111 protein-coding genes, 4 tRNA genes and 1 riboswitch (2 of these 116 running past the window's edge) are annotated in these 115,343 nt (G+C 54.1%); of the genes, 44 read left to right on the top strand and 71 right to left on the bottom strand.

Translation table 11 applies throughout. The features are described 5' to 3' along the window. From AB1598_04455 to AB1598_04400, 12 genes are all read right to left on the bottom strand, one after another. Positions 1-877, bottom strand: the 5' portion of a protein-coding gene (locus tag AB1598_04455; GenBank protein MEW6144253.1) for a nitronate monooxygenase. The gene continues 212 nt to the left of window position 1, outside the view; only the first 877 of its 1,089 coding nucleotides appear in the window; it begins with the start codon at positions 875-877; its stop codon lies off the left edge, out of view. A 122-nt stretch (positions 878-999) separates the two neighbouring features. Then, positions 1,000-2,325, bottom strand: coding sequence for a sigma-70 family RNA polymerase sigma factor (locus tag AB1598_04450; GenBank protein MEW6144252.1), 1,326 nt, complete (start codon positions 2,323-2,325; stop codon positions 1,000-1,002). 1 nt (position 2,326) lies between these two features. After that, the gene (locus tag AB1598_04445) at positions 2,327-2,758 is read right to left on the bottom strand and encodes a YciI family protein (protein ID MEW6144251.1); all 432 of its coding nucleotides are present in this window, start codon (positions 2,756-2,758) and stop codon (positions 2,327-2,329) included. A 175-nt stretch (positions 2,759-2,933) separates the two neighbouring features. Further along, on the bottom strand, positions 2,934-3,374 hold the full coding sequence (locus AB1598_04440; GenBank protein MEW6144250.1) for an SgcJ/EcaC family oxidoreductase: 441 nt from the start codon (positions 3,372-3,374) through the stop codon (positions 2,934-2,936). A 48-nt stretch (positions 3,375-3,422) separates the two neighbouring features. After that, entirely contained in the window at positions 3,423-4,328 is a 906-nt protein-coding gene (locus tag AB1598_04435) for an alpha/beta hydrolase (protein MEW6144249.1), read from the bottom strand. Between the two features lie 106 nt (positions 4,329-4,434). Next, on the bottom strand, positions 4,435-4,809 hold the full coding sequence (locus AB1598_04430) for a VOC family protein (protein MEW6144248.1): 375 nt from the start codon (positions 4,807-4,809) through the stop codon (positions 4,435-4,437). Between the two features lie 92 nt (positions 4,810-4,901). Further along, complete coding sequence (locus AB1598_04425) at positions 4,902-5,339, bottom strand: nuclear transport factor 2 family protein (protein MEW6144247.1); 438 nt, start codon at positions 5,337-5,339, stop codon at positions 4,902-4,904. 139 nt (positions 5,340-5,478) lie between these two features. Next, positions 5,479-5,970 (bottom strand): TIGR03618 family F420-dependent PPOX class oxidoreductase, encoded by a 492-nt coding sequence (locus AB1598_04420; protein MEW6144246.1) that lies wholly within the window; start codon positions 5,968-5,970, stop codon positions 5,479-5,481. A 100-nt stretch (positions 5,971-6,070) separates the two neighbouring features. Continuing rightward, positions 6,071-6,493 carry a GFA family protein gene (locus AB1598_04415; protein ID MEW6144245.1) on the bottom strand — a complete coding sequence of 141 codons (423 nt, stop codon included), beginning with the start codon at positions 6,491-6,493 and terminating at the stop codon, positions 6,071-6,073. Between the two features lie 42 nt (positions 6,494-6,535). Continuing rightward, complete coding sequence (locus tag AB1598_04410; GenBank protein MEW6144244.1) at positions 6,536-7,102, bottom strand: dihydrofolate reductase family protein; 567 nt, start codon at positions 7,100-7,102, stop codon at positions 6,536-6,538. Positions 7,103-7,112: 10 nt separating this feature from the next. Further along, entirely contained in the window at positions 7,113-7,562 is a 450-nt protein-coding gene (locus AB1598_04405) for a DoxX family protein (GenBank protein MEW6144243.1), read from the bottom strand. A gap of 59 nt (positions 7,563-7,621) precedes the next feature. After that, positions 7,622-8,503 (bottom strand): haloalkane dehalogenase, encoded by an 882-nt coding sequence (locus tag AB1598_04400; protein MEW6144242.1) that lies wholly within the window; start codon positions 8,501-8,503, stop codon positions 7,622-7,624. Between the two features lie 403 nt (positions 8,504-8,906). Between AB1598_04400 and AB1598_04395 the strand changes: the two genes are divergently transcribed. From AB1598_04395 to AB1598_04385, 3 genes are all read left to right on the top strand, one after another. Beyond that, a complete protein-coding gene (locus AB1598_04395; GenBank protein MEW6144241.1) occupies positions 8,907-9,068 on the top strand; it encodes a hypothetical protein in 162 nt (53 codons plus the stop codon). Between the two features lie 495 nt (positions 9,069-9,563). Beyond that, the gene (locus AB1598_04390; GenBank protein MEW6144240.1) at positions 9,564-10,097 is read left to right on the top strand and encodes a dihydrofolate reductase family protein; all 534 of its coding nucleotides are present in this window, start codon (positions 9,564-9,566) and stop codon (positions 10,095-10,097) included. 22 nt (positions 10,098-10,119) lie between these two features. Next, positions 10,120-10,335, top strand: a complete 216-nt coding sequence (locus AB1598_04385) for a DUF2892 domain-containing protein (protein ID MEW6144239.1) — start codon at positions 10,120-10,122, stop codon at positions 10,333-10,335. A gap of 30 nt (positions 10,336-10,365) precedes the next feature. Here the strand turns inward: AB1598_04385 and AB1598_04380 are convergent, their stop codons facing one another. The 5 genes from AB1598_04380 to AB1598_04360 all read right to left on the bottom strand — a co-directional run bounded on the left by AB1598_04380 (position 10,366) and on the right by AB1598_04360 (position 13,839). Further along, positions 10,366-10,521: a hypothetical protein gene (locus tag AB1598_04380; protein MEW6144238.1), complete on the bottom strand. Its 156-nt coding sequence runs from the start codon at positions 10,519-10,521 to the stop codon at positions 10,366-10,368. Positions 10,522-10,587: 66 nt separating this feature from the next. Continuing rightward, entirely contained in the window at positions 10,588-11,025 is a 438-nt protein-coding gene (locus AB1598_04375) for a hypothetical protein (GenBank protein ID MEW6144237.1), read from the bottom strand. Positions 11,026-11,134: 109 nt separating this feature from the next. Next, positions 11,135-11,220: riboswitch (cyclic di-GMP riboswitch) on the bottom strand. A 153-nt stretch (positions 11,221-11,373) separates the two neighbouring features. Further along, positions 11,374-12,021: a nuclear transport factor 2 family protein gene (locus tag AB1598_04370; protein ID MEW6144236.1), complete on the bottom strand. Its 648-nt coding sequence runs from the start codon at positions 12,019-12,021 to the stop codon at positions 11,374-11,376. A 73-nt stretch (positions 12,022-12,094) separates the two neighbouring features. Beyond that, positions 12,095-13,156 carry an NAD(P)-dependent alcohol dehydrogenase gene (locus AB1598_04365; protein ID MEW6144235.1) on the bottom strand — a complete coding sequence of 354 codons (1,062 nt, stop codon included), beginning with the start codon at positions 13,154-13,156 and terminating at the stop codon, positions 12,095-12,097. 401 nt (positions 13,157-13,557) lie between these two features. Beyond that, a complete protein-coding gene (locus tag AB1598_04360; GenBank protein MEW6144234.1) occupies positions 13,558-13,839 on the bottom strand; it encodes a hypothetical protein in 282 nt (93 codons plus the stop codon). A gap of 355 nt (positions 13,840-14,194) precedes the next feature. Between AB1598_04360 and AB1598_04355 the strand changes: the two genes are divergently transcribed. From AB1598_04355 to AB1598_04325, 7 genes are all read left to right on the top strand, one after another. After that, on the top strand, positions 14,195-15,421 hold the full coding sequence (locus AB1598_04355) for an efflux RND transporter periplasmic adaptor subunit (protein ID MEW6144233.1): 1,227 nt from the start codon (positions 14,195-14,197) through the stop codon (positions 15,419-15,421). Between the two features lies 1 nt (position 15,422). Then, positions 15,423-18,770: an efflux RND transporter permease subunit gene (locus AB1598_04350; GenBank protein MEW6144232.1), complete on the top strand. Its 3,348-nt coding sequence runs from the start codon at positions 15,423-15,425 to the stop codon at positions 18,768-18,770. Beyond that, the gene (locus AB1598_04345) at positions 18,767-20,224 is read left to right on the top strand and encodes an efflux transporter outer membrane subunit (GenBank protein ID MEW6144231.1); all 1,458 of its coding nucleotides are present in this window, start codon (positions 18,767-18,769) and stop codon (positions 20,222-20,224) included. Before AB1598_04350 ends, AB1598_04345 begins: the two co-directional genes overlap by 4 nt. A 391-nt stretch (positions 20,225-20,615) precedes the next feature. Then, positions 20,616-21,380 carry a carboxy-S-adenosyl-L-methionine synthase CmoA gene (gene cmoA, locus AB1598_04340; GenBank protein MEW6144230.1) on the top strand — a complete coding sequence of 255 codons (765 nt, stop codon included), beginning with the start codon at positions 20,616-20,618 and terminating at the stop codon, positions 21,378-21,380. Positions 21,381-21,414: 34 nt separating this feature from the next. Then, entirely contained in the window at positions 21,415-22,143 is a 729-nt protein-coding gene (locus AB1598_04335; GenBank protein ID MEW6144229.1) for a methyltransferase domain-containing protein, read from the top strand. A 66-nt stretch (positions 22,144-22,209) separates the two neighbouring features. Further along, on the top strand, positions 22,210-23,091 hold the full coding sequence (locus AB1598_04330) for an FkbM family methyltransferase (protein ID MEW6144228.1): 882 nt from the start codon (positions 22,210-22,212) through the stop codon (positions 23,089-23,091). 229 nt (positions 23,092-23,320) lie between these two features. Beyond that, the gene (locus AB1598_04325) at positions 23,321-24,232 is read left to right on the top strand and encodes a restriction endonuclease (protein ID MEW6144227.1); all 912 of its coding nucleotides are present in this window, start codon (positions 23,321-23,323) and stop codon (positions 24,230-24,232) included. A gap of 104 nt (positions 24,233-24,336) precedes the next feature. Here the strand turns inward: AB1598_04325 and AB1598_04320 are convergent. Beyond that, positions 24,337-24,413, bottom strand: a tRNA-Met gene (locus AB1598_04320). A 153-nt stretch (positions 24,414-24,566) separates the two neighbouring features. Here AB1598_04320 and AB1598_04315 point away from each other — a divergent pair. After that, entirely contained in the window at positions 24,567-25,022 is a 456-nt protein-coding gene (locus AB1598_04315) for a hypothetical protein (protein ID MEW6144226.1), read from the top strand. A gap of 71 nt (positions 25,023-25,093) precedes the next feature. Here AB1598_04315 and AB1598_04310 read toward each other — a convergent pair whose 3' ends face one another. The 6 genes from AB1598_04310 to AB1598_04285 form a co-directional block, all read right to left on the bottom strand. Further along, the gene (locus tag AB1598_04310; GenBank protein ID MEW6144225.1) at positions 25,094-25,933 is read right to left on the bottom strand and encodes an exonuclease domain-containing protein; all 840 of its coding nucleotides are present in this window, start codon (positions 25,931-25,933) and stop codon (positions 25,094-25,096) included. A 94-nt stretch (positions 25,934-26,027) separates the two neighbouring features. Then, complete coding sequence (gene hemC / locus AB1598_04305) at positions 26,028-26,948, bottom strand: hydroxymethylbilane synthase (GenBank protein MEW6144224.1); 921 nt, start codon at positions 26,946-26,948, stop codon at positions 26,028-26,030. After that, positions 26,920-28,245, bottom strand: a complete 1,326-nt coding sequence (gene hemA / locus AB1598_04300; protein ID MEW6144223.1) for a glutamyl-tRNA reductase — start codon at positions 28,243-28,245, stop codon at positions 26,920-26,922. The genes hemC and hemA overlap by 29 nt, the downstream gene beginning before the upstream one ends. Positions 28,246-28,320: 75 nt before the next feature. Further along, the gene (gene folE, locus AB1598_04295) at positions 28,321-28,875 is read right to left on the bottom strand and encodes a GTP cyclohydrolase I FolE (protein ID MEW6144222.1); all 555 of its coding nucleotides are present in this window, start codon (positions 28,873-28,875) and stop codon (positions 28,321-28,323) included. Then, positions 28,865-29,365, bottom strand: coding sequence for a 6-carboxytetrahydropterin synthase (locus tag AB1598_04290; GenBank protein ID MEW6144221.1), 501 nt, complete (start codon positions 29,363-29,365; stop codon positions 28,865-28,867). Before AB1598_04290 ends, folE begins: the two co-directional genes overlap by 11 nt. Then, complete coding sequence (locus tag AB1598_04285) at positions 29,293-29,721, bottom strand: 6-carboxytetrahydropterin synthase (GenBank protein MEW6144220.1); 429 nt, start codon at positions 29,719-29,721, stop codon at positions 29,293-29,295. The genes AB1598_04290 and AB1598_04285 overlap by 73 nt, the downstream gene beginning before the upstream one ends. 98 nt (positions 29,722-29,819) lie before the next feature. Between AB1598_04285 and AB1598_04280 the strand changes: the two genes are divergently transcribed. Genes AB1598_04280 through AB1598_04270 form a run of 3 tightly spaced genes read left to right on the top strand, consistent with a single transcriptional unit; the run spans position 29,820 to position 35,528 of the window. Then, positions 29,820-32,882 (top strand): DUF4175 family protein, encoded by a 3,063-nt coding sequence (locus tag AB1598_04280; protein ID MEW6144219.1) that lies wholly within the window; start codon positions 29,820-29,822, stop codon positions 32,880-32,882. Beyond that, on the top strand, positions 32,879-34,504 hold the full coding sequence (locus AB1598_04275) for a tetratricopeptide repeat protein (protein MEW6144218.1): 1,626 nt from the start codon (positions 32,879-32,881) through the stop codon (positions 34,502-34,504). Before AB1598_04280 ends, AB1598_04275 begins: the two co-directional genes overlap by 4 nt. Continuing rightward, complete coding sequence (locus AB1598_04270) at positions 34,497-35,528, top strand: MoxR family ATPase (GenBank protein ID MEW6144217.1); 1,032 nt, start codon at positions 34,497-34,499, stop codon at positions 35,526-35,528. The genes AB1598_04275 and AB1598_04270 overlap by 8 nt, the downstream gene beginning before the upstream one ends. On the opposite strand, the gene AB1598_04265 is transcribed toward AB1598_04270, so the two are convergent. Next, the gene (locus AB1598_04265; GenBank protein ID MEW6144216.1) at positions 35,467-37,050 is read right to left on the bottom strand and encodes an NADH-quinone oxidoreductase subunit M; all 1,584 of its coding nucleotides are present in this window, start codon (positions 37,048-37,050) and stop codon (positions 35,467-35,469) included. The genes AB1598_04270 and AB1598_04265 overlap by 62 nt on opposite strands. Before the next feature lie 228 nt (positions 37,051-37,278). Between AB1598_04265 and purE the strand changes: the two genes are divergently transcribed. Together purE and AB1598_04255 are read left to right on the top strand one after the other, a co-directional pair. After that, a complete protein-coding gene (purE, locus tag AB1598_04260) occupies positions 37,279-37,776 on the top strand; it encodes a 5-(carboxyamino)imidazole ribonucleotide mutase (GenBank protein MEW6144215.1) in 498 nt (165 codons plus the stop codon). A 24-nt stretch (positions 37,777-37,800) separates the two neighbouring features. Beyond that, positions 37,801-38,877, top strand: a complete 1,077-nt coding sequence (locus tag AB1598_04255; GenBank protein ID MEW6144214.1) for a 5-(carboxyamino)imidazole ribonucleotide synthase — start codon at positions 37,801-37,803, stop codon at positions 38,875-38,877. Between the two features lie 24 nt (positions 38,878-38,901). On the opposite strand, the gene AB1598_04250 is transcribed toward AB1598_04255, so the two are convergent. Further along, positions 38,902-39,486 carry a GNAT family N-acetyltransferase gene (locus AB1598_04250; protein ID MEW6144213.1) on the bottom strand — a complete coding sequence of 195 codons (585 nt, stop codon included), beginning with the start codon at positions 39,484-39,486 and terminating at the stop codon, positions 38,902-38,904. 313 nt (positions 39,487-39,799) lie between these two features. Between AB1598_04250 and AB1598_04245 the strand changes: the two genes are divergently transcribed. Further along, positions 39,800-40,606, top strand: coding sequence for an alpha/beta hydrolase (locus tag AB1598_04245; GenBank protein MEW6144212.1), 807 nt, complete (start codon positions 39,800-39,802; stop codon positions 40,604-40,606). A gap of 3 nt (positions 40,607-40,609) precedes the next feature. On the opposite strand, the gene AB1598_04240 is transcribed toward AB1598_04245, so the two are convergent. The 3 genes from AB1598_04240 to AB1598_04230 form a co-directional block, all read right to left on the bottom strand. Beyond that, a complete protein-coding gene (locus AB1598_04240; protein MEW6144211.1) occupies positions 40,610-40,894 on the bottom strand; it encodes a HigA family addiction module antitoxin in 285 nt (94 codons plus the stop codon). 74 nt (positions 40,895-40,968) lie between these two features. Continuing rightward, entirely contained in the window at positions 40,969-41,991 is a 1,023-nt protein-coding gene (locus AB1598_04235; GenBank protein ID MEW6144210.1) for a YaaC family protein, read from the bottom strand. A gap of 80 nt (positions 41,992-42,071) precedes the next feature. After that, positions 42,072-42,473 (bottom strand): Fur family transcriptional regulator, encoded by a 402-nt coding sequence (locus tag AB1598_04230; GenBank protein ID MEW6144209.1) that lies wholly within the window; start codon positions 42,471-42,473, stop codon positions 42,072-42,074. 167 nt (positions 42,474-42,640) lie between these two features. Here AB1598_04230 and AB1598_04225 point away from each other — a divergent pair, with 167 nt between their 5' ends. From AB1598_04225 to AB1598_04200, 6 genes are all read left to right on the top strand, one after another. After that, a complete protein-coding gene (locus tag AB1598_04225) occupies positions 42,641-43,111 on the top strand; it encodes a DNA starvation/stationary phase protection protein (protein MEW6144208.1) in 471 nt (156 codons plus the stop codon). 328 nt (positions 43,112-43,439) lie between these two features. Beyond that, positions 43,440-43,850 (top strand): metal-sulfur cluster assembly factor, encoded by a 411-nt coding sequence (locus tag AB1598_04220; protein ID MEW6144207.1) that lies wholly within the window; start codon positions 43,440-43,442, stop codon positions 43,848-43,850. A gap of 24 nt (positions 43,851-43,874) precedes the next feature. Next, positions 43,875-44,945: an Mrp/NBP35 family ATP-binding protein gene (locus tag AB1598_04215; GenBank protein ID MEW6144206.1), complete on the top strand. Its 1,071-nt coding sequence runs from the start codon at positions 43,875-43,877 to the stop codon at positions 44,943-44,945. A 91-nt stretch (positions 44,946-45,036) separates the two neighbouring features. Next, positions 45,037-45,489 carry an Hsp20/alpha crystallin family protein gene (locus tag AB1598_04210; GenBank protein MEW6144205.1) on the top strand — a complete coding sequence of 151 codons (453 nt, stop codon included), beginning with the start codon at positions 45,037-45,039 and terminating at the stop codon, positions 45,487-45,489. Between the two features lie 66 nt (positions 45,490-45,555). After that, a complete protein-coding gene (locus tag AB1598_04205; GenBank protein MEW6144204.1) occupies positions 45,556-46,551 on the top strand; it encodes a DnaJ C-terminal domain-containing protein in 996 nt (331 codons plus the stop codon). 98 nt (positions 46,552-46,649) lie between these two features. Next, positions 46,650-46,940: a DUF1844 domain-containing protein gene (locus tag AB1598_04200; GenBank protein ID MEW6144203.1), complete on the top strand. Its 291-nt coding sequence runs from the start codon at positions 46,650-46,652 to the stop codon at positions 46,938-46,940. A gap of 21 nt (positions 46,941-46,961) precedes the next feature. Here AB1598_04200 and AB1598_04195 read toward each other — a convergent pair whose 3' ends face one another. Next, positions 46,962-47,687, bottom strand: coding sequence for a CpsB/CapC family capsule biosynthesis tyrosine phosphatase (locus AB1598_04195; protein MEW6144202.1), 726 nt, complete (start codon positions 47,685-47,687; stop codon positions 46,962-46,964). A gap of 121 nt (positions 47,688-47,808) precedes the next feature. On the opposite strand from AB1598_04195, the gene rfaE2 reads away from it, so the two are divergent. Further along, on the top strand, positions 47,809-49,269 hold the full coding sequence (gene rfaE2 / locus AB1598_04190) for a D-glycero-beta-D-manno-heptose 1-phosphate adenylyltransferase (protein MEW6144201.1): 1,461 nt from the start codon (positions 47,809-47,811) through the stop codon (positions 49,267-49,269). 120 nt (positions 49,270-49,389) lie between these two features. Here the strand turns inward: rfaE2 and AB1598_04185 are convergent, their stop codons facing one another. The 4 genes from AB1598_04185 to AB1598_04170 form a co-directional block, all read right to left on the bottom strand. Then, positions 49,390-50,157 carry a tetratricopeptide repeat protein gene (locus AB1598_04185; GenBank protein MEW6144200.1) on the bottom strand — a complete coding sequence of 256 codons (768 nt, stop codon included), beginning with the start codon at positions 50,155-50,157 and terminating at the stop codon, positions 49,390-49,392. A gap of 1 nt (position 50,158) precedes the next feature. Continuing rightward, positions 50,159-51,061 (bottom strand): PfkB family carbohydrate kinase, encoded by a 903-nt coding sequence (locus AB1598_04180; protein MEW6144199.1) that lies wholly within the window; start codon positions 51,059-51,061, stop codon positions 50,159-50,161. Beyond that, complete coding sequence (mtnP, locus tag AB1598_04175; GenBank protein MEW6144198.1) at positions 51,061-51,915, bottom strand: S-methyl-5'-thioadenosine phosphorylase; 855 nt, start codon at positions 51,913-51,915, stop codon at positions 51,061-51,063. The genes AB1598_04180 and mtnP overlap by 1 nt, the downstream gene beginning before the upstream one ends. Positions 51,916-51,978: 63 nt before the next feature. Continuing rightward, positions 51,979-52,941 carry an ornithine cyclodeaminase family protein gene (locus AB1598_04170; GenBank protein MEW6144197.1) on the bottom strand — a complete coding sequence of 321 codons (963 nt, stop codon included), beginning with the start codon at positions 52,939-52,941 and terminating at the stop codon, positions 51,979-51,981. Between the two features lie 192 nt (positions 52,942-53,133). On the opposite strand from AB1598_04170, the gene chrA reads away from it, so the two are divergent. Further along, positions 53,134-54,543, top strand: coding sequence for a chromate efflux transporter (gene chrA, locus AB1598_04165; GenBank protein ID MEW6144196.1), 1,410 nt, complete (start codon positions 53,134-53,136; stop codon positions 54,541-54,543). 75 nt (positions 54,544-54,618) lie between these two features. On the opposite strand, the gene AB1598_04160 is transcribed toward chrA, so the two are convergent. From AB1598_04160 to AB1598_04135, 6 genes are all read right to left on the bottom strand, one after another. Then, a complete protein-coding gene (locus AB1598_04160) occupies positions 54,619-55,143 on the bottom strand; it encodes a hypothetical protein (GenBank protein ID MEW6144195.1) in 525 nt (174 codons plus the stop codon). 10 nt (positions 55,144-55,153) lie between these two features. Continuing rightward, a complete protein-coding gene (locus AB1598_04155; protein MEW6144194.1) occupies positions 55,154-55,450 on the bottom strand; it encodes a PadR family transcriptional regulator in 297 nt (98 codons plus the stop codon). Between the two features lie 115 nt (positions 55,451-55,565). Next, positions 55,566-56,213 carry a 16S rRNA (guanine(527)-N(7))-methyltransferase RsmG gene (gene rsmG, locus AB1598_04150; protein MEW6144193.1) on the bottom strand — a complete coding sequence of 216 codons (648 nt, stop codon included), beginning with the start codon at positions 56,211-56,213 and terminating at the stop codon, positions 55,566-55,568. Next, positions 56,210-57,022 (bottom strand): thermonuclease family protein, encoded by an 813-nt coding sequence (locus AB1598_04145; protein ID MEW6144192.1) that lies wholly within the window; start codon positions 57,020-57,022, stop codon positions 56,210-56,212. Before AB1598_04145 ends, rsmG begins: the two co-directional genes overlap by 4 nt. 263 nt (positions 57,023-57,285) lie before the next feature. Beyond that, positions 57,286-58,071: a tRNA (adenine-N1)-methyltransferase gene (locus AB1598_04140; protein MEW6144191.1), complete on the bottom strand. Its 786-nt coding sequence runs from the start codon at positions 58,069-58,071 to the stop codon at positions 57,286-57,288. A 33-nt stretch (positions 58,072-58,104) separates the two neighbouring features. Then, positions 58,105-59,262 (bottom strand): MFS transporter, encoded by a 1,158-nt coding sequence (locus tag AB1598_04135; protein MEW6144190.1) that lies wholly within the window; start codon positions 59,260-59,262, stop codon positions 58,105-58,107. Between the two features lie 131 nt (positions 59,263-59,393). On the opposite strand from AB1598_04135, the gene AB1598_04130 reads away from it, so the two are divergent. Then, positions 59,394-59,467 (top strand) — tRNA-Lys (locus AB1598_04130). 11 nt (positions 59,468-59,478) lie between these two features. Then, positions 59,479-59,553, top strand: a tRNA-Glu gene (locus AB1598_04125). Between the two features lie 736 nt (positions 59,554-60,289). Here AB1598_04125 and AB1598_04120 read toward each other — a convergent pair. Together AB1598_04120 and pckA are read right to left on the bottom strand one after the other, a co-directional pair. Continuing rightward, a complete protein-coding gene (locus tag AB1598_04120; protein ID MEW6144189.1) occupies positions 60,290-60,844 on the bottom strand; it encodes a hydrolase in 555 nt (184 codons plus the stop codon). 975 nt (positions 60,845-61,819) lie between these two features. Continuing rightward, entirely contained in the window at positions 61,820-63,370 is a 1,551-nt protein-coding gene (gene pckA / locus AB1598_04115) for a phosphoenolpyruvate carboxykinase (ATP) (protein ID MEW6144188.1), read from the bottom strand. A gap of 331 nt (positions 63,371-63,701) precedes the next feature. Between pckA and AB1598_04110 the strand changes: the two genes are divergently transcribed. The 3 genes from AB1598_04110 to AB1598_04100 all read left to right on the top strand — a co-directional run bounded on the left by AB1598_04110 (position 63,702) and on the right by AB1598_04100 (position 67,229). Beyond that, positions 63,702-64,193, top strand: coding sequence for a CarD family transcriptional regulator (locus AB1598_04110; protein ID MEW6144187.1), 492 nt, complete (start codon positions 63,702-63,704; stop codon positions 64,191-64,193). A gap of 127 nt (positions 64,194-64,320) precedes the next feature. Beyond that, on the top strand, positions 64,321-65,193 hold the full coding sequence (locus AB1598_04105; protein MEW6144186.1) for a DUF58 domain-containing protein: 873 nt from the start codon (positions 64,321-64,323) through the stop codon (positions 65,191-65,193). Positions 65,194-65,204: 11 nt separating this feature from the next. Continuing rightward, the gene (locus AB1598_04100) at positions 65,205-67,229 is read left to right on the top strand and encodes a BatA and WFA domain-containing protein (GenBank protein MEW6144185.1); all 2,025 of its coding nucleotides are present in this window, start codon (positions 65,205-65,207) and stop codon (positions 67,227-67,229) included. Positions 67,230-67,259: 30 nt separating this feature from the next. Here AB1598_04100 and AB1598_04095 read toward each other — a convergent pair whose 3' ends face one another. From AB1598_04095 to priA, 4 genes are all read right to left on the bottom strand, one after another. After that, positions 67,260-68,675 carry an alkaline phosphatase family protein gene (locus tag AB1598_04095; protein MEW6144184.1) on the bottom strand — a complete coding sequence of 472 codons (1,416 nt, stop codon included), beginning with the start codon at positions 68,673-68,675 and terminating at the stop codon, positions 67,260-67,262. A gap of 45 nt (positions 68,676-68,720) precedes the next feature. Beyond that, positions 68,721-71,513: a bifunctional [glutamate--ammonia ligase]-adenylyl-L-tyrosine phosphorylase/[glutamate--ammonia-ligase] adenylyltransferase gene (gene glnE / locus AB1598_04090; protein MEW6144183.1), complete on the bottom strand. Its 2,793-nt coding sequence runs from the start codon at positions 71,511-71,513 to the stop codon at positions 68,721-68,723. After that, on the bottom strand, positions 71,506-71,817 hold the full coding sequence (locus AB1598_04085) for a hypothetical protein (protein MEW6144182.1): 312 nt from the start codon (positions 71,815-71,817) through the stop codon (positions 71,506-71,508). Before AB1598_04085 ends, glnE begins: the two co-directional genes overlap by 8 nt. Before the next feature lie 375 nt (positions 71,818-72,192). Further along, positions 72,193-74,607, bottom strand: coding sequence for a primosomal protein N' (gene priA / locus AB1598_04080; protein ID MEW6144181.1), 2,415 nt, complete (start codon positions 74,605-74,607; stop codon positions 72,193-72,195). 360 nt (positions 74,608-74,967) lie between these two features. Here priA and AB1598_04075 point away from each other — a divergent pair, with 360 nt between their 5' ends. After that, positions 74,968-75,825 (top strand): tetratricopeptide repeat protein, encoded by an 858-nt coding sequence (locus AB1598_04075; GenBank protein ID MEW6144180.1) that lies wholly within the window; start codon positions 74,968-74,970, stop codon positions 75,823-75,825. A gap of 12 nt (positions 75,826-75,837) precedes the next feature. Here the strand turns inward: AB1598_04075 and AB1598_04070 are convergent, their stop codons facing one another. From AB1598_04070 to AB1598_04045, 6 genes are all read right to left on the bottom strand, one after another. Continuing rightward, the gene (locus AB1598_04070; GenBank protein ID MEW6144179.1) at positions 75,838-76,959 is read right to left on the bottom strand and encodes a metal ABC transporter permease; all 1,122 of its coding nucleotides are present in this window, start codon (positions 76,957-76,959) and stop codon (positions 75,838-75,840) included. After that, positions 76,949-78,094: a metal ABC transporter permease gene (locus tag AB1598_04065; protein ID MEW6144178.1), complete on the bottom strand. Its 1,146-nt coding sequence runs from the start codon at positions 78,092-78,094 to the stop codon at positions 76,949-76,951. The genes AB1598_04070 and AB1598_04065 overlap by 11 nt, the downstream gene beginning before the upstream one ends. Before the next feature lies 1 nt (position 78,095). Continuing rightward, positions 78,096-78,884, bottom strand: coding sequence for a metal ABC transporter ATP-binding protein (locus AB1598_04060; protein MEW6144177.1), 789 nt, complete (start codon positions 78,882-78,884; stop codon positions 78,096-78,098). A gap of 83 nt (positions 78,885-78,967) precedes the next feature. Beyond that, on the bottom strand, positions 78,968-79,924 hold the full coding sequence (locus AB1598_04055; GenBank protein ID MEW6144176.1) for a zinc ABC transporter substrate-binding protein: 957 nt from the start codon (positions 79,922-79,924) through the stop codon (positions 78,968-78,970). Next, positions 79,924-80,601 carry a metal-dependent transcriptional regulator gene (locus AB1598_04050; protein MEW6144175.1) on the bottom strand — a complete coding sequence of 226 codons (678 nt, stop codon included), beginning with the start codon at positions 80,599-80,601 and terminating at the stop codon, positions 79,924-79,926. The genes AB1598_04055 and AB1598_04050 overlap by 1 nt, the downstream gene beginning before the upstream one ends. Before the next feature lie 81 nt (positions 80,602-80,682). Continuing rightward, the gene (locus AB1598_04045) at positions 80,683-81,516 is read right to left on the bottom strand and encodes a hypothetical protein (protein MEW6144174.1); all 834 of its coding nucleotides are present in this window, start codon (positions 81,514-81,516) and stop codon (positions 80,683-80,685) included. 203 nt (positions 81,517-81,719) lie between these two features. Here AB1598_04045 and AB1598_04040 point away from each other — a divergent pair, with 203 nt between their 5' ends. Next, complete coding sequence (locus tag AB1598_04040; protein ID MEW6144173.1) at positions 81,720-82,568, top strand: glutaminyl-peptide cyclotransferase; 849 nt, start codon at positions 81,720-81,722, stop codon at positions 82,566-82,568. Between the two features lie 66 nt (positions 82,569-82,634). Here the strand turns inward: AB1598_04040 and AB1598_04035 are convergent, their stop codons facing one another. Both AB1598_04035 and AB1598_04030 read right to left on the bottom strand, forming a co-directional pair. Further along, a complete protein-coding gene (locus AB1598_04035) occupies positions 82,635-82,859 on the bottom strand; it encodes a hypothetical protein (GenBank protein ID MEW6144172.1) in 225 nt (74 codons plus the stop codon). An 83-nt stretch (positions 82,860-82,942) separates the two neighbouring features. After that, a complete protein-coding gene (locus AB1598_04030; GenBank protein ID MEW6144171.1) occupies positions 82,943-83,866 on the bottom strand; it encodes an NAD(P)-dependent oxidoreductase in 924 nt (307 codons plus the stop codon). Positions 83,867-83,992: 126 nt separating this feature from the next. On the opposite strand from AB1598_04030, the gene AB1598_04025 reads away from it, so the two are divergent. Then, the gene (locus tag AB1598_04025; protein MEW6144170.1) at positions 83,993-86,656 is read left to right on the top strand and encodes an ATP-dependent DNA helicase; all 2,664 of its coding nucleotides are present in this window, start codon (positions 83,993-83,995) and stop codon (positions 86,654-86,656) included. Positions 86,657-86,863: 207 nt separating this feature from the next. Next, a complete protein-coding gene (locus AB1598_04020) occupies positions 86,864-87,229 on the top strand; it encodes an IPTL-CTERM sorting domain-containing protein (GenBank protein MEW6144169.1) in 366 nt (121 codons plus the stop codon). Between the two features lie 264 nt (positions 87,230-87,493). Here the strand turns inward: AB1598_04020 and AB1598_04015 are convergent, their stop codons facing one another. Continuing rightward, positions 87,494-88,573 carry an AI-2E family transporter gene (locus AB1598_04015; GenBank protein ID MEW6144168.1) on the bottom strand — a complete coding sequence of 360 codons (1,080 nt, stop codon included), beginning with the start codon at positions 88,571-88,573 and terminating at the stop codon, positions 87,494-87,496. Between the two features lie 182 nt (positions 88,574-88,755). On the opposite strand from AB1598_04015, the gene AB1598_04010 reads away from it, so the two are divergent. From AB1598_04010 to AB1598_03985, 6 genes are all read left to right on the top strand, one after another. Next, positions 88,756-89,673, top strand: a complete 918-nt coding sequence (locus tag AB1598_04010; protein ID MEW6144167.1) for a polyphosphate kinase 2 family protein — start codon at positions 88,756-88,758, stop codon at positions 89,671-89,673. Positions 89,674-89,914: 241 nt separating this feature from the next. After that, positions 89,915-90,691: an enoyl-ACP reductase FabI gene (gene fabI, locus AB1598_04005; GenBank protein MEW6144166.1), complete on the top strand. Its 777-nt coding sequence runs from the start codon at positions 89,915-89,917 to the stop codon at positions 90,689-90,691. A gap of 65 nt (positions 90,692-90,756) precedes the next feature. Further along, on the top strand, positions 90,757-91,251 hold the full coding sequence (locus AB1598_04000) for a hypothetical protein (protein MEW6144165.1): 495 nt from the start codon (positions 90,757-90,759) through the stop codon (positions 91,249-91,251). 32 nt (positions 91,252-91,283) lie between these two features. Beyond that, positions 91,284-92,681 (top strand): bifunctional enoyl-CoA hydratase/phosphate acetyltransferase, encoded by a 1,398-nt coding sequence (locus AB1598_03995; protein MEW6144164.1) that lies wholly within the window; start codon positions 91,284-91,286, stop codon positions 92,679-92,681. 5 nt (positions 92,682-92,686) lie between these two features. Then, positions 92,687-93,883: an acetate/propionate family kinase gene (locus AB1598_03990; GenBank protein ID MEW6144163.1), complete on the top strand. Its 1,197-nt coding sequence runs from the start codon at positions 92,687-92,689 to the stop codon at positions 93,881-93,883. 151 nt (positions 93,884-94,034) lie between these two features. Further along, positions 94,035-96,323, top strand: a complete 2,289-nt coding sequence (locus tag AB1598_03985) for a DUF3141 domain-containing protein (protein ID MEW6144162.1) — start codon at positions 94,035-94,037, stop codon at positions 96,321-96,323. Between the two features lie 26 nt (positions 96,324-96,349). On the opposite strand, the gene AB1598_03980 is transcribed toward AB1598_03985, so the two are convergent. The 5 genes from AB1598_03980 to AB1598_03960 all read right to left on the bottom strand — a co-directional run bounded on the left by AB1598_03980 (position 96,350) and on the right by AB1598_03960 (position 103,763). Further along, on the bottom strand, positions 96,350-97,921 hold the full coding sequence (locus AB1598_03980) for an NAD(P)/FAD-dependent oxidoreductase (GenBank protein MEW6144161.1): 1,572 nt from the start codon (positions 97,919-97,921) through the stop codon (positions 96,350-96,352). Between the two features lie 135 nt (positions 97,922-98,056). Beyond that, positions 98,057-98,329: a UBP-type zinc finger domain-containing protein gene (locus AB1598_03975; GenBank protein MEW6144160.1), complete on the bottom strand. Its 273-nt coding sequence runs from the start codon at positions 98,327-98,329 to the stop codon at positions 98,057-98,059. A 27-nt stretch (positions 98,330-98,356) separates the two neighbouring features. Continuing rightward, entirely contained in the window at positions 98,357-100,018 is a 1,662-nt protein-coding gene (locus AB1598_03970) for an FAD-dependent oxidoreductase (GenBank protein MEW6144159.1), read from the bottom strand. Positions 100,019-100,056: 38 nt separating this feature from the next. Beyond that, positions 100,057-101,457 (bottom strand): ATP-binding protein, encoded by a 1,401-nt coding sequence (locus AB1598_03965; GenBank protein MEW6144158.1) that lies wholly within the window; start codon positions 101,455-101,457, stop codon positions 100,057-100,059. A 203-nt stretch (positions 101,458-101,660) separates the two neighbouring features. Further along, entirely contained in the window at positions 101,661-103,763 is a 2,103-nt protein-coding gene (locus tag AB1598_03960) for a hypothetical protein (protein MEW6144157.1), read from the bottom strand. A gap of 337 nt (positions 103,764-104,100) precedes the next feature. On the opposite strand from AB1598_03960, the gene AB1598_03955 reads away from it, so the two are divergent. Next, positions 104,101-104,174 (top strand) — tRNA-Arg (locus tag AB1598_03955). A gap of 82 nt (positions 104,175-104,256) precedes the next feature. Beyond that, positions 104,257-105,306: a tyrosine-type recombinase/integrase gene (locus AB1598_03950; protein MEW6144156.1), complete on the top strand. Its 1,050-nt coding sequence runs from the start codon at positions 104,257-104,259 to the stop codon at positions 105,304-105,306. Positions 105,307-105,337: 31 nt separating this feature from the next. Here the strand turns inward: AB1598_03950 and AB1598_03945 are convergent, their stop codons facing one another. The 11 genes from AB1598_03945 to AB1598_03895 form a co-directional block, all read right to left on the bottom strand. Next, the gene (locus tag AB1598_03945) at positions 105,338-106,315 is read right to left on the bottom strand and encodes a toll/interleukin-1 receptor domain-containing protein (protein MEW6144155.1); all 978 of its coding nucleotides are present in this window, start codon (positions 106,313-106,315) and stop codon (positions 105,338-105,340) included. A gap of 38 nt (positions 106,316-106,353) precedes the next feature. Continuing rightward, complete coding sequence (locus AB1598_03940; protein ID MEW6144154.1) at positions 106,354-107,709, bottom strand: alkaline phosphatase family protein; 1,356 nt, start codon at positions 107,707-107,709, stop codon at positions 106,354-106,356. Beyond that, positions 107,709-108,359 (bottom strand): hypothetical protein, encoded by a 651-nt coding sequence (locus AB1598_03935; protein MEW6144153.1) that lies wholly within the window; start codon positions 108,357-108,359, stop codon positions 107,709-107,711. Before AB1598_03935 ends, AB1598_03940 begins: the two co-directional genes overlap by 1 nt. 533 nt (positions 108,360-108,892) lie before the next feature. Next, positions 108,893-109,591 carry a cytochrome c biogenesis protein CcdA gene (locus AB1598_03930; protein ID MEW6144152.1) on the bottom strand — a complete coding sequence of 233 codons (699 nt, stop codon included), beginning with the start codon at positions 109,589-109,591 and terminating at the stop codon, positions 108,893-108,895. 14 nt (positions 109,592-109,605) lie between these two features. After that, positions 109,606-110,025 carry a hypothetical protein gene (locus AB1598_03925; protein MEW6144151.1) on the bottom strand — a complete coding sequence of 140 codons (420 nt, stop codon included), beginning with the start codon at positions 110,023-110,025 and terminating at the stop codon, positions 109,606-109,608. A 14-nt stretch (positions 110,026-110,039) separates the two neighbouring features. Next, the gene (locus tag AB1598_03920) at positions 110,040-111,209 is read right to left on the bottom strand and encodes a DUF4346 domain-containing protein (protein MEW6144150.1); all 1,170 of its coding nucleotides are present in this window, start codon (positions 111,207-111,209) and stop codon (positions 110,040-110,042) included. 18 nt (positions 111,210-111,227) lie between these two features. Beyond that, positions 111,228-111,635, bottom strand: a complete 408-nt coding sequence (locus AB1598_03915; protein MEW6144149.1) for a metalloregulator ArsR/SmtB family transcription factor — start codon at positions 111,633-111,635, stop codon at positions 111,228-111,230. 150 nt (positions 111,636-111,785) lie between these two features. Next, entirely contained in the window at positions 111,786-112,061 is a 276-nt protein-coding gene (locus tag AB1598_03910) for a glutaredoxin (GenBank protein ID MEW6144148.1), read from the bottom strand. A 4-nt stretch (positions 112,062-112,065) separates the two neighbouring features. Continuing rightward, positions 112,066-112,791: a MerC domain-containing protein gene (locus tag AB1598_03905; protein ID MEW6144147.1), complete on the bottom strand. Its 726-nt coding sequence runs from the start codon at positions 112,789-112,791 to the stop codon at positions 112,066-112,068. Beyond that, a complete protein-coding gene (locus tag AB1598_03900; GenBank protein MEW6144146.1) occupies positions 112,781-113,227 on the bottom strand; it encodes a MerR family transcriptional regulator in 447 nt (148 codons plus the stop codon). The genes AB1598_03905 and AB1598_03900 overlap by 11 nt, the downstream gene beginning before the upstream one ends. Positions 113,228-113,322: 95 nt before the next feature. Continuing rightward, positions 113,323-114,498 carry a type IV secretion system DNA-binding domain-containing protein gene (locus tag AB1598_03895; protein MEW6144145.1) on the bottom strand — a complete coding sequence of 392 codons (1,176 nt, stop codon included), beginning with the start codon at positions 114,496-114,498 and terminating at the stop codon, positions 113,323-113,325. 116 nt (positions 114,499-114,614) lie between these two features. Between AB1598_03895 and AB1598_03890 the strand changes: the two genes are divergently transcribed. Further along, positions 114,615-114,779: a hypothetical protein gene (locus AB1598_03890; protein ID MEW6144144.1), complete on the top strand. Its 165-nt coding sequence runs from the start codon at positions 114,615-114,617 to the stop codon at positions 114,777-114,779. A gap of 52 nt (positions 114,780-114,831) precedes the next feature. Continuing rightward, a protein-coding gene (locus tag AB1598_03885; protein MEW6144143.1) for a hypothetical protein crosses the window boundary here: on the top strand, positions 114,832-115,343 show its 5' portion. 607 nt of this gene lie beyond the right edge of the window; the window shows 512 of its 1,119 coding nt (coding positions 1-512); its start codon is at positions 114,832-114,834; its stop codon lies off the right edge, out of view.

The raw sequence follows: 115,343 nt of genomic DNA, 5'->3' as shown, positions 1-115,343 counted from the left end.
TCTCGTCGTAAAAACGGTTCCTTATGCCTCGCGCGTATTTCCCTGTATACACCCTCGTCACGACCGTGCTCGAATCGAGGGAATTCCCGAGCGCTTCGAGCCACGGCGCAGGGACAGCCGCTTCGTCGCAGCTCAGGAACGCTGTACCCATCTGCACTGCGGACGCGCCCAGGGCGAGCGCTGCCGCTATACCCCGCCCGTCCATTATGCCTCCCGAGCATATGACGGGTATGCCGACTTTATCGGCCAATTGGGGCACGAGCGATATTCCGCCGATCATGGGCAGGCTTTCCGTCTTCGCGAACGTCCCCCTGTGCGCTCCCGCCTCACTCCCCTGCGCAACCACCGCGCTGCAGCCTGCCTCTTCGAGCATAGCCCCTTCTTCGACACAGGTGGCCGTCCCTATGACCGTGACTTTTCTCCTCCGGAGCTCTTTGATGTGCTTCCGCTTCGGAATTCCGAACGTGAAGCTGAATACGGGCACGTCGTTGTCGAGAATAACACCAAGCTGGTCGTCGAATGGGAAGTCCTGTATTTCGTTCTCTACCGGAAGCTCGGCGCCGACCTCTCGCGCGATCTCCCCGAGCTTCTTCATCACCCTTTGCGGCGTCTTCTTTCGCCGCGATTTTTCGGGTACGAACAGGTTTACGGCAAAAGGTTTATCGGTGAGCGAGCGTATCTTCCCTATCGCGGAATCTATCTCATCGGGCGAAAGGTATCCGCCCGGGAAGGAGCCCAGCCCCCCAGCGTTCGACACGGCAGCGACAAGCTCGGGCGTAGTCGGCCCGCCCGCCATAGGCGCCTGGATTATGGGATGATCTATACCGGTCATGTCGCGGAGCTTTTTCGTCTGCGCGGGCCAGAAATCGGAATCCATAGTATCCTCCTGTCAGTACGGCTTAAGATGCGAGGTTAATTTTACATCAAAAAGGTTAGATGATTTAAATACGCGATCCGATGCCGGAGCCCGGCAAAACGGATTTCGTTGCGGCGGGAAAATCAGCCGCCGCTGCGGCCGCTCTCGAGCGCGCGTATCTTTTTCATGAAGAACTTGCGCTCCGACTTTATCGTCGTGAGCTCGAGCGATTTGCGGAAATATTCCGCCGCGGCCTTCCTGTTATTGAGCCGCTCCTCGAACTCGCCCAAGACCGCGTAGAGGAGATAATAAGATTCGAGATGATCGAGGTTGCGGATAGCCTCGACCGCCTCGATCCCGGCACGGGGACCGTGCACATAGGCGACCGCCACCGAGCGGTTGAGGGCCGCCACGGGAGAATCGTCGATCGCAGTCAGGAGATCGTAATAGTGGAGTATACGCCGCCAGTCAGTCGATTTGTAGTCCCTTGCCGCAGCGTGGCAGGCGGCGATGCCCGCCTGAAGGTGATAAACGCTCGCCTCGTCGCTCTCGGTCGACAGCACGAGATGATATAAACCCCTGGCTATCATGGCCTGGTCCCACAGCGACCGGTCCTGCTCTTTCAGCCGGAGGATGTCCCCGTCAGCGCTCATCCTCGCCGGGAGCCGCGCGGCGTTGAGGAGCATCAGCGCGAGGAGCGCATGGACGTGAGGCCGGTTGCCGACCGGGTGCCCGGCGAGTAAAGCGCACAGGCGGACCGCTTCATGGCAAAGCTCCTTTCTGATGAGTTCATGGCCCCCGGAGGCCTTGTATCCTTCGTTGAACAATAGGTAAATAGTGTGGAGCACGCCGTCGAGACGCTCCCTGAGCTCGTCGCCGGCCGGCAGCTCGAACGGGATAGACGCATCGCGTATCCTCCGTTTCGCGCGCGTAAGCCTCTTTGCGATCGCAGCCTCGGACGTCAGGAACGCCTTCGCGATCTCTCCCGGGCTGAATCCGCAAAGGGTCTTGAGCGCGAGCGCCACCTGCGCTTCCCGAGGGACAGAAGGGTGACAGCACATGAACATCATCCACAAGCGGTCGTCCCTGATCTCGTCCTTGAATGACACAGCGTCCTCTCCTCCCGAAAATGCCGGAGCGCTCTCCATGAGAACGGCGATATCGGTTTGCTTGTTCCGGAAGACCTTGTCGCGCCTTATCAGATCGAGCGCCAGGTTCTTCGAGACCTGCGTGAGCCATGCGGCAGGGTTCCGGGGGACGCCGTAATAGGGCCACGTCTGAAGCGCTCTGGCGAGCGCCTCCTGGACGACGTCCTCAGCGAGGTTCAGGTGCCTTGCGCCGAATATCCTCGTGAGCGTGGAGACGATCTTCCCCGATTCGTGGCGGAAACAATGCTCCACGACCTCGGTTATCTCCCCGCGATCCTTTCCAGGGGCGATATCGGAACCGGCAGTCCGGTGCTTCTGCATCTCAGGCGTATTGCGGCGCGCCCGAATGAGACGCCTTTTCTTCCTCGATCTTGTCGAGGAGGGCAAGCGAGGCCGCGCACTCGGGGGCGACAGGCCTTACCTCGACTGTCGCGCCGTAATTCAGGCCCGGGTAGTTTTTGGCGATTTGGACAGCCTCGTCGAGACTGTCTACTTTAAGGAGAAAATATCCGGCGATCGCTTCCTTGGATTCCGCAAAGGGGCCGTCCGACACTACCCTGCCGTTCTTCTGCGAGACGACTTTGCCCTCGAACATGAGCGGCTGCCCGGCCTTGGCCTTGCCTTCGGCTGTCAACCCGTCGAGCCAGGCGTGCATCCGGTCGACTATCTGCTGAATCTCCTCCGGCGAGAGGCCCTTGAACCAATGGGTGCCCCGGAATAACAATATATACTCTGAAATCGGCTCTGTAGCCATAGTCGTTCTCCTCACTGATTTATTTACCTGCATACATACGACGAACGAAAGAAGGTGTTAAGGACAGCCCGTCAAAAATTAATATAACCCGCCCCCGTATATCACCCCGAATAATTATACGCAGTCCCGATTACCCGAACTACCGAAACTTTCATGGGCCGCCGGACATTCAGCGCTAAGGCTTCAGGTCGAAAAGCGCCTGGTTCGTCGACATATCTATGGGCACGGAGTGGTGATCGTGCACGATCATCCATTTTCCGTCCAGTTTCCTGTAGCAAACGGTCCCGCGCGCCCACATATCCATCTTTTTTCCGTCAGTCATAGTTCCCCAGAAGCGGTAGAGTCCGTGGCTGAACGCCATGTCGTCGCCTGCGGTGATTCTGAGGTCGCGGACCTCGCATTCTATAGGGCCCTCGAAAGCCGGCAAGCACATATCCCAGATCTTCCTGTATGCCTCCTGCCCTTTGTGTTCGAGCGGCGGAATGATATCGAAGAGCCTTATATCGGGAGCGTAGAACGACATTATAGCGTCGATGTCTCCCCCACGCATGGCGTCTCTCCAATCGTCGATAAGCTTTCTGATCTCCGATTCCTTATTCGTCTTGTTTATGCCCATGATTTTTCTCCTCAATAAAATTTGTTTCTCGTCAAACAATGTTTCCTCTCACTCGTTAGTAATTTTCATATGCCTGGGCGACGGCATAGGCGCGTCGAGAAACGCCTCGACCATCGTGACCAGCCAGTCGGAACGCTCCACGAGTGCCATGTGATCAGTGCCCGGCAGCACCGCGAGCTGTGAATTCGGGAGCAGGCGGAACATCCGCACCGCGTGCTCGGGGCGGACGACGTCGGCATCCCCGACTATGACAAGAGTCGGCGCATCGATCGACTGAATGTCCTGAGGGGGCCAGTCCTTAAACTCAAGCATACGTTTCACGCACTTGGCGAAGAACGCGGGAAAGTCTTGCGGATTCGGTGCAACACGGAGATAGGCGTCCCGCAATTCCGGGGGCATGTCCTCCGGGGTCGCACGCTGCATAGACTCCCAGAACTGCGGATAAAGTCCGTCGCGCTCGAAAATGGCCGAGGCGACAACCAATTTGCGCACGATCTCCGGATGCCGTATTGCGACTTGCAGAGCGATACTTCCCCCGTTGCTATAGCCGAAGAAATCAGCCCGATCGATATTGAAATGCTGAAGGAGTGTCGCGGCGTCGTCAGCCGACTGCTCGAAGGTAAACGGGCGATCCGCAATGTCCGCCGTGTGGCCGTGTCCCTGCTGCTCGAATGCGATGACCTGCCTTGTCCGTGCAAAAGACCGGAGAACCTCTCCGAAGGAGGTATCGATCGTCGATCCGCCTCCGTGAAGCAGCACGAGCGGCGGATTCCGGCCGTTAGAAGCGCCGTGAACCTCGTAATACATTTTGAGGCCGTTCACGGGAGCGTAACCCCGCTTCTTGAGCGTATCGACCGCGCCGTCGTCAGCCTCTTCACCCGATTTGCATCCCACGACAAGGGCCAACGTTAAGATCAGGATGAACGTGTTTAAGGTCTTGAGCCCTGTGATCATTATTAATTCCCCTTTCCTACAATCTTGCATCGTCCGGCTTATACGGTGAATGAGCAAGCGCTTTCCGGACGCTCGTTGATTTTACTGCAACTGTGATATTAACTTATCACTCTTCCAGCACTGACAATATATTTCCCGCGGGGTCTTTGAACCAAGCTATCTTGGGCCCTTCACCGCGGAATATGCCTTTTTCGTCCGTCTTGATCTCGTCCAGGTCGTAAATCTCGAACCGCACGCCGCGCCCGGTCAATTCCTTCACCGCCTGTTCGATATCGTCCACGGGGAAATTAAGAATCGTAAAAGTCGCCGGAGTATGATTAGGCTTGGGATAAATCAATATATTCGCGCCGCCCGCAATGTGCAGGTTTAACATGCCGTGCGATTCCGAAACCTCGAGCCCGAGCGTTTTGCCGTAAAACCTCTTGGCTTCTTCTATTTCGTTTACAGAAAAACCGCTGAATGCCTTTGTGTTTTTGAACATCCGTCGGCCCTCCCGTTAAAACTCCGTGCGATTTTACCTCCGCTCATTTTCTTACGCGGCTCATACAGTGCCGTGAACTAAACCCCCGGACGCTAGGGCTTGAGATCGAAGAGTGCCTTTCCGCTTTCCATGTCGAAAGGCGCCGAGTAATGCTCGTGCACGACCTTCCATTCTCCGTTTACCTTGCGCCAGCAAACCGTCGCCCGCATCCACGAGGCTTTTTCCTCGCCGCTCTCGTCAGTTCCTCCGCACCATGTAAGGCAATGGCTGAAGGCAACGTCATCGCCGGCCGTTATATTCAGGTCACGCGTCTCGAAGATTATCGGGCCCTGACAGAATGAAAGACACGCTTCCCAGTGTTTCCTATACTCATCAGCCCCCTTGAATTGCAGCTGGGCTATGGCGTCGAAGGACACGATGTCCGGTGCATAGATGGACATAATCCCGTCGAGGTCCTTGGCGCGGAATTTCACCGCCCAGTCCTCAATTTGCTTCCGGATTCTGCTTTCTTCAGTTTTATTCGTGCTCATGGTCACTCTCCTATGTGTTTATTCACATACATACGACGAACGGGCGGGCGGTTTCAGGACACTTCGGATAATTTTTTGTCAGCTCAAGCAAGCAGGCTCGAATGCCATCGATATATGCAAGTCGAAGAGAGAATCCTCATCAATCAACCTGATGGAACCACTTCTCGGGCGTCTGTCTCAGTATGCCGCCGAAATACTGGTCGTCGAGGCTCTTGAAATCCCACGACCCCCAGGAACGGGGCGTGATACAGATAACGACTCCGCCGCCCGCCGAAAAGCCCGGCCCTACCCTCGGGTCCTCTAGGCCGGCTTTCGTTATATACCGCTTGAGAATTTTCGCGGCTATCTCGCCCGACCGCTCTCCGCCGATTATCTCCGCTGTCCCCGACGCGCTCACCCAGAGCTCGTCTCCCTGCCTACGTCGGCTGTCGACTACAATCGAAGCCTGCGGACGGGCGGCGGCGTTCCTGGCTTTCCGCGCAGAGGGAGAGGACTCCACGTAAAAGCGCCCGTCCTCGAAGAGGTACCACACCGGCGTGAGGTGAATAGTGCCGTCCTCGTTGAGCGTCGCCAGTGTTGCGTAGTGACGCCCGTTCAGGAACTCCCTCATGGAATCGGTTAACTCAGACATGTTTGGCCTCCTGATACTGGATTTGATCTACTTCCTGCAAACTTAAAGAGCGAACTCCCAAGCCTTTACCGCTGATTGACCCTGCCTCGCATCGTAAGATTCACAATTGCCTGACCTCGTCGGGACGAGACTCCCAGTCGTCGTTCTTACCGTCTTCATACCGGACAGGCGCTTCCGAGAGCTCGGCAGGCGCCGCATCGTCTAGGCACGCGACGTTGACCGCGTAGTATTCGCCCGACAGAGTCTCGCCGCCGAAAGTAACGTCGAGGAACGCCCTGCCGAACGGCTTCACGCCGCAGCGGCCGCAGAAGAGGTGGTGTATCGTGTTGCTCCCGAACTGGTAATCCGTGAGCGCTTCTTCTCCCTCTATCAGCCTGAACGCGTCAGCCTTGATGAGAGCCTTCCAGAACCTGGTCTTGGCGCAGATAGAGCAGTTGCACTTGCTAGTGCCCTGTGCAAGGTCTATCTCGCATTCGAAGCGGACGGCGCCGCAGTGGCAGCTCCCGTGGTATGTTTTCCTCATAAGTTCTCCGATGATCTTGATCTCATAAACACCCCGTCAAGACTAACTGCTCCTTTCAGCCGGCTCATAGCATATGAGCACGAGACCGCTCCCGAACGTCCTCGTGCATAAATGTTTCAGTCCGAGTCTGTTATCTATCCCACGGAACATCGACTTTCCCCTGCCCAGAACGACCGGATTGACGAAGATCCGGTATTCGTCTATCAGGCCCGCCGGCGCGAGAGACGATACGATACTTCCGCTGCCGAATATAACCATGTCCTTTCCCGGCTCCCGTTTCATTCTCGCGACTTCACCCTCAATATCGTCCTTCACCAGCCTGGAATTCTTCCACTCGACTCTATCGAGCGTTCTCGAAAAAACGACCTTGGGCAGGTTGTTCATCGCGTCGATGATCGCCTGATCATTTTCCGTAGCCGACGCCGCAGGCCAGTAGCCCGCCATGAGCTCATAAGTTACGCGTCCGAATAAAATCGTGTCCATAGATCCGAGTTGATCCCTGCAATAGCTTTCGAGCTCTTCATCCCAGCCGAACCAGTCTATTTCCCCGTTCGGCCCCGCAATGAAGCCGTCGAGCGATATCAGATTCGATACGATCACTTTTCTCATGATGTCGCCGTTAAACGCGCTTGAAGACCGCGCTCTCCTTTCTCCCGCTGAGAAGCTGTGCGTCGAGGCTGTACGCCATAGGCCCGGCCAGGAGGATGACGATCGAACTCACCATCATGCTGAAGGGGTACGAAGCCCCCGCCATGAAGCCGTTCGGGAGCGTCACGATCCCGGCCACGAGCATATTTATCGTTATGGCGAAGGCGGCGGGCCGGGTAAGCAGCCCGACGATCAAGAGAAACCCGCCGATGAACTCTGTGTAGCAGCTAAGGTAAGCGAGCAGCGGATGAATTCCCATATTTGTGACGAAGATATTGATTGTGGCATCCATCCCCATGCCGCCAAACCATCCCATGACCTTCCCGGCGCCGGCCACGAAGAGTATGATACCGACCGCGAGGCGCAGGAGCAGCATAGAGACGTTAAGGAGTGTCGTATTAGTTTCACTCAGCAGCTTCATGTTCGTATCCTCTTAATTAGATTCTATTCAGAGCTAATTTCGCGAAATATCCCCTGACGCTATCGCAAGCCGCCCAAGAAATCAACAAGTGCGAGACCTATCTCTGCCGGCGAATCCTCCTGGACATAATGTATTCCCTTCACCGTGACTTCCCGCTGGTTAGGCCAGGTCCGGCAGAAATCGCGGTTCCGGCCAGCAAGGATCGCACCAGGCTCTGCAGAGATGAAAAGCTTCGGTATCGCGCTCTTCCCAAGCCACTCGCCGTAATTCCTGACAATCGCCACTACATCCGGCGGCTCGCCCTCTATCGGCAGCTCGCGCGGCCAGGTGAGCGTCGGCAGCCGTGAATCGCGGTCTTTAAACGGTGCGCGGTATGCTTCCATTTCCTCGTCGGACAGCTTCCGGATAATGCTCTTCGGCAGTATGGTCTCCACGAAGAAATTGTGATCGAGGACCATCCCCTCGCCCTTGTCCGAGCGGAGGGCGCGGAACATCTCATCAACACCGGCCGGGAAGTCGTCCCACTTGAGCGGTTGAACAATAGCCTCCATGTATGCTATGGCCCGCACCTGATCAGGATTGCGGAAGGCCCGATAAAACCCCAGGGCCGATCCCCAGTCGTGTACGACGAGGGCGACGTTTTTCGCCAGGTTTAAAGCGTCGAACCACGCATCGAGATAACGGACGTGATCCGCGAAGCGATACGCACGGTCCGGAGATTTCCCGGACTGTCCCATCCCCACTAAATCAGGTGCCAGGCATCGACCTGCTTTCTCAAGAAACGGAATTATGTTTCTCCAGAGATAGGACGATGTCGGGTTCCCGTGCAGAAAGACTATAGGATCACCTTCGCCGACATCGACATAGCTTATTTCGGTATCGAGAACCCGGACACGTTTCCGGGTGAGGACATCAATGCTTGAAAACTGCGATACGGACATTTCAAATGCTCCTTTTGTTTCTTCTCACTCGTTGGTAGTTTTCAGCTGATCGAACCGTGGAATGGATTCGTCGAGAAACGCCCCGATCATCGAAACCCGCCTGTCGGAGCAGCAGCGTTTCAGTCAGCGGCTTCATGTTAGTATCCTCTTAATTAGTTAGATTGTTTTCGGACAGTTTCGATTCGGTCATGCCATTTCTCCAATAATTAGAGTCCGCTTCATTCATACGACGAACGATCTGGCGAACGAAGGACAGTTTAATCGATATTTTTCATACACCTGAGTACTTTTTCATAAAATGAGGGACAGCCGGGGCATATACAGATAAAAAAACCTCTTACATTACCGGCCCGGAAATGTTAAAATGTATTTACATATATGTCATCAGGCAGGGGAGGTGATTTTGGTGAGGGAAGACATAGATATAAGACTCTTAGACTACTTCTATTTCAGCCATTCCGAAGTTGAAAAAGCCAGCAGCCTGGTCGTAATCCAGGAAGGAACAGAATCAGGCGCAGATGAATCAGAAGAGAGGCATTCGGCCGAATCGAACGACAAGCATTAGAGCGGATGTAAGTTAAAAATTATTTCCGGTCCTGGCTTAACTTTCTGAAAAGAACAGAAACAGGAATTCTTTAATTGCTTCTGCCAGTCGCCCACCCGTACTAAAAAAACTTTCACCCTGATAAAACGACTGGCAGATCGCGTCTCGGTATGAAACTATATCGACCGTCCGATCCGTTGATCACCACCTTCGTCGCGTCGCAGCAGGAGTCTCCAGCCGTAAACAAGCAGCGGTAATTCCTTACACAGTCGTTACAGCAGAGCATAAAATAAAAAACGTTAGCACGATTAAATAGTTACTTATTTCCGTCCTCATCCGCAATTTGTTATACCTTTCTTTCCTGTTCTAAATACGGATCAAATTCTCAGGATCAATGGGGCTTTATTGTTTTACGGCCGGTACCGCCGCCACTACAAAATCACGCGTCGTATATGTTATGCTATTATTTGTTGCTCCGATAAAATCTAATAAGATCGGCAAGGTGCGGCCTTAAACATGGAACAAATCATGAATCCCTCCTTTATATTGTACTCCGTATGCAGCGTGGACGGCTATATAGCCAGGGAGAACGGCGACGTCGACTGGCTCTCGGAATGGCCCCCCGCCACGGCCGGGTGCGGAGAGATCCTGGATTCCGTCGATGGGTTAGTGATGGGAGCCAGGACATACGATCATATATCGGACACGGGTAAATGGGCTTACGGCAGCAAACCCTGCCTCGTCCTCTCCAATGTCGCCCGGAAGCCCTTCCGTGAATGCGTGGAATTTTTTACGGGGAAAGTGGAAGATGCGGCAGAGCTGATGCGGCAATGGAAGCTGAAACGCGTATGGTTAGTCGGTGGAGCGAGCACATTCACCCAGTTCCACAGGAAGAAGCTTATCGACGACTACATCATCGCGATCGTACCGATAATACTCGGCTCGGGGACCCCTCTGCTCCGGGCCTGCGACATCGAGGTCAGGCTCAAGCTTGTCACGAGCCGCGCATTCGAGACCGGACTCGTGCTAAACCATTACAGAAGGATATAACTTCAGGGAAGGAGGAAAAATCATGAGACCCGCAAACGTCGACCGCCTCGTTTTACGTATAGCCGGTATCTTCGTCCTCGCAAGCCTCGCGTTAGGTTACTTCGTCCACCCGGCGTGGTTTCTGTTCACGGCCTTCGTCGGACTCAACATGTTCCAGGCTTCTTTCACAGGGTTCTGCCCCATGGCAATCGTATTGAAGAAAGCGGGCGTGAGGGCCGGTACTGCGTTTTGCGAGTGATTAATCGCAAGTGAGACTATTTACGGTTCATCACGGAGAAAAAATATGAGCTGCCGCGGATTCCGTCCGGTTGCCGGCGAGCGGCGCTTCAATTAGCCGCTTGGTCAGATCGCTCGGCTTGGCGAACTCCCCCAACCTTCCGAGGACGTATGCGGAGTAGAACACGGCCCACTCTTCGTGTCTCACGCTCCCGAGCCTTGTCAGCTCGTATTCGCGGGGAGTCGTGTCCCTTAGACATGGGCGCCCGCTTCTTCAGCTCTCGGTCATCGACCAGATAAGCGCAAGCACCTCGGTGACGTTCACAACCGACCCTCCGCCGATGTCGGCGGTGTGGACCTCGATCGTCTCGCCGAAGATGTTGTATACCGGCCTCTCCGCCGTTCCCTGCAGGCTGTGCCTCAAAAGATCAATGGGACGCTCAGCGTCGCCGAAATCCTCGTGCCAGGAATTAAAGGCGACCATGTCGCGGGTCGTCCTGTGCTGGACTATTGCCCGCGCCCTGTATTTTCCCTCCGCCGTGACCCATTCTATAGTGGAGAACGGCCAGAGGTCATACTCCGTCACCTCGGGCTGGAAGTTGTAGTTACTCTTCTCCCCTACTACGGAACTGAATTTAATGCCGGCCAAATCGAACGCAGCGCCGCCCGCCCCTTTCGCCGACATTTTCGGAATGCCTTTCTTACGTGCCATTGCCTACCTCCTCTGCCGATTTATTCAAGGGCAGACCGGTTCCGGAGACGGGGTGCAAAGGAGAAATTCGGGGAAGGTGCGTGCAGTCGTTCGACTTAATCAGGTTCACTATAGCAATCCAGCCGCCGTAAACGGAATGTCCTTAGGCCTGTGACTTTGCGTCCCATTCTTTCAAATGGTTTGCCCTTCTAGTTGATATTCATTTTAATATATGTCCCGCAGCTGTGTCAATCGGTCAGCTGATGCAGAAAAATGACTTGGGACGTATTCGGCGCGGGATTCCGGCAGCGGAGAGGATTAGAACCTCAGCGCTAGCGGCCCCGGCCGATCGAGGGAATAATAACCTGTTTATTTTTCCGATACCCGTTCCCACAGCTCCATGAACTCGATGGCATCGAAAAACGCAACCACCTTCACAATTCGTCCGTCTTTCATGGTCATGTACCATGAATAAGTGTTCTTATATGGTTTCCCGTCTTTGGCTGTGGCGGTTCCGTCCCACAATGCAATCACCATGTCTCCGTCCGCATAAATTCCCCGCACAGTCGGGACTATTCCCGCGCTCAATCGTTCGTTAATCGGCGTTATCGCTTCATCCAGGAATTGCTGGCGGCTGGTGTAAGTTTTGGAGATGGGGCTTCGGCCGGTGATAGTCCATTCCGCATCTTCAGTCAGGAGGTCGAAAAAGCTGCCCGTACCGTTTGCCCATTTGGCAAATCCCTCCCTGACTATCTCTTTATTTTTGTCTTCCATATTATCGGTTTCCTCCTCGGACTGCGCTATAGCCTCTGCAACAACGAATGTGGGTACCGCTTTTAAGCTATTTTGTAGTTTTAGATTTGCCACATCGGTCGCGTCAGGGACCACGGCTGCTGCAAATAAGGCCGAACATATCAACATCCCGCCAGCTGTTGTGGTAGATATGGACCTCAGAGCGGGTTCGCAAATCCGGGATTTGATATTTTTAATAAATAGACTGATAGCGGCTCTGCTCATAGTCGTAACCTCATAAAAACATTAAAAACCTCCCCCGAGTGCTGAATTCGGCAGGCGAGAACATAGCCGCGTTCTAATAAGTAATGACCGCGCGTCCTATTATGTCGCCGTCACGGAGCAATTCCAGGTTCTCGTTTATATCCTCGAACTTGATTTTTTTCACGGTGTGCTTGACCATACCCTTCTCGGCCAATGCCACAACCTCGGTCAGGTCGTTATAGTTGCCCCAAAAAGAGCCGTGATACGTGAACTCCCCCACGACCAGCGGAAAGAGAGGAATGTCTATGCGGTTGCCGACAAGACCGACTGAGACGTATGCGCCTCCCCTCGCGAGCAATCCGAACCCGGTCTTGATCATCGCTTCCGCACCCGCACAGTCTATAACAGCGTCGATGTTCCTGTGGCCGGTCGCACTGATAAGCTCTTTACGGATATCGTCTGTAGATTTCCCTTTGACATTGATGACGTGGTCCGCTCCGTACTCCCTGGCCACGGCCAGCTTCTCCTCATTCCTGGCGAACGCGACCACAGTCGCCCCGGACGAAAGAAGCTTCGCGTATTGAACCGCGTATGTCCCAAGACCGCCCACGCCGAAAACCGCCAGGACCCTGTCCGGCCCGAGGACGCCTGCGTCCCGGAGTTTCTTTATTCCTCTGTAAGGCGTCAGACCCGCGTCTGTGAGAGGCGCGAGCTCTTCGGGTTTCAATTTATATTTTTTTTCGATACGGATGAGATAGTTGTAGGGGATAGGGACAAATTCCGCGTAACCGCCGTAAGGGCCGAACCCCGGCCATCTTCCATTCTCGCATATATGCGTATTGCCTTCGTGACACAACCGGCAGACGCCGTCTCCCATTCCGCCGACGACAACGACCAAGTCTCCCTCCTTCAATCCGAAGCTTTCAGGCACGAGACCACCTATCTTTTCCACATATCCTGCGATTTCATGACCGGGAGTTAGCGGAAACGTTGGCGTATGGTAATCCTTAAAATAACCATCTACTAACTGCCAATCCGTACGGCACATCCCGGCCGCCGCGACTTTTATTAAAACCTCATCTGCGGCGAAATCCGGAACCTTTACATCCTCAAGCACAAGCGGCTGCTTGAACCCATGCATTCTTGCTGCGCGCATATCTACGACCTCCTTGCATATTTTGGATTTGACGAGTTAATACACGCTCCTATTTTGTCGAATGGAATAGAGTCGATTTCTCCCGTTAACGGCGAATCGGCCGAGACACCGCCGGTCAAATATCACTGGTCGGTTTCTCTATCCGTCCGTATAAATTTCCTCCAGATTAGATTTATCTCCAATTTGTGCGGATGTGCGGGAGGTCATCCGTGAAAGGCTTTATTTATTTACGATACCAAACCAAATTGGAAAAACAACATTGCTTAACTATGTCTTAATATTCCGCTTGTGTTCGATGCAAGTTACAGCTGAATCCGAAAGCTGTATTCAGTGTGCAATAATAACTCTGATGCGGATAATTTTTTTCGTGGAAACTTTCTAGCTGCTGGAAGATTCGAACCTCAGCACTTGAGGCCCCGGCCGATCTCGGAAAGTACATGAGCGGCCGCGGATTCCGCCCAGTTGTCGGTGAGCGGCGCTTCACCGAGCCACCTGGTCAGATCGCTCGGTTTGGCGAAGTCCCCCAACCTTCCGAGGACGTATGCGGCGTAGAACACAGCCCATTCCTCGTGGCGCACGCCCCCGAGCGCGGTCTGCTCGTATTCGTGATGAGCTAAGCCCGCCGCTCCGAGCGCTTCCGTGAGCTCTCCCGCGGTCGGTAAGCCAGATGTATGATCGGTCATGGAGACATTATATCAGGGACAGCCGCGGTTGTTGAATTTCTCCTGGGCCGAAGCCGATTTCAGGGATGAGGAATTAAACGGAATCTTTCCTTCGACGCACCGCATCGTATCAAGTATGACACAAGGAGCGCCGCGCATTTGCACGGTTCCGGGAAGAGCGGGGAGCGCGCAGGGCTGCCCCGCCGCGGCACCCGTCGAATTAACCTTATAATTACAATTATCTTGACACGCCCGGACTGGGCTGGTAGGTTCTATGTAAGTAAGTACTTACTTACAATGTACCGTAATTATTGAAAATTAACGATGAAATTTACGCTGCGTTATCACTAAAACATAATAAAAGGATACGAAGAACATGAAGATTTCGCCTGCAAGCCTCATATTGTTCATACTCGCATCCCTCGGTCTCTTCCTCTACGGCTGCAAGCAGGGGGAGGCCCCTCTGCCCCCTCCGCCGACGGTTACCGTGAGCAAGCCCGTGGTCAAGGATGTCGTGGAGTGGGACGAATATACGGGGCGTCTCGAATCAGTCGACACGGTCGACGTGAGAGCGCGCGTAAGCGGTTATCTGGAATCCATACACTTTAAGGACGGGCAGACGGTAAAGGCTGGCGACCTTCTATTCGTAATCGACCCGAGGCCTTACCAGGCGGAGCTCGACCGCGCCCGGGCAGAGCTCAGGCTCGCAGAGGCCCGTCTCTCGCTCGCGGAGAACGACCTCGTGCGTGCGAAGAAGCTCGTGAGCGCGAGGGCTATATCCGAAGAAGAAGCTGACACGAGGGCGTCTGACGAGCAGGTGGCGCGCGCAACGGTCGAGCAGGCCAAGGCAGTCGTAAAGGCGGCCGAGCTCGACGTGGAGTTCACGCAGGTAAGGGCCCCCATAAGCGGACTCATCAGCAGGAAAAACGTCACGGTCGGCAACCTCATAAACGGCGGCACGGGCGGCACGCTCCTTACGACGATAGTTTCGCTCGACCCGATCTACTGCTATTTCGAGGCTGACGAGCAGTCCTATCTCAGGTACACGAACCTCGAGCAGGAAGGTGTGAAGCCCGACACGAGAGAGGGTCAGAACCCGGCCTACATGGAGCTCTCGAACGAAACGGACTACCCCCACAAAGGTTACATAGACTTCATAGACAACAGGCTCGACCCGAATACGGGGACTATCAGGGGGAGAGGCGTATTCTCAAACCCGGACGGCACGCTCACGCCGGGGCTATTCGCCCGGATGAAGATCATGGGCAGCGGGCAGTACAAGGCCGTGCTCGTGCCCGACGAAGCCGTCGGCAGCGACCAGTCGCAAAAGTACGTCATGGTAGTCAGTCCCGAAGACATGGTCGAGTACAGGCAGGTCACTCTCGGACCCAGGGTGAACGGGCTCAGGGTGATAAGACAGGGCGTCGCGCCCGGGGACAGGATAGTCGTCAACGGGCTTCAGAGGGCCATGCCCGGGACCAAGGTAACCCCCGTCGAAGAAGACATAGTCGTCAAGGAAAAGAACTTCCTCACGCCCGGACTGCCGTCAAAGGAGCCTCAGCAAAACGCCACACAAGCGCCAGAGAGCAATACTGGAGGATAATATGATTTCCCGGTTTTTCGTCGACAGGCCGATATTCGCCACAGTGCTCTCCGTCCTTATCGTAATCGTGGGGCTTATCGCCTACTTCACTCTGCCCGTAAGCCAGTACCCGGAGGTCACTCCGCCCACTATAGTCGTGCGCACGAGCTATCCGGGCGCTAACCCGGAGACTATAGCCGAGACCGTGGCCACCCCGCTCGAGCAGGAGATAAACGGCGTCGAGGACATGCTCTATATGTCTTCCCAGTCGACGAGCGACGGACAGATGCAGCTCACAATCACGTTCGAGCTGGGAACAGACATCGACAAGGCGCAGGTGCTGGTCGAGAACCGGGTCGCGGTCGCCGAGCCGAGACTGCCCGAAGAGGTCAGGCGCATAGGCGTCACAGTGAGGAAAAGCTCGCCCGACATGCTGCTCGTCGTCCACCTGGTCTCGCCCGATAACCGTTACGACCAGCTCTACATAAGCAACTACGCACTGATAAGGGTTTACGACGTCCTCACACGCATAGAGGGCGTCGGCAACGTGACCGTGTTCGGCGCGCGCGAATACAGCATGAGGGTATGGCTCGACCCGGAGAAGCTCTACTCGATGGGCCTCACGGTGACGGACGTCGTGCAGTCGCTCAGGGAGCAGAACGTCGAGGTCGCGGCGGGCGTGCTGGGTCAGCCCCCCGTGCCGCAGGGCAACGCCTACCAGCTCTCGGTCAACACGCTCGGAAGGCTCGTCGAGGCCGACCAGTTCGCGGACGTTGTCATCAGGACGGGCGAAGACGGGCGCATCACGCGCATAAAGGACGTTGCCCGCGTGGAGCTAGGAGCGAGGGACTACGGCGTCAACAGCTACCTCGACGGCAAGCCCGCCCAGGCTATCGGCATATTCCAGCTCCCTGGCTCTAACGCCCTCGCCACGGCGCAGGCAGTCGAGAAGACTATGGCCCGGATAAGCAAGGACTTCCCCAAGGGGCTCGAATACAGGATCGTATATAACCCGACGATTTTCGTGCAGCAGTCCATAAACGAAGTCTATCACACCCTGTTCATCGCGTTCATGCTCGTTTTCATAGTGGTAATCGTTTTCCTTCAGGACTGGCGGGCGGCGCTCCTGCCGATGATAGACGCGGTCGTGTCGCTGGTCGGCACGTTCGCCGTCATGGCGGCCTTCGGATTTTCGCTCAACAACCTCTCGATGTTCGGACTCGTGCTCGCGATAGGTATCGTGGTGGACGACTCCATAGTCGTGGTCGAGAACATCAAGCGCTGGATGTCGAAAGGGATCGAGCCGAGGGAGGCCACGCTGAAAGCCATGGCCGAGATCACGGGCCCCGTGCTCGCGATCACTCTCGTGCTGAGCTCCGTATTCATACCGACGGCGTTCCTCCCCGGCATAAGCGGCCAGTTCTATAAGCAGTTCGCACTGGTCATCGCAGCCTCGACTATCATCTCCGCAGTGAACGCGCTGACGCTCGCGCCTTCGAGGGCCGTCCAGCTCATAAGGCCCGACAGCGACGCGGAGCATCAGGAGGCTCTGCCCCGCGTCGGCATCGCTGCCATAGGGGGATTTGCTGCGTATTATCTCCTCACAGGCACGATCGCCGGTATCTTCGGTATTAACTCCGGTCAGGGTTATGACCCCGCTGCATCGTCAGGCAGCACGGCTGCGCTATGGGCGGTACGCATCCTGCTCTTCGCCACAGGCTGCGCCGCCGGATGGTTCATCGGCCCCTTCGTCAACAGGGTGTTAAAGAAGGTGTTCGGCGGGTTCAACAGGCTCTTCGACCGCGCGAGCGAGGCTTACAGCGGCTCGGTCAAGAGGATCCTCCGTTTCAGCACTATCGCCATAATCGTCTATTGCGGCTTGATCGGACTCACGTATCTCGGATTCACAAGCGTGCCGGGCGGGTTCATCCCCGCACAGGACCAGGGGTATCTGATTGTGGACGTCGCTCTTCCTGACGGCGCGTCGCTCGAGCGGACCGACTCCGTCATCGCCCGCGCGACCGACATAATACTGGACACGCCGGGAATAGCCTACGCAGTCGGGTTCGCGGGATTCTCGGGGGCCACGTTCTCGAACAGCTCGGACTCGGGCGTCATATTCACACCGCTCGCACCGTTTAATGAGCGCGCGAAGAAAGGCCCCACGCTCGATGAGATAATAGCCGACCTCAGCCGGAGGCTTTCCGTCATACAGGAGGCGAGACTGATAGTTATCTCTCCCCCGCCCGTCAGGGGTCTCGGCACCGCGGGCGGCTTCAAGATGATGGTACAGGACCGCGCGGACGTGGGATTGAAGGAGCTCGAGAAGGCGACCTACGCGCTTATAGGCGCCGCCAACCAGGAGCCGGGCCTTACGAGGGTGTTCACCACGTTCAGCACGAGGACCCCGCAGATATACGCCGAGGTCGACAGGACGAAGGCAAAGAAGCTAGACGTCCCGCTCACGAACATATTCGACACGCTCCAGGTGTACCTGGGCTCGGTTTACGTAAACGACCTCAACCTCTTCGGTCGGGTTTACAGGGTCACGGCTCAGGCGGAAGGAGACTTCCGTCAGCAGCCCGAAGACATCGCGAAGCTGAGGACGCGGAGCGCGACAGGGCAGGCAGTACCCCTCGGCTCCGTCGTAGATATAATCAGCGAAACCGGGCCCGACCGCGTCGTCCGCTATAACCTTTTCCCCGCGATCGAGGTGAACGGCGCCACGCTCCCCGGGTTCAGCTCCGGGCAGGCGATTAACGCAATGGAGAAGCTCGCCGCGCAGATACTGCCCCCGGGCGTGGGTTACGAATGGACGGACCTAGCCTACCAGCAGGTCACGGCCGGCAACACGGCGCTGTTCATATTCCCACTCTGCGTGCTTTTCGTATTCCTCATACTGTCCTCGCTCTACGAGAGCTGGTCGCTCCCGCTCGCGATAATACTCATCGTGCCCATGTGTCTCCTGTCGGCGATAACGGGCCTGCTCCTGCGGGGCATGGATAACAACATACTCACACAGATCGGGTTCGTCGTGCTCGTGGGTCTCGCGTGCAAGAACGCGATACTGATAGTCGAATTCGCCAAGGACTACCAGCAGACGGGCAAGGGCCGGGAGGAGGCCGTGGTAGAGGCATCGCGCGTCAGGCTCCGCCCGATCCTCATGACCTCGTTCGCGTTCATTCTCGGCGTAGTGCCCCTCCTGATCGCTGCGGGCGCGGGCGCCGAGATGAGGCAGGCGCTCGGAACGTCCGTATTCAGCGGCATGTTCGGCGTAACGTTCTTCGGCCTCTTTTTAACCCCTGTCTTCTACGTCGTCATCAGGAAGTACACCGAATCGAGAAAAAACCGGAGCGTAAAAGCAGAATGAGATACTTATCGGCGTTTGTACTGGCAGTCTGCCTGATTGCGACGGCGGGCTGCATGGTGGGCCCCGACTACAAGACCCCCGAGACAGAGGTCCCTCAGTCGTTTCAAGATTCGGGAGTGAAGGACTTCTCCACGGACGCGATCGAGATCGAATGGTGGAGCGGGTTCAACGACCCCGTGCTCGACAGGCTCGTCCGGGACGCGCTCGCCGGGAACTACGACATACAGATAGCGACGGCGCGGATACTGGAAGCGCGCGCGTTCAGGGCCGAGACGGAGTTCGAGCTCGCGCCCATAGTCCCGTTCGACGCGAGCTACACGAGGCAGAAGGTCGGTGAATCCACTGTCTTCCCCGGCGTCGACAGGGAAGCCGATCTGTACGAGGCAGGGTTCGACGCCCTTTGGGAGCTCGACTTCTTCGGACGCATAAGGCGGACCATCGAGGCCGACACGGCCGAGCTCGAATCCCGCATAGCCACGAGGCGTGACGTGATAGTCTCGCTCCTGGCCGAGGTCGCGAGGAATTATTTCGAGCTGAGGGGGGCGCAGAACCAGCTCGAGGTCGCGCGCCGTAACGCCGACAACCAGCAGAACACGCTTGACCTCACGATCGTGCTCCTCGAAGGCGGGCGGGGGACCGAGCTCGACACATCGAGGGCCAGGGCGCAGCTCAACAACACGCTCGCCATCATACCTCCGCTCGAAGCCAGGGTGAGGAGGGCCATATACAGGCTGGGCGTGCTCACAGGCCAGCAGCCGGATACGTACTTGAAAGAGCTCCTCGAACCGAAGCCCTTCCCCGCGATTCCCGATGTCATCAAGGTGGGGACCCCGGTCGAGCTCCTGGAGAGGAGGCCCGACATCAGGGTGGCCGAGCGGAACCTTGCGGCGTTCACGGCGTCGATAGGCATAGCCACGGCCGAGCTCTTCCCGCAGATAACACTCCTCGGGAGCATCTCTCTCCAGGCCGATACTTTCTCGGGCGTTTTCGAGAGCGGGGCCGGTGCGTTCTCCATCGGCCCGAACATATTCTGGCCGGCTTTCGACCTCGGGCGGGTGTATCAGAGGGTAAAGCAGGCAGACGCGCGCACCCAGGCGGCGTTCGCCCAGTACCAGCTCACCGTGCTTGAAGCCATTGAGGACGTGGACGGGACGCTCGTCGACCACAACCAAGAGATACAGAGGCACAAGTACCTCGTCGAAGCAGCCGTGGAAAGCGAGAAGGCGATGAAGCTCGCGAGGATGAGGTACGACTTCGGCGTGGCGAATTTCCTCGACGTGCTCGACGCCGAGCGCACGCTGCTCCAGGCGCAGACTCAACTCGCGGCGAGCGAGACCGACCTACACACGTCGCTCGTAGCCGTTTACAAAGCGCTTGGCGGCGGATGGGAGATATACGAAGAGAACAATATGGATCGAGCCTCGGAGAAAGTTTCAAAAGCGGGAAACGAGTGAGAGCGCCCGCCCATATAACCGGCGGCGTACACACTCCGGCAATATGCTGTCAGGCTTTTATATATAGCATATCCCTCAAAATATAAACTGCCGGCGTACTTCGATACCCTGTCATCCCCGACCGTTTTCACAGGCAATCCGGTTTTCCGCAATTAAGACAAATTCACAGGAGCGGCTTCCGGCCGTGATAAAGGTAATATCCAATGACCGCGACAGATTACATACTCCCGGTCGTAAGTGCGCACGCCTTCAAAGCTGTCACGGCTAGCTCATAAGCACCCGGCCGCCCAAAGATATTACCTGTACTATTTTCGCGCGGGATGTAATATATTCTCTATAATCCACGGGGCCTTAGTTAAAATATACTTATCGAAAAGTGTGAGGCGGCCACATGAAGCGAGACCGGGTGTACAGGGGACAAAAAGGCATTACCGCCGATTTTGAGTTTAACGACACGGTCGCCGACGTCTTCGACGACATGGTCAGCCGGAGCGTCCCCTACTATTCCGAGCAGCAGAGGATGATACGGGAGATCGGCAGTATATTCTCCACACCAGGAAGCAACATATACGATCTCGGATGCGCTACGGCTACGACCCTAATCAATCTCTGCCCGGAAGTCGATCCCTCGGTGTCCTTGATAGGTTACGACAATTCCCCGCCCATGATAAAGAAGGCGAAGCAGAAGATAAAAGAGAGCGGATTCGAGGACCGGATCAGGGTGCTCTACGCTGACCTCAACGGCGACCTCGATCAAATCGAGCTGAGTAACGCGAGCGTGGTATTAATATGCTGGACCCTTCAGTTCGTCCGTCCGTTAAAAAGAGAAAAGCTCATAAATAAAATATATCAGGGGCTCAACGAGAACGGCGTTCTTATAATCACCGAAAAGATTCTTACAAACAGCTCGCTCCTCAACCGTTACTACATTAAGCTTTATTACGACTACAAGCAGCGGAACGAATATACGAACGAGGAGATAGAAAATAAGAGGGAAGCGCTCGAGAACATTTTAATCCCCTACAGAATCGACGAGAACATCGAGATGTTTAAACGGAACGGTTTCGAGACCGTGGACACATTTTTTCAATGGTATAATTTCGTCGGCTTCATCTGCATAAAAAGCAGGAATCCGGCTCACGAAATCCATTTATGACTCCCGATACGGGCCTTAAGTCAGGCGCCGCCCCATGAACATCAGGTCTCTGCTCAAAAATACGTTTTCAATAAATTCAGTGAGGCTCGTCAGGCATCAAATAAGCTCCAAATGGAACAGGTATTATGGAATACCGAGAAACCTGTCGCCTATGAGCAGGAGCGCAGGCTTCGACAGAGGACAGCCCATTGACCGCTATTACATTGAAAAATTCCTGAGCGCTCATGCTCCCGACATAAAGGGACGCGTGCTCGAATTCGGGAACAGAACCTACACATTGAGATTCGGAGGAGAAAAGGTGACTCAAAGTGATGTCTTGTGCGTGGAAGAAGGGAACCCCGAAGCGACGATAGTAGCCGATCTTACCCGCGCGCACGGGATTCAGTCCGACGCCTTCGACTGTATTATCATGACCCAGTCGCTGCAGATGATCTATGATTACCGTACTGCAATACTGCAACTTCACCGCATATTGAAACCCGGCGGCGTCCTGCTTGTCACTACTCACGGCATAAGCAAAATATGCAGAAGAGAAGGCAGGGACCCGTGGGGCGAATACTGGCGATTCACCGCGCAATCGGCCAGCAAGATATTCCTCGATTATTTTCCGGACGAAAGTTTACAAATCGAGGTATACGGGAATGTATTAACCGCAGTTTGTTTATTACACGGACTCGCGTCCCACGAGCTGAGGGAACCCGAGCTCGACACCCGGGATCCGGACTTTGAAGTCCTGATCGCAGTCCGGGCGGTAAAGGCCTGAGAAAACCGGTTAAAATAATTAGGCCCCTGCTGTAAGGCAAGCTATCGTATTTCTTTACATATAACCATGTCCGGCAAGCTGACAGAAAAAGCGGCATTCGTCCTATTCAAGCTCACCCTGTTCGCAAAAAGGAATTACCTCCTGAATGAATTTTTGACGATCAGCGGCCTCGCGCCGCTGTTGGCAAGATTCAGGGACTACAGCACGCGGGGCATACGGGAGAAGTATTTCGAAGCCGACCTCTACGGGACAAAAATCAAAATCATCGACGGGACGGACAGGCACGAGTATTACGAGGAAGCCCTGAGAGGGGGGATTTATGAGCCCGCTCTCGCCGGAATGTTGAAAAAATTGCTCAGCGCAGGCGGCCCGGTCACGTTCGTCGACATAGGGGCGCATATCGGCTACTTCACCGTTTACGCGGGCAGGCTCATCGGCAAGAGAGGAAACGTGATCTCAATCGAGCCTAACCCCGACTATTACGGTCAGGTCGTGAGAAATATAGAAATCAACGGCCTCGGGGAAAACGTCAGGACATTTAAGATAGGGCTCTCCGACAGGAGCGGAAGAGCCGAAACGACCGGATGGGAAGAGAGGGACCTCGTCGAGTCGGAGACGGGCAGCGTGGAAGTTGCGACGTTCGACCGACTATGCGCGGCGGAAGGGATAAGGCCCGACGTTGTGAAGATCGACGTGCACGGTGCTGAATATAAGGTGCTGTCGGGCATGACACGCGCGCTCGACGAGCACGTCAAACATCTGTTCCTGGAAACGCATCCTGAGGACCTGATGCAGGGTTATAAAATAAGCGACGTCGTCAACTTGCTCGACCGGGCGAAATTCGACCTGTTTCAGCTCAACGATTTCCGCACTAACGCGGGCGGCGGTATCGCGCCTCTGGGTGGAGACTTGCGCCCGGACATGATGATATACGCGAGGAGAAAGTGAAGTTCGCCCGTACCAATTAACACATGGGGAGGATTTGAACCTGTGATTTGAGGGTTGTGAGAGCCATATTATGCACTTGTGTTGAGATGAGTCAGCAAGTGGCGAATTTAGTATTTTGCTATTTTAGTAAACTGTCGAGACTTATGAGTGAAGTGTTTAGTGCCTTCTTTTATGTAAGCTTGTTCGGATAATTGCGTAATTAACAGATATCAATTAATATTTCAAAGCTATGCCAATTCCAGACTATGAAACCATCATGCTTCCACTCTTGAAATTTGCTGGTGATAACAAAGAACACTCAATACGTGAAACAATCGATCACATCGGGAATTATTTCAGATTATCGGAATCCGAGCGAAAAGTATTATTGCCAAGCGGACAGGATTATATCATTAATAACCGTGTCCGCTGGGCAAATTTTTACCTGAGAAAAGCAGGATTACTTGAATCAACAAAACGAGCATACTACAAAATAACTGAAAAAGGCCTAGAAGTCCTAAAACAGAATCCAGCTGAAATCGATACAAATTACCTTAAACAATTTCCTGAATTTCTTGAGTTTATCACCCCCCGTAAAGAAATAGAGTCAGCTGAAGGAAATCAAAGACAATTAAGCAAGTCTCTTACACCACAAGAACTTATAGAACAGGGTTATCAAAGTCTTCACAATGAACTATCTTTGGATCTACTAGAGTTGGTAAAGAAATCAACTCCTCGTTTTTTTGAAAAATTGGTTGTAGAGTTGCTCTTGGCCATGGGTTACGGTGGTTCCCGTAAAGATGCAGGTAAAGCAGTTGGAAAAAGTGGCGACGGTGGGATTGACGGAATTATCAATGAAGATAAACTCGGACTTGATGTTATTTATATTCAAGCGAAGCGGTGGGAAAATTCTGTTGGTTCCAAAGAGATAAGGAATTTTGTTGGAAGCCTCGTTGGACATAAGGCAAACAAAGGTGTTTTTATTACAACATCTAGCTATTCCAAAGATGCATTGGAATATGTAAAAACGATAAACCACAAAGTGATATTAATTGATGGCGATATGCTCACACAACTCATGATCGAGAATAATATTGGGGTATCCAAAGTTCAAAGTTATGATATAAAGAAAATTGACACGGATTACTTCTCTGAGGAATAACAAAAGAATATCAGTCCAACAATTTTTCTTACCCATCTACCTACAGACCAACTGATATTAGTATTAAACAGAGACCGGAATGTAGGGTAACAAATTTATGTATTTGGTAGCGGGGGGAGGATTTGAACCTCCGACCTTCGGGTTATGAGCCCGACGAGCTGCCAAGCTGCTCCACCCCGCGTCTGTTTAGGAAGGATAAGGGTATGGGATATTCCCCGCGCTGTCAAGTTTTCTCCGTAACATACGCCGGATTCTCCCTTTTCATTGACATTTACACCTGTTAAATATAGAGTAAATTATCAGTCGGGGTTATTACCATTAAGGAGAAGATGAGATGAAAAAGTTAAGCGCGTTTTTCATTGCCGCGGCCGTAATATTTTCAGTTTCGATGCTCGCCGGATGCGAGAGCGGGAAACAGCCGGAGCAGGCTTCGACGGGCGACACCGCGCTCGAGCAGACCCAGAAGGAGCTCGATCAGATAAAGCAGGACAGCACGAAGCTCGATAAATACATAACCGACCTCAAAAAAGAAATTAACACCCTCAAGATAGAAAACCAGAGGCTCATAGCCCAGACCAAGAGGCTCGAAGCCGAGATCATCGACCTCAAGCTCGACCTCGGGCAGATTCCCGACGGGGATTCGGCCGATATGCTCGACAAGGACTCAGGGCCCGCCGACAGCTCGAAGAATACGGGCACGGAAGAGCCCGAAGCCGTCCCCCAGACTCCTCCCGACGGCGAGAAAGGCTCAGTCGGCGAAGCAGGCACGATTCATAGGGCAGTCCAGTAGCGTGTCAGCGGACGATTGTCGCCGGTATGACCGTACCCGTTATTAAATCCAAAGGGCAGTAGACAAGAGGCTCAGCTTTTTAAGGAAGTTACGGTCTTGAACTCGAGTATCCTGTCGAGCCTGAAGGTGCATCTTTCCTTCCTCAGGTGACAGAAGGCGTGTATGTAAGTGCTCCCCTTCGTGACGCTTATGTCATAGGGCTCGATGACGCGGGTGGTCGTGTCCTCGTTGTAGGCCGAGAGGTATTTGATCCTCAGCTTCCCCCTGTCCCTGAGCGCCTGCTCTATCTCCGCCGGGAGCACGAGCTCCCTGGGGCTTTCGAGCTCGACAGACTTTCCCTGGAGCTTCATTATGTCCTTTAACCTCTTTAGCCTTATCCCGCGCCTGTCGAGGTCGGTGAGGAAATACTGGAAGACGTCCCTGGTAGTCATCACGTCGGCGAGCGCCCTGTGCCCGCTATCGGCGGGCAGCCCTATGTACTTGGCTATCTGTCCCAGGCTGTTGCTCGGAAATGTGTAGTACCTCCTCGCTATGCCGAGCGTATCTATCACGTTATTTCCGGGGGGCGGGAGCTTCAAATTCCCGAATTCCATGCTGAGGAACCCGAGGTCGAACTTCGCGTTGTGGGCGACTATGACGGAGCCGTTTATCACGGACAGTATGTCCCTCGCGATGTCCCTGAAAAAAGGCGACCTCCTCACCATCGTATCCGTTATGCCGTGCACGGATACCGCGCTCTGGGGTATGGACCTGCCGGGATTGACGAGCGTCGAGAACTCCCCGACGACGCTCCCGTTCACCGTCTTTATCACGGCTATCTCGCATACCCTGTCCCCCTGGGAGGGGTCGAGTCCGGTAGTTTCCACGTCGAGGAAAGCAAAAGGCACTTCGGAAGGGTTTTGGTACAGCACAGCGCACTCCTTATGGAATACTATACTACCACGAAAGCCCGTATTTTTGAAAGGGAGGAAATAGGAGAACCGATGATTTGACCCGCATGTGTTCTCAGCGGGCCGCTGTGAGCCTGTCTCCGCCTTTGTCGAGGATAAGCCCGGCAAGAGCGCGGCCCAAAGCCTCGGCGTCATTGGCATCTCCCGAAGAATGCTCCCTGATCACCGTTTTCCCGTCGGGCGACGCGAGAATGCCCGTGATCGTTACCCAATCCCCCCCGACCTCCGCGTAACACCCGGCCGGGATATTACAGTCCCCGCCGAGCCTCCTGAGGAAAGCCCTTTCGGCCGCGCCGGCAGTCCATGTCTCCCCGTGATTGATGACCGAGATGATATCCCTAGTCCCCCCGTCCCCCTCCCTGCATTCGACGGCGATTATCCCCTGTCCCGGGGCAGGCACGATAACGTCGGCGGGAATGATTTCCGCGGCCTCTTCGAGGAGCCCCATCCGCCCGAGGCCCGCGGCTGCGAGAATGACAGCGTCGTATTCCTCGCCCTCCCTCAGTTTTTTGACCCTCGTGTCCACGTTCCCCCTAATGGGCACTATCCTGAGCCCGGGCATGAGGTTGAGCAGCTGCGCCCCTCTCCTGAGGCTCCCCGTGCCCACGCGCGCGCCTTCCGGAAGCTCGTCCAGCTTGATATCGCCCTCAGATAAGAGCGCGTCCCTCGGGTCGTGCCTCTCGGCGACAGCCCCGATGACGAGGCCGGGAGGCAGCACGGCCGGAAGGTCTTTCATGCTGTGGACGGCTATGTCCACGTCTTCCGACAGCAGCGCCTCCTCTATCTCCTTGACGAATACCCCTTTCCCACCGATCTCGGAAAGAGGGGATTCGAGGTTCCTGTCTCCGGTGGTTTTAATTATGCGTATCTCCGGATGAAGCTCCGGGCGGGATGCCAGGAGGAGGTCCTTGATGTAATTCGCCTGCCAGAGGGCAAGCAGGCTCCCCCTAGTTCCAATCCTGAAAGATCGCTTCATCTTCCTCTTCTTCGGCAATGAGCATGATTTCGGTCTCGAGCTCGAAGAGCTTCTTAACCGAATCGACGTAAAGGGCCCCGCGCGACGTGGAGGCCTCTTTCTTGAGATTGGTCAGCGGGCCGTGGAGTATCTTGCCTATGATCCGCGACGCCATCAGGCTGATGACGTCCTTGTCCTTGTCGGAGTAATTCTCGAGCTTGGCGAGCGCCCTCTCGACCTCGCTCTTTTTTATCTGCTCGAACCTTTTCTTGAGGTCTATTATGGCGGGCACGACCTTAAGGCTGTTTAGCCAGGCCTGAAACGCCTTTTCAACCTCGATCACTATTTCTTCCGCCTTCTCCGCGTTCTCTTTTCTCGACTTGATGTTCTCGTCGAGCACGTTCTTGAGGTCGTCTATATCGTAGAGGTAGACGTCCGCGAGCTCTCCTATCCTTGGGTCGATGTCGCGGGGGACGGCTATGTCTATCATGAACATAGGCTCGTTGTTCCTGAGCTTGAGCGCCTCCTTCACGTGCTGCGGTTTTATTATGAACTCGGGCGACCCCGTGGCCGTGATCATGATATCCACGTCCTTCAAGCTGTAAAAGACCTCTTCGAACATTATGGGCTTACCGTTAAGCCTCTCGGCAAGGGAGGCCGCGTTCTCGAAATTCCTGCTGGCTATTATCAGCTCGCCGACGCCCGCCCGGATCAGGTTCCTCGCGGCGAGCTCCGCCATCTCTCCCGAGCCCACGAGCAGTATCTTCCTCCGGGTGAGCTTGTCGAAAATCCTCTTCGCGAGCTCGACGGCCACGTAGCTCACGGAAACGGCCCTCGAGCCTATGCCCGTCTCTGTCCTCACCCTCTTCGCTACGAAAAACGCCGAGTGAGAAAGCCTGTTCAGTATCAGCCCGGCCGTGCCTTTTATCACCGCCGTTTTATAAGCCTGTTTGATCTGGCCGAGTATCTGGGGCTCGCCCACGACCATCGAGTCTATCCCCGACGCGACCTTGTAGAAGTGTCTCACGGCCATGTGTCCCGCCGAAACGTACAGGTATGGGGAGAATGCGTCCCCGGCTATGGAATGGAACTCCGAGAGGAACTCCTTCACGCTCTCGACGCACCCGTCCGCGTTCTCGGAGACCGCGTAGACCTCCACCCTGTTGCAGGTGGAGACTATCATGCATTCCTCGATGTGGCTCTTGGTAGCGAGCGTTACGAGCCCGTCCTCGAGCTCTTCCTGGGTGAATGAGAACCGCTCCCTTATTTCGACAGGCGCGGTCTTGTGGCTGAGTCCGACTACTATGATGCGCTGCATCCCGAATTAGCCCTTGTTTGGTGTCTCTGGCGTTAATTATATACGAGGCGGGGATTATTTCTATCCCGGCTGCGGTCAGGCATGTTTGCCTATGAAGCTCAGGAATTCTCCCCTCGTCCTCTCGTCTTTCTTGAACGCCCCGCGCATCGAGCTCGTGAGCATGCTTGCGTCGGCCTTCATTATACCCCTCATAGCCATGCAGAGGTGCTGGGCCTCGGCCACAACGGCGACCCCGAGCGGGTTGAGCACCTCCATGAGGAAGTCCGCTATCTCGGCCGTCATCCTCTCCTGAACCTGGAGACGCCTCGAAAACACTTCAACTATCCTAGGTATTTTGCTCAGGCCCACTATCTTCCCGTTAGGGATGTATCCGACGCTGCACTTGCCGAAGAAGGGGAGCATGTGGTGCTCGCAGAGGCTGTAGAATTCTATGTCCTTCACTACGACCATCTCGTCGTACTTGATATTGAAGAGTGCTTCCTGGATTATCTGATAGGGGCTCGCATCATATCCCGCTGTAAGCTCCCTGAACATATCCGCCATCCTGCTGGGCGTATCCCTGAGCCCCTCTCTATCCGGATCCTCCCCTATCTCGATAAGTATCTCTCTCACGGCCTTTTCAACGCTCATACGGGTATCCCTCCTCGTCGAAGAATTCGAAATAGCTGCTCGACGTCTCGCTCAGTCTCAGGTGTACGAGCTTCTTTCCGAGACGTCCACTCAACCCCTTCCACAGGTATTCGGCTATGTTCTCCCCCGTGGGCTGGCGTTCCGTGAAATAGGGGACTTCGATGTCGAGCCTCTTGTAATCGAGCTCCCCGAGCGCGTCCCCCACGGTCGTGTCGAGCTCTTCCGGGTTTATAACCATTCCCGTCTCCGGGTCTATGCCCCCCGAGACCCTCACCTCGAGATAATAATCGTGGCCGTGCCCGTTAGGGTTCGAGCAGGTGTCGAAAATCCTCAGATTCTCCTCGTCCGAAAGCCCCTTTATATAGAGCCTGTGCCCCGCCGAGAACCTGTATCTCCTGGTGACCGCGGCTATTTCCCTTATGACGGCTCCCTCCAGTAATCGACGTATAGGTCGGGCGTTTCGTAGAGCCTTATCCTGTAGAGTCTGCACCTCGCATCTCCTCCGAGCCTGTCCTCAAAGATGTCCCACAGGACGCGGGCGATGTTCTCGGTCGTCGGTATGAGGTCAATGAAGCGGGGGTTGTCGTCGTTTAAGTGCTTGTGGTCGAAATCCGTAAGCACTTCCTTCATTATGGTCTTGAGGTCGTAGAGGTTTATTATCATCCCCGTCCCGGGGTCGACCTCCCCCTCGACGGTCACCTCGAGGCAGTAGTTATGCCCGTGCCCGTGGGGGCCCGCCGCCTTCCCGAACACCTCCCTGTTCTTCTCCTCGCTCCACCCCGGGTTCCAGTAACGGTGGGAGGCGGAAAACTCCATTTTCTTCGTAAGCAGTTTCTTGTAACCCATCAGGATTCTTCTTATATCCGGCGACCGATTAGGATAGCATAGTTAATTGAGGGTACCAACTTCCGTAAGCCGGATGAGTGAGGTAATCTTTTTTATACATGCGGAGAGCCGGTTCCAGGGAAAAGCTCGGGAGTCTCATTAGCGGACTCGAAAAAAAGAGGAGGAAATTCCTGCTCTTGAAAGGGGTTGCGCTCACGGCGCTCGTGTTTCTGCCGGCGCTCGCGGCCGTCTCTCTCCTTTCGCTGCCGTGGAGAGCACCGCTATATTACGCCGCGCTCAAAGCCGCGCTCGTATTCTGCCTTGCTTACTGTCTTTACAGGTTTATTTATCTCCCCCTGATCAAAAACAAATCGGGCATGGACGCATTCTCGGAGCTCGAGAAAAATACGGCCGGGCTCGGCGAGGACGCGCTCTCAGCGGTTGAGCTTCAAGAAGCCGTGAGAGCCGGGGATGTTTCGCGCGGGACTTCGGACGCCCTGGCGCTGGCCCATATCGAAGCCGTCACGGGGAAGCTCGTATCTATCGACCAAAAAACGCTTTTCCCTCTCGGGAAGCTCAGGAGATATTCCCTCCCGGCCGCGGGCGCAGCCGTCATCGCAGCGGCAGCTCTCTTCCTGGCCGCAGGCGAATTCAGGAGTTTTATATTCAGCTCCGCTCTCACTCCCGCCTCAGGCGGGCCCAATCTAAGGCTCGCGGATATAGAGATAACGCTCAGCTATCCAGGGTATGCGAAAATCCCGTCAGCAACCATAAAAAACAGTACAGGCGACATAGAGGCCCTCAAGGGTACGAGGGTCAGGCTCGCCGCGAAGCCCATCGGCAGGTACGAAGGAGGAAAGCTCGCAACCGGGAACGGGGCGTCTTATCCGGTGACCGTGGAAGACGGAAAGATAACGGCCGAATTCCAGGTCCTGGGCGACGGGAGCTACCTGATAACGGACGAGGGCGGAGGGCTCAGGACGAGGTCCTATAAAATAACGTCGAGCGAAGACATGAAACCCGAAGTCACCATAAGCACCCCCCAGGGGAACGAGATAGATTCAGGCCCCGACGGGAGGATAGAAATAAACTACGACGCTCGGGACGACTACGGCCTCACCGAATTCATGCTCACGTGGGAGGGAGAATCAGGGAAATCCGGCAAGCTCATCGGGAAGGCGAAGGATGCCCCGCTCGCTTACAAGGGCAAGTACACGCTCGACACAGGCGGACTCGATTTCGGGGCGGGCGACACTCTCAAGCTCCGCGTGGAGGCCGTAGACAACGACTCCGTCTCGGGGCGCAAACGAGGGGTATCGAACGCTATCACGGTCAGGCTCAAGGACGCCTCAAAGATGCACAAGGACGTGATGAGCTATGCCGAGCGTCTTATGGAAGAGCTGATAGGCGTGCTGGGCGACGAGATAGAAGCCTCGGGTGCGGGAAAGAAATCCGCCGCGACGGGGAAGAGCGCCGCTATGCCGGAGATGGACGAAAGCGCGGGAACTCTCGGCTCGGTCAATATCGAAGAGATGCTGGACACGCAGCGGAAGCTCACCGCGGGCATAGAGAGCGCGTCCGTCACGCTCAAGAAAACGCTTGAGGGCATGAAGGAAGACAACCGCTCCGATTACACGTACTTCGCCGGGCTCGCGAACATGGATGTGAGGATAGACGAGCTCTTAGCTGAGCGCCGCGGAATGTTCGAGAATTTCGCCAGCGTGGACATACCCCGCGCAGGCAGGCTCATGAAGAGAGAGATCGCCGAGTTCGAGGAGGACATACTGTTCCTCGACACCATGATAAAGGGCGAGAAGCTGAGGGACTCGCTCCTAGCGGGCAGAGAGCTCATGAAAGAGTACGCGGAGCTCTCGGAAATGATGAAGAAGCTTAACGAGACAGGCGACCAGACACTCAAGCAGGAGATCGAGAAGAAGCTCGCCGAGCTCGAGAAGCTCATGTCCGAGCTCGCGCGCAAGATGAGCGCAATGAGCGGCGACATACAGGAGGGATTTCTGAACCGGGACGCGTTCAAGTCGATAGACATGCAGGATAAGCTCGATGAGATAGCGAAGCTGATGAAGGAAGGGAACATCGAAAAGGCCATGCAGATGCTTGCGGGCCTCCAGCAGAGTCTCGAGAGCATGATGGCCTCCCTCGAGGGCGGGATGCAGTCGTTCGGACAGTCTTCCCTCTCCCAGGATATGTCGAAGCTCGGCGAGATCATAGCCAGGCTCGAGGGGCTCGAGAAGGAGGAGACGGGGCTCAGAGACAGGACTCAGGGTCTCAAGGATTCGCTGCTCGAGGAGGAAGGATCGGGAAGCGGCAGCCTGCGCAGTTTTATAGACCGGGAGAAGGAAAAAGTGGAGGAGATAATAAAAAACCTCTCGCAGGCGAAATCGAAGGTCACGAAGAGCGGAGTGAACGAAAGCTCGCCCGAGGGTACGTATCTCCTCGACAGCCTTATACAGAAGGCCGAGGAGCTCAAGAACTGGCTCGATTCGATGGAGACGAAAGAGGCTCACAAGAACGCGAGGAACGTCGAGGAAACCTCCAAGGGACTCCGTGACCTGGGCGATGCGGGCGTAGGAAACCTGAAATCGGCAAGGGAGGAGTTAGGGAACTCGGAGCGGCTCGCGGGCGAGGTCGCGAGGGACCTCGAAGACCTCCTCCGCGCGGATAAAGAAGCGCCCGAATCCTCCGGCATGGCAAAGAGGCAGGACGAGATCAGGAAGGACACCGGCGGGCTTTCGGACGAGGTCGAGGATCTGAGAAAGGAGATGCTCCTGAGCCCCGACATAGGCGAAGAGCTCTCGGACGCCCAGGACCAGATGGGCAGAGCTTCGGACAACCTCGGCGGGAACGAGCTGTCCAAGGCAATATCGAACCAGGACGAGGCGGTCAAATCCCTCAAGGCGGCGCGTGAGAAAGCCGAGAGCCTCCTTCAGAAGATGCAGGCGAGCGCGCAGGGGCAGGGCTCCCCTGTGCCGATGGTGCTCGGCCGGCAGCAGATGCGCCAGGGAACGCAGGGAGTGGATACGGAATACGTAGAGATACCCGAAGCCGCCGAGACGGAGATAGGAAAGGAATTCAAGGAGAAGATACTCGAGGCGATGAAAGGGGGCTCGCCCGAAGGCTACAGCGAGCTGAACAAGAAATACTACGACAGGATAATAAAATGAATTCGATCCGCTTTTGTGCGGGACTTATAGTCGCTCTCTTCATGCTCCTCTCCACAGCTGCGTCAGGGGCGCCTGAACCGAAGGACGGGCTCAGCAGCCTCCTCCAGGAGGGGGAGATCGATATAAGGAAATGGGACATAAGCGAAGCGTCGGAAAAGGCGGACGAGGCGGTCCGGCTTGCAAATACCGATGAAGAAAAGCACGACGCTTATTACCTCAAGGCCGTGACCGAATACTATCTCGGCAACTACGGTAAAGCGTACGAATACGCCGAAAAAACGCTCAACGCGGACCCTTCCCGCGAAAAAAACGAGGAGGACGGGTTCATGGAATTCATAATGCACTCCGTCCGCAAGAAGCCCGAGTTCAAGGAAGAGAAGACCGAGTATTTCACGATAAGGTACGCGCACCCCGAGGACTACATAATAGCCGAATACGGAAAGGACGTGCTCGAGAAATCCAGGTTCGAGATAGGCCTCGACCTGGAGGAGTATCCCGGAGACCCCGTAATAATCGAGATATACCCTGACCTCGAGAGCTTCACCGTCGCGTCTACTCTCCCGCCCGAGAACGTCGAGAAGACGGGCGTCGTAGGCATATGCAAGTTCAACAGGATAATGATACTCTCCCCGCGCCTCCTGCCCAAGGGCTATTCGTGGTCCGACACGCTCGCGCACGAATACACGCATTACCTCATATTCCTCAAGAGCGAGAACACAGTCCCCGTCTGGCTCCACGAGGGCATAGCGAAGTACGAGGAGTCGAGGTGGAGGGAGGAGAAGCGGAACGTGCTCACACCGTTCTACGAAACCATACTCGCACAGGCGCTCGAGAAAGACGGCCTCGTGCCGATCGAGAAGATGCACCCGTCGCTCGCGCTCCTCGACAGCGCCCGCGAGGCGCAGCTGGCCTTCGCCCAGGCCGGCACGAGCGTGGGCTTCCTCGTGGACAGGTGGGGGAACGAGGGACTCGTGGGGCTCCTCGAGGCGATGAAGGCGAGGGACGACTATAAAGCCGCGCTAGAAGACGTCACGGGCCTCGACTTCGATGCGTTCTACGGCTCCTGGGAAAAATACCTCCGGGGGAAAAACCTGACAGAAAAGATACCGGGCGTTAAAGTGAAAGGCATAAGGATAAGCAACAAGGACGGGGAAAAAGGCGACGGGAGCGAAGACCTCGTCGACATAGACAACGGCAAGGCGCGCGGCCATACGAGGCTGGGCGACCTCCTGGGCGCACGGGGCAGGCTGCGCTCCGCGTCATACGAATACGAGAAGGCTCTCGGCTTCGACCCCGGCTCTCCGCTCATTTCCACGCGCCTCGCGTCCGCTTTGAATGCATCGGGCGAAACGGACAGGGCGCTCGGATTACTCGACCCCCTCCTTGAGTTTTACCCCGAGAACGTGGACATACACCTCGTTCTCGGAAGAATATATCTCGAATTGGGGAATCTGCCGAAGGCCGAGGAATCCTATCTCGCGGTCGTCTCGATAAACCCGTTCGACCCCGAGGTGCATACGGCCCTCGCCGCCATATACGCAAAACAGGGAAAGGCGGAAGAGGCGGACAGGGAAATGAAGTTCCTCGAAATACTAACGCAAAAGGACGAAGAACATGAATAACGGAATCGAATCACAGGAAGACAGGCAGAAAGCGGAAGAGCTCGCCGCCGTGAGGGGCGAGATCGTGCGCGAGATCGGGAAGGTCATAGTCGGCCAGGAAAAGGTCATAGACCTCCTCCTCATATCCCTCATGTCCTCGGGGCACTCGCTCTTCGTGGGCGTTCCGGGGCTGGCGAAGACGCTCCTCGTGAGCACGCTGTCACAGGTGCTCAATCTCAAATTCAACCGAGTCCAGTTCACGCCAGACCTCATGCCTTCAGACATCACGGGCTCGGAGGTTCTGGAGAAGGACCCGGCTTCGGACACTAGGTTCTTCAGATTCATACACGGCCCCATATTCTGCAACATACTCCTCGCCGACGAGATAAACAGGGCCTCGCCCAAAACTCAGGCGGCATTACTTCAGGCGATGCAGGAAAAGAAAGTGACCGTTGGCGGAGAGACCTACCCAATAGCGGCCCCGTTCCTGGTATTCGCCACGCAGAACCCCATAGAGCAGGAGGGAACCTACCCTCTCCCGGAGGCCGAGCTCGACAGGTTCATGTTCGAGATTGACGTATCGTACCCCTCTTACGAAGAAGAGGTAGAGATAGTGAAGACGACGACGGGCACCTACAAGCCCGAGCCCAGGAAGATACTCGACTCGAAGAAGATACTCGAGTATCAGGAGCTCGTTCACAGGGTCCCGGTATCGGACCATGTGGCCGAATACGCCGTGAGGGTCGCGCGCGCGACGAGGCCCGAAGACCCTGGCACTCCCGACTCTGTAAGGCAGGGCGTATCGTGGGGCGTAGGGCCGAGGGCTTCCCAGTACCTCATACTGGGGAGCAAGGCGCGGGCCGTGCTTTCGGGGAGATACACGCCGACGACCGACGACGTTAAGGCGATCGCCCCAGCCGTGCTCAAGCACAGGATTGTGCTCAATTTCAGGGCTGAAGCCGAAGGCGTTAAGCCCGAGGATATTATTCGGGAGATTCTGGAGAAGACTGAGCCTCTCGGGGACGTTCGTCTCCGAGCTTCCTGACGACGGCAGTATTAGGGAACTTGCTTTCGAGCAAAGCTTCCACGGAAGGCTCCATTTTGGAAAGAAAAGGCTTCGGGAAAACGCCCATTACGAACATCATCACCGCGATAGGCAGGAGCACGAGTATCTCCCTCAGGTTTATATCGTGGAGCGCCTTGTTCTCAGGTTTGTCGAGCGGGCCGAACATGACCTTCTGGTATGCCATCAGCATGTAAACGGCGCCGAGAATGATGCCTGTAGCTCCAAGCACCGCGTAGACGTAGTTGAACTCGAAAGCGCCCAACAGTATCAGGAACTCCCCCACGAACCCGTTTAGCAGCGGGAGCCCGATCGAAGAGAGCGTCGCAAGCATGAAGAACGCGGCGAACACGGGCATCGCCTTCGCGACCCCTCCGAACTCAGCTATCTTCTTCGTGTGCCTCCTCTCGTATATCATGCCGACTATGAGGAAGAGCGCCCCTGTCGAGAGCCCGTGGTTTATCATCTGGTATATGCCGCCCTCGATGCCCTGTATGTTGAGCACGAATATGCCGAGCATCACCATCCCGAGGTGGCTCACGCTCGAATAGGCGACTAGCTTTTTCAGGTCTTTCTGCGCGAACGCGACGAACGCGCCGTATATGATGCCGATTATGGCTATCGCGATGAGTATCGGCAGATACTGCTCCGTCGCCTGCGGGAAAAGAGGCATGAGGAACCGGACGAAGCCGTAGGTGCCCATTTTCAGCAGCACGCCCGCTAGTATCACGCTTCCCGCCGTAGGGGCCTCCACGTGCGCGTCAGGGAGCCACGTGTGGAACGGGAAGAGCGGCACTTTGATGGCGAACGCGAGGAAGAACGCGAGGAATGCCAGGCCCTGGGGGCTCAGTATTCCGTGGAACGGGACCGTGAGCTTGTAGAAATCGAGCACGTCCATGGAAGGCGCACCGAACTGCTTTATGTGCTCGAAGAAGAGATATAGTATCGCTATCAGCATGAGTGCGCTTCCGAACGCCGTGTAGAGGAAGAACTTCACGGCGGCGTATATCCTCCTCTCCGTCCCCCATATGCCTATTATGAAGTACATCGGTATGAGCACGGCCTCCCAGAACACGAAAAAGAGGATCATGTCGAGGGCGGCGAACGTGCCGATGAGGGCGGTCTCGAGAATGAGCATAAGTATGAGGAATTCTCTCATGCCCTTGTGGATCGTGTGCCACGAGCTCAGCACCGTGATGGGCATTATGAAAGTCGTGAGCAGCACGAGGAAGAGGCTTATGCCGTCGAGACCCACGTGGTAGCTGATCCCGAGGTTCGCAATCCAGGGTATCTTGGTCTCGAACTGCATACCGGCGACCCCGCCCGCGAAAGATGTGAAGAGCGGTATCGAGAGGACGAACTCGACGAGGGTCACTGCGAGGGTTGCTATCTTCATCTCCTTATCGGAGCCCTTATATATGTAGGAGAGGAGCACGACGAGCGGTATACCCAGGAGAGGGAAAAATATGACGAGAGAGAGATTTCCGCCCAGCAATGATTCCATTTATGGATGATTCCTCGTTATGAAGATGCAGAAGCCGATTACAGGGCATTAAATATACTTGAGGCGGGGGACGTTTCAAGGAGTCGGGATTTGACTTTGGAGGGCATTTTCCATAATAATAAACACCCAAGAGCGGCGGTCATAACGAATGCACAGATAGAAACGCATTGGCCGGAGTTCATTAATTCAGCACCGGAACCACTCTGCACCGCGGCCAGCATAAAAGAGATGGCACCTTCATCAAAGAAGCCCACAGTCGGCATCATAATGGGATCCCAGTCGGACTGGGAGACGATGAAGAACGCCGCCGAGACGTTGGACGCCCTTAAGATACCCCACGAAACAAGGATAGTATCGGCGCACAGGACGCCTGACCGCCTGTATGAGTACGCGAAGTCCGCGCGGGAGCGGGGGCTGAAAATTATAATCGCCGGTGCGGGCGGAGCGGCGCACCTTCCGGGCATGGCGGCCAGCATGACGTCGCTCCCCGTACTGGGAGTGCCCGTCGAGAGCAGGACTCTAAAAGGAATAGACAGCCTCCTCTCCATAGCGCAGATGCCGGCAGGCATACCCGTCGGCACGCTCGCTATAGGCACGGCAGGGGCGAAGAACGCGGCCCTTCTCGCGGCGGCTATACTTTCGATATCTGATGAAAAGGTCGCGGCCAGGCTCGATGCGTTCCGCAAGAAACAGACGGCGGGCGTCGCCGTAAAACCCAGGCGTTGAAATAACCGGATGAAATCCAGAACTATGACATTAGGCATACTGGGCGGCGGACAATTAGGCCGCATGAGCGCTCTGGCTGCCGCGAGGCTCGGCATCAAGACGCACATATACACCTTTGATGAGGGCAGCCCCGCTTCTCAGGTAGCGGCAAAGACGTTCGTCGGCGAATACGGCGACAAGAAGAAGCTAAAAAAATTCGCAGAGAGCGTCGACATCGTATCCTACGAGTTCGAGAACATCCCGGTCGAGACCGTTCGCTACTTACAGAAGTTCCGTCCCGTCTATCCTAACGACAGGCTTCTCGAAATCTCCCAGAACCGCATCACGGAGAAGAAGTACCTGAACGACATAGGCATCCCTACGGCGAAGTGGGCACCCGTCCGGAGTCCGCGGGACATTGAGCTTGCCGTGAGCGGGATAGGCGGAGACAGGTTCGTGCTAAAGACCGCGAGGCTCGGATACGACGGCAAGGGACAGCTTGTCCATAAACTGAAAGACGACCCCGGGAAGAGCTGGAGCAAGCTCGACTCGAGCGAGCTTATACTCGAAGAGGCGGTAGATTTCACGTGCGAGGTCTCCGTGATAATCGCGCGCGACAAGCACGGGAAGAGCGCCCTCTACGGTCCCGTGCTTAACGAGCATAAGCGCCACATACTATCCCGGAGCGTGGCGCCGGCCCCTGTACCCGCGCGCACGGCCGGACGCGCGCTCGATGCGGCGCGCCTGTTGGCGGACTCGGTCGGGCTTAGAGGGGTGCTCGCTCTGGAGATGTTCGTCACGAAGCAGGGCGGGATACTGGCCAACGAGATCGCGCCCCGCACTCACAACTCCGGGCACTGGACTATAGACGCATGCGCCTGCTCGCAGTTCGAGCAGCACGTGCGCACCGTGTGCGGACTGCCCGTGGGCGAGCCAGGCAGGCATTCGGACGCCGAGATGATAAACCTCCTCGGCAATGACGTGACAAAGGCAGCAAAATGGTACAAAACCGGGAACGCCTGCGTCCACCTCTACGGGAAATCGGAGATAAAGGACGGCCGGAAGATGGGGCACGTGACGATTTTGAAGCCGCTGACCGCTCCCCGCAAGAAAAAACGCTGAAAATCCGTGCAGTGTGAAAGCGCGCTACCGCGGCCTTCTCAGCATCGGAACGATAGGAGGGGAATCTCCCGCCTGAATCGTGCCGAGGGGTTCAAACCCCAGCCGCTCGTATAACCGGACACTCCTCGCACTCGTAGCCTCGAGGTAGGCAAGTGTTTCTTCCCTGTCGCAGATGTCGAGGACGTGACGCTGGAGCACCGAGCCGATCCCACGGCCCTGCATCGCCGGATCGACCCCGATGAGCGGCAGATGCCAGTGAGGCTCCGTGGGATGATATGTTTCCATTTGCTCCATCACCGAGTAGACAGTATCTCTCCTGTAACCGTCAACTGTCTCCTGAAATACATTCATGAGGGATTCCTCGTCCGGCACAGCGCCCGGCGGCAGCCATAGTGCCACTCCCGCGAAGCCCTCGTAATAGTGAGCGGTCCCGAGGCCGATAGCCGCTCCTCCGAAAGCGAGCGCAAAGCGCGGGAACGCCTCCAGGTACTGCCTCTGATCGGGCCACGTCCAGCGCGCCGCCGGATCGCTTCCGAAAGCCAGCGTCAGTACGGCCAGGCACCTCTCCGTATCGGCCACCTTAGCGGTCATTATCAGCCTGCCAGACATTATTTATTCTCTCCCAGGTTCATTTGCCGGAAACTCGCGATCATGAGTCGTCCGAAGCCTATCTATATAATACATTTTAGATTGCATACCGGACGGAGGGATTCAGATACGACCGATTGCAGAAGCCGGAGGGAGCTCCGGAAGGCCGCCGCCGCAAGTCCTCACAAAGTCCGCCCAGTATGTCATGGCGCGTGCTGAATTATTTATTCCGTGCCGCTTTTAGCCTATACCTTTGTAACTCCAAATGTGATAGTATGGACTTGTAGTCCGTATTTATTTTTTCATTTAATTACACGAACAGGGGGGAAATTAAATGCCTAAAGTAAAAGCCAACGGTATCAACATCAATTACGAGAAGACGGGACAGGGAGAGCCTTTGATAATGATCCCTTATCTGAGCGCCGACAACGCCTGCTACGCCTTCCAGACGCCCGAGTACGGAAAGAGCTTCGAGTGTATATCGCTCGACCCTAGAGGCGCGGGAGAAACAGACAAGCCCGAAGGGACGTACTCTATGGAGCTATTCGCCGACGACGTGGCCGCCTTCATGGACGAACTGGGTATAAAGACCGCGCACGTGATGGGGGTATCTCTGGGAGCGGCGACGGCGATGTGGCTCGCCGCGAAATATCCGGCCAAGGTGAAGTCGCTATCTCTCCACAGCGGGTGGACGAAGTCGGACCCGTTCCTCCAGACAGTGGTCGAAGGCTGGCGCGTGACGGCGAAAGCTCTAGGCAGCGTGGCGGAGGCCGTCATACTCGGCATATTCCCCTGGTGTTTCACGCCAATGCTTTATGCATCCAAGCCCGAATACATAAAGGCGCTTTCCGACTTCGTGAGGAGCAGGCCCGCTCAGCCCGTGGAAGCGTTTATGAGACAGAGCGGCGCGGTGCTCGCGCACGACTGCGAGGCGCAGCTGGGCAAGATAAAAGCGCCTACGCTGATAACCTTCGGCGAGTACGACATGGTGTGCTCGACCCGCTTCGCCGACCGTATGACGAAGAACATCAAGAACACGGAGCTGATAGTATTCAAGGACTGCGCCCACGCCGGGCTTTACGAGAACGTCGAGGAGTTCAACAAGAAGACGATGGACTTTCTGGTGAAGCATACGGGGTAGGATTCAGGCTCGAACCCGATAGCGCTCTACTTTGATTTTATTGGCGGCTTTTCTGGCCTGGGCTATGTCATAGGAAGTCTGCATTCTAAGCAATGTATCCATCTTGAGGCCGAAAGCCTTTTCAAAGCGTAAGGCCATTTCAGGCGAAAGCGATGCCCTGCCGTTTAGAAGTCTGGATAATGCCGGCCTGGTCACACCGAGTATTTTAGATGCAGTCGTAACGGTCAGCTTGAAGGGATCTATAACTTCCTCTTTTAGAAAGGCACCTGGATGCGGCGGGTTATACATACGCATTGTTTTGGCTCCTATGATATAACGACAAAAAAACTTTTATAATTGCTTTTAGTTTCATATGACATCTATTACCAAGAGCTTGCTGCAAATATAAAATTTGTATTGTAATAATGATTAAGCATCAGGTTTGGAAAAACTCTTTCAGCACAATCACAAAGCTGTTGGATAAACCAAATATTAGATGTGTTTTTATCACTAAGAAATCGATCTATCTCTTTAGGGTAGTACCGTACAATCGAGCCCAAGGTGAACATGATTCCCAAATAGGCTAATGTTGAGGGAACCCTAATATCCTCATCATGTAAATTCAGGTAATATCGCGAATCAGGATATACACTATGACTAAAATGCTTTTTCATTAAAGCTGCACCATCGATATTAAGACGATCTTTGGGTATTGGATTTCTTATATTTAGCTCAATACCCGTTTCATTCTCAACTTCCTGAAAGTCATCAAATAAATTAGTGTTCCGCTCTAATAAAGCTCTAAAATCTTCACTACTTTTGTTACCGAATAAAGACGATTCAAAAAATATATTTATGTCCCCATCCAAGAATACTTCCACTTTTGGAGTGATTACGAGTCCAGATTTATTGTAATATCGTTCATAAGATTCTATTAATTCAATAACATTAACTACAAATTGTTCAATTGATATTTGTTGACCAGATTTATATTTATATCCCAAATATTCTGCCAAGCAAGGAAATATACCTTTACTCTTTAACGTTACACTAACATCTAAAAGTGATTCTGAGACTTCGGGTTGACCTAATCCATGAAGATCATGAGGCTTATTTTCTGTGAGGTAAAGCACAGCTTTGGCTAAACATATAAAGCAATAATAAATCAATAAAGGTCTCGTGAGCAAAGTTGCACTTTTACTTGCTATGAAATATTCATGTGCCTGTTTGATACTAGTTGAGACAGTTGTAATTGTTTCCGTGGATTGATTTTCCCATCTCTTAGAAAGAAAATGAAAGTCGCCCAATAAAAGGATATGTTCCCATATTTCTTTCAATGGGTTGTCAGTTCGTATAAAAATATTATTCTCTAACTTGCCTATATGAGGCAATTTTAATAATGCCATAACTATTCATTGAAATCGCTTTATTTTCTCAACCCTAACTTTCGAAAATTAAAAAAGCTTAGAGTTAATTTTGGTTAGAATCAAGTCCCGCACTCCGCGCACACCCCATGCAGGTAGAGCTGCGGGGAGTCGATGCGGGCGTCGGATAGGTCGGATTTCTCGGGGTCGAGCTCGTAACGGATGTCCTTGAGATAGACGTCCGTGACCTTGCCGCATTTCTCGCAGACGAAGTGGTGGTGCTCCTCCAGGTTGGTGTCGTACCTCGTGGAGGGGCCTCCGAGGTCGAGGTGCGTCAGCAGCCCGGCTTCGACCAGCTGCTCCATGTTCCGGTAGACGGTCGCGGGGGAGAGCATGGGGTACTCGACCCTGGCCTTCTGATATATCTCGTCCGCTGTCATGTGGCGGTCGTCTTCAGCCAGGATGTCGAATATCGCCATCCTCTGGGGGGTGAGCTTAAGCCCCTTTTCCCTGCTCTTTGCCATTAATTTTTCTAGTTTAATCGCTCTGTCTCTCACGATTTTCATAGTTTACCCGCATAGACCACCTTTGTAAATGATTATATTTTCCAGTTAAGAAGAATTATCACTTGATATATATTATCACTCTGTTATGCTATTATCAAGAGATCAAAAAGGAGGCTTTGAAAATCATGACCGACATCGGAATAGACGAAAAGCAGAGCGCTCAGGTAGTGAAGATTCTAAGCAGGGTCTTGGCCGACGAATACGTGCTATATACGAAAACGAGGGGCTACCACTGGAACGTGACCGGGATGCAGTTCAACGACCTCCACAAGTTCTTCGAGGCCCAGTACACGGCGCTCGAAGGGATAGTGGACGACGTCGCCGAGAGGGCGAGGACAGTGGGCGGACACGCGCTCGGCTCGCTCCAGGAGATGCTCGACCATAAGACCCTCGAAGAGGACACGACCAAGGGGACGGACGCCCAGCACATGGTGCGCTCTCTCCTGCATGACCACGAGAGCATTATAAAGAAGCTCAGGAAGGACCTCCGCGCCTGCGACGAGAAGTACAACGACATGGGGACGAGCGATTATCTCACCGGGCTCATGGAGACGCACGAGAAGATGGCCTGGATGCTGAGGTCGTATCTGGAGTGATGGATTTATTTTAATGTACACCCTCACCCTACCCTAATTTGGTTTAGGCGGCACTGAAGCAGAAGTTAATTGGCTATATCAGCTTCGTTGTAGATACGACCGGTTCTTGCGCGCGCTTAGAACCGTCCCTCAAGGGGGAAGGGAATGACAGAATCTTAATGAAAATTTGACCCTCTCAAGCCCGGATGTTAGATTCTTGCCCGGTCCCGGCGGCGATTACCGGGAATGGGCCTCGTACGGTATAATAAAGCTTGAAAGACGATCGACGATAAACGGATGCAACCGTCCGTATGTTCCGTATATAAAGACCGGACGGGGGAGGCAGACCATGGGATTCAAGAAAGTCATAGGCATAAAGAAAGAAGAACCGGCGGGCGCGGCTGAAAAAGGCGTCACGCTGACCAAATTCGATAAACCGGAAGCGGCGACGAGCGGTGTAGTCCTCACGGAAGAGGACGTCTACAACGCGCTCCAGAACGTGTACGACCCGGAGATTCCGGTGAGCATCGTCGACCTTGGACTCATATACGACGTGAAGATTTCCTCCGGGAATAACGTGAGCATAAAGATGTCCCTCACGACCCCCGGCTGCGGCATGGGCGCGATGATAGCCCAGCAGGCGGAGGCGGCCGTAAGGGAGATAGGCGCTAACAACGTGCTCGTCGAAGTCGTATGGGACCCGCCCTGGAACCCCGACATGATGTCGGAGCACGCCAAGGAAAAACTCGGGATCGCATAAGCCGCTGCCGTCAGATAAGGAGAAATAACCATCTCAACGGAAATCACACAGGAGGGGATCCGGAGCGTCCTCAGGAAGGTCAGGTACCCCGGATTCACAAGAGACATTGTATCGTTCGGAATAGTCAGGGACGTGAAAGTCGAGGGCGGCCGAGTGACAGTGTCGCTCCTGCTGCCCAAGCCCGACAAGAAGCTCGAAACCGAGATAGGCGAGTCCGTGAGGACCGCCTTACTCGAAACCCCGGGCGTCTCGGGCGTCGATATAGAGATCGGCGCGAGAGAGCCGAAACCCGCTCCCGGACAGGGGCCCGCGAGAGCCGAAGCCCCGTCGAAGCTCCCGGCGATAAAGCACTACGTAGCGGTCGCGAGCGGCAAGGGCGGCGTCGGGAAATCTACAGTCGCGGTGAACCTCGCCGTGGCTATGGCCATGAAGAGGAAGGGCGTCGGGCTCATGGATGCCGACATCTGGGGGCCCAGCCTGCCCATAATGCTGGGCGTCAAGGACAGACCCCACGCTACGGAGCAGAACAGAATAATACCGTTAGAAAAATATGGACTGAAGCTCATGTCGATCGGTTTCCTGATCAGCGAGGACGAGACCGTAATCTGGCGCGGGCCGATGGTGCATGGCGCGATAAAGCAGTTCATTGAGGACGTCGAGTGGACAGGCATTGACTACCTCGTCATAGACCTCCCTCCGGGCACGGGCGACGCGCAGCTGTCCCTCGTCCAGACCGCTCCGCTGAGCGGCGGCCTCATAGTGACGACGCCACAGGACGTGGCCCTCATAGACGTGAGGCGCGGCGTGCAGATGTTCAGGAAGCTCAACGTCCCCATACTCGGCATAGTGGAAAACATGAGTTACCTCGAGGCCCCCGGAGGAGAGAATATAGACATCTTCGGGAGGGGCGGCGGCAGGAGGATGGCCGAGAAATTCGAGGTGCCGTTCCTGGGTGAGATACCGATAGACCCCGAGATAAGAAAGGGCGGCGACTCGGGCGTCCCCGTCGTCATATCCAGACCCGAGAGCACCGCGGCCAAGGCGTTCATGAAACTAGCCGACGTAGTGCTCGAATCCATAGAGAACCACCCGTAACCACAGTCTATTTTCATATAAATCCGGCTTGACTCGAACCCTCCGATGATTATTTTATGGTTATAAATCAACATACAAGGAGGGAATTAAGATGAGAACTTTAAGGACGTTCGATCCCTGGAGAGACTTCGGTTCCCTTCAGGACCGGATCAACAGGCTCTTCGACGATACGCTGAGAGGTGCGGCGGAAGGGGACGAAGACCTCATGAGGGGCGCGTGGGCGCCTGCCGTGGACATACACGACACCGGTGAGGAGTTCGTGGTCACGGCCGATCTGCCGGGCGTAAATAAGGAAGACATAGAGATCGACCTCAAGGACGGCACGCTCACGATAAAGGGGGAGAAGAAGTTCGAGGAGAAGGTCCCCAGGGAAAATTACATCAGGATAGAGAGGTCCTACGGCAGGTTCGTGAGGAGCTTCTCGCTTCCCAACAATGTTGACGCGAATAAAATCAAGGCTACCTTTAATAACGGCATCCTCGATCTCCATTTACCCAAGAAGGAAGAGGCAAAGCCGAAACAGATCACGATTGACGTAAAATGAGTTTATGGCTATTCTGTCCTTGTCCGGCCCCGGCCGGGAGGACGGAATAGCCCCCAGACAATATAAATGGCATCGACGGTTAAAGACTACTACAAGATATTGGGCGTATCGAAAAGCGCGACAAAAGAAGAGATTAAAAAGGCCTACAGGAGCCTCGCCCGGAAATACCACCCAGACCTCAACCCCGACAACAAGGACGCCGAGGAGAAATTCAAAGAGGTGCAGGAGGCGCACGAGGTGCTCTCGGACGAGGAGAAGCGGAAGACCTACGACATGTTCGGCTCTGCGGAGTTCAGGCCCGGGGGCAGGACCACCTGGAGGCGTGCCGGGGAGACGCCCGGAGGGCAGGCGTACGAGTACAGCTACAGCGCGAACGATTTCTCGGGGTTCGAGGACATATTCAAGGACATATTCGGTTTCGCCGGCGAAGGAAGGCCCGGCAGGAGCAGGGGCGAGGCGTTCAGGGACATTTTCAGCACCGTGACCAAGGAAAGGCCCGCGAGGGGGAGGGACCTCGAATACCAGATCGAGATAGACTTCGACACCGCGATCAAGGGCGGCGTCAGGGACCTGTCCATAAGCAGGCAGAAGCAGGAGGGGGTCGAGACCGAGAAGCTCTCAGTCAGGATCCCCGCAGGCGTCGACAACGGCTCAAGGATACGCGTCCAGGGCAAGGGAGAGGCGCGGGGGAGCACGAAGGGAGACCTCTATCTCAGGGTGAAGGTGAAGCCGCATCCGATATTCAGCAGAAAGGGCGACGACATATACCTCGAAGTACCGGTGACGGTCTACGAAGCCGCGCTCGGCAAGAAGATAGAGGTGCCGACCATCGACGGGACCGCTGAAATGGCGATCCCGCCCGGAGTGCAGAGCGGAACCAAACTGAGACTTAAGGGCAAGGGCGTCACGAACCTTAAGACAAAGGCCAGGGGCGACCAGTACATCGAGATAAAGATAGCGATGCCCGAGGAGATAAGCGAGGAAGACAGGAAGAGGTTCGAAGAGCTCGAAAGATCGCACCCCTATAACCCGAGGGTGAAATTCGGCAGGTATATGAGATAATAATGTCTCCGGACGCTGGGCGTGCGGCCCCGTTCCCGTGCTTCGCGCCGAAAAACATCTATGCGGGAGAGCGGGCAAAGCCGGAGGAGGAAACAAAAATGAGCGATGAAACGAAATCCAAGACCAAGGGCTCGGGAGAGCTCAAGATGGACTTCTCGGCGTTCATACTTTCGCTGAACGCGTCCTCGCTGATACATATGGGCGAGATACCCGACCCGGAATCGAGGTCGCGGAGCGTCAACATACCCGCCGCAAAGCACACGATCGAGATACTCGAGATAATAAAGGACAAGACGACCGGGAACCTCGACGAGGACGAGGACAAGCTCCTCGACGACATCCTATACAACCTGAGGCTCAAGTTCCTCCAGCACTCGAAAGCTGAATAGCGGGCGATAAGGCGGGCACACTCATCCCGTCGCGCGGGATTTGCCCTTGATTATCTGATAGGTATTGGAAACTATATCGTCGACCGCTTCCCTTCCGATCTTCTTCTCTATAACAGCAAGGCCGTTCGATACGACAGGCGTCCTGTGCTTCTTCGAATGCGCGTCCGACGAGACGAAATGGAGCACGCCCAGCTTCGCGAACTCGATCGAGCAGCTCCTGGCCGCGTCCCCGAACCCGCCTGTCAAGCTCGAAGCCGTCACCTGCACGAGAGCCCCCATGCCTACGAGGTCCATTATCCTCCTGGGCGTCCCCTGATACTCGCGGTTACGCTCCGGGTGAGCGAGCACCGCCGTCTTCCCCATTGACTCGAGACCGAATATGACCTCTTCGATCCCGAGCGGGAGGTTGTAGAACGGTATCTCGATGAGTATGAAATCGCTCTCGGCGAGGGTGAGCACGTCTCCGTTCGAGAGAACCCTGGGCAGGTCCGGGATGATACCTATCTCCATCCCCGGATACACCTCGAAATCGAGGCCCTCGTTCCTGATCCTGACGTTGAACTCCTCTACGAGGCCCCTCACGGTATCCGGGCTCGGCTGCCAGTTCGTGCCCTGTATCCAGTGAGGCGTAGTGACGGCACCCCTTATCCCGTCCCCGCACGCGATCCTGACCATCTCTATGCTCTCTTCCCAGCTCTTGGGACCGTCGTCTATGTTCGGCAGAAGGTGGCAGTGTATGTCGATCATCCCGTAGAAGTATATACAAGGAAAACGTGTCGTAAACCTTCATAATTTTACAGCAATTTGGAACTTCATTATAATAGGAATGATTTAGGGCAAATAAATATAACCGAAGGAACCGGATAACATGCGCATCGCAGAGATACTCAAGCGTTTCGGCAGGCAGAAGGTGCTCGTCGTCGGGGACATCATGCTCGACAGGCATGTGAGGGGCACGGTCGAGAGGATCTCCCCGGAAGCGCCCGTTCCGGTGCTCAGGGTGACGGAAGAAGCGTGCGCACCGGGAGGCGCGGGGAACGTCGCGGTCAATCTGAGAACATTAGGCGCGAAGGTCGAGCTCGCAGGCAGTCTGGGGAAAGACCGGGAGGGCGACGAGATCGTTCATTTCCTCAGGGAGCACGACATAGGCACGGGCGGAATAGTCCGCGACCGGGCCAAGCCGACGACATCCAAGACGAGGCTCATAGCCGGGAACCAGCAGATAGCGCGCATGGACAAGGAGGTCGACGCGCACCCGCACGGAAGCGTCGATAAGGCGCTCATGAAATCCATAGAGCGCGCCGTGAGAGAATTCAAGCCCAGGGGAATAATAATCTCCGACTACTCCAAGGGCGTCCTGACGGATACACTCGTCTCCCGCGTGATAGAGCTCGCGAAAAAATCCCGAATATTCGTAACGGTCGACCCGAAGGGGAAGAATTACCAGAAGTACCGGGGAGCGGATGCGATCACGCCTAACCTTAGAGAAGCCGAGACCGCCTCGGGGATAAAAATCACGGATGAGCTGACGCTCGGGAAAGCGGCTGAGATTATAATGAAGCAGACCGAAGCCGGTTTCGTCCTCATTACGCGCGGCGCGGACGGCATAAGTTATTTCTCCAGACACGGGGAGTCGGGAACTGTGCCTTCACACCCCGTCGAGGTGTTCGACGTCACAGGCGCAGGGGATACGGCCGCGAGCGTCTTCACCCTCTCGTACATCGCCTCCTCCCTGCTCGGGGAGTCGGTGAAGATCGCGAACGCGGCAGCGGGCATAGTGGTGAGCCGCATAGGGACTGCGAGCGTGACGAAGGCCGACCTCGAAGCCTATTTCGCTCGGGAGGAGCAGAAGGAAAAGGGCAAGATCCGCACGCGCGGCGCTCTGGCGAAGACTCTCGCGGGCCTGAGAGCGAAGGGGAGGAAGGTCGTCTTCACGAACGGGTGCTTCGACCTCTTCCATACGGGACACCTGAGGCTGTTGAGAGAGGCGAGGAAGCTCGGGGACGCGCTCGTAGTGGCCATAAACAGCGACAGATCGGTGAGGAAGCTCAAAGGACCGGGCAGGCCGTACATAGGCGAGGAAGACCGCGCGCTCCTGCTCGCGGCTCTCGACTGCGTCGACTACATCTGCGTATTCGGGGAAGACACGCCTCTCGAGCTCATAAAAGAGTTAAAGCCCGACGTTCTGGTAAAGGGCGGCGACTACAGGCGGGAAGATATAATAGGCGGGGATTTCGTCGAGAGCCTTGGGGGGCGGGTAGCGATAATCCCCCTTATCGAAGGCATGTCCACCTCGTCGCTTGCGGAGAAGATAAAGAACAATAAGTGAAATCCCTTTCCCACTGTAATGCTGTAGGAGCGGCTTTCCTGAAACAAGTTCAGGATTTATTTCAGGATCTTTTCAGGGTTCAGGATGACTGATTCTGTTGTTTTAGGTGCACCCTCACCCTCAGTTGCAGACCGTATTGATATAACGGTTGGAATTGACTCCGAATTCGGAGTTAGGCGAGATCGCCACTACTTTCCTGAACGCCTCGCACGCGTTCACGTTGTCGTTGAGCTTGAGGTAAGCGAGACCGAGGTTGTAGTAAGCCTCGTCATAAGTGGGATAACCGTCCACGGCCTGTTTGAATTCCGTTGCCGCTTCGCCGTATCTTCCGGTGGACATATAGAGCTTCCCCATTTCGTTGTGCGCGTAGACGAACGAGGGGTTGAGCTTCAATGCCTGCTCGTAATTCTCCCTCGCCTTGGCCATATCGCCCTTGTTGAAATAAGCTATGCCTATGTTGGTGTAAGCGTTCGCCCTCGCCTTGTAGGTCGGGTCCGCGACGACGAGCCCGCATTCCGAGATGACCTGGTCGTAATTCTTTTGTATGAGGTAGAGTCCGCAGAGGTTGAAGTGCGCCGGCGTATAGTCGGGGCTCAGGCTGAGCGCCTTCCTGTAATTCTGCTCGGCCTTGGGATATTCCTTGAGCCCCATGTATATGGCGCCTTTTATCACATACACGTCCGGGTCCTTGTCGTTTATCTTCTCGGCAGCCTCTATCTCCTTCAAGGCCTGGGGGAAATTCCCCCTCCATGAGGAGGCCGCCGCGAGCGCCTTCTGGTTCTCGAACGTCTTGGTCTCGTCGACTTCGACGTCCGCTTTCTTCTTTCCTCCCCCGCAGGAGAGGAGCATCGCGGAAACTATGAACGTCGTCAGCAGGGCGTATTTCATCTCAATCGAGCCTCGATAACTGAAGGAACGCGGTGAACCTCTTGTCGACGTCGGTCCTCTTCAGCTGAGCCAGTCTCCTCACGCTGAAATTCTCGACGGTAAACGAGGCTATGACGCTCCCGAAAACGACCGCGGTCTTGTACCCCACGTGGTCGGCGATATTCTGTCCGGCTATGAACCCCATGAACCCGCCCGCGAACGAATCCCCCGCCCCTGTAGGGTCGATCACTTCCTCGAGCGGGTAGCTCGGCGCCCAGAAGATGCCCTCCTTGGAGAACATCAGCGCTCCGTACTCTCCCCTCTTCACGATGAGCACCTTGGGGCCGAGATCGAGGACCGTCCTCGCGGCGTGAGTGATCCTGGGCTCTTTCGCGAGTATCCTCGTCTCGGAATCGTTCAGCATCAGTATGTCCACGCGTTTTATCACTTCCTTGAGCGCCTCGGGCTTGTTCTCGATCCAGTAGTTCATGGTGTCGCACGCGACGAGCTTGGGGCTTCTTATCTGCTCGAGTACGCTCAGCTGGAGCTCGGGGTCGATGTTGGCGAGGAATATGTATTCTATGTTCCTGTACTCCTCCGGAAGCACAGGCTTGAAGTTCTCGAACACGTTCAGGTGCGTGCCGAGGGTCTCCGGGTCCCCGAGGTCGTATCCGTATTTCCCTTCCCACCTGAACGTCCGGCCTTCTTCCCTCTTGACTCCGTTAAGCTCTATCCCCTTCGACCTGAAGAGGTCCAGATGCTCCTCCGGAAAATCCTTTCCTACTACCGCGACGGCGCAGACGTCCGTGAACATGCTCGCCGCGAGTGAGAAATAAGACGCCGACCCTCCAAGTATATTTTCCTCTCTTCCGAAAGGGGTCTCCACGGTATCGAGAGCGATTGATCCGACGACAAGAAGCTTCATTATACGTACCTCTTTATGAGTAGTCCGAGTCTCTCTTTAACCTCGGGTGTGATTGAATCGCGTGAAGTGATTATGGCGTTCTCTAACGACCTCGGGCAGGGGCAGTTCCTCGCCTCGCTTATCTCTGGCAGGGCTTTTACGATAACCTTCCTGGCGAGAGCTACGTTGTTCATGAGCGTCTCTATCACGTCGTCCACCGTAACGTCGCCGTGGTGCTCGTGCCAGCAGTCATAGTCCGTCGATAGTGCAAGTGTAGAATAGCAAATCTCGGCTTCGCGCGCAAGCTTCGCCTCGGGCATATTGGTCATGCCTATCACGTCGACGCCCCACTTCCTGTATATGTTGCTCTCGGCGCGGGACGAGAACTGCGGCCCTTCCATGCAGATATACGTAGCGTCCTTGTGCACCGTGGCGCCTGCCGAAAGCGCGGCATCGTAGAGCGCGCGGGAGAGAAGCGGGCACACCGGGTCGGCCATGGATACGTGGGCCGCTATGCCCTCCCCGAAGAACGTGGACGCCCTCGTCTTCGTGTGGTCGTAGAACTGTGAGGGTATGACTATGTGTCCGGGCGCAATCTCCTCCCTCATGCTCCCGACCGCGCTCACCGATATTATCCATTCCGCCCCGAGCATCTTCATCGCATATATGTTCGCGCGGTAGTTTATCTCGGACGGCATGAGCTTGTGCCCCTTGCCGTGCCGGGGCAGGAATACGAGCCTGGTGTCGCCGAGCTCGCCCACGGCGGGGTCGTCGGAAGGCTTGCCCCAGGGCGTGTCCACCTTCACGGTCTCGACCTCGGTGACGCCCTCGAGAGCGTATAGCCCGCTCCCCCCGATAATTCCGACTGTTTTCATTTTCGCCTCTGTATATGTTATTTGCCAGTATGAATCCGTACGGACTGTGCGGTGAGCCCACGCTCAATTAGAAGGCATATCGAGCTTCACGCCCATTCCCGCACCTTTCGCGACCTTGTACACGTGCGCGGCTACCGCCATGTCCTCGACCGCTATGCCGAGCGACTTGAAGAGGGTGACGTCCTCGTCCCTCGTCCTCCCCTTCGCCTTCCCCGCGACCACGTCGCCGAGCTCGGCGACGCGGGACCACCTTAGCGTCCCTTTTTCAATGAGCGGCAGGAACTCTCCCGCCTCTATCTTCGTCTGCTCGAGCGACTCGACCACTATTATATCCGCCGCCCTGACCGCCCTCTCGTCGAGCTCTCTCTTGAAGAGGAAATTCCCGCCTATCGCGTTTATGTGCGTCCCCTTCGCGAGCCATTCCCCCCTGAACACAGGCTCGAACGACGACGTCGCGGTGATTACGCAGTCGGCGTCCCTTGCGGCTTCTTCAGCCGACGCGACAGGCGCGACCGGTATCCGGAGCTGCTTCTCCATTTCTTTAGAGAACGCCTCCCTCTGTCCGGCGTTCCTGCTGTACACGCTTATCCTCTTCACATTCCTTACGGCGCACACAGCGAGGAGCTGCCCCCTCGCCTGCCATCCCGCCCCGTATATGCAGGCGCGGCTCACGTCGTCCCTGGCCATGTACTTCGTAGCCACGCCCGACACCGCCCCCGTCCTCATCATGCCCATGTAGTTCCCGTCCATTATGGACAGCAGCTCCCCAGTCTCCATATCGTGCAGGAACACCCTGAACTTGATGCCCGCCTTCGAGGAGGTATAGGCCTTGTAGCCCATGACGCCCAGATGGGGTAGCGCCCCCGCCAGGTAATGGAGCATGCTCACGTCGGTCCTTACCCTCTGCCTCGGCTGATTTATAATGTTTCCGAGCCCCTGCTGCCTGAACGTTTCCTCAAGCACCTTGATGGCGTCGGACATGGTGAGGATCTGCCTTATGTCCTCCTCTCCAAGGAATAAAACCATCCTGCCCTCCGTTAAAGAACCTGTCCCGCGCGAAACAGGCCGCCTCTCCTGGGTAGGATTTTAACATTTAAGAGTCTGATTTTAAAGGAAGGCTGGGGAGTTATGGAGAATGGGCGGAGTTCATGCTTAATTTACAATTATTGTGTAAGATCGAATTAGATTGTACGGTATTGAATTCGACGAACACGCGCCATGAGCCCGAACCCCAGCCATTCGAAAAATCACGAACCCGATACATCAACTCACTCCGTCACATTCGGAGAAGCGCTGCGCGTCTGGGTCAGGGTAGCCGTCCATAGCTTCGGCGGGCCGGCCGGTCAGATCGCAGTGATGCACCGCATACTCGTCGAGGAAAAGAGGTGGATAAGCGAAAGCAGGTTCCTCCACGCGCTCAACTACTGCATGCTGCTTCCGGGCCCCGAAGCCCAGCAGCTCGCAACCTACATCGGATGGCTCCTACACAAGACCCGCGGCGGCCTGACGGCCGGGACACTCTTCGTCCTTCCCGGATTTATCTCCATCATGGCATTGAGCATCCTCTACGCCGAATTTCAGGACACGACTTTCGTCGAAGCGCTCTTCTTCGGACTCAAGCCCGCGGTGATGGCCGTGGTTGTCGAGGCCGTGATACGCATAGGAAAACGCGCGCTCAGGAATAACGTTATGGTCGCCCTCGCGGGACTGGCCTTCGCCGCCATATTTTTCTTCAACGTGCCCTTCCCCCTGATCGTACTCGGCGCGGGTCTGACAGGATTCATAGGAGGGAAGATCCGTGAAGATGTATTTTACGTCATCAGGGGGCACGGCTCTCAGAGCGGGGGACAAACGGGAGATGAGGACGGTTTCGTCATCACTGACGGAGTCGCGGGTCATACGCAACCCTCGCTCTCGCGCGCTTTGAAAGTAATCGCCGTATGGCTGCCCCTGTGGCTCGGTCCTGTCGCGGCCCTGATAATTTTTCTCGGCATGGAGAGCGTCTTCGTGAAAGAGGGCGTCTTCTTCAGCAAGGCCGCGGTCGTGACCTTCGGCGGCGCATACGCCGTGCTCGCTTACATAGCCCAGGAAGCTGTAAACACGTACGGATGGCTGAAGCCGGGCGAGATGCTCGACGGACTCGGGATGGCCGAGACGACTCCCGGCCCCTTGATCATGGTGCTGCAGTTCGTGGGGTTCATGGGCGCATACCGGAACCCGGGCGGACTCGACCCCTTGCTCGCCGGCGTGCTCGGCTCCGTACTGACCACCTGGGTTACGTTCGTCCCGTGTTTCCTGTGGATTTTCCTCGGCGCTCCCTACATCGAATATCTCAGGGGAAGGAAATCGCTAAGCTGCGCGCTCTCGGCGATCACGGCCGCCGTAGTGGGAGTCATTTTCAACCTCGCGGTGTGGTTTTCCCTGCACACGCTCTTCGGCAGCGTCGACGAGATAAATATCTCCGGGATAAGGCTTCTCGTCCCCGATTTGAAAACTATCAATATCGTTTCGACGCTGATAGCGGTCGGAGCCTTCCTGCTCCTCTTCCGTTTCAAATTCGGGATGCTTAGGACGCTCGCGGTCAGCGCCGCGGCGGGGATCATATACCAGCTGATAATAAGGAGTTGATTCGGTTCTGTGACAGCCGGCTTTCAGGGGTCCGTGCTATACGGAAGCTATAATAATTTTCTCCGCACCGGGGTCTCAATTCTTTATACTGAACCGCTGGTTCGGGAAAGCGGGCCCGACCGGAGCTTGAATCACTATGAATTCGAAGCCGGTATCGACGTGACAATTGTTGCAGCCTGTAGTCAGCTGAGTATAGCTTTGCTGGAATGCGGACACGTCCTTATTTTGAGAGGCTTTCCTCGTACTCTCGAGGAAAGGCACTACGAGCGCCGGGATGAGCTCATTTGCCTTATAACGGTCCCCGTGCAGCTCCGAGACCTTCTCGATCGTTTCCTCTATCTCGTGGATCTCGAATTCGGCCAGCTTCCAGTTCTCGTTAGTTCCCGCATACCAGAGCTTCGCATGGTGTGTTTGAATGGTGCCCATCAGCTCGCCGAACCCGGGTTTGTAGCCCTCTTCCATTTTCCGTACCTGCTCCTTTAATCCGTCGATCTGCGATTGCATCTCTATCTGGTCAGCCTGATACGCTCTACATCCCGTGAATATAAACGCAATGAGAGTCATAACCGATAAAACAGCTTTCGTATTGATCGCCGCCATAATTCGCCTCCTATTCCATCACTTCATCGACCAGCTCTCTGATCTTGCCCTTCGCCAATTTGAGCGCCCGCCTGCCTGCCCGCGTTATTTTATAGTACTTTCTGACCTTGCCGCCTATCGTTTCCTTCCGTGATTCGAGGAGTTTCTCCTTCTCAAGCGAATGGAGTATCGGGTAGAGGGTCCCCGGACTGATGTCGTAACCGTGCCTCCTGAGCTCCTCTATAAGCCAGAGGCCGTAGACCTTTTCTTCATTGGCGTGATGAAGTATGTGGATCTTTATAAAACCCAGAAAGAAGCTTCTGATCACTGCGTCTGATTGAGGCCGCCTTGTTATCGTATATCGTTATCGTGTTCCGATATAATGAGATTGTAAATTACGATATGCTCTGAGTCAACTCGTTTATTTCAGTGAATTGCGGTAATCATACCCTCTCGACGGCTAATATCACCCTCGACTGTCCTCCGAACGGGAGTGTGAATTCGCTCCGCTCCGCGAGCCGGAAACCCTCCATCACTTTGGCCCCTGCTGACTCCCACTCCTCCCTTCCCCTCTGTCCCCTCATGAGGATTATTCTCCCTCCGTGGGCGAGGTAAGACTCGCTAAGGCGAAGTATCTCGGGTATCGGTCCCACCGCCCTCGTAATCACTCTATCGAAGCTCCCTCTCGCGATCCCGTTACCCTCGTCCTCGGCCCTGCCCCAGACAGCTTTCGCACCTTCGAGACCGAGCGAGCGTATCACCTCGCGCATGAACATCACCTTCTTATGCGCGGAGTCGAGGAGCGTGACTTCGAGCGAGGGGCGGACAATTTTTAGGGGGATTCCGGGGAACCCTGCGCCAGAGCCAATGTCGATGAGACGCCCGCTCCCGGGCACGAAACGCACCGCCGATATCGAATCGAGGAAGTGGCCGATCACTATGTCCCTGTCGTTTCTCAGGCTCGTTAGGTTTATCTTCCTGTTCCATAATTTGAGCTCGGACATATAGCGCATGAAGAGCCCGACCATGACGGGTGAGAGCTCGACGTCCAGAAGTGATGCGCCTTCGTATAAAATCTCCTCGGGCTTCATCCCGTCCTCCTTATGAGCATCGGGTGGTTGACGATAATGCCCGGAGTGCCCTTGTGCATCTTTATCCTGCCCGTGACCTCTACTTCCATGCCTTTGTAATACGAAGCGGGGTCTATGCCGAAGAACTCGAAGTTGCCGAGGTCGTCCGGGAATATCACCACGTCCAGCTTACCGTCGATCGAGAGGACTACCGCGCTGTCCGATTTTCGCGTACGCGTTATCTCCCCCCTCACCACTACGCGCTTCCCTTCGTAGCGCGGTGCGCTTTCTATTTCTATCACGAACCCGCCGTTCCCTTCCGGCACCTCTATGGTATCGAGACCCCCCCACATTCCCTTTTTTTCTTTCTTCGCCTCTTCCGCGGCCCTCTCGAAACGCTCCCTGTATTTCACGTTCGGCTCGATGAATAAGGGAGTCGCGAGCCCGCTACGGAGTAATTCCTCGTTCACGAGCACGCCGTTTGAGAAAACGTAAGCGAGGAGCCTCCCGTAGACGTCGTATCTCTCATTGTCGTATTCGAGCGTGACGCTCTTTCCCTCGACCAGCTTCCTGTTAAATTCAAGCGCCTCTCCGGAGTATGGATCGCCGGGGGAATCCTGCCGGGCTATCTCCGGAGTGTCTATGCCGATGTATCTCACGAGAGTCCCCCTCCCGTCGCCGATCGCTATGGTATCCCCGTCGATAACGTCCGAGACGAGGAAGGTCTCCCGGCTTCCCTCATTCTCCGCGTAATAAGTTGTGTAGAGATAATATGCGGCCGCGAGCGCGATGAAGACGAGCACGATGACCGGGTCTTTTCCGAGCTTCAAGCGTCGGTTCTCCTATATGTACAACGTTTGATTATATTTGCTGTCTTTCCCGTCGGAAAAGGAAAAGTGAAAGCCGAGTTTGTCCTGTGAAATTCTCCCGCGCCCGCCGAAGAACTCGGAACGATAAAACATCAAATCCACCCTAGCCCTCCTTTACAAAAGGAGGGAATTGAAAGGAAAATGCGAGATGCTGAAACAAGTTCAGAATGACGAAAATAGAGATCGCCACGACCACAAAACGGTCTCGCGATGACAATATACATTCAGACCCCCGTCCCGCGCTCCTTCAACGCCTTCCTTCCGAACGTGAGGAAACCGGTGTGGCTCACCATCCTGTCCATGGGCCTCGTCTTCCCGGTGCTTACGCGTATGTTCCTGACGAGTACTTCGACCGTCTCCATGAATACGAAACCTTCTCTCTCAAGGAACTCGACGCACCTTTCCACCTGGTTGTATGTGGGAGAGATGCTCGCTATCCTCCCCCCGCCCCTTAACGCCCGGTACGCGGCGGGAATCCCGTCCCAGGGCGAGGGCAGGTCGAGCATGACGGCGTCGACCCCCTCCTCGTCGAATCCCTCCCACACCTCCCTCAGCTTGAATTCGACGAATTCGGAGAAACCGGCGTTCTCGACGTTCTTCCTGGCGTTCTCGAGAAACCTCTCGCTCCTGTCGTACGTGTAGACCCTGCCGGTCGGCGCGACGGCGTTTGCGAGCGCTATGGTGAGCGCGCCCGACCCCGACCCGCACTCCACGACCCTCATGCCGGCCCCGAGGCCCGTCTTCATGACGATGAGCGCAGAGTCCTTGGGATACACGATCTGCGTGAGCCTCTTCACCTTCATTATCCGGTCCTCGAGAGTAGGCTCGAGCATTATGAACGGGTGGAGGAGGTTGGTTTGTATGACGCTCCCGTACTCCGTCCCTATCGCATTTTCGAGCAGTATCTCGCCGAGATGAGTGCCCATGCGCTTGCCCTCGTCCACGGTCACGAGGTAGGTTTTTTCGTCCGGGGAAAGTAATAGTACGTAGTCTCCGCGCTTTATCATCATGCCACGAGAGACTAATTTAAAACGCCCGCATTTTCAAGAAACTTTCTCCCTCTCGAAGAACGTGTAGAGGATGAACCCCGCGAATACGAGGCATCCGGCGGCAGCATACATGGCTTCGTACCCGTAGTCCCTAGCGATCACACCGAACGGGAACGCGAGGAAATTTATGCCGAGGCTGTATGTCGCGTTAAACGCGCCTATGGCCTTCCCCCTCTCGTCCTCGCCGGCCTTGTCTATCATGAGCGCGCTCAGCGTGGGGTAGAGAGAGCCGTAGCCGAAGCTGAACATGAATGATATCAGCACGGCCGTCAGGGCAGAGTCCGCGAAGTACATCGACGCAAGTGATACGGAGACTATGAACAGGGCCGGGGAAGCGACAGCCTTCCTCCCCCACGTGTCCGAAAGCCTGCCCCCGAATATCCTTATCGCAGTCACGGTGATCGTATAAGTGAGGAAGAAATAATACGCCTGGAGGTCTTTCGATCTGAAAAAGGTGGCGATGAAATTGAGCACCGCGCCGAGCCCTCCGGCGAGCACGAGGTTCGAGAGCAGCACGAGCGCATACTTGCGCGACGATATCAGGCGGAAGAAGCCGAACCCGTAAGGGTCCCGGGACGGAGTGAAGCTCCCGTCATTCATGAATACAGCCAGGATGAACGATATAAGGCTGAAGTACGACGAATATAAGAAGAAGTCGTGGAACCCGGCCAGTTCTATCACGAACTCCCCTAGTGAGGGGCCTATCGCATAGGCGGCTATGGTGAAGGCGCTGAATATGCCGAGTCCCTGGGCCCTCTTGGACGGAGGCACGTAATCGGCGACGAACGTGCCCGCAGCCGTGAACGAGAACGCGAACGAGAAACCCTGTACGAGGCGGAGCGCGTATATGAGCGGCGAGAGATCATCGACGAACAGGTACGAAAGCGAGGCCAGGAACATGAGCGCGTAGCCCAGCAGCATGAACCGCCGCCTGCCGTATTTATCGACGAGGAAAGTGACGAAGGGGATCGCGCCCAGGGACGTTATCCCGAAAGACCCCATAATGTAGCCTACGTGCGCGTCGTCGCCGCCAAGGCTCTTTATGTACAGCGGAAGGAGGAAAAAGGACGAAAAGTTGCAGTAAAAGAAGAAATTTGACGCCGTCGCTAAAGCGAAATTCCTCGATTCTGGCCTGGTAAACCCCGATATCATATGAGCTTCTTGAAATCGCCCGCGAAACCGCTTAGATTTGACTTGTAAATATTAAAGGATCGAGGGATGATATGCTACACTCTATCTTTGACAATGTATAATGTCGTGATATAGTTTAGCGCTTCAAATCAGAGCCGTTAGCTCAGCTTGGTAGAGCAACTGCCTTTTAAGCAGTGGGTCACAGGTTCGAATCCTGTACGGCTCACGTCCTATTACGTCCCCGTCGTCTAGCCTGGCCCAGGACATCGGCCTTTCACGCCGGTAACAGGGGTTCGAATCCCCTCGGGGACGCAACTTATTCCCGGAGTAAAGTGACATAGTTGCAATCCGCCGACGGTGTCCGAATTCTCACTCGTTCGAATTCGTTCCCTCGGGGACGCGCACACAATGTGTGCTCATATACGGTTCCTTCCAACTCCTCAAATATGGGGTGATACTCCGCACTCACATTACGATCGTTTGCCCGCGGAGGCTCTCCGCCACACAATGTGTGCTCATAATCGATTCATCCGCGACTTTCTTGCTAAGTCGAACAATCATAGCCAAACCCGTTCGTCCTGAGCCTGTCGAAGTATGAACACATATCCCGAAGCACAGTGACCGTGTTGCCGTTTCTCAAGGGCGTCCAATTCCTTGCTCGCTATTTATTTTCCCCCTTTAGCAAAGGGGGAACGATTCCGATAACAACTTCGACGAATAGGAGAAGATGGTCGCAGATTGCCGATTGCAGAATCAAAATTTCCCTTCGCACTATAGTTACACAAGTCAAAATAAGAGGAATCGGTCGGATATGGTTAAAGCCGAAGAAATATTTTTATCGGAGTGACGCATTGGTTAAGCCATATTCAGGGGGATTTAAAAATAAAAGAGTAAAAGAAAAATCCTCCCTAATTTGAGTTTACTACCTGCGTTGCTCCGATTAAGGCATTTCTTTGCCATGTATCAGCACCAACCAATTCCTCGCTTGCTCGGAATTGTCCTCCTTTTTCTAAGGAGGGAATGAAAGGACTAAAGAAAAGATGACTCTCTACCTCACCAGCTTCGATATCTGCCTGAACTCGTCCGTACCCGCGCGTTCGAGGAGCTGAAAAAGAAAAGTCTCTGTGGTCCCGACCGTAGCGCCCGCCTTTTCCATGAGCCCGATCCCCTTCTCCCAGTCGAGCTCCTTTCTCGACACGACCGCGTCAGCGGGCACGTAGACGCGGTAGCCGTCGTTCACGAGGTCTATAGCCGTCTGGAGCACGCACACGTGCGTCTCCACCCCGCAGAGGAGGACAGAGCCCCTTCCGATTTCCTTGAGCGCGTCCATGAACTCGGGCGACCTAGCGCAGCTGAAGACCACCTTTTCGATAGGGTGGAACCCCTCGCCAGCCGATTCCTTTATTTCACCTATCGTAGGCCCGAGCCCCTTGGGGTACTGCTCAGTTATGTGCACGGGAATGCCCAGTATCCCGGCGGCTTCGAGGAGTATCTTCACGTTCTTGACGGCGAGCCTGCTCTCTGTCTCAGGCATCGCCGACATCAGCTTCTCCTGCATATCGACTACGACGAGCGTCGTATCTTCCTTCTTCAGAAAATCCATGGTCTATCTCCTTGGTTGTGTGGGGGTGATTACAACCATCTTACTATTTTTTGTTTGTCATGGCGAGCCCTTCCCGGCTACGGCTCGGCCTACGCCGAGACGAGCGACTACGCTCAGGACAGGCTCCGCGCGGCTATCTCGCCATTCGTTTATATAATTCCTTCCCCCTTGAGGGGGGAAGGTAAGGATGGGGGTGTCACCATACCGTAGGAGCGGCTTCCAGCCGCGATACACAATGCAAGAATCGTTTATCAGCGGACATTGTCCGTCCGCCGCCACCGCCAACCCTATATACCCCCATTTGGCGGCGGGGTGAGGAAGCAAGCCTAGCTCACTGATAATCAAATCTGTAGGAGCGGCTTCCAGCCGCGATCAGATTTCATGTAGCGTTTTCTTGTCGCGCCAGGATGGCGCTCCTACAATTCAGGGTAAGTAGCATGACCAATTTTCGAGTCCGCCGCCACCGCCAACCCTATATACCCCACTTTGGCGGCGGGGTGGCGGGGAGTGGTCCTAGTTTGTGACATTGTGACAGTCGTGCCGAGTATATACCCTGCACATCTGTCACAATGTCACTTCAGTGAGACTTCGGAGAGGGAGGCATTACGAAGAGAATGGATCGGACTCTTGGCGGGACCTTACCGTAATAGCTCGTTTGTCTAGTTCATCAATCATTTTTTCCGGATACGGCAATAGTTCTGATTTCTATATAATATGTTTTTTGATTCTTCTATATATCCTCTATAGAAAAGGAAGTAGAGGGGATTTTTCATCATGCGACAATGCGACAAACGCGCAGGGGTATAGGGTTGTCGCATCTGTCGGATGGCGGATCGTGGTTCTAGTTTGTGACATTGTGACAGTCGTGCCGAGTATATACCCTGCACATCTGTCACAATGTCACTTCAGGGAGAATTCGGAGAGGTATAGGATTGGCGGATTCTTCCTATTACCCTCTCATCCTTTAAGATTTTTTCACCCCTTATGCTTCGCGAACTCCTGCTCGAACCTGCGCTTGAGCTCTTCCGCCTTCGCATCGTACGCGGCGGGGTCGGCCCAGCTCCTGCGGGGCTCGAGCAGCTTCTCGTCCACACCCGGGCAGGATGAAGGGACCATGAGACTGAAGACCGGCACTTCCTTAAACGGCACCTTGTCGAGCGCCCCGCTCACGGCGGCATTCACGAGAGCCCTCGTCTGGGGAAGCGGCATCCTCTTCCCGACGCCGTAGGGGCCACCCGTTATCCCCGTGTTGAGGAGCCACACCGAGGCGCCGCTCTCTTCGAGCTTCTTCTTCAGCATCCCCGCGTAAAATAGAGGCGGCCTCGGCAGGAAAGGCGCGCCGAAGCAGGAGCTGAACGTCGCCTGGGGCTCGGTCACGCCCCTCTCCGTCCCCGCCACTTTCGCCGTATACCCGAGCGTGAAGTAATAGAGCGCCTGCTCGTTCGTGAGCCTCGACAGCGGAGGGAGCACCCCGAAGGCGTCATAGGTGAGCATGAATACATTCTTTGGTATCCCGCCAATACCCGAGGGTACGATGTTTTTAAGGGCGTCTATCTGGTATGCGCTCCTCGTGTTCTCGGTGAACCTCTCGCTGTCGAAATTTATCCCGCGCGAGACAGGGTCGACCTCCACGTTCTCGAGCACAGTGCCGAACCTGAGCGAGGCGCCGTATATCTCGGGCTCCGTCTCGGGGTTGAGCTTTATCACTTTAGCGTAGCAGCCCCCCTCGAAGTTGAATACCCCGCGGTCGAACCAGCCGTGCTCGTCGTCACCGATGAGCGCGCGCACGGGGTCAGCCGAGAGCGTCGTCTTGCCCGTGCCAGAGAGCCCGAAGAAGAGGGCCACGTCCCCGTCCCTCCCCACGTTCGCCGAGCAGTGCATCGGGAACACCCCTTCCCTCGGGAGGAGGAAATTGAGCACGGTGAATACGGACTTCTTCATCTCGCCCGCGTAGCGCGTGCCGCCTACAATTGCCACGCGCCTGGCGAAGTTAAGCACGATGAACGTCCCCGTCCTCGTGCCGTCGGCGTCAGGGTCGGCTTCCGCCCCCGGCGCCGCTATCACGGTGAACTCCACAGACTCGTGGGGGAGGTCCTCCCGTTCGGGTCTGATGAAGAGGTTGTTGACGAAGATGTTATGCCACGCGAACTCGTTTATCACGCGGACGCGCATCCTGTATTCCGGATGTGCGCATACGTAGAGGTCCCTTACGAACAGGTCCTTCCCTTCGAGGTGCGCTGTCACCCTATTGTAGAGCGAATCGAAATGGGCGGGGGCTATGGGCTTGTTTACAGGGCCCCAGAGTATCTCTTCCTCCGAGGTCCGCTCTTTCACTATGAACCTGTCCTGGGGCGAGCGCCCGGTGTGTGGAGCGGTATACACTACGATAGTCCCGCCCTCCGCGATCTCCCCTTCGCCTCTCCTCACCGCCTCCTCGTAGAGGAGGGATACGGGCGCATTGTAGTAGATTTTCCCGGGGTTCCTTATACCGTGCCGGTCGAGTAGCTCTTTATCGGTTATCTGCACAGAAAGACCCCTCCCTCGATTTCCGCTCGTGACGAGCCGGCGCGAAAGTAAGAATGTATATCAACCAGGATTGTATTTCAAGAAGCTCCCGCATTAATAATTTAATGAATCACGGACACTTCTATCACTCCGGGAGGAGCTGCCCGGCACAGGCGGGGCATCGGAACAGCATTTCGGCGGGTCATTTCGGCAGAATCGGCGTCCCCGTACCGGCCGATCCGTTTTCGACCCTTCTTCATCCTGGGGCCGCTCATTTGACCCGGGGCGCAAATTGTGATAGATTTTAATGAGCAGCGCCGCCAATCACACGAAAGGGGTCACTTATATATATATGTTTAAAGTAGGGAACAAGGCTGTCTACCCGGCTCACGGCGTTGTGCAGATCAAGTCGGTAGAATCGAAGGAAATCTGCGGAACTAAAAGGAATTTTTACATCCTCCAGGTCGTCGACAGCGACGTCACGGTGATGGTTCCGACCGATAACGCCGAGACCGTGGGCCTGAGGCCCGTGATAACCAAAAGGCAAATAGCCAAGATTTACGACATACTCAAGACCAGGATCAGGAACTCAAACAACCAGAACGGCGGCCAGAGCTGGAACAAAAGGTACCGCGAATACTCGGACAAGCTCAAGAGCGGCGACATATTCGAGGTAGCCGTCGTGCTCAGGGACATCAACCACCTCCAGAGGGAGAAGGACCTCTCTTTCGGCGAGAAACGGATAATGGACTCGGCCCGCACGCTGCTCGTCAAGGAAATATCCATAGCGAAGAACCTCGGGGAAGAATCCGTGACGAAGGAAATAGAGAAGCTCCTGCTCTGAGCCCGCATACCCCCCGGCATGACTCCATAACCCCGCCCTCAGCGGTGAAAGCTCCTACTCCTTATTTAGTGAATCTCCAACGCCACTCGGTTATACTTTTCCATTCAATCCTGTTACATATAGAATCATGGCGAACGGCATACTGGACATAGAGACGGCTTCGCGTCTCAGGCGCTTTTATTTCAGGAGCCCGTCCCGCGTGAGGGGCCGGAAGGCCGGCATTCATAAAAGCCTCTACAAGGGCATAAGCCCCGACTTCCTCGAATACAAGGAATACAACCGGGGTGACGAGCTCCGGCAGGTGGACTGGCGGCTCTACGGGCGGCACGACAGGCTCTACGTCAAGAAGTTCGAGGACGAGGTCAACCTCGCCTGGTGCATACTCGTCGACAGCAGCGCATCCATGGGCTACGGCGAGGGCGGCTCCCAGAAGCTCCGGTACTCGGAGAGCCTGGCGGCGACGCTCGCATACCTGCTTCTGAGACAAGGGGATGCCGTCGGTGCGGGGGCGTTCTCGGGCGGCGGACTATCGGTCATACCTCCCAGGGCGGGGAACTCGTACATTACTCCCATACTCGCAAAGCTCGAATCCCTCGCCCCTTCAGGAACCACTGCGCTTGCCGGGCCGCTTCTCAAGGCGCTCGAGACGTTCAGGCAGGACGCGTCTTTCGTCATCATATCCGACCTCCTCACCGACGAGGGCGAGATCGAGAAATCGCTCCAGCTCCTTAAGGCGGCGAAGAAAGAAACGGTCATATTCCACGTGCTCCACGAGGACGAGACCGAGTTCCCGTTCCGGGGCCCGCTCGAATTCCTCGACATGGAGTCGGAAGAAAGGGTCATAGTGGATACGGACGGCGTGAGGGAAGGTTACAGGAAGAGGATAAAAGAGTTCACGGAGAGGCTGAAACTCCTCTGCCACGAGTACGAGTCGAGATACGTGCTCTCGCCGACCTCAAGGCCCGTCGAGGAAGCCCTTATAGAGATCGCCGATAAATAGAGAGAGAGGCATTGAATTTTTCCTTCCTTAACCCGCTGTTTCTGATAGGCATCGCGGCAGTCGCCCTGCCCGTGATCGCGCACCTCATATCGAGGAAGTCGGGCGCCGTAAAAAAATTCCCCGCGGTCAGGTTCCTCATAGCCTCGCAGGGCGATGCGTCGGCGAGGTCGAGGCTGAAAGACCTTTTGCTGCTGCTCCTGAGAGCGTGCGTAATCGTGCTGCTCGTCCTCGTATTCGCGAAGCCCGCGCTCTTCTCATTCGCCCCCGCCGGAAGCGTCGAACCCCAAGCGCTCGCGGTCATAGTGGACAACTCCTTCAGCATGGGGTACGGGGACAACTTCGGGCGCGCAAGGCAGATAGCCTCTGAGCTGATAGAAACTCTCCCCGACGGGAGCTTCGCCGTAGTCGCCCCGCTCGTAGCCGGAGGAGAAGGGAGGCTCGCGCCTTCGGGAGACAAACAATCTCTGCGCGAGGGACTGGGAGCCGTAAAGTTATCAAGCACGTTCGCGGATAACGAAAAGAGGCTCGCCGAGGCCTGGTCCGCACTCGAAAGCGCGCCCGGCGGGAGCAAGGAGGTCGTATTCATAACGGACCTCCAGAAGAACGGATGGCAGAACGAAAAAATCGATAGAGACTGGCTCAGGATTATAGACGTTTCAGGGGAAGCGCCTTCGAACCGCGCCGTGACCGGCGCAGAAACGGGATACGGCAAGGACTCCGTAACGATAGGGGTCTCGGTCTCCAATTTTTCGGACAGGCCCGAGGAGTCTCTCCTCGCGACATTGAGCGCCGCGGGGGAAGAGCTGAGCGCATACCTTGACATACCGCCCGGGGGGACGGTAACGAACGAGTTCACGATTCCGGGGGAATATATTTCCGGGGACGAATCCTTCGACAAAGCTCAGGACAGGTCCCCGGGCGATGCCCGGGACGCGCCGTTCGGCAATAAAAAGAACGCGTTCCGGGAAGGCTCGGCCCGTATACCCCATGACAAGCTCACGGTAGACGACACGAGGTACTTCGTGCTTTCCGGCGGGGACGACTTCAACGTGCTTATCGTGGACGGAGACCCGAGGGAGGACGCGAGGTTATCCGAGACCTATTACCTCGCGAGGGCGGCCGAGACGATCTCGGAAATTTCGGGAGCCCGGATTACGGTCAAGGACAACGACTCCTTCCTCGGCGAAAAGCTCTCGGGGTACGACCTCGTATTCCTCGCAAACGTCGGGGACATATCGGAGGCGAGCGCGAAAGAGCTCGGGGAGTTCGTTTCCCGGGGCGGCACGGCAGTGATATTCCTGGGCGAGCGCGTCAGGGCGTCCTCATACAACGCGCTCCTGAAAGACCTCCTCCCCGGAGAGCTTGTAGCGGACGAGGAGAGAGAGACTAAGATAGCCCCCGGCGTTGAGACCGTCTTTCCCAGGGACGTCGGAGAGAGGCTCGGCCAGGTCGCTATAAGAAAGTATATAAAGACCGTACCCTCCCCGGAAGCGGAAGTCATCCTCGGGCTCGAAGGCGGCGACCCGTTCATGGTGAAGAAATCCCGCGGCAAAGGGAGCGTCTTCCTCGTCACCTCCACCGCCGACCCGAGCTGGAACAATTTCTCCATCACCACGGTGTTCCTCCCTGTCGTGAAGGGTTTCCTCGATATACCCGGCTCCGCAGGCGAAGGCAGGAGGAACTTCACCGCGGGCGGCGCTGTGCCGCTCGACCTTGAGGCCGGTGCCGGGAACGCCGAAGTCGTAAGCCCCTCGGGGAAGAGATACGCAATCGATACGGCTCGCGCGGTTTTTGAAAGCGCGTACGAGCCCGGCATATACGCAGTGAGGGAATCGGGAAAGGATTCGTACAAGTTCGCGGTGAACGTAGACCCGAGAGAGTCTAACCTCGCGAAGCTGGAGATAGCTCCCGAAAAGCCGGCCGTTGAAGATACGCCCGGTCTCGTGAAGGTATACAGGGATATATGGCGCTACTTCCTCTGGGGCGCGGTGATGCTCTTCATATCGGAAGCGGTAGCGAGGGCGCTGTTTTCATGACAGGCTTCCGGAACCCGCACCTTCTTACCGTCAGCTCAGGTCCGCGCCGTCGATGACGTCGGGCAGAGGCTTTCCCATCAGGCTCAGAATAGTGGGATATAGATCGACCGTACGGAGCCGCTCTTTTTTGATTTCCGCGCTCATCGCCACCGGTACGAGCATGTGCTCCCTGAAGAGCGCTCCGTGCGAGGAGCGGTGCTCCGGGTTCTCGTGCTTAGCCCGGAGGTCGAAGCCCGGGTTGGCGCTCAGGACGAGGTCGCCCGTGCGCGGGGCTTCGAGGAGCTGCATTATCTGGAGAAGCGCGTCAGGGTAGCGCGTATCGAAGCTCAGGTCGAGCGCCTCTTCCGCGCTCATTTTCCCCGGCATGCCGTTATACCCGAACGGGTCGCCCGATATCCTTTCGTAGTTTATGAATCCCCCCCCGTCGATCCAGCCCGCCGCCTCGCCTCTCGCGCTCTTTATCCTCGCCCTCCCCTTCTCGTCGAGCCCCGCGACAATATCGACCTCGGGCCTTTCGAGGAAACTATCCGCGAGCCCGCCGAGCTCTTCAAAAGTCGATTTCCTCCCCCAGCCCTGGGGGCTCTTCACGTATATGTTGGCCATGGCGTTCCCGGAAATGAGACACGCGGCGTCCGCGTCCGTGAAATGCCTGAAGACGTTCGGGTAGTAGAATGTCCTGTACCCTCTGTGATTCATGAACCCGAGCGAATCGAAATGGGAATGAGTCTGCGTGAGCCCGTGGTCGCTGCCGATGACGATGAGCGTCTCATCGAGCCTCCCTTCGGATTCGAGCTTCCTCGCCGCAAGCCCGACGGTCTCGTCTATCCTCGCATATGAGTCGAGCACCTTCCTGTGGAACGGGTGGTTGATGTGCGAGTACGTGTCTATGCCCAGGAACACTACGAATATGAAATCGTGCATCTCTTCGAGCTCGCGGAGCAGTATCCGGCTCGCGACCAAATCGACCTCGTCGCTCTTGTCCGTGAAATGTCCCTTTACCTTGTAATAGAGCTTCGAGAACCGGGTCTTGTCGTACTTGAAGCTCACCCCGCGCGAAAGCTCGTTCAGTATGTTCCCGCTCCGGGGGAATATCTCGAAAATGCTCGTGTTGTCCGCCGAGACGTCGCTGTTCATGAAATACGTCTCTAGACCGATGTAGCTCCTGAAGCGGCGGAAAGAGAAGAGCCTGCGTCTATCGGGGTAAACGGACCTGTCGAACCACCTTATTCCGGGGAAGTTGCATCTGCCGGGATACTTCCCGAATATGTACGGCGTGTATGCCGGTCCTGTAGTCGACGGGAATACGGAGGACGCTATCCTGTAGGAACCTCTCTCGACTATGTACCGCGATATGTTCGGCAGCTCTCCCTTTTGAAGCAGATCCGTAAAGACGTCCGCCCTCGCGCCGTCCGCCATGATGAATATACAGCTCTTGAACCTGCTCATATCGTTATCAGCCCTTCATGCAGGCGGTCGTCACGTCCGCGCCCGTCATTTGAAATACCTGTCGTATATCTTCCTGATCGTACTGGTTTTGGCTATATACTTTTCACGGAGATCCTTTCCGCCGGGCTCCATGCCGAACTCCGCCGATAGCTTCTCGAAATCGCTCTCGTAGAGCTCGTTGATCGACCTGTCGTGCAGAAGGCGCAGCAGGTTCTCCATCCTCTTCAAGAAGTAAAGCCCGTCCGAGAGCGCCTCGTACTCTTTCTCCTTTATTATCCCCGCGTCCCGGAGCCCGTTAAGCGCGTCGAGAGTGTTCTGTCCCCTCACTTCCCTGTACTCCCCACCGTGCCTGAGCTGCAGCATCTGGACGAGGAACTCGATGTCCACTATGCCGCCCCTGCCGGTCTTGATGTTGAGCTTCTTAGCGCTCTCCCTCGCGAGCTCGGTCTCCATCCTCGCGCGGAGGCGCTTGATCTCCCTGTGGAAATCAGGCGGCACAGGCCTTCCGTAGACTAATTCCTCTATCGACCCGGATACGCGCTTCCCGAGCTTTTCATCCCCCGCCGAAGGCTTCGCCCTGAGTAACGCCTGCCTCTCCCATATCTGGGCGCTCTCCTCCTGGTATTTCGTGAAGGCGTCGTATGACGTGACGAGCGCGCCCGAGCGCCCCGAGGGCCTGAGACCCATGTCTATCTTGTATGCGAGCCCCTCGCCCGTAGGAACGGAGAGTATTGAGATTACCTTCTGTCCGAGCTTCGAGAAGAACTCGTGCTCCTCGGGCTTACCGTCGTATATGAATATCACGTCGAGGTCGGAATTATAACTGAGCTCGCGGCCGCCCAGCTTCCCCATGCCGAGGACGGTCATGCGCGGGCCCTTTCTCCTTTCCCTCGCTTTCTCTTTGCCGGCAATCATGTCCCAAGCTAGCCCGAGCCCGACCTCGAGCACCGCCTCGGCCACGAGAGAGAGGTACCAGCCGACGTAGAACGGGTCCACCTCGTTGTTGAGATCCCTGAGGCAGATCTTGAGCGTCTCCACGTGCCTGAACCTCCTTATCGCGTCGAGCTTATCTCCATAGTCGCTTTCCTCCGCGAGGGCCGATTCGAGCTCCCCTATCATGTCCTCCTTCGACGCGAACTCCGTTCTCACGCTCCTTAATGTTATGACGTCCAGGTACTCGGGGTGCCTGATGAGGAAGCTCGAGAGATACCCGCTCGTGGAGAAGAGCTTCGAGAGGAGCTCCATGATGTCGGGGTTCTCGAGAAGCACCGCGTAGATCGAAGTCCTCCATCCGATTCCAGAGACGAACCGCTCGAGGTTTATGAGCGCTGCGTCGGGGTCGGGGGACTTCAGTATGCTTCCCAGGAACGCGGGTATGACGCGCCTGGTCGTGACGCGCCCCTCGCGCGTAAGCGCGCCCCTCCTCGGGTCGAGGAGCTTCGAGAAGAGGTCGATCGCGCTCGCCGGGTTTTTGAATCCGAGTTTTTTAAGATTATCGACCGCTTCATTTTCGTCTATGTTCCCCTCCGTGAGGAAATCCGCCACCCTGAGGAACTCCCTTCCGACCTCTTCGGTCTTCTCCGACGGCTCGTAAAAGAGGCTCTTGAATATCTTGGATACAGCGGACGTTTTATCGGCGTAGAGGGCCTCGAACTCGTCCCTGCCGCTTAGACCCGTCCTCTTCGCGAGCTTTTCTATCTCGTCGGGTGAAGCCGGTATCTTGTGCGTCTGCCTTTCGTCGGCGATCTGTATGTAATGCTCGACCTTCCTTAAAAAGAGATAGGACGAAGAGAGAGTCTCGTGGACTTCCTCGTCGATTATCCTGTTCGCTCTTAATTTCTCAAGGCTGCTGAGAGTGTTGCTTTCCCTTATGCCCTTCACCGCCCCGCCGTTCACCAGCTGGAGCGCCTGTATGAAGAACTCTATCTCCCTTATGCCTCCCCTGCCGAGCTTCACGTCCCGCTTCTTCTCCAGCCTGTCGAGCTTCATCTTCATGTCCTTCAAGTCCTCGATCGATGTGTAGTCGAGGAACTTCTTGTACACGAAGGGCTCTATCTCGCGGATGAATTCGCCGCCCAGGCGCATGTCACCGGCGACAGGCCTCGCCTTTATCATCGCCGCCCTCTCCCACGTGTCCCCCCAGTAGAAGTAGTGCTCGAGCGCGCCCTCGAACGGGATCGAGACGTGGCTCTTGTTCCCGCCGGGCCTCAATCCGAGGTCCACCCTGTAAAGGAAACCGTCCTCGGTCAATGCGCTGAGTGTCTTGGTCGCCCTTTCGCCGAGCTTGAAGAAAGGGTCGGGGTCGCCCTTGTCCCTGTAAATATATATGAGATCGACGTCCGAGCTCAGGTTAAGCTCCCTCCCGCCGAGCTTGCCCATACCGAGGACGACGAACCCGCCAGCTCCGTCCATCCCGAGCTCTTTCCTGTGATATGCGGCGACGGCTTCGATAATTGCGCACGCGAGGTCCGAGAGCTCCTCCATCGTATCGGGGAACGGAGCCGCGCCCGAGATGTCCCTGTACGCGATCCTCGCAAGCTCCCTGTATTTGTACTGCGTGAGGCGCGCCTGAAGCTCCGCCTGCGAGCGGGAGGAGATCATTATATCGCCCGCTTCTCCGGAAAAGAGTGAGGGCTCTTTTTTCGTTTTGAGTGTTTTCGGTGAATCGAGGTAGTCGAGTATCCCGGGGTCTCGCAGTACCGCTCTTCTCAAAAACGAGCTCCACGAGGCGAGCGTCTCGAGAATCTCTTTCTTCCCGGACGGTATGTCCCTGTGGAGTTCTCTGAAACGCTCTAAAGCGGTGCGGGCGTTATCGGGATCGGGTAATGCTCTATTCAATGTTTATTTTCCTGGTTCTTTTTCCGCGCGTCCCTTTTTCTCCGCTTTTTCTCCGCTCCTTTATCTCTTCGCCCGCCTTCCTGACGATCTCGAACCCCTTGCTCACGGCCTTGAACGGGAGCTCGCAGACGAACTTCCTGCCCTCTTCTTTTTCGAGGAGCTCTTTTACGCCCTTAATCGCATAGCCCGTGCCCACGACCATCTCTGTCGCGCTCACGATGAAATGCTCCCCGGCCTTGCCGAGGTCGCTGAGGTCGACCTTCGGCCCGCCCTCGCCCTGCGCTTTCCTCTGTCTTCTCGCCATGTTACCGCCTCGCTTGCCGGGTCTCAGACGTAACCCGGACTACGACCCGACACCGAAATTTTACCAGAAATAAGGGCCTGTGTTTATAGGCAGGGGAGAATCAGTGCGTGTTGTCCTATACTACTTAGTTCCTTCCCATATTGTAGGAGCGGCTTTCCTGAAACAAGCTTGTGCCGAACCATGTCCCGTGCAACGACACGGGATCTATTCAGTATTCAGGACAGGCCAGCCGCGACACACGCTGTGTGCTTCTACGATTCCTTCCAACTCCACTGCTTAATCCGGCAACATAACTAATCCCGTTCATCCTGAGCTTGTCGAAGGATGTTGTTTTACAAAATTAGAAAGACCGGTCGGCAGAAAAACCCTTCCAGCTCAACTGAAATTATACGGATCCACGTCCACGGAGACCCTCACGTCCCCGGTGACGTTCGACATGAGCTTTCTTAGTTTTTTGGCGAAACTGCGGAGCAATCCCGCGTTCGTGGATTTAAGAAGCATCTGGAACCTGTACCTGTTCCTTATTTTGCTCACGGGGCAGGGCGAAGGGCCAAGAATATTCACCGCCCCCGGCTTGAGCTTCGTGACAAGCTTCCGCGCGGTCTCCCCCGCCCTCTCCGCTACCTCTCCCGTCTCCCGCTCGCTCTTTCCCGTGAACCTCACGTTCACGAGCCTCGAGAATGGCGGATAGCCGAGCTCCTCTCTCAATTGAAGCTCCTCTTCCAGAAACCCTCTGCTGTCCTGCCTCACCGCATGGGCTATGCTCGGGTGCCCGGGGTTGTAGGTCTGGACTATCACCTTCCCCGGCGTATCCCCCCTCCCTGCCCTGCCCGCCACCTGCGTGACTAACTGGAACGTCCTCTCACCCGAGCGGAAGTCCGGGATGCCGAGCGCCATGTCGGCGGATATGACGCCTACGAGCGTTACCCCCGGGAGGTCGTGTCCCTTGGCAACCATCTGTGTCCCGATGAGCACGTCTATCTCCCCGCGCTCGAGCCTCCCGTAGAGCGTAAGCAGGCCCTTTTTCCCCGTCACCGTATCCCTGTCCATGCGCGCAGCCTTCGCCTCCGGGATTATGCGCTTGAGCTCCTCCTCGACTTTCTGAGTCCCTATGCCGAGCCCCCTCAGCGATCCGCCGCATTTGAGACACTCGCCCGAGAGCCTTTCGGACAGGCCGCACATGTGGCACCTGACAGAGTCCTCCTTCGCGTGATACGTCAGAGACACGCTGCAGTTAGGGCACTTCACAATATCGCCGCACGCCGGGCACACGATGAGTGTAGAGTAGCCTCGCCTGTTGAGGAACAGTATCGTTTGTCTATCGTGCCAGAAGTTATCGACTATCTCCTCCCGGAGCCTCTGCGAGAAAATTGCCCCGCCCTCGTATTTCATGTCTGCAATCTCGACAGAGGGAAGCGGCCTGTCCTCGACCCTCAAGGGGAGAGAGAGGTATTCGAACCTCTGTTTTAAAGCGTTGTAGTAGGATTCCGCTGACGGTGTGGCCGAGCCCAGCACCACGGCGGAGTCGGTCATCCTTCCGAGCACGAGGGCGAGGTCCCTCGCGTTGTAGCATGGCGTCTCGTCCTGTTTGTAGGAAGTCTCGTGCTCCTCGTCGACTATAATGATGCCTACGTTCGGGAACGGGGCGAATATCGCGGAGCGCGCTCCTATAATCACCTTCACCTCGCCTCTGCTCGCCATGCGCCAGGAGTCGAACCTCTCCCCGTCAGAGAGAGCGCTGTGAATTACCGCCACTTTATTCCCGAACCTCGCTCTCACCCTTTTTACGAGTAGCGGCGTGAGCGATATCTCGGGCACGAGGAGTATGGCTTCCTTCCCCTTCGCTACGACCTCCTCTATCGCGCGGAGATATACTTCCGTCTTTCCGCTCCCCGTGACGCCGTGGAGGAGGAACGGCGCGAACTTTCCCTTTGCTACCGCGTCCTTTATTTTCCCGCACGCGATCTCCTGGTCTATCGTGAGGGCGGGCTTCACGTCCTCCTTTATCTCAATCCCTGCGAACGGGTCCCTCGATACCTCCTCGTGCTCGGTTACTATGAATTTATTTTCCCCGAGCCACGCGAGGTGCGCGCTCACGCTGCCGAACACCTCCTTCAGGTCGTCGAGCGGGACCCTCCCGTTCTCTATCAGGAACTCGAGTATCTGCGACTTGGTTTTCTTTCTCTTTAACAGCGGGTCGCCGGGGGCTGCGCCGGGAGCGGCTGATATTATCTTCTCGGTTTTTATCTTCGGGTCGGACCTGAGCTCGTAGGAGAATTCGAGCAGCCCCCTTCTCTTAAGCGAATTGAGGAGCTCGGACGAAGTGTTTTCGACGAGAGATAGGAGCTTCTGCGAGCTTATCTCGCCCGCATTGAGGACTGTCTTGAGCACGACGGATTCCTGACCGGTGAGCCTCCCTCTGTCGAGCGCCTTAGTACCTCCGTCCGTTATTTTAACGAGGCGCTTCACGCTCGCCCCGAGCCCTCCCGGGTGCGCAGCCTTGAGAACTATGCCGAGGGACGCCATGTAATAGTCGGCAGCCCACTTGAGAAAGCCGAGCCTCTTTTCGTCAAATAAGGGCTCGTCGTCGATTATGTCGAGCACGTCCTTAATCTCGACTCCGGGCGGAGGCTCTCCCGGCCCCACTATGAAACCAATCGTTTTCCTGTTCCTGAACGGGACGAGGACGCGCTTCCCGAGCGCTATACCCTCCCTCAGATGCGCCGGGACGCCGTATGTGTAGAGCGCGTCCCCCGGCACGGGGACCGCGACCTGGACGGTATCACTCATTTACTCGGGAGTCTAATTGTTTTCCCTATCGCGTGCAATAGCGGAGGCAAGGGAGATACCGGATAATTATGTCTGCACATGCAAATCAGATGTCGCGGGTCAGCCCTGAGAGGAATCCATGAGCGCTCCGGAGTCTTGACCCCGATTAGGGCGACTGACAAGAGGCCCGGCCGCTCCTCACACTCCATTTCATATTCCTCTTCTAACTCTTAATTCTCATTGGCAAATTCAACAAATCCCGGATGTCCACAAACCCTCCACCAAGTTAAAATAAATAATTTAAGTTTCGGATGTTGACAACTTCAATCACAATAAATATGATTTAATTGAGCCGGCGCCGAAGGCCGGCCGGAACGTTCAATGGGAAGGTTGGACAGGCTCTTAAACAAGGCAGACGATTATAAGGAAGCGGGCCGCTTCGAGGAGGCTCTCAAAGAGCTGGCGAAGGCGGTCAAGATAGCTCCGCGCGACCCGGACGTCTACCTTTCCTTCGCACTCACGTACGACGCGATGGAGGATTTTCAGTCTTCCGTTTCCTATTTCAGGAAGGCCGTCGAGCTCAACCCCGAAGACCCTTACATCTGGACCCAGCTCGGCATAACGCTTTCGAGGATGGGAAGGCAAGGGGAGTCGCTCCGCGCGTACGACGCCGCTCTCGAGCTCGACCCCGAATACGTCATAGCGAAATGGCACATGGCGCTGACCTACAGGTCGATAGGACTCTACGAAGACGCGCTCCGTTATTTCCAGGAGTGCAGGGAATCGGACTCCGACATCGACTACATCAAGGACGAGATCGGATACCAGACGGGGCTCTGCTACTTCGACATGGGGTGGACCAAAGAAGCGCTATATGAGTTCAGGAAACACCTGGAAGCCTGCCCGGCGGATACGTGGGCGCACATGTCGGTAGGTAACTGCTATTTCGACTTCGGATGGATAGACGAATCGGCTGCGAAGTTCAAAGAGGTCATATCGCTCTCGCCTGAGTTCATACCGGCGTATAATGCGCTTGCGCTTTCGCTCGCGGAAAAGGGCTGGTATGACGAGGCGCTCGACGTGCTGAGGACGGCGCTCAAGATATCCCCTGACGACGAAACGGTGAAGGACAACATGGACTATATACAGTCGCTCAAGGAAGACGACGACGGCGCAAAAGGCGTCATACTGCTCGGCCTCATACTCCAGCTTTTAAAGAGAAAAGAAATCTCCGACTGAGTTAAGCACAGCTCAGGCAATGAACTCCTCCACAACTGATCTGCCCGCGAACTCCCTGCCTTTCTCGGTAAGTCTCAGGCGTCCGTCCTCGACGAGCACCATCCCTCTTTTCACGGAATAACCGACGACGCTCCTGGTGAACCCTCCCTTCCACCTTAGCGTTTCCTCGACGTGCGCTATCTCGGATTCGCGCGCCTCTTCGGGTGTGCCCTCATGGTTGAGGAGGTGTATGGCGAGCATCCTTCCCGCGAACTCGCGCTTCTGGCGTGTTCTCCTCATCGCTGCCGCCGCGAGACCCCGCCCGGGAGCGATGAGGAATACGACTAGAAATATCAGGCCCGACGCCGTAGCCATGGAACCTGCAATATTCGCGTCGAGGAGTATCGCCGCCCAGAAGCCGGATACCGCGCTCACGACCCCTATCAGCGCGCTCAGCAGGATCATGCGCGGGAGGCTGTCCGTAAGCAGGTAGGCCGCCGCCGGGGGCGCTATCATGAGAGCGACCACGAGTATCGAGCCCACGGCGTTGAAGGCCCCCACTGCCGTGACGGATACGAGCCCCATGAGGCCGTAGTGTATGAGCCCCGGCGAAAAACCGAGCGCCGCGGCGAGTCCGGCGTCGAAAGTAGCTACCTTGAGCTCCTTATAAAAGACGAGGATGAATGCGAGATTCAGCACAAGTATCACGCCCATGACGTACAGGGAAGCGGGCCCCAGGTCGTGACCGTTGACGAAGAGACGGTCAAACGGGGCGAATGCGAGCTCCCCGAGCAGGACGGCATCTATGTCAATGTGTATGTTGTATGCGTACCGCGCGATGAGGATGACGCCTATACTGAAGAGGAGGGGGAATACGAGACCTATCGAGGCGTCCTCCTTCACGAGCCTTGTCCTGTTTATGAGCTCGACGAGGCTCACCGTGAGCACGCCCGAGAGCGCGGCTCCTACGATGAGGAGCGGCGACGCGAGATCGCCCACGAGGAAGAATGCGAGCACTATTCCTAAGAGTATTGCGTGACTAATCGCGTCGCTCATCATGGCCATACGCCTCAGCACGAGGAAAACGCCCGGCATGGCGCACGCTACCGCGACGATCGAGGCTATTACGTGGATCTCTATCTGCTCACCGCTCATCGGACTTTCCGCTCCTCTCGCTTATCGTCCTCTCAGCCGCCTCGATGCCCGCTTTCGTAAGCGCCCATTCCCCCGGGCCGACAGCGCGGACGAGGCCCCTGTCGCCCAGTATTTCCAGGCTCTTCTCGACGCCGCCCTTCCCCGCGCTCATCAGCTTCAGGACGGAAAGAGAGTGCGCGTGCTCGGGGTCCTCGTGATCGAGCGCAAGTGAGTAGAGGTCTTCCAGTATCCCTTCGAGACGAAGCCTCCCCCTCTGCCGCCTCTCCCTCCACCAGCTCCAGAGGATGCCCCTCCTGGGGGCGAAGAGCATCGATACAACAACTATGACGCTGACCGAGACCACGATAGTCGGTCCCGTCGGGAGCCGCGGCACGCTCGCGCTCAGGAGCGCACCGCTTATCCCTGCGAGCGATCCGAAAAATGCGGAGAGAATTATCATCAGGCCCAGCCTGTCCGTCCATTGCCTCGCCGAGGCGGCGGGGGCGACGATCATGGCGCTCATGAGCACCACGCCGACGGTCTGGAGGCCGAGCACTATTGCGATCACTATCAAGGTAGTAAGGAGTACGTCGAGCAGCCTTACGGGGAAGCCGAGCGTCGAAGCGAAATCCGGGTCGAAAGAGAGGAGCTTGAACTCTTTCCAGAAGAGCACGGTTATCAAAATTACGGACGCGCCGAGCATCCCCATGGTGACGACGTCTCTTTCGAGGAGCGCCGCAGCCTGCCCGAAGAGGAATTTGTCGAGGCCGGCCTGGGTAGCGTCGGGCCTCTTCTGTATGACGGTCAGCAGCACGAGGCCCAGGCCGAAGAAAACGGACAGCACCATGCCGAGGGCGGTGTCGTACTTCACTCTCGTCGTGTTCACTATACTCATTATGAAGAGCGTGGCGATCCATCCGGCGAGAGCTGCGCCTACTATCAGGACGAGAGGCATCTTGCTCCCCGTAAGGAGGAACGCAAGCGCGATCCCCGGGAGCGCGGCGTGGGACATCGCGTCCCCGAGCAGGCTCTGCTTCCTCAGGACCGCGTATGAGCCGAGCGCCCCGCTCACGATGCCGAGTATCGCGGAGCCGAGCGCTATGGTCCTGAGCGTGTAATCGTAAAACAGGTCCGAAAAGAGCCCGGGCACGTCCACGTCAGATACCTCTTTCCCCCGTCCTCTTTTCGGCTTCGGGGGCGCCGTTCATATCCCCGCGCCTCAAGAACGACACACGCCCCCCGTAAGTGAGGCGAAGGTTCTCCTCCGTAAACGCCTCGCCCACAGGGCCGCTCGCAATAAGCCGCACATTAAGGAGCGCCGTCCAGTCGAAATACTCGGGCACGGTCTGGAGGTCGTGGTGCACCACTACGACCGTCTTTCCCTGGGCGCGGAGCTCCTGGAGAAGCGCGACTATCGCCCTCTCCGTAGTCGCGTCCACACCCTGAAAGGGCTCATCCATGAGATATACGCTGGCGTCCTGCACGAGAGCCCTCGCGAGGAACACACGCTGCTGCTGCCCGCCCGAGAGCTGGCTTATCTGACGCTCGGCGAAGCGCGACATCCCTACCTTCTCGAGCGCTGCGAGCGCCATGTCCTGCTCATTCCTTCCGGGCCTCTTCACCCATCCGAGGGCGCCGTACCGTCCCATCATTACTACGTCCTTCACGTTCGTAGGGAAGTCCCAGTCGACGCTCCCGCGCTGGGGGACGTAGCCCACGATGCGGCGCTGCTTCGCATAGCTATCGCCGTATATGAGGATCTGTCCGGCAGCTGTGTTGACGAGGTTGAGCACCGCTTTAATGAGCGTCGTCTTCCCGGCGCCGTTAGGCCCTATTATGGCCATCAGCACCCCCGAAGGCACCGTCAGGTCGACGTCCCAGAGGACCGGCTTCTCGCCGTATGCGACCGTGAGGTCTTCCACCTTGATTGCGGCTTCACCGTTCATATCCCAGCTCCCTCACCCGCTTTAAGATCGCGCAAATGCATATTAATCCCCCTCCGTCTCATACGCATGACAAGCCGCCCCAGTTACGACTGCCCGCCGTCGAGCAGAGCGCCGACTATCGTATCGATATTGTGGCGGACCATGCCGATGTAGGTACCGTCCGGGGTGCCGGGGTTGCCCATGGCGTCCGAATAAAGCGACCCCCCGACCTTCACGTCGAACCCCCTGGCCTGCACGGCCGCCTGTACTGCTTCGATGAATTTCGGAGGGACCGAGGACTCGACGAATATCGCCGGTATCTTCCGCTCGACTATGAATGCCGCCAGGTTCTGGACGTCTTGCGTCCCCGCTTCAGCCACGGTGCTTATGCCCTGAAGCCCCCTCACCTCGAAACCGTAGCGCCTCCCGAAATAGTTAAACGCGTCGTGCGCCGTGATCAGCACCCTCTTATCCTCGGGGAGGAGCTTCGCCTTCGCTGCCACATACTCGTTCAATGCGGAAAGCTCTTTCAAATACGCATCCGTATTATTTCTGTAATAATCCGCATTCCCGGGGTCTTCAGATATCAGTGTGTCTCTGACTGTTTCGACCGCCGTCATCCACATCGTGACATCGAACCAGACGTGGGGGTCGTAGTTCCCCTGGAATTGCGGAGGGGTTTCGAGGAGGCTCCTGTCGATGCCGTCCGTCACCGCGACAGTGTCGATGCCGCGCTTCTTCATCTGCTCGAATATCTCGGACATCTTGCCTTCGAGGTGAAGTCCGTTGTAGAAGATGAGGTCGGCTCCGGAAAGGAGCGCTACATCGCCCGCGCTCGCCTTGTAAAGGTGGGGATCAACCCCCGGACCCATAAGCCCCCTGACTTTCACATGCTCCCCGCCCACGACCTGCGCTATGTCCGCTATCATCCCTGTCGTCGCGACTACGTTTATCACACCATTGTCCGCGCTTTCTTTCACACCCTCGTCCCCTCCCTCGCGGGAGCACGAAGCGAGTCCTATAAGCAGTAAAATGGATAAAATAATTCCGGCGTACCTCATCAGCTCGCCTCCCCCGGGTTCCCCTTTACGTCCGTTATGAATACGTACTGGGCTGCTTCCGCGCCGAGCACGTGGCTTGAGTCCCCTACCTTGAGCGTGATCGGCCCTCTGAAAGGCTCGACCGACACGACCTTGACCCTGGCCTTCGGATAAAGCCCCATCTTGCCGATATAGCGGAGGAGCTTCGGGTCGTGGTCGCTCACCTCGGCAACTACGCCGTACTGCCCGGGCCTCATGTCGGCGAGCGGGATGGCATCGAGCTCGATAATCGTGCCGTCCCTGCTCGGGATTGGTGAGCCGTGGGGGTCCCTAGTCGGGTGCCCGAGCGCAGCGTCCATGCGGTCCTCGAGGTCTTCTGACAGAACGTGCTCCCACTTCTCAGCCTCCTCGTGCACCCTGTCCCAGGGTACGCCGAGAGCTTCCGCGAGGTAAAGCTCGATGAGCCTGTGGTGCCTTATCACCTCGAGCGCTATCTTCTGCCCCGCCTGCGTTAGCTTCACTCCCTGATAACGCTTGTGCGTCAGCAGCTTCTTCTCGGAAAGCTTCTTTATCATGCTCGTCACCGAAGCCGGCGCTACGCCCAGCTTCTCGGAAAGAGCGTTCGTCGAGACCTTCCCCTTTTCCTTCTGTATCTCGTAGATTGCCTTAAGGTAATCCTCGATCGATTCCGTATACATTTACAAACTCCTAAAAGTGATTTTAGCCGTGCCTAAAAATATTTTATTGCTGATATCCGGTCCTGTCAAGGGAGGTCGACGTCAGAAAAAGAAGGTGAAGGCGGCCGAGACCACGACCAGCTTGTCGGCGTTCTTCGTATAAACGTCCGGAGTAACTCCCACGATAACGGTTAACCATTCGGCGGCAGTAGCCGTAAAGCCACCCGTGATGTTTACGACGGAAATACCGGCTCCTTCGTCGGGGTCCTCGTAAGCATAAGCACCCTCTGCAACCGCCTGCAGCCATGGCGTTAGGAAATAACCGAAGCCGACATCGGTCACGAAACTCCATGAGCCGTGCTCTATGATCCCGAAGACGAAGTCCGCGTCCATCGAAAATTTATCCGTGAAATTCTTCGTCAGTATGAGCCCGCCAGGCTCGACGACCCAAAGAGCCCCGTCCCCCAGAGGGAACGTAACGCCACCCTGATAGGCCAGCGAAAACGGGATGCCCTTTCCCTCGTCGAGGAACCTGAACTTCACTCCGGCCTCAATGTCGCCGAAATCAGATTCCGCCCGTATTAATCCCGAGTCCTCGACGTTGAGGTAATTTATATTCACTCCGGCTTCCAGGTTTTCGAAGAGTCCCGGAGTGACCCTGAGCCCGCCGCCGAACCTGACCGTATGGTTTCCGTCGTCCTCGAATTCGAGAGAGAAAAAGGGCTCTACCTCGACATGTATTGCAGGTACCGTGTCTGTGCTCGGCACTATGACCTTCGAGTTCGAAATTCCACCCACGGCGGAGGCTTCGTTCGCCGGCGCAAGAAAATGGAGCGCCAGCAGGACGGGGATTACGAACCCGCGTTTATAAACGGATCCTGCTCTTCTCCTTGCGCTCCACACTAGAGCGGCGAACCGTTTTATAGAACATTCCATACGCAATATATCCGATCCAAGCATCTTTCACCCTCTTTATCGAAGCAAAATGTAACCTTCATCCTAAAATTAGTACTTATAAGCAACTAAGATTATTTTTAGGCTAGTCTAAAATATATCAGACCCGATATTATGTCAATACGCCGGAAAGAAAACCCGGGAAATTCTCGTAGAAACCGGCTAATATATATGGGCTATAAGCCATGTCCTACATTAACAAACTGCTCAAGTCGTCACGGAATAAATTTTCTCCGCTCTCGCTCATGCTGGTCACCGTCGTCTTTATATCAGCACCCTGCTTCATATATTTCCCTGTATCCCCATACACGGCAGGCGCCGCGGAAGATACAGGAGTCCCGGTTTTCGGTTACGAGGTTATAAAAACATATCCCCACGACGTATCCGCTTTCACACAGGGACTCTTTATCCGGGACGGCATGCTCTATGAAGGAACCGGTATAAGAGGACGGTCTTCCTTGAGAAAGGTGGAACTCAAAACTGGAAAGGTGCTCAAAGAACGGAAGCTCCCCGGCAAATATTTCGGCGAAGGAATAGCGACCGACGGGAAGAGGATAGTCCAGCTCACGTGGCAATCGCACAAGGGTTTCGTTTACGACCTGGAAACGTTCGACACCATAAAAGAATTCAGCTACCCGACCGAGGGATGGGGCATCACGTATGACGGAAGGAACTTCGTCATGAGCGACGGGAGCGCGACGCTCTATTTCCTCGACCCCTGGAGCCTGAAGGAGAGCGGCAGGCTGGAGGTATACGACGACAAGGGCCCTGTCGTTCGCCTGAACGAGCTCGAATTCGTAAAGGGCGAGATATTCGCAAACGTCTGGGGCGAAGACAGAGTGGCGAGGATCGACCCCGCGACTGGGCGCGTGACGGGATGGATCGAACTGGGCGGCCTCCTGAGCGATTCCGACAGAAAAAATCAAGTCGACGTTCTAAACGGTTTGGCGTACGACGAAGAGACCGGAAAGTTCTACGTGACGGGAAAGCTCTGGCCCAGGCTGTTCGAGATAAAGATCGTACCGAAGGAATGAAAGCAACCACGGCGGATGCAGTCCCGCGCGTGTTATTGTGACGCGGCTGAGCCGGCAGAAGAGCTTCTACTTAAACAGGGGCTTGTCTTCCATTTCCTCCGTCGCGAGCGGGGCCTCGTCGGATTCGATCTCTTCCTCGACCTCGGGGTTGTACTTGTCCTCGAGATAGGCCGGCTCGGCCCTGTCCTCGAGTGTATCGGTCGACGCGGGCTCGGAAGGAGCGTCGAGAGTCGCGCAGGATATCCATAACGGGCAAGCTGACAGCAGAATCGCGAAAAGAATTTCTTTCATAGTCGGTTAAACCTCGTTCGGCTAGTTTTTATCCGCCCCGCATCCACCGCATAATATACCACCGTTCGGCGATCTTGTGCCTTTTATTTTTTCCCGCCCCTTCTCTCTATGCCCGAGATCCTCTCGAGGGCGAGGAGGAGCGCCTGCGTTCCCTTGCGCCCGTGCCCCTGCGCCTTCGCCGCCACGTAGAGCTCCCTCACGAGAGAAAGTCCCGGCAGGACGAGGTTCATCCTCTCGGCTTCCTTTAATGCTATCCCCATGTCCTTTATGAAGTGCTCGACGTAGAACCCCGGGCTGAAGTCCCTCTTCAGCACCCTCGGCGCGAGGTTATCGAGCATCCAGCACGCGGCCGCCCCCCTGCCGACCGACATCAGCATCGTCTCCGGGTCGAGCCCCGCTTTGTATGCATAGAGGAGCGTCTCGCACATGCCTATCATGAGCGAAGCCGCCATTATCTGGTTGCACATCTTCGCGTGCTGTCCGAGCCCCGCCACTCCCTGATATACGATGTTCTTCCCCATGAGCCCGAGAAGCGGCATTACCGCATCGAATGTCTCGCTGTCTCCGCCAGCCATGATGGAAAGCCTCCCCTCCCTCGCCCCGATGTCCCCTCCCGAGACAGGCGCGTCGATTGCGGAAGCCCCGGCCTCTTTGGCGGTGGAATATATCTCCCCGGCAAGCGAAGGCTCTGTCGTTGTCATATCCACGACGACGCTCCCTTTCCGGAGCCCTTCGAATATGCCTTCTTTCCCGAAATAGACCTCTCTAACGTCGTGAGGGAACCCCACGATTGTGAATATAACGTCCGACTTCGAGGCTGCGTCTTTGGGCGATTTCGCCCACGCCGCCCCTGCCTGCATCAACCCTTCGGCCTTCTTTTTCGTCCTGTTATACACCGTGGTCTGGTAACCGGCTTTCACGATATGCATGCACATGGACGCCCCCATGACGCCCGTCCCTATCCACCCTATCCTCGTTTTGCCCGGGCTTATTCTTATAGTGGCCATTTCCCGAACCTCCTTCAGAGAGGGATAATATCAATTCACGCAAGCACTGTAAAGTATGAAGGGGCCCGGAATTGTTTTTATGCCGTGCCTATGGGAAACTAAATTCGATCAAGAAGAACCAGAGCCATGAACGGAACACCCGGCCCTACACCCAAGCAGCAGGAGATACTGAACGCGGAAGGCAACGTGCTCGTCACCGCTAATCCTGGCACGGGGAAAACCTTCCTGCTTTCCCGCAAATACCTTAAAGCGGTCAGGGACGGCATACCTCCCGAAGAGATACTCTGCCTCACGTTCACCGACAAGGCAAGGAGGGAGATGGAGGAGCGTATAATCGGTCTCCTTACCGAAAGCGGCATCAAGCCCGACCTCTCGAAGCTCAACATCTACACCTTCCATTCGTACGCGCTCGAGAACCTGGAGCGGGGCAATATCGTCTCCTCGAACCTGCTCAGGTTCACTGTCTACAAATATCTCGCCGACGAGGAAGTGTTCAATTACGCCTCGTCCCACCTCATCGACACCATCGTGCCCAAGGTCGAGAACCTGATCCGGTACCTGAAATCTTTCGGCATAACCCCCGCTAAGATAAATCTCGAAAAAACTCTACCCATGCTCGAAGGGGATAAAAAGATAAGCAAGAAAGAGAAGGAGATATTCGCACGGGAGTTCGTGAAGATTTTCGAGCGGTACGAGGAGGTGAAGAAAGGCGGGGGTATGGACTATGCCGACCTGCTCATAAATTTTCTCAGGCTCGAGGATATACCCAGGTACGAGATCGTTCTCGTGGACGAGCTACAGGACGTGAACAGGATGGAGGCCGAGATCGCGATCAGGTCCGGGAAGCGGTTTTTCGCTGTAGGGGACAAGAAGCAGGCGATATTCGGGTTCCAGGGCGGCTCCATACTCAACTTCAGCCTGTTCGAAAAATCTTCGCACTTCATATTGTCCGAGAACTGGAGGAGCACGGACGAGATACTCGCCTATGCGAGGGAGTATTTCGTATCGAAAACGAAAGACGAGTCCCACGGGAGGGAGCTCAGCGAATTAAAAAGCGCGGGGGGGCTCGGGGGAGAAAAACCCGTCATATATCACGTCGAGAGGAAACTAATACCATGCGCGGTAGCCGAGATACTGAAATCATCAGCGGAGGGAAATGGCACCACAGCTGTAATCGCACGTACGAACGGGCAGATCATGGAGATATCGAGGGAGCTCACGAAGGAGAACATACCCTTCTCCTCGACATTCCTCACGGCCTCGAACGAGGCAAGGACGAGCATTATCAAATATCTGAGAGGGATGCTGAGCAATAACATAGACGAAATCAAGAACGCCCTCGTCACGCCGTTTTCCCCTGTATCACTACAGGACGCGTTCGACATTCTCGACGACCGCGACGCCACTATGGAGACGCTCCGCGAGAAGGTACCCGTTTTCATGGCGGAGAGGGGCACGCTCAATTCGATGGAGGATGTGAACAGGCTCTTTACCGAGAGGATAATCCCTGCCGCGTCTCCCTACGGCCGGGAATACTTCACGGCCGCGATAAACCTGCAGGACGCTTTTCAGGAAGCGCTCGGGTTCTTAAAGGACATGAACCGCGAGAGTCTCCTCGCGTACCTCCGCACTGCCGACCTCACTTCGGACGAGATCGAGACGGATAGCGGCATCACGCTCACGACGGTCCACAAAGCGAAGGGGAAAGAGTACGACACGGTAATCTACGCGCCGTTTACTCCTCCCGACAAATCGAACTATCAGGACGAAGTGGTCGAATCGATACTCAGGCTCGAAGGCATAGACGCCGAGGAAGAGCTCGAAGAAGAGACCCTCCGCATAAACTTCGTCGCGTTTACGCGCGCGAAAAGGAAGCTCGCCGTAGTGACCGAGAAATTCTCCGAATTCCATAACGCATATGCAGCGGAGGGCCGTATCGAGGTGAGCGCCGCGAGGGATATGGATTTAGATGAGTCCCGGAAGAAAGCGTTCACGTGCTTCGTAAGCGGCGAGTTCGAGCGTGCGAAGGATCTCCTCGAAAGAAAGGAGAGCTGGCTCACGGACTATGTCAAAAATTTCTTCGTCTCGCTTGGCAGCATATCATTTTCCTCCATCAACAACAAAACGGCTTATGAGTTCTTGGTTAAATACATCCTTCGGTTAAGGGAGGACACGAAATCCCTTTCGACAGGTCTAAGTGTCCATGCCATTGCTGATGAACTCATAAAAAGTGGACAAAGCGATTGCGCACCCGACCTCGAACCATTCAAGACCAATATCACTACCCTCCTTGACGCGATAAGGCTTAAATATCCCGAGAGTCACGCGACCGAGATGAGCTTCAAGGTCCCTCTCGGCGGCATTATAGATACGGAGGAGGAGTTACTGTTCGCTGGCTTTATCGACGCGGTATTCAGGAACGGGGACTCGTACCTGATAGTGGACTGGAAAACGGACAGGAATACGGATAAAGGCTCTGAGCACAGACAGCAGCTGGAGGCCTACAAGCGTGCGTTTTGTCTCGCGAACGGGCTCGATCCGGACAAGGTAAAGGTTTCGATCGGCTTCGTCGGTCTGAGATCGGCGCTGAATACGGGGACGATAGAGTGCGTGCTCGACGATCAGCAGCCGAGAAAGACCGCCTTCGAGACGTTCACGAAAAAGGTAGGCAACTTGCTCAGATGGAAAAAGGACCCGGAATCGTTCTTCCACGAGATACTCGAAGCCGAGATCAACGACCCCCTTTGGCGGAGCATCGTCGAGCAGTATATGAGGGAGAGGAAGGTCTGAACTGTTTCACGCATCACCTCCGCCAACTTTTAAAAAATCCTATCTCGCCGGGCAAATAAATGAAGATTGATCGTAAAGTCCGGATTTGCTATAATCGTGATAGGCGTCCTGTCTAATCCTCAAATCGGATGTATACGCTAATTCCGCCCGACAATGGTGATCTGCCTGTGAATTGTAAGGTTAAACGCATCTTAAGGAGGGTTAGTTATGTCAAACAGGAATGGTTATCTAGCATCGGCCGTGTTCTTTCTTTTAACGTGTACTTTCTTATTATCAGCTACTGAAACGGGATACACCCAGGGCGGGAGCAACTGCTGCTTTGCACATGACGGACTCGGATGCGATGATCAGGCATGTCAGGATGCCGTCTGCGCAATCGACAGCGTCTGCTGTGAGATAGGCTGGGACACTAAATGCGCTGACGAGGCTCTGGAATTGTGCAGCAATATATGCATAGGAGAATTTCATTCGATTCCCACGTTCAACGAGTGGGGCTTGATCGTTCTGGCAGGAGCGCTGGGGCTGTTCAGCCTGTTCGTAGTCAGGAAACGATACGTTCTAAAAGCGAAGTGATATAAAGAAACAGAAGATCAAAAGCGGGAAATCGATGAGAGAGTCCACCCCTATCTCTATCTCATCTCCTCACCTTCTTGTAAAAAATCCTCTTCGCGGCTTCCGCTTTAATTACATACCCCACGACCGAATTTCATCTAATCGAATACCGAGGGGGGGCAGGTCAACTTAAGTCTCTATTTTGTTCCTTTTAATAAACAATTCGATTCCGAACTGCATCGTCTCCTGCCCGTGGACAACATCTACTGAAAAATATTACAGCGTTCAGGCGTCACTCTGCGTACTCTGATTGAGCCATGACAAGAACAGCTTGTAGCCGAGCGCGAAAACGAATGCTCCGGCGAATAATCCGAAAAAACCATATGAGATGAATCCTCCTATCACTCCAATGAAGATAACGATCATGGGAACGTCGACCCCGCGGCCCATCAAGAGCGGTTTAAGGACGTTATCACTTAACCCGATGATCACGCACCAGACCGCGAATACGATCGCAGTTGCCGTGCTGTGCGTGTAGAACACGTAGACGATGATAGGCCCAAGGACTAAGATAGTAGGAAGCTGCACGACAGCAACGATCAATATAAGCAGAGCCCATAGCCCCGCCCCGGGCAGGTCGACGACGATAAAGCCGATCGCCGCCAGGAGCGACTGTATCAGGGCTACGCCCAGAATGCCCAATGCGACGCTTCGCACAGTCGCCGCCGCGAGTTGGACGGTTTCATCGGCCCGCTCCGACCTCAGCCGCCTTGCAAATGAATGCGCGGCTTGACTGCCTCCTTCGGCTTTTGCGAGCAGAACGCCCGCAATAACAATCGAGACCAGCATCTTAAGGATTCCGACACCTAAACCTGCTGCAGAGGAAAGCAGCGGCGAACTTATATTTTTAATTTGCGGGGCCAGTTTCATTATTGCAGCCTCGAGATTGACAGAGGCGAGGCTCCAGAACTCGAATAAAGGCTTGCCGATTAACGGCCAGGAGCTCAATTTTTGAGACGGCGGAGGGACCCTTAGCGTGCCTTCTTTGAGATGTCCCAGGAATTCCGTCGTAGATACGATGAGGGATTCGGAAAGCATATAGGTCGGAACAATCAGGAGAACAAGTACGAGCAGCGTTATCAGGGTTGCTGCCAGGTTGCCGCGTCCGCCGAGCGATGACTTCAACCGGTCGTAGACCGGCTTGATTGCAACAGCAATAATTACTCCCCAGAAAATCGTCAGGATAAACGGCTGTGCGATCTTGTAACACCAGTATATAAGGAGAAGAACGAGTCCTATCCTGATTGTCGACTCGAGCGCTCTCTCTATAAACGCCTTTTCGTTGGACCGGTCAGGGATATTCATGCATATGCCCCCATTCTAAATAGCTATTCCTATAAGTCAAGGTTCCGGAAACAGAAAAGTGAAGATAGAAAATGCCGTCTTTTGCCCGGAAAGGCCGGTTGACTGATAGAACAAATAAACACATAATACCATTTGAGAGGGCACCGAGAACTATCGTTAACAATTCCCGAAGCTGATCCGTTATGGCGCAAGATATCAAAAATAAAGACCTGAGGAAGAGGGCCCGCAAGTTCGCCGAGCCTTTCCGCATCACGGACGGCTCCAAGTTCCGCCTGAAACAGATCGATCCCGGCGACACGCTCCACCTTGAGTCGGAGGACAAGCCCCGCGCCAAGGAGGTGCTGGCTATGGGGGTACAGCTGCTCGCCGAGCTCCAGGACAAACTCTACGCACAGGACAGGTGGTCCCTGCTTATCATACTTCAAGCAATGGACGCCGCGGGAAAGGACGGCGCTATCAAGCACATAATGTCCGGTGTCAACCCGCAGGGCTGCCAGGTCCACTCCTTCAAAGCGCCTTCTCCAGAAGAGCTCGACCACGACTACCTCTGGCGCTCCATGAAATCTCTGCCCAACCGAGGCAACATAGGAATCTTCAACCGCTCATACTACGAGGAAACGCTCGTCGTGCGGGTCCATCAGGAATTCCTAGCCGGTCAGAAGATACCGCCAGAGCTGGTCACGCGGAAAATCTGGAAAGAGAGGTATCAGGATATCCGCAGCTTCGAACGGTACCTGACGCGGAACGGCGTCGTAATCCGGAAATTCTTCCTTCATGTCTCGAAAGAGGAACAGAAACGCCGCTTCATGGAGCGGATCGATACACCCGAGAAGAACTGGAAGTTCTCAGCGAATGACGTCAAGGAGCGCGCCTACTGGGACGATTACATGAAGGCATACGAGGACATGATCCGTAACACCGCCACCGAGGAAGCGCCCTGGTACGTGATACCGGCCGACAACAAATGGTTCACTCGTCTTGCTGTCGCCGCAGCGATCATCGCCGCGCTCGATTCGCTCGATCTCGAGTACCCGAAGGTGGACGAGAAGAAGCTCGAAGAGCTCGCTGACGCTAAAGTGAGGCTGGAAAACGAAAAATAGAAAACGGAGTTAACCGAAGACACTATAATCCGCCTCTTATGCATCCTCTGTCCTGATTTAGTACAAACGACATTCCACTCTCCGATCCGATTCGATAATCTCCTGTAATAATTGGCAAAAAAATACAAATATATGGCATAGTAATTGCCCTAATTTATCATTACTCGTTATGCGGGTGATGTATTGATTATAATGAGATAAATTGGATAAGTGCCGGTTATCGTTATGTATAGGAGGCAATTTGATAGATTGCGAAAATTTCCTGCTTACCGGCAAAAAAGCCTTGGTTGTCGGCATAGCCAATGAGAATTCAATTGCCTACGGATGCGCGAAAGCCTTCAAGGCTCGCGGAGCGGAAATTGCAATCACCTATCTCAATGAGAAGTCCAGACCCTATGTCGAGCCCATCGCGAATGAGCTTGGAGCCTCTATCTTCATGTCTTGCGACGTAAGCAGGCAGGGAGAGCTGGAAAAGGTCTTTGACGAAATACAGGCGAAATGGGGGAAGCTTGATATATCCCTCCATTCGATAGCTTTCGCGCCGAAGGAGGACCTCGCCGGCCGTCTGACAGATTCTTCCAGGGACGGTTTTCTTACGGCGGTTGATGTATCCTGCCACTCTTTCATAAGGATGGCAAGGATGGCCGAGCCGCTCATGAATGACGGTGGCGTTCTCCTCACCATGACATATTACGGCTCGCAGAAAGTCGTGCAGCATTACAACCTGATGGGCCCCGTAAAGGCGGCGCTGGAGTCGGCAGTCAGGTATCTCGCATTCGAGCTCGGCCCAGGTATAAGGGTAAACGCTATTTCGCCCGGACCTCTCCAGACGAGGGCGGCCTCCGGACTCAAAGATTTCGAGAAATTACTCAAACTCGCTACAAAAAAAGCGCCGTCCAAATCGCTCGTGACCATAGAAGATATAGGGAACGCCACAGCCGCGCTCGCGACTAACGCCTCAAAACTCATTACAGGCGAAATTATATATATCGACGGCGGGTACAATATAGTCGATTAAGTTTTATGTAACACACCTTGATAGCGGAGCTTGATTAACATCATAAAAATGCAGGAGGAACCGGAATGACATCAGATGAAAGAAACGAGGGACCGATGTTAGACGCCGAAGCAGGCGCAATGAGCCGCATAGTCAGGGATCACAAGGTATTCTGGGCCACGTTTCCTATCGAGCTTCCAGGCGGTGAGGGAAGGCCCGTCAAAGTCGGCATGTCGCTTGCGCTAGTGGGGACGACTGCGGACAGCGGGATCGCGGGAGAGGAAGAAGGTGCGCCTTCCGTTTACGACAGGCTCTACGAGCTCGCACGCTGGCTCACATCCAGTGAGGTGCCCGACGTCAGGTTCGAGATAAGGAGACACGACAATATAGTCTTCTACCTGCCGGACGACCTCAAGACAAAGCGGAAAGACTACGTCGTAGTCATCAGAATACTCCACGGCGACCAGTTCAACCAGCCTCTCGATCAGAAGCAGATGCAAGTCCTGGGCGAATTCGAAAATAAACTCAAGGGTATCGGCTCGCCCAAGGAGCATTGGAAAGAGCACCCGGCAACCATCTAATGCCGAAAGAGGGACAAGGAGACCCGACCGCTATGAATTCTATGAGCAACCTCACTTTCGACGAGATAGAGCCGGGGATGGCGGCCTCTCTGACGCGAAAACTGACACCGAACATGATAGAAATACTGGCCCTGGTATCGGGCGACGTCAGCCCGTTTCACTTGAAAGGGAACGAAATGGAGACCAGAAAGGATACCGACGTCACTCAGGCGGTCGGCGCCGGCGCTTTTATATCCGCCGTCCTCGGGACGCAGCTGCCCGGCCCCGGAATGAAGATAACAGAGGAGGACCTCAAGTTCAGCGGCACCATAAACGCAGGGGACGAGCTTACCGCATCTGTGACTGCGAAGAAAAAATTCAGTAAAGGCTCCATGGTGCTGTTCGACTGCAAGTGTGTCAATCAAGATGGAGAGGTGCTCGTAGACGGGACTGTAACTGTTTCCGCGCCGACCAGGAGAGTCAGCCTGAGCGAAGTTGCTCCCCCTCAGCTCGTGCTCAGAAGGGGAGACGCGTTTATAAAATTGTTTAAAAAGTGCGAAGACATTCCGCCCGTCCGCTGCGCCGTCGTATATCCCTGCGACAAAAACTCCCTCCTGGGACCGCTCGAAGCCGCCCGGCAGGGTATGATTGAACCCGTATTAATCGGCCCTGAAACGGAAATAAAATCGGTCGCAGACTCGGAAAATATCGACCTCGGGCCCTATACCGTCATAACCGTTGAAAACAGCGCTGCCGCCGCACAAAAAGCAGTCGAGCTCGCTAGGGCGGGCGAAGTCGACTCCCTCATGAAGGGAAGCCTCCACACCGACGAGCTCATGGAGCCCGTCGTGTCCTCGGCTACAGGGCTCAGGACCGCGAGGAGAATAAGCCACGTGTTCGTTATGGACGTCCCCTCATACCCCAAAATGCTTCTCGTTACGGACGCAGCCATTAACATATACCCCAAGCTGGCCGAGAAAGTCGATATCGTGCAGAACGCTATAGACCTTGCGCACATACTCGGTATCGATCAGCCCAAGGTCGCGATACTCTCGGCGGTCGAGACGGTCAACCCGAAGATAGAATCCACTCTCGAAGCTTCGGCGCTCTGCAAGATGGCCGACAGGGGCCAGATAACGGGCGGCATACTGGACGGCCCACTCGCGTTCGACAACGCGATCAGCGAAGAAGCCGCGAGAACGAAGCACATAACATCAGCAGTCGCCGGCCACGCCGACATTTTGCTCGTACCCGATCTCGAGGCCGGGAACATGCTTGCGAAGCAATTGAGCTACCTGGCGGGGGCGGAAAGCGCAGGGATAGTGCTCGGGACGCGTGTTCCGATCGTGCTTACGAGCCGCGCTGACTCAGTCCGCTCTAGGCTCGCGTCGACTGCTGTGATGGCTCTCGTGGCGCATTCCAAGAGAACCGGGACAGATATTTTGAGGTAGAAATAATGTCTGAAGCGATACTCGTCATAAATTCAGGCTCGTCGAGCCTCAAGTTTTCCGTGTTTGTCTCGGACGGCGTGCTAAAGCCCCTCCTCCGCGGGCAGATCGAAGCTGTATTCACGAACCCTCATTTCATCGCATACGACGGAAGCGGAGATGTGATAGGTGAAAAGAGCTGGGAAGAAGGGACGAGCCTCGGGCACGAAGGCGCTATAGAGTTCCTTTTCCGATTCGGCGGCACGGGCGTCATGGGGGGTCATAAGCTCGTAAGCGCCGGGCACAGGGTAGTCCACGGCGGGACACTTTACAGGGAGCCCGTGCTCGTGGACGACGGCGTGATTGACTCCCTTGAGAATCTGGTACCGCTCGCACCTCTCCACCAACCGTACAATATTGCGGCTATCAGGGCCGTGAGGAAAAGATCGCCAGGGTTCCCTCAGGTCGCGTGCTTCGACACGTCTTTCCACCACACACAGACGGATCTCGAGCGCACGTACGCCATACCCAGGAAATACACGGAAGAAGGGGTCAGGCGCTACGGTTTCCACGGGCTGTCATACGAATATATATCCTCAGTCCTTAAGAACTATGACCGGAAGCTCGCTTCTGGACGGGTCGTCATAGCGCATCTCGGAAACGGCGCAAGCATGTGCGCCGTCAAGGAAGGGAAAAGCGTCGCCACGACGATGGGATTCACGGCGGTGTGCGGTCTCCCGATGGGAACGCGATCCGGCACGATAGACCCCGGCATACTCGTATACATGATGGACCATTACGGAATGGACGCGCGGGGAGTGGAAGACCTCATATATAACCGGTCGGGTCTCCTCGGGGTATCGGAGGTATCGAGCGACATGCGCACGCTTCTCGCGAGCGACGACCCTCGCGCGAAAGAGGCTGTGGAGCTGTTCATATACAGGATCGGGCGTGAGCTGGGCTCTCTCGCCGCGGCGCTTGGAGGCCTCGACGGTATAGTTTTCACGGCAGGCATAGGCGAGAACGCCGCGTATATAAGGGAGATGGTTTGCAAACAAGCCGGGTGGCTCGGCGTCGAGCTCGACAAGGAAGCGAACGATGCCGGAGGACCGAAGATATGCAAAGAAGGCAGCCGCGTTTCCGCCTGGGTCATCCCGACCAACGAGGAGCTGGTCATTGCTACTCATACGAAACGCCTTCTGAAGTCATTGAAAGGAGGGTCTTGACAGGCGAGCTATCAAATAAAGAAAAAATTATAACCGCAATATTCGCGTGGATTTAATGATACCAAGGAGTGATACAATGAATGAACAAACAGAGAAATTCAAATTATTGATGAAATTGACTGAAAAAATGGGAAGTGTATTCGCCGAAAGAATGATCAGAGCACATAAGAGCTACATTGAGAAGACGGCGGGCCCCGTATTAAACGACCCGGCGCTCAAGGGGAAGTATCCACTCGACGTGTTCGGCGACTTGTCGCCGTATCTGACGGACTCCTTTCAGAGGAGCCTCCTCTTCTGGGATACGATACGCGAGCGCGGCAACAATTATATAGAGCACGAGCGCGCCGGGAAGCCGCCCGTTCTCGTTTACGAGTATGAGAAGATACTGGACGGGCGTAAATTCAAAAGACCCGTGAATTATGTGCTGTTAAAGATAACGCCGCCCGAGGGGTGCGTCATAGATAATGCCAAACGCCCATTCATAATTATCGATCCCCGCGCGGGTCACGGCCCGGGGATAGGCGGCTTCAAAAAGGACTCCGAGATCGGAGTCGCGCTCAAAGCGGGGCACCCGGTCTATTTCATCAGCTTCCTCCCCGAGCCTGTCTGGGGCCAAACCATACCCGACGTATGCAGCGCTCAGGCGCAGTTCGTACAGGCTGTCCGGGACCTGCATCCAGACGGCCCGAAACCGGTAATATACGGCAACTGTCAGGGCGGCTGGGCCACTATGATGGTTGCGGCGTCGAAGCCCGAATTAGTCGGAGCGGTCGTGATAAACGGCGCGCCGCTCTCCTACTGGAGCGGAAGCTGGAGCGGAGGAGCCGGCGAGAACCCTATGCGGTACTCGGGCGGGCTGCTCGGCGGCACCTGGACAGCGCTCCTCGCGAGCGACCTCGGCAACGGGAAATTCGACGGCGCCTATCTCGTCGAGAACTTCGAGAACCTGAATCCGGCAAACACGTACTGGGACAAGTACTACAACCTGTATGAAAAGATCGATACCGAACCTCCGCGGTTCCTCGAATTCGAAAAGTGGTGGCACGGCTTTTTCTTTATGAACGAAGAAGAGATAAGGTGGATCGTCGACAACCTCTTCATCGGAAACAGGCTCGCCCGCGGCGAAATAAAATACTCGAGGGGCAACTATTTCGACCTGAAATCGATACGCTCGCCGATAATCGTCTTCTCTTCGAAAGGAGACAACATTACGCCGCCCCAGCAGGCGATCAACTGGATCGCCGACGTCTACGAGAGCAATGCGGAAATAAAGGCTAACGAGCAGACCATTTTCGGCCTAGTGGAAGAAGATGTCGGACACCTCGGAATATTCGTGTCCGGACGCGTCGCAAAAAAGGAACATTCACAAATAGTCGAAGTCCTGAATTACATCGAAAGAGCGCGTCCCGGCCTTTATATAATGAAGATTCAGGAAACGGAGGAAGAAGGCGCCGGGAAGTACGAAGTCACGTTCGAGGAGAAGAGGCTCGAGGATCTGCGGAGGGTGAACAAATACGAACGAAGGGACGAAAAACCTTTCGAGATAGTGGAAGCCGTATCCCGTATAAACGAGAACGCCTATAGCATATTCGCCCGCCCGTTAGTAAGGTCATTCGTCAACGAGAACACCGCCGAGATGATTAGAATGTTTAACCCGATGCGTTTCCAATGCTGGGCTTTCAGCAGCCTGAACCCGCTTATGATGCCGGTTCAGATATTATCCAGGGCCGCTAAAGACAGAAGGAAACCCGCATCGCCCGACAATCTCTACCGGATCCTGGAAAAAAGCGGCTCGGTATTGATAAGCGCATACCTCGATCTGGTAAGGGATATAAGAGATGCGGTGAGCGAATCCCTCTTCTTTATGTTCTACGGAGGCCTCGCAGCGGTCGGCGCATCGGAGCCCGGAGCCGGAGAATATATCGAGACAAAAGTAAATCCGCGGGAGCTGCCGTTTGTCAGGGAGGCGCTCTCGGCGATAGACAAAGGCGGTTATCCGGAATTCGTTGCGCGTGTCGTGGCGTTGATCGGCAGATCGGCGGGAGTTATTCCTTTCAAGAGGCTCGAGTATTTTGACGAGATGGTCAGTTCCGACGAAAAACTTTCGATGCTGTCGGCGGACGAGTTCAGGCGCGTTATGAGCGAGCAGGCAGTGATAGTTGAATTCGAGCCCGATCGCGCATTCGAGGCTCTTCCAAAGCTCATTCCCGATGAAAAGGAAAAAGAGAGGGCGCTCAATAAGCTCGAATCTATCAAATCAAGGAGCGTGCTCAACGATGAGCAAACCGCCATACTCGATAAAATCGACTCTCACATCAGGCTATACTCAAAACCCGGCAGGGTGATCTCATCCGGAAGGGGCAAGCCGTCGGACAAAAAGGGACTCGTGAGGAAGCCCGGAAAGCCGGGACGGAAAGAAATTACCCCAAGGGTGCATTGATGTGGTGATAATTCCGGGCCATGCAACTATGCCCTTGTCAGCATTTTCCCCAGAAGCCTTCCAGAACCCGCGCCCGTGCCCGCACCGGGCCATGTAGCGGCTCCAACCATGTAGAGGTTCTTGATAGGAGTCTTGTAACGAGACCATCCGGGGAAGGGCCTCATGAAGTAGTTCTGATACAAGTGGTGGCTCCCGCAGACGCTGTCGCCGCCCACCAGATTGGGATTCGAGCGTTCGAGATCCTTGGGCGAAAGCACCGTCCTTGCGAGCACCTTGCTTTTTATGTCGGGAGCGTATTCCGCGAGCTTGTCCATCACGCGGTCGGCGTAAACCTCTTTTATGTCGTCCCAGTCCCTGCCGTCGATCTCTCTTCGCGCATCGCCATTTACCTCAGCCGGAAGCGAACGAACCATTATCCAGAGCACGTGCCTGCCATCGGGAGCCCTCGATGGATCGACCGCAGTCGGCTGTCCCACGACGAGCATCGGGCTCGAAGGGAGGAGTCCCGACATCGCTTCTACGTAGGTCCGTGCCATGTCCCCGAGACAGGGTGCGAGATGCACATACATAAATTTCTTAAGCCCCTCCCCTCCTGTCCATCCGGGGAGATCGCTGAGGGCTGCGTGTATCATCATCGCGCCCGGACCGTAGCGGTACTTCCTCACCCTATCGTTGAACCTCCCCGGCAGCTTATCCGGGCCGAGGAGCTTTCCGAAGAGCACGGTCGGAGCCGTATTGGCCACGACTGCCTTATTCGCATGGATAACCTCTCCGTCATCTATCCTCACTCCCGCAGCGCGTCCCGAGGAAACCTCAACGCCCGCGACCTCGGTACCGCACCTTAGCTCGCCCCCGAGACTCTTGAAAAGGCCCGTGAGCGCGCCGATGAGGTTCCCGCAGCCGCCCCTTCCAATCACCATTCCGTTAAGCTGGTCGGCCATGGTTTCGAGATAGCAGATGAGCGCCCCGCCCGCCGCGTCGGGCGGGAAATCGAGGTGCATGCCCCACGGCGCCACGAGCGATTTCACTTCTTCCGATTCGAAGTTCGCATCGAGGAAATCGCGCGGCGACGAGACCGCGAGCTGCGCCGTGTCGCGGAGCCAGTCGAGACCGCAAGCCCGCACCCCGCTCCACATTCCCGAAACGAGTTTCAGAGACGGCATGGCCGCGCCAAGGAGAGGAAAGAGGTGAGGCGCATTTCGTTTGAACCTTTCCAGCAGGTCGCTCCAGCTTTCCGCGTCGCGCGGAGAGTATTTCCTTATACCATCGAGAGTCGCGGAGAGATCCGTCGAGACCCCGAGCCATCCACCGTCGGGAAAGGCGGAGCCGAACGCATTGGGGTTATTCACGAACTCGAGCCCCTCTTTATGCAGGTCTTCTCTGAATTCGTTATAAAACGGCGAGCCTGCGAAGAGGTTAAGGTTTGTCGCGAAGAGATCATGCCGGAAGCCCGGAAGAGTCACCTCCGCGGTACGCACAGCCCCGCCGGGCCTGTCGTTCCTTTCGAGGACGAGGACCTTCCATCCTGCTTTCGCAAGGTATATGCCTGTGACTATCCCGTTATGCCCCGCCCCAATGATAACGGCGTCGTATGTCACTCCCTTTCCCTTTACGCCGGCTATTATTTACATCAGCAGCCGATAACGGCGCAATCCCGTGCGCGCCTGCATAATTATACTTATCTGTACAGGCGGTAAGAATAACGGAAATAATTTTAACGGAAGGATGATCCGTCAATATTCGGCGAAAATTTCATCTTCGTAGCACCACGCCCATCTTTCGCCGCGCTCGGCAGAGATGACTATAGGATGGCCCGTCTCCCGGTAGTGCTTCGTAGCGTGTTTATTCTTCGATGCGTCGCAGCAATGCACCCCACCGCATGTCTGACAGGCCCTCAGATGGACCCACTTATCCCCCGTCTCGACGCATTTCTCGCACACGTGTGTTTTGGGAGGTATGGGCTGCCACCCGCTGAAGTGGTCGCAGGGTCCGTTACCCGATGACATATCGCTCTCCGGTCAATATAAGATAGATCATGATCTGTTTATATACTCGTGTATGAACTTTATCGCCATCGACCCTTCGCCGACAGCGGAAGCTACGCGGTTCATCGCGCCCGACCTGACGTCTCCCGCAGCGAATATGCCGGGGATGCTGGATTCCAGGAGATAGGGGCTCCGCTCGAGCTTCCAGATCGACCTGAAATTCTCGTAATTAAAGAGGTCCCTGCCCGTCTCGATATACCCTCTTTCGTTCTTTATCAGGTCGAGCTTTATCCAGTCCGTGATTGGGCGCATGCCTATGAAGATAAATAGCGACTGGGTCTCGGCCGTCCTCCGCTCTCCCGATTCCATGTCTTCGATCACGATGCTCTCCAGCCTGCCGTTCCCATTGACTTCGACGACCCGCGTTCTGCTCAGAACTGAAATATTTCCGGTACGCGATATCTGCTCGATTAGATATTGCGACATTGAGGAAGTGAGAGAATTTCCTCTTATCAGAATGAACACATTCCTTGCGAATTTCGATAAGTACATGGCTGACTGGCCTGCCGAATTTCCGCCGCCCACTATATATACGTCTTTACCTTTGCAGGCATGGGCTTCCGTCCTGCATGACCCGTAGTAAATACCGGCGCCGGTATAGTCGTTGACACGCTCGGCGTCCAATCGCCTGTAATCGACGCCCGACGCGATTATAAGGCAGAGGGCGTTCAGCTCCTTTCCGTCGGAAAGCTTTATTATCTTGTACATATCCTTAAGCCGTATGTCGGTGACTTCCTGAGGCGTGAGGACTTCGGCCCCGAGCCTCGCGGCCTGTGTAATAGCACGGCGCGTGAGCTCTTCTCCGCTCAGTCCGCTCGGAAACCCGAGATAATTTTCTATCATCGAGCTCGTACCCGCCTGACCTCCCGGGGCTTTCTTCTCGACGAGGAGGGTCTTCAGGCCCTCGGACGCCCCGTACACCGCAGCCGCCAGTCCCGCAGGCCCCGCTCCGATTATCACGACGTCGTAAACTTCCTGAGAAGCCTCCGATTTAAGACCCAGCTTTCGCGCGAGTGAAGTGAAATCGGGATTCGTCAGATATGAGCCGTCGTCGAAAAAGGCTGCAGGCAGGTCTTTATTATCGATCCCCGACACCCCGACCAGCTCCTGCGCCTTCTCGTTAAGCTCGACGTCGAGCCATTGATAGGGAATCAGGTTGCCGGCCAGGAACTCCTTTATCGCGTGCGAATGGGGAGACCATTGATAACCCACGAGCTTGAGCCCGTTGAAGTCGGGCCTGTATGATGCCTGCCATTCATCCAGGAGGTCGTTTAATACGGGATAGAGCCTCTCTTCGGGCGGGTCCCAGGGCTTCATGAGATAATAGTCGAGCTGCACTTCGTTTATCGCCTTTATCGCGGAGTCGGTGTCGGAATAGGCCGTAAGCAGCGCCCTTTTCGCGTCCGGGTAAATGTCTTTTGCGCGGACCAGGAAATCCACCCCTGAAAGCCCGGGCATTCTCTGATCGGAAACGAAGAGCGCGACGACTTCGTTCCGCAGCTTAAGCCTGTTTAAACTCTCGAGGGCTTCTTCACCCGTTTGAGCGGTCAATATCCTGTAGTCCTTTCCATAATATTTTCTTAGGTCCCTTTCGATCGCCCTGATCACGGAATTGTCGTCATCGATCGCGAAGATCATGGGTTTTTTCATATTCTATGCTTCCCCCTTATCGTCAGCCGGATTCCGCCTTACAGGTCAACAGGCAGACAAACGGAAAATTTCGTAAAACCCGGCCTGGATTCGAAACCTATACTCCCCTTGTGCTGATTTACTATGATACGATAAGTTATCTCGAGGCCGAGGCCCGATCCCTCGCCGGGGGCCTTGGTCGTAAAAAAAGGGTCGAAAATCTTATCCTGCACGTCAGCCGGGATCCCCCTGCCGTTATCCGTGATTTCCACGTTCACGGTATCCGACCCGTTATCGCTCATACCCGTCCTGATCGTGATCGATCCGCCGACGGACACGGCGTCGATCGCATTGTCGATCAGGTTGGTCCATACCTGGTTGAGCTCGCCGCCGTACGCCGAAATGCCGGGAATTTTATAATCGAACTCCTTTTTCAGCGTAACGCTCTTTTGTTTGAGTTTATGATTCAGGATGATGACAGTATTTTCAATGCCTTCGTGCAGATCTATCTTCCTCTTCTCATGTGTCTTGTCCATGTATGAATAAGCTTTCATCGCCGAAACGAGCTCCGATATCCTGGAGGTGCTTTCGACGAGCTCCTTCGCCAGCTTCCGCATCTCGACGTCTCTCGGCAGCCAGTTCAGAAAATTGACGACCTGGTCCGGTTTCAGGTTCTCCGAAAAATCATTGAGCATGCGCTTCGTAAAACCGACGGACACCAGGATGGACGCAAGCTCCCAGGGGTCGCCGACGCCGTGCCCTTCCATCCACTCCGCGAGCTCGTCCTCCAGATCGTTCCGTTCGATCGCATCGAGCTCAACGCCGTTTACATTTATAGCCTCTTCGATCGGCTTGAACGGAAAGCCCTTTTTATCCGCTTCGTCCTTGAACATGTAATATTTCAGTATCTCGGAGGAAAAAATGTCGAACTCATGGATAGTATTCGCCAGGCTCTCGGCCGTCCTCTTCGCCGCAGAAGCCGGGTTATTCAGTTCATGGGCGAGACCGGCAGCCATCGTGCCGAGCGAGGCGAGTTTTTCCCTCTGGAACGAGAGATGCGTGAGATCGAACATCCTCGACGACATGTTCGATAATATTTTCCCCCTCACGGTCGAGCAGTTGCCGAGCATGAACCAGAAATCATCCTCATCGACTTTGAAGATCTTCATATCGGTTACCGCCATTCCGTTCGCGAGATGCCTGCTGCCGGAAAGAAGCGGAACCTCGCCGCCGGACATGCCTTTGGTGAAGTAGCCGATGCTGAGCTTTTCTCCTCTGATAATCCTGTAGATTTCGAGCGTGCCGTCGAGGAAGATATAAAAACTCCTGGCGCAATCCCCCTCGTGAAAAAGATGGTCGCCTTTTTTCAATTCGACCATCACGCCCTTTACGTCCTCATCCAGCTCTTCGTCCGTGGTATCGCGGAAGAGATCTATTTCCTTCAGTTCTTTTATGATCATCGGTTTAGCTCGTTGAAACTCGAATGACATTTATTGTAAATGGTGGTTCGGATTCCGGCAAAATAACGGTGCATGTAATAGATAAAACTCGACGTAACTTAATTAATCAGAAAGCTAAGAGTTAGAGCAACATCCGATGAATTATGGTAAATATTTTATTCCGCTTCCGTATGCGAATCGAATCGGGATTCCGCGCCTCTCCGTTATCTCGTTTTCCAGTCCTGAGACACTACCTCTATATTTAACGAATCGCATGGCTGAGCGCCGGTACTTGCCGCCGCGATTTTCAGATGGTCGACACCGGTCAGGTCGATATCGTAAGTCCCTGCATCATTCCGCTCGACCGTACGCCGGAAGATTTCCCTGCCTCCCCCAGTCAGCTCAAGCTCCACCTCGCCCTGATCACCGCAGTTCTCACCCAGCGTCGGGATGATCTTCATGCTCTTCAAATCCCCCTTGAAGCTGAAATCCGCCTCCGTCGGCGCAGCGCCGTTCAGCCTGAACGAAATTTTATTGCCAGTCGAGAATACCACGTTTACGTTTTCACCCCAATTGCTTTTTTCCGCGGCAAAGAGATCGAGCGGCAGCACTAAGTACCGGTCCGCCATCTCCGGATAATAAGCGAGGAAATCGTTCAGCGTGCTCCTGATGGAAGCGTAATCAGGCGGCTTCTCCCTCTCGTACACATGCAGGATGATGTCTTTATCGAGATTGAAGCTTTCCGGAAGCTCCTTGTAATTCGTTCCGATCCCTTCTTTCCCGAGAATTTTTTCGGTCGGTATCGTCAGTATACGCTGGTTCTTTTTATCCAGATGGTACTGCGGCGGTTCGGCTACTATCACATAACTGGAGGTGAAAAACTTTAACGGGAACCCGTCCCTCTTGTCCACGTCCGAGGTCGTATTGATCCTGGGCATTGAATCCGGGTCCTTGTATTTCTCCTTTACCGCGGTTTGTAAAATACTCGAATTCCATATCGCGGAACTGGACAACAAGTAGAAATCCGCGCCGGGTTTATCGGCGGACAACCGTTCGATGTACTCAAGCAGCCTGTCGATCTCTTTCAAATCGTCCCTGACGAGCGGTTTATAGAGCTCCGTGGGGTAGAGAAACACAATCCGTCCAGGCACGCTAAAATTCGGAACGAGCGAATATGCAAACATCGAAACGATGAAAACCAGATACAGGACAATGAAGACAGGTCTAGGGAGCGGACCTCGCAGAAACGATACCGTTCGGTCGAGAAATACCGCCGTGAATATCAAAAACGCGGGACATATCAATAGATACTGATGTTCATCGAACGATTGGACTCTTGTAAAGGCTATTACCGTTACTATAGTCTGCAGCGTCAGGAAGACAGCGAAACGTCTGGTTTGCTTCGTCCAGATGGAAATTACGAGGCCGGCAACAGCCAGCGCCGAATACAGCAGGCCGAAATGCTTAGGGAATTCCAGACACCTCTCCAGCCACGACGAGCTTTGCCGGTAGGCTCCGTATATTTCCGCCCAGTCGGTCGTGATCTGTCGTTTTATCATCGGTCCGGAAAACACGACATGAAGGACTATGGATATTGCAGCAATTACAAAGAGGTTCTTTATCAGATTGAGATACATTTTGTAATCCTTCGTGCCGCTCAGAAGCATGGAAGAAAATCTCTCGAGGAACGCCGCAACAAAGAAACCCTCCACCCAGAAATTGTAGTATCGCCTGTTTATGCCCATGATGAAGAGGAATACGGCCGTGAGGACGAGCAGAACGAAGTTTTGTTTCTCAATAGGTGTCCCTATATATATCAGCAATACAAGGCCGATGAAAATAACCCCCAGGATGTCGGGGTAGCCGCGCAGTGTCGGTATCCACAACGGCCCGAAAATCAGGATAGTTGCGAATATCAGGGAAAAGACGGTCAGATCGACGTCATGACGGTATGAGCTTGCTATTCTTTCCGAAACATACGTCAATATGAGTACTGAGGGCAGCAGATACATATTGGATATAGCCAGTATATATCCGAGTCTGGTTTCGCCGAATATGTAATAGAACGGAAGCAGCGGTACTACGGGAAGGTCATTGTAATCGCTATACCTCACCGTTAACAAAATACTTTTGATTGTGCTGAGCGGGGAGACAAGCAGGCTGCGGCCGATTTCGATATAAGGGTCCCAATACGCCAGCATGTCCCAGTTGTAGATATATCTTTCCTGCTTTATGAAATAGACCGTAAAGGCGTTCACGAACACGATCGACAGAAGTATCGTGACTAAGTAACGATAATTGAAAGGTCTTGACCGTATGTCACTCATCACGGGTCATACTCTTAACGTATTATCTTTCATTCGCTGCTGCAGACTCTGACATGATGGTGAACTTTTACCGAAGATTGGAATGTTTTTTTAACATACCCCTCCGGGGGACGGGTTACCCTCCTCTAAAAGGATAGGAGCCCGGCAGCAGCAATCGAATACAGACTATATCACACTCCCGGCCATAATAAACAGGGAATGTCCGGCCCGCCCTTCCTCTTGTTGAAGTGCCGCGAGCGGGCAGGTAAATTAATGGCTCCCTATTATCCGGGAACTACTGGAAAGAAGGAATATAAAGATATACAATAATCATGTAAGCCGCTGTAATCATTGTCACGTCCCCGTAGCTCAGCAGGATAGAGCACAGGATTCCTAATCCTGGGGTCGGAGGTTCGAATCCTCTCGGGGACGCAGTAATATCAGGCACTTGCATCACGTTCCATCATCAGGTATTATCCTTTACCAAAGAATAGCCAAAGAATGGGTTAGGAATATGGCGTCACTGTATCAGGACAAAGGCGTTTGGTTCGCGATTTTCACGGTCAACTATAAACAGAAATGGATCAAGATAGGGAAGATGTCTAAAACCGCCGCTAAAGAAGCTTTGCGGAAACTCGAAGAACGGCATGAAAAAAAGAAACATGGGTTGTTTGATGATACGAAAATATCCTTTAAGGATTACTCAAATGAGTACCTTGAATTCTCAAAGTCCAACAAAGCGGAAAACAGCTATAAAAGAGACATAACAACCCTAAAAAATCTTGCTTCGTACTTCGGGACCAAACCCCTCTCACAAATTACTTCTCACCATATTGAAAAATACAAAATGATGAGACTAGAAGAAGTTGCTCCGCGCACAGTAAATATAGAGCTCCGGTGTCTTTCCCATATGTTCAATAAGGCTGTTGAGTGGGAATACATTTCGGATTCTCCTTATAAAGGGATTAGACAGCTTACCTTTCAAAAGAAGCCGCCGCGGTTCCTGGCAAAGGACGAAGTGCAAAAACTGTTAGATCATGCATCAAATTGGCTACGCCCTATCCTCGTCGTAATGCTAAATACAGGAATTAGAGAGGGTGAGAGAACAAAATTGAGATTTAAAGACATTGATTTTAACAAGAACAGAATCTTAATCCATTCCCCTAAAACAAAGAGCTACAGGGCAATTCCAATGAATAAGGAAGTGAAAGAGACTCTGTTACGGCTAAAGGATAATTTTATATCACTTAATTCCTATGTAACCTCTGAGAGGAAGCCCCATCAGAAGGAATACGTATTTTGTAACGAAGACGGTTCCCCGGTCCTTAAAATCAAGAAGGCTCTTGCGAACGCCTGTAAGAAGGCAGGGTTAAAGGGGGTTACCCCCCACACACTGAGACACACCTTTGCGTCCCACTTGGTTATGAGCGGAGTCGATTTAAATACGGTTCAGCGGCTCTTGGGGCATACGAGTATAAGTACTACATTGATCTATTCCCATCTTACGGAGGATCATTTGGCGAGGGGTGTGGAGAGGTTGAATTGGGATAACACTTCTAATTGATGCATGATTTTTTAGAGGTATGACCATACCTCTATATCCTTTGACTGACAAATAGTTTAGTCCTCGGCGTAATTATTACAGCTGGAAAGGCGTAGGTTGAGTCCAGAGTTTTTGAGGTGTTGATAACACCTTTTAAATCTAATATATATAATGCTGGATTTATTCTCCTTGGTCCCCATCCAAGAATATCGTCTACCTGTTTTATATTAATTGAACTGTGGCCGGTATTGACCAAAGCAGATGCAAGAGAAACTGCATCATCGTATGGATTCCACCCCTTTATGTATGAGTCAGTTTCTATAAATAATGAGGGAAGTGGAGAAATATATATAAAACCAATTTCCCCCATTGTTATAGATGTTGTTAAATGAACCCAGCCAAGTTCTTCTAATTCACTAGCTGCAAGCGCGATCTCAGTTTCATTTAAGCCTAATTCATCAATTATTTCTTTTGGGGTAATTCGAGGTTCATACTTAATACCATTAATTGATTTTTCATTCAGTAGAACAGCCAATTTCTCGGCATGAGGTGACAGCCTCAAAGAAGAAAGATTTACAGTTCTCTGTGCCCAAGATGGTATTTCACCTAGTGGGGGCTTTTCAGAAACTCCGTGACACAATCCTACTAACTTTCTAACACCTTCCTCATAATCATCAAGACGTACATAAAGAAGACCTCTAAGTGTTGTGGGTACCTCATTATCCGGAATGCCAATGGGGATAGGAACTAATGTGCATTCACCAGATATTTTCATAACTAATGCTGCATCAAGCTCGGTAGCCACCCACTCTGAACCAAGACTGCTCTTCGTGAGAATCGCTAAAAAGTAGTCAGCATTTCCTATCCCTTCATCGATTTTCCTCCTTAAACTGTCACCTGGCTTTATTTCCCATTCATCGACCCATGTATCAATCCCATTAAAACGCAGGTCTTTCCCTAGTCTCAATACAAGTTCGTGGTCATCTGAAGAATGACACAGAAATGCTTTAGGTTTTCCGTGAGAATTCAAAGTGAACCCCCTGTATTTATTTCTTGGATATTAAGAAATCATCCTCGCCTAGCCAGTAATCCACGATAAAGTTCTGGATAAATTCTTTCAGTATTAGAAGGCCACTTCTCGACCATTATTGACGAAACTTCCTCAAAAGCAGCCTGCATGTGACCCCGTTTCCCACCTATTTCTTCAAGGTCAATCACTGATGGGAGATGAATCTCAGTAATTGGCACATCTGGAATATCTGTTCGCGGTGTATCAAGATTCAGAACCTGAGAAACACTATTTATACCCCGATCTCTCCGTTTATTAACAGCTTCGGAATACCCATTGTCCTCCGGTGCAAACCGCTCTGCAATAAACTGAAGGATAGATGTATGATCTAGATTGTTTTTATACACGGTTCGTGGAGCAACAAAAGGAGAAATAACTATTGAAGGTACCCTAACGCCAGTAGATTCAAAGGGAATATATTCCTTGTTTGGTGGACTATATGGTATTGGTAATGGAGGCACATGATCAAAGAATCCGCCATGTTCATCGTAAGTCAATATCATAACGGTCCTCTTCCACCTTTCAGGATTGCTTGTTAGAGCCTGATAGATTTGACGTAATAATACTTCCCCATAGCCCACAGCCAACGGTGCATGGTTATCATTAGGAATGTCAGCACCAAAATGTAGAGCATCATAATACGACGGTTCGATTATAATAACTTGAGGAAAGTCCTCTGATGACTCTAATCTCACGTCGCTTTCTAAATTCTCAACTCTTCGAAAGTTTAAGCCAAACACCTGAGTGAACCTCCCAAGCAATGTAAAAAACGAAAGTCCAGCATGATAGACTCTCCAACGAATACTATGATCATTGAGCCAGTCTAATATTATCCGTCCTTCTTTTGGGAAAAGACCCGTAAAATCAACCCTACTTTCACCGCTTAAAGACATTAATCTATTGGGAACAGTGCTTGTGGGAAGTGGTGAAAACCATCGATCGCAAACAGCGAAATTATTAGCTAGAAAGTTAGTTATTGGTACTTGATCCGGTGGGTAGAAACCCATCGGTTCAGGATGTTCTATTCTATTCACTGGCGTAAGCTCATAGTACGCTCTTACAAATCCACTCATAGCATAGGTACCTTTTACGAGAGAGTGAGCGATTTGGACCGTAATTTCATCTCGATCATGCGGGAGATCACTCGGTAGAATTCGGTCTTGCATTTCAAAAGGATAATATTGCAACCCCTCGAATATGTTTTCATATTCCTCTTTTTTTAATGGACAGCGGAGTCCATCCACCTCTGTTCTGTTATCATACTTTTGACAACTCAGATGGCCAAGCATATTATCGAATGACCTGTTTTCCATCATCACAATTACAATTGTTTCTATGAGATTTATATCAGACACTACATAGTACCCCCTTGACTTCTACAGGTAAGATTAACAAGAACACGCAATCGATCAGGGGGAGCATGTGTGGGGTCTCCCATCACTTCACCAGAGAGAAGGTTAGCACGAATTTCCCAGAGTCCACTTATTTTTGCACCGCGCATTTGATCAGATGGTGTTCCATCGGCTGGCAGAATAATCTCATGACCCTCATGAAACACTCTAAGCGCTCGGTTGGATTGCCCTGAGATAGTATCAATCCTCATCATGTCATCCCAAATTTGGGGCTTGAGAGTTTCTTTCGCGATTAAACCATGTGCACCATCAGGTTGAGTTTCTATAACAAGCGATTGAGTATTTCCACTCTCAACCACAACAACTTCTTGTTCGGCAAATACGTCTTTGCCGCTACGCATAGCTATTATCGTGAATTTAGTCGGTTTTAGGGGAGTAAAGCTTTTTGACCCAGATGAAGGGACAACTCCTGTGCCGCTAGTTAAAGGTGTGGCTAGTAGTAATGCGCCGCCTACCACACTCCATGAAACCACCGTATTTTGGCCTTTACAGAGTCTCCCCGGACTTGCTTGAAAAGATACTATTTTTGGAGCGCAAGCCGTTATATACAAAGGAAGAATAGCAATCCATATAATCCGCAATGTGAAATTCATTACGAATCTCTCCTCAAAGAAAACATACTATTATATTTTGAATAATAAAACAATATATATGCAAAATAGTATCTAGTATCCTTTTCTCCCTCCATGTTAGACTTATCACATAGAGTTACCATTGGGTGGGGATTTTCAATAACAAATAGGTACAAACTGGATGTGCGGTAGATTTGCGCGCTCAACTGATAAGGACGCTTTGCAAAGCCGCTTTGGGCTTGATGACCAGCAAGGGGTCCTCTTGGAGCCGGGTATGACGCAAGCTCATTCTGGCTAGAGGATATGAATTAGTGAAGATTGTATCCAGCATGTGGCGGCAAACAGATAAATGGGTTTGCTACCGTCACCCGCTATAGTTAGAAGGAAAGGTCGACTGTGTGTGGATATAGGTGGAACTCATTTTTTTAATGCTGAATAAAGACTTGTAAACGAGTGAATTCAAAATAGGAAATTTATTCAATAGTAATAAGGTAGTTTGTGGAGATTCTCCCTTAAACACTATGTTCAAGTCCGTGTAAAAACCCGCATCTGGATTACGCAATCCAGATCAAGTAAAGCCCAACACCTAACAGAAGCACACCGGTTACGTTATCGGACCAGCGGCGGGCTTTATCGCTGGAAAGTCGAGAGAGTAGCGAAGCGAAAGTTGTTCCTACCAATATGATAGGAATACCCAAACCAATGCCATAGATAAAAAGGAGCATTCCACCCCAAAGCGGATCACCCGTGGCTGCTACATAGGAAAGTAAACCGGCAAGAATTGGTGTTGCACAGGGAGTAATCACCACTCCCAACAATCCACCCACAACGAAAGCTCCAAAATGACCGTTTACTTTTAAACTCATGCCCGAAAACGTAGGCAACCGCAGAGGGATAACCTTAAGTAAATACAACCCGAATATTATTGGAAAAATTGAAATAGCATAAAAAGGCCAAGAACCTAATTGACCAAATACTTTGCCCGCTAGAGCCGAGATTACTCCAAGAATGGTTGTAACAACACTACCGCCCAAAATAAAGAGTGTGGCAATCCATAAATTTCCACGAACGGTTTCCCGTCTAAGTGCCGCACAGCAGCCCGCCGCTGCCGGGTAAATTGGAAGACAGCATGGATTTAGACCGGCTATGACACCGGCAAAGAGGGCCAATGGCACTGCAAAAATACTCCTGTAATCAATAGAGCCTGATATAAAGGCAGAGCTATTCGTCCAAATCGTATCTATAAATTCCAAAAGATCTCTCTCAGCTACTCCTGTTCTATTTCGTTTTTCAGGGAGCCTACAGTTCCGCGAAGTTCCTTGATTACGCTTGAGGATTCACCCTCAAAGCGTGCTTTTTCTGTATTATCTTTATTCAAGAATATGACCGTGGGAGAAATACGGACTGAGTACTTTCTTGCCTCCTCCCGACTATTGTTAATGTCAAATTCCGCATAGGCCACACCCGGGACACCGGCCGCACTTCGGGCTACACTAATCACCTCCGCACAGCCGCAGCTAGAGTCAGCTTCTCTCGGGTCGGCAAAGAGCAATATCTTATTGTCAGCATGAGCTTTATCAGGTTCTAATACATTTGAACCAGAGTTTGTCGAGGAAGACGGTTTAAGCCAAAGTGTAAATGATACTGCCGTTAAGACTATGGAGACAATTATTATATTCTTTTTCATAGCTATCCTCTTAGTCAACAACAATTATTAGAATCACAGCAGGAACTTTGCTTACCAACTTCTTTCTGACTGTCTTGGGCTTTGTCCTGTACATAGGGAGTCCTTGTTCTTAAAGATTCTTCGGCTCTTGCAAGTTCCTTCCCCAGATAACAAGCATGATCCAATTTGCTGATTAGTTTGTTTTCTATAATCGTCATGTAAATTGCGCTAATATCCTCACCCTCGACGATCTTATTAAGTGCGCCATTATTATGATAATGCTCGACGGCAATGATGTTTTTATCCTGATCGGGGAAAATAACAAAATAACCGCAGGGATCTAGTCTAAGTGGCGGTGGCATTTTTGCTTGAATCTTTTCGATGTTTACGTTCATATTAAAACCTCCCTCAAATGGAATAATCTTCTCGCTTGCACACTCATCAATAGTTTCTGTAATATCAGCCAAATCAGAACATCCAATCATGTTAACAAGCCGGACCTGCCTTTTAATATGCTCAATGCTTTCGAGACTTATATTTTTCAAGATGGGCCGTTTTCCTTTCGCTCCAATAATTCGTTTTTTCTGTGGATCAATCCCGTTTTCAAATAGACTCACGAGAGATTGTCCGGGTAGGTGACCGATAACTTGCTTGGAATCCTCTCCGCAGAGAATTAGAAAACGGATATTAGGATTCGTGGTTACGTTTTTTATAAGTCTTTCAATGCCGAGGTTTTCTGTGTTCATTGAGCCAACGATGCTAACCTGTGAGTGTTGAGCATTAATGACTTCTTCCATAAGATCATTTGAATTTAAAGTGCATATAGCAATAGGAGCCTCAAATCGGTTGACTTTGTATTTCCCAGGCAGAGGAGGCCAACCCAACCGTTCCTCAACAATAATGTCATCGGAGGCGCAGCCATTTGACTCTAACTCAATTTCGGGATACGCCTCCACCAAGGCATTTACGGCCAATGCCGGAAAACAGACTTTGCATCCTAAACAATCGTATTGGACTGCTTCAAAGGTTTCTTCGGATTTTCTAAGCAGAGGCTCGATTAATTCCTTATCTTCTGATTTTAAATTTTGTAGTTGATTTTCAAGAGCTTTAATAGCCCCTTGCTGACACCCACATTTCCAGCACTTTTTAAATTTAATGCCGTTTTCAAGGTGCGTTAAAACTTTGTCAATTGTTTTATAAAGCATTCCAATTTTTCTCTGTGTTTAAAGATTCTTTTCTATTAAGTCGGCGATCACGTTAGCTGTCTCAAGTTCTTTCATCCGCGGTCGTTTTTTCTTTGACTCTTCCAACAAACACAACCCTAGCTCTAATAAACTGATTACGCATGGATCATGAATCCGGTAAATGATTTGATTTCCGTTTCTTCTTGAAGCCACAATGTTTCTGTCAACGAGTCGTTGAAGTTGATTAGAAACGGCTTGTGGTGTCATTCCGACTATCTTTGCCAACTCACCTACCGATAATTCTTCGGCCATAATGAGAGCATGAATTAAACGTAGTCTCGTTTCACTCGTAACGATCTTGAATAATTTCATTAATTCAGCGGCGAGCTCGGCTGAGATTAATTTATGGGTGCTCAAATATTGTAAGCTTGGTTTACAGGTTTTCATGAAACCTCCGGATTCGTCCTTCATGCAACGATAGTATTACATTACATTGTGTAATAGTCAATATCTCATTTAAAGGGAGATCCGTGGAATAATAGTTTCGGAGAGTAAAGAAAAGAAGGGCCTTATGTGCCCTTCTTTTCTTTCTTGCAACTAAACAGAACCTATACCAGCAGCACGAAGGTCGCTTTCGGAAATTTGTCCGACTTTGCAGCAATCAAGCAAACTGCCATTGACTGCCACTGCAGGTAAACGGGTTATGCCGTGGAGTTCTACCTTGTCACGGCATTCATTTGTTATGCAGCCTTCGCGGAGGTCATAAACGGTGACCCCGCATGACGGACATGCCAGTTTGTTCACGAGATCGACCGTCGGTTCACAGACCGGACAACCGGCTGTAAATACTTCTACTTTCCTTTTTGATGCCATTTAATCACCTCCTGCCATTTTTTTCATTACACACCTGACAGCTTTGTACTCTTCTTAGTGGTCTTACGTCGACAATTACGGCCAGCATGAGAAACGCAGCACCTGCATAGGCTGAAAAATTGTTAATCCAGAAGAACTTTCCAGTGAGTACCAGCGAAACCCCGACAAGCCCGATCCAAAAAGGGAGGAAGCTCCCGCGCTTCCTCCCGCGTAACGCGAATACGAGCAACGCAAGCCCGAGCAGGGTCACCGAAAGGATCAAGAGGCTTACACCGTGCAATAAAAAGCCCAGCCCCATGGTGCTTAAAATCCCCGCATAAACCGGCCAGCAGGCAGGGCAAATAAATTTTGGCAAAAAAACAGCCCCGACAGCGCCCAAACCGGCAATGAATCCCGTGCGGTCCGAGCGCAAATCTTGTGTCTTTCTACTGTCAGCTAGTGCTTTAATAATTGCCTCAACAGAAGGGACGCCTCCCATGATGCCCTTGGAATCCTTGTACAAACGGCAGCTATCACCGTGCGACTCCGATAAACCCGCAATTATATCTACTCCATCAATTAAAATCGTGGGAGAGCCGTAATCCATCAAGCGTTCGGGAAGATCGGGATCATTCCGTTCCCATTCATCCCAGCTGGTTTTAATGCCGATTTGTCTAAGTGCCAGGCGGATATTTTCCCTTGATCGCTCCGCATTCGGGCAATCTGAATCATAGACGAATTCAATTTTCATCGCTTGATTCCTCCTCAAATGCATCCAGTATCGGACAAATGTTTAACGGGTTTTCTTCGTCGCAAACTGCGATCAATTCCATGAGTCTCTTTCGAATTCGCTTTAAATCTTTTAGTTTATTTTCAATGCTCTCAACCTTATTTTGCGCATATTGTTTTACTTCACTGCACTTAGCGACTTGAGCATCATTCCGTAGTGCCATTAATTTACTAATCTCTTTCAGCGAAAATCCGAGTCCCTGGGCGCGTTTTATAAAGCGTAAGCGCTTAACGATAGTCGGCGGATAAATCCGGTAACCCGAGTCTTTTCTCTCCGGCGGTTCAATAATCCCTTCACGCTCATAATAGCGAAGGGTTTCACGGTTTACTCCGGCGAGCTTAGATGCCTGACCTATAGTCAGGAAATCGTTCTTTTTCGCATAAGTTTTTGTGTCCATATTTTTAATTATAATGGTTGTACTTAGGTACAAGGTCAAGCAGTGATGTAAAAGTTATTTAGGGTTATCTCAAGTTTCTACGATTCGATCGGCTTCTACTGGAATGTCACCGCGCTAAACGCCTTCGAACTAACTCCATCGATCATAAGCCTAAGGTAAATATGGAATCCAGGAAGATGTACCAAGTCTCCCATCCTGAAGTTGGGGTAGAATTCTTTTTCAAGATACTCGGCATCCCTGGCGCTTACCCTGAATGATATTATCGTTCCTACATTACCAAGAATTGCCGAGATTGTCTTTTGGTCAATCTGATCAAGGTATTGATGAACCAAGTTAAGGCAAAGCCTGTACTTACGCGCCTCCGGCAGCATGTCCGCATAGCTCCCTGCAGCAAAGCTCTGAAGCTCGTCTAAATAAAGATAAAAATCCCGTCTTTTCTCCTCGGGGATGTCAGTTCTGTTCAACGCAGAAAGGTATATCTTTATCACAAACAACGACCCCAAAAGCATTGACGTATCCTCCCCAATTCTTCCCTTCGCTAGATTTACCAGGAGCACCCTTCCTGTGTCCATCGCCTCCCTCATGTTAAAAGAGCTCTTCTTCTTACCTATTATATTCCGTATAAACGGGCTGCTGAGGAAAGCCCCAGCTTTGTTCTGAATGGGTGCAACTGCCTCTGCTCTGAACTTTAGAGGCCACTTATCAAACTCCTTTCCCCAGAATTCGTTTACCTTCTCATCTTTCACATAGAGGAGTACTGTTTTCCTGAAACTCGAGTCCACAAGCAGTTTGTTCAGATCAAGTAGGGTTGACCCCGGATACTCTGTTAACGTCAAAATAAGGTTTCTCAAAATGTGCTCTGTTCTCTGGCCCCAGGAGTCGGCCCAGAGCTTCTTGAATATGCTAATGAGTCCCGAAGCGATTAAATACCTCCCCTCTATAGAGTTAACCCCTTCCAAGACATTGAAACCTATCGAGTTTTTACTATCCGAAGGATTTATATAAATAACGTCTTCTTTTCTCTCTTCCGGAACCAAGCTCTCAATGCTCTCAACCAGGTCGCCATGAGGATCGAGGAGCGCAAGCCCGTCTCCTTTCTGCATGTCCTGGATAATCAGATTTTTTATAAGCGTTGACTTACCAGTTCCGGTCTTTCCAATCACATACATGTGCGACCGCCTGTCTTTTCTCTTAATCCCAAATCTTTGCCTTTTATTCCTATAATTAGTCTCGCCGATATAGAACACCTCGTTTTCCCTTTGCTCATTCATCCTTATCAGTCTAAAAGTCAAGGTAGATAGAAAACAGGATGGGAAATTGGAGTTGCCTATACAGGCAAGAAATCCACCCTATGACACTTATCCATATCCCATAAGATGGGGAGCATATGAGCATTTTAAGCTTCATAGTGTCGCTGGCAATTCTCCTCATCTTGCTTGGGATCGGAGTCAACCAGGGCTTTAGTGTTGAGGTTTTCCTCGGCCTTATTGTAGCCGGAGGGAACTTCATCGTTGAGCTTGTGAGGGCTTTATTTAACGGCCCGTCCCTGTAGGAAAGGAAATTGTCAGAAGTTCTTTAAAAAATCCACATAAGGAGGTGTATCTATGCGCTTAACCTCAATCGAAGAGGTTAGGAATTTGAATGACTCGCTCGACGAGTCGTATGTACATGCGCGGCTTTCGGATATTGTTCCAACGTCCGAGATAGGGAAGATAGCCCTGAACTTCAGGGAATACGTTCTTTCCGAAAGGTCTGCAGGCCAGTTGTGCCGGGTGCTTGGAGTACCATATTACTTCGCGCGCTCTATGTCGTCACAAATGCCCGATTTGTGGAAGGAGCTTTCGGGCAGGATAACCACGGGATCGCCGAAGGAAATTACTTTCAAGGTGGATGATACATCATTCACGGTAATCGGTCTTTTCCCGAGACGAAGCGATTTCGTGTCTCTCAAGAAGTTTCTTGAGATGACTGAGGACATCTATCTAAAGGTGTCTGAAAAAGCAGGCGTAGAGAATTTGGTTGTTGATGTTAATGACGTATCATCAACGGCATTTTTCTATACTTCGGGCACGTTTTCTCCTATTAAGTCCGAGAGCGAAGACCTGTTTAGATACGG

This window comes from Thermodesulfobacteriota bacterium, from assembly GCA_040754335.1.
In the GTDB taxonomy this organism is placed as follows: domain Bacteria; phylum Desulfobacterota_D; class UBA1144; order Nemesobacterales; family UBA2774; genus 2-12-FULL-53-21.
Note: the sequence above shows the minus strand (reverse complement) of the source record. Positions and strands in the feature narration are given on the sequence as shown.

Bases quoted from the DNA above. Each gene is read 5' to 3' on its own strand.
- AB1598_04015 (MEW6144168.1), bottom strand. From the start codon at position 88,573: ATGAATATCCCTGACCGGTCCAACGAAAAGGCGTTTATAGAGAGAGCG.
- hemC (MEW6144224.1), bottom strand. From the start codon at position 26,948: ATGAAGCGATCTTTCAGGATTGGAACTAGGGGGAGCCTGCTTGCCCTC.
- AB1598_04420 (MEW6144246.1), bottom strand. From the start codon at position 5,970: ATGTCTGAGTTAACCGATTCCATGAGGGAGTTCCTGAACGGGCGTCAC.
- AB1598_04355 (MEW6144233.1), top strand. From the start codon at position 14,195: ATGAAGATTTCGCCTGCAAGCCTCATATTGTTCATACTCGCATCCCTC.
- AB1598_04245 (MEW6144212.1), top strand. From the start codon at position 39,800: ATGCCTAAAGTAAAAGCCAACGGTATCAACATCAATTACGAGAAGACG.
- AB1598_04240 (MEW6144211.1), bottom strand. From the start codon at position 40,894: ATGTATAACCCGCCGCATCCAGGTGCCTTTCTAAAAGAGGAAGTTATA.
- AB1598_04365 (MEW6144235.1), bottom strand. From the start codon at position 13,156: ATGCGCGCAGCAAGAATGCATGGGTTCAAGCAGCCGCTTGTGCTTGAG.
- AB1598_04275 (MEW6144218.1), top strand. From the start codon at position 32,879: ATGAATTCGATCCGCTTTTGTGCGGGACTTATAGTCGCTCTCTTCATG.
- AB1598_03960 (MEW6144157.1), bottom strand. From the start codon at position 103,763: ATGAGTGACATACGGTCAAGACCTTTCAATTATCGTTACTTAGTCACG.
- purE (MEW6144215.1), top strand. From the start codon at position 37,279: ATGGCACCTTCATCAAAGAAGCCCACAGTCGGCATCATAATGGGATCC.
- AB1598_04280 (MEW6144219.1), top strand. From the start codon at position 29,820: ATGCGGAGAGCCGGTTCCAGGGAAAAGCTCGGGAGTCTCATTAGCGGA.
- AB1598_03890 (MEW6144144.1), top strand. From the start codon at position 114,615: ATGAGCATTTTAAGCTTCATAGTGTCGCTGGCAATTCTCCTCATCTTG.
- AB1598_04170 (MEW6144197.1), bottom strand. From the start codon at position 52,941: ATGGTTTTATTCCTTGGAGAGGAGGACATAAGGCAGATCCTCACCATG.
- AB1598_04250 (MEW6144213.1), bottom strand. From the start codon at position 39,486: ATGTCTGGCAGGCTGATAATGACCGCTAAGGTGGCCGATACGGAGAGG.
- AB1598_03995 (MEW6144164.1), top strand. From the start codon at position 91,284: ATGAATTCTATGAGCAACCTCACTTTCGACGAGATAGAGCCGGGGATG.
- rfaE2 (MEW6144201.1), top strand. From the start codon at position 47,809: ATGCGCATCGCAGAGATACTCAAGCGTTTCGGCAGGCAGAAGGTGCTC.
- AB1598_04025 (MEW6144170.1), top strand. From the start codon at position 83,993: ATGAACGGAACACCCGGCCCTACACCCAAGCAGCAGGAGATACTGAAC.
- AB1598_04010 (MEW6144167.1), top strand. From the start codon at position 88,756: ATGGCGCAAGATATCAAAAATAAAGACCTGAGGAAGAGGGCCCGCAAG.
- AB1598_04095 (MEW6144184.1), bottom strand. From the start codon at position 68,675: ATGAGCAGGTTCAAGAGCTGTATATTCATCATGGCGGACGGCGCGAGG.
- AB1598_04050 (MEW6144175.1), bottom strand. From the start codon at position 80,601: ATGTATACGGAATCGATCGAGGATTACCTTAAGGCAATCTACGAGATA.
- AB1598_04360 (MEW6144234.1), bottom strand. From the start codon at position 13,839: ATGACCGATCATACATCTGGCTTACCGACCGCGGGAGAGCTCACGGAA.
- AB1598_04020 (MEW6144169.1), top strand. From the start codon at position 86,864: ATGTCAAACAGGAATGGTTATCTAGCATCGGCCGTGTTCTTTCTTTTA.
- AB1598_04185 (MEW6144200.1), bottom strand. From the start codon at position 50,157: ATGAAATACGCCCTGCTGACGACGTTCATAGTTTCCGCGATGCTCCTC.
- AB1598_04345 (MEW6144231.1), top strand. From the start codon at position 18,767: ATGAGATACTTATCGGCGTTTGTACTGGCAGTCTGCCTGATTGCGACG.
- AB1598_04315 (MEW6144226.1), top strand. From the start codon at position 24,567: ATGAAAAAGTTAAGCGCGTTTTTCATTGCCGCGGCCGTAATATTTTCA.
- AB1598_04370 (MEW6144236.1), bottom strand. From the start codon at position 12,021: ATGAGCAGAGCCGCTATCAGTCTATTTATTAAAAATATCAAATCCCGG.
- AB1598_03910 (MEW6144148.1), bottom strand. From the start codon at position 112,061: ATGGCATCAAAAAGGAAAGTAGAAGTATTTACAGCCGGTTGTCCGGTC.
- AB1598_03900 (MEW6144146.1), bottom strand. From the start codon at position 113,227: ATGGACACAAAAACTTATGCGAAAAAGAACGATTTCCTGACTATAGGT.
- AB1598_03950 (MEW6144156.1), top strand. From the start codon at position 104,257: ATGGCGTCACTGTATCAGGACAAAGGCGTTTGGTTCGCGATTTTCACG.
- hemA (MEW6144223.1), bottom strand. From the start codon at position 28,245: ATGCAGCGCATCATAGTAGTCGGACTCAGCCACAAGACCGCGCCTGTC.
- AB1598_03895 (MEW6144145.1), bottom strand. From the start codon at position 114,498: ATGAATGAGCAAAGGGAAAACGAGGTGTTCTATATCGGCGAGACTAAT.
- AB1598_04415 (MEW6144245.1), bottom strand. From the start codon at position 6,493: ATGAGGAAAACATACCACGGGAGCTGCCACTGCGGCGCCGTCCGCTTC.
- AB1598_04075 (MEW6144180.1), top strand. From the start codon at position 74,968: ATGGGAAGGTTGGACAGGCTCTTAAACAAGGCAGACGATTATAAGGAA.
- AB1598_04105 (MEW6144186.1), top strand. From the start codon at position 64,321: ATGGCGAACGGCATACTGGACATAGAGACGGCTTCGCGTCTCAGGCGC.
- AB1598_04405 (MEW6144243.1), bottom strand. From the start codon at position 7,562: ATGAAGCTGCTGAGTGAAACTAATACGACACTCCTTAACGTCTCTATG.
- AB1598_04445 (MEW6144251.1), bottom strand. From the start codon at position 2,758: ATGGCTACAGAGCCGATTTCAGAGTATATATTGTTATTCCGGGGCACC.
- AB1598_03990 (MEW6144163.1), top strand. From the start codon at position 92,687: ATGTCTGAAGCGATACTCGTCATAAATTCAGGCTCGTCGAGCCTCAAG.
- AB1598_04400 (MEW6144242.1), bottom strand. From the start codon at position 8,503: ATGTCCGTATCGCAGTTTTCAAGCATTGATGTCCTCACCCGGAAACGT.
- AB1598_04200 (MEW6144203.1), top strand. From the start codon at position 46,650: ATGAGCGATGAAACGAAATCCAAGACCAAGGGCTCGGGAGAGCTCAAG.
- AB1598_04135 (MEW6144190.1), bottom strand. From the start codon at position 59,262: ATGATATCGGGGTTTACCAGGCCAGAATCGAGGAATTTCGCTTTAGCG.
- AB1598_04210 (MEW6144205.1), top strand. From the start codon at position 45,037: ATGAGAACTTTAAGGACGTTCGATCCCTGGAGAGACTTCGGTTCCCTT.
- AB1598_03925 (MEW6144151.1), bottom strand. From the start codon at position 110,025: ATGAAAAAGAATATAATAATTGTCTCCATAGTCTTAACGGCAGTATCA.
- AB1598_04040 (MEW6144173.1), top strand. From the start codon at position 81,720: ATGTCCTACATTAACAAACTGCTCAAGTCGTCACGGAATAAATTTTCT.
- AB1598_04070 (MEW6144179.1), bottom strand. From the start codon at position 76,959: ATGAGCGGTGAGCAGATAGAGATCCACGTAATAGCCTCGATCGTCGCG.
- folE (MEW6144222.1), bottom strand. From the start codon at position 28,875: ATGAGCGTTGAAAAGGCCGTGAGAGAGATACTTATCGAGATAGGGGAG.
- AB1598_04425 (MEW6144247.1), bottom strand. From the start codon at position 5,339: ATGAGCACGAATAAAACTGAAGAAAGCAGAATCCGGAAGCAAATTGAG.
- AB1598_04225 (MEW6144208.1), top strand. From the start codon at position 42,641: ATGACCGACATCGGAATAGACGAAAAGCAGAGCGCTCAGGTAGTGAAG.
- AB1598_04330 (MEW6144228.1), top strand. From the start codon at position 22,210: ATGTCCGGCAAGCTGACAGAAAAAGCGGCATTCGTCCTATTCAAGCTC.
- AB1598_04265 (MEW6144216.1), bottom strand. From the start codon at position 37,050: ATGGAATCATTGCTGGGCGGAAATCTCTCTCTCGTCATATTTTTCCCT.
- AB1598_04085 (MEW6144182.1), bottom strand. From the start codon at position 71,817: ATGGCGAGAAGACAGAGGAAAGCGCAGGGCGAGGGCGGGCCGAAGGTC.
- AB1598_04060 (MEW6144177.1), bottom strand. From the start codon at position 78,884: ATGAACGGTGAAGCCGCAATCAAGGTGGAAGACCTCACGGTCGCATAC.
- AB1598_04325 (MEW6144227.1), top strand. From the start codon at position 23,321: ATGCCAATTCCAGACTATGAAACCATCATGCTTCCACTCTTGAAATTT.
- AB1598_04435 (MEW6144249.1), bottom strand. From the start codon at position 4,328: ATGATCACAGGGCTCAAGACCTTAAACACGTTCATCCTGATCTTAACG.
- AB1598_03970 (MEW6144159.1), bottom strand. From the start codon at position 100,018: ATGAAAAAACCCATGATCTTCGCGATCGATGACGACAATTCCGTGATC.
- AB1598_04430 (MEW6144248.1), bottom strand. From the start codon at position 4,809: ATGTTCAAAAACACAAAGGCATTCAGCGGTTTTTCTGTAAACGAAATA.
- AB1598_04110 (MEW6144187.1), top strand. From the start codon at position 63,702: ATGTTTAAAGTAGGGAACAAGGCTGTCTACCCGGCTCACGGCGTTGTG.
- AB1598_04270 (MEW6144217.1), top strand. From the start codon at position 34,497: ATGAATAACGGAATCGAATCACAGGAAGACAGGCAGAAAGCGGAAGAG.
- rsmG (MEW6144193.1), bottom strand. From the start codon at position 56,213: ATGAAGCCCGAGGAGATTTTATACGAAGGCGCATCACTTCTGGACGTC.
- AB1598_03920 (MEW6144150.1), bottom strand. From the start codon at position 111,209: ATGCTTTATAAAACAATTGACAAAGTTTTAACGCACCTTGAAAACGGC.
- AB1598_04235 (MEW6144210.1), bottom strand. From the start codon at position 41,991: ATGGCATTATTAAAATTGCCTCATATAGGCAAGTTAGAGAATAATATT.
- AB1598_03935 (MEW6144153.1), bottom strand. From the start codon at position 108,359: ATGAATTTCACATTGCGGATTATATGGATTGCTATTCTTCCTTTGTAT.
- AB1598_03915 (MEW6144149.1), bottom strand. From the start codon at position 111,635: ATGAAAACCTGTAAACCAAGCTTACAATATTTGAGCACCCATAAATTA.
- AB1598_04055 (MEW6144176.1), bottom strand. From the start codon at position 79,924: ATGAGGTACGCCGGAATTATTTTATCCATTTTACTGCTTATAGGACTC.
- AB1598_04035 (MEW6144172.1), bottom strand. From the start codon at position 82,859: ATGAAAGAAATTCTTTTCGCGATTCTGCTGTCAGCTTGCCCGTTATGG.
- AB1598_04140 (MEW6144191.1), bottom strand. From the start codon at position 58,071: ATGATGATAAAGCGCGGAGACTACGTACTATTACTTTCCCCGGACGAA.
- AB1598_04195 (MEW6144202.1), bottom strand. From the start codon at position 47,687: ATGATCGACATACACTGCCACCTTCTGCCGAACATAGACGACGGTCCC.
- AB1598_04000 (MEW6144165.1), top strand. From the start codon at position 90,757: ATGACATCAGATGAAAGAAACGAGGGACCGATGTTAGACGCCGAAGCA.
- AB1598_04350 (MEW6144232.1), top strand. From the start codon at position 15,423: ATGATTTCCCGGTTTTTCGTCGACAGGCCGATATTCGCCACAGTGCTC.
- cmoA (MEW6144230.1), top strand. From the start codon at position 20,616: ATGAAGCGAGACCGGGTGTACAGGGGACAAAAAGGCATTACCGCCGAT.
- AB1598_04410 (MEW6144244.1), bottom strand. From the start codon at position 7,102: ATGAGAAAAGTGATCGTATCGAATCTGATATCGCTCGACGGCTTCATT.
- AB1598_04160 (MEW6144195.1), bottom strand. From the start codon at position 55,143: ATGGCGGCGATCAATACGAAAGCTGTTTTATCGGTTATGACTCTCATT.
- AB1598_03965 (MEW6144158.1), bottom strand. From the start codon at position 101,457: ATGATCATAAAAGAACTGAAGGAAATAGATCTCTTCCGCGATACCACG.
- AB1598_04450 (MEW6144252.1), bottom strand. From the start codon at position 2,325: ATGCAGAAGCACCGGACTGCCGGTTCCGATATCGCCCCTGGAAAGGAT.
- priA (MEW6144181.1), bottom strand. From the start codon at position 74,607: ATGAGTGATACCGTCCAGGTCGCGGTCCCCGTGCCGGGGGACGCGCTC.
- AB1598_03975 (MEW6144160.1), bottom strand. From the start codon at position 98,329: ATGTCATCGGGTAACGGACCCTGCGACCACTTCAGCGGGTGGCAGCCC.
- AB1598_04045 (MEW6144174.1), bottom strand. From the start codon at position 81,516: ATGGAATGTTCTATAAAACGGTTCGCCGCTCTAGTGTGGAGCGCAAGG.
- AB1598_04440 (MEW6144250.1), bottom strand. From the start codon at position 3,374: ATGGGCATAAACAAGACGAATAAGGAATCGGAGATCAGAAAGCTTATC.
- AB1598_04230 (MEW6144209.1), bottom strand. From the start codon at position 42,473: ATGGCAAAGAGCAGGGAAAAGGGGCTTAAGCTCACCCCCCAGAGGATG.
- AB1598_04220 (MEW6144207.1), top strand. From the start codon at position 43,440: ATGGGATTCAAGAAAGTCATAGGCATAAAGAAAGAAGAACCGGCGGGC.
- AB1598_03985 (MEW6144162.1), top strand. From the start codon at position 94,035: ATGATCAGAGCACATAAGAGCTACATTGAGAAGACGGCGGGCCCCGTA.
- AB1598_04030 (MEW6144171.1), bottom strand. From the start codon at position 83,866: ATGGCCACTATAAGAATAAGCCCGGGCAAAACGAGGATAGGGTGGATA.
- AB1598_04375 (MEW6144237.1), bottom strand. From the start codon at position 11,025: ATGGCACGTAAGAAAGGCATTCCGAAAATGTCGGCGAAAGGGGCGGGC.
- AB1598_04120 (MEW6144189.1), bottom strand. From the start codon at position 60,844: ATGGATTTTCTGAAGAAGGAAGATACGACGCTCGTCGTAGTCGATATG.
- AB1598_04285 (MEW6144220.1), bottom strand. From the start codon at position 29,721: ATGGGTTACAAGAAACTGCTTACGAAGAAAATGGAGTTTTCCGCCTCC.
- chrA (MEW6144196.1), top strand. From the start codon at position 53,134: ATGAGCCCGAACCCCAGCCATTCGAAAAATCACGAACCCGATACATCA.
- AB1598_04205 (MEW6144204.1), top strand. From the start codon at position 45,556: ATGGCATCGACGGTTAAAGACTACTACAAGATATTGGGCGTATCGAAA.
- AB1598_04180 (MEW6144199.1), bottom strand. From the start codon at position 51,061: ATGAAGCTTCTTGTCGTCGGATCAATCGCTCTCGATACCGTGGAGACC.
- AB1598_04255 (MEW6144214.1), top strand. From the start codon at position 37,801: ATGACATTAGGCATACTGGGCGGCGGACAATTAGGCCGCATGAGCGCT.
- AB1598_04390 (MEW6144240.1), top strand. From the start codon at position 9,564: ATGGAACAAATCATGAATCCCTCCTTTATATTGTACTCCGTATGCAGC.
- mtnP (MEW6144198.1), bottom strand. From the start codon at position 51,915: ATGAAAACAGTCGGAATTATCGGGGGGAGCGGGCTATACGCTCTCGAG.
- AB1598_04335 (MEW6144229.1), top strand. From the start codon at position 21,415: ATGAACATCAGGTCTCTGCTCAAAAATACGTTTTCAATAAATTCAGTG.
- AB1598_04385 (MEW6144239.1), top strand. From the start codon at position 10,120: ATGAGACCCGCAAACGTCGACCGCCTCGTTTTACGTATAGCCGGTATC.
- AB1598_03905 (MEW6144147.1), bottom strand. From the start codon at position 112,791: ATGAAAATTGAATTCGTCTATGATTCAGATTGCCCGAATGCGGAGCGA.